Annotated in this window: 108 protein-coding genes, 8 tRNA genes and 2 pseudogenes (1 of these 118 cut by a window edge); 48 read left to right on the top strand and 70 right to left on the bottom strand. The window is 63.3% G+C overall.

The window, feature by feature from the left end; all coding sequences use genetic code 11:
• The 5 genes from DYQ94_RS06785 to DYQ94_RS06765 all read left to right on the top strand — a co-directional run.
• Positions 1-47: the 3' end of a DNA-directed RNA polymerase subunit alpha gene (locus DYQ94_RS06785; protein WP_002811635.1), read on the top strand. 952 nt of this gene lie to the left of the window's left edge; only the last 47 of its 999 coding nucleotides appear in the window; its start codon lies off the left edge, out of view; its stop codon occupies positions 45-47.
• A gap of 180 nt (positions 48-227) precedes the next feature.
• On the top strand, positions 228-611 hold the full coding sequence (gene rplQ / locus DYQ94_RS06780) for a 50S ribosomal protein L17 (protein ID WP_003486665.1): 384 nt from the start codon (positions 228-230) through the stop codon (positions 609-611).
• A 323-nt stretch (positions 612-934) separates the two neighbouring features.
• On the top strand, positions 935-1,453 hold the full coding sequence (locus DYQ94_RS06775) for a disulfide bond formation protein B (protein WP_024938561.1): 519 nt from the start codon (positions 935-937) through the stop codon (positions 1,451-1,453).
• Between the two features lie 48 nt (positions 1,454-1,501).
• On the top strand, positions 1,502-2,893 hold the full coding sequence (locus tag DYQ94_RS06770; RefSeq protein ID WP_046345812.1) for a class II 3-deoxy-7-phosphoheptulonate synthase: 1,392 nt from the start codon (positions 1,502-1,504) through the stop codon (positions 2,891-2,893).
• Between the two features lie 85 nt (positions 2,894-2,978).
• Complete coding sequence (locus DYQ94_RS06765; RefSeq protein WP_039523792.1) at positions 2,979-4,106, top strand: mechanosensitive ion channel family protein; 1,128 nt, start codon at positions 2,979-2,981, stop codon at positions 4,104-4,106.
• Here DYQ94_RS06765 and DYQ94_RS06760 read toward each other — a convergent pair.
• The 3 genes from DYQ94_RS06760 to typA all read right to left on the bottom strand — a co-directional run bounded on the left by DYQ94_RS06760 (position 4,096) and on the right by typA (position 8,125).
• Positions 4,096-5,700 carry an amidase gene (locus tag DYQ94_RS06760; RefSeq protein ID WP_184429026.1) on the bottom strand — a complete coding sequence of 535 codons (1,605 nt, stop codon included), beginning with the start codon at positions 5,698-5,700 and terminating at the stop codon, positions 4,096-4,098. The two genes, DYQ94_RS06765 and DYQ94_RS06760, sit on opposite strands and share 11 nt — an antisense overlap.
• A 105-nt stretch (positions 5,701-5,805) precedes the next feature.
• The gene (locus tag DYQ94_RS06755; protein ID WP_026064834.1) at positions 5,806-6,225 is read right to left on the bottom strand and encodes a DUF2127 domain-containing protein; all 420 of its coding nucleotides are present in this window, start codon (positions 6,223-6,225) and stop codon (positions 5,806-5,808) included.
• Between the two features lie 70 nt (positions 6,226-6,295).
• Positions 6,296-8,125 carry a translational GTPase TypA gene (gene typA, locus DYQ94_RS06750; protein WP_016904579.1) on the bottom strand — a complete coding sequence of 610 codons (1,830 nt, stop codon included), beginning with the start codon at positions 8,123-8,125 and terminating at the stop codon, positions 6,296-6,298.
• A 217-nt stretch (positions 8,126-8,342) separates the two neighbouring features.
• On the opposite strand from typA, the gene DYQ94_RS06745 reads away from it, so the two are divergent.
• Positions 8,343-8,837 carry a peptidylprolyl isomerase gene (locus DYQ94_RS06745; protein WP_016904578.1) on the top strand — a complete coding sequence of 165 codons (495 nt, stop codon included), beginning with the start codon at positions 8,343-8,345 and terminating at the stop codon, positions 8,835-8,837.
• A gap of 117 nt (positions 8,838-8,954) precedes the next feature.
• Positions 8,955-9,941, top strand: coding sequence for a malate dehydrogenase (locus tag DYQ94_RS06740; protein ID WP_024938556.1), 987 nt, complete (start codon positions 8,955-8,957; stop codon positions 9,939-9,941).
• 80 nt (positions 9,942-10,021) lie between these two features.
• Here DYQ94_RS06740 and DYQ94_RS06735 read toward each other — a convergent pair whose 3' ends face one another.
• The 5 genes and pseudogenes from DYQ94_RS06735 to DYQ94_RS06715 form a co-directional block, all read right to left on the bottom strand.
• Positions 10,022-10,636, bottom strand: coding sequence for a glutathione S-transferase family protein (locus tag DYQ94_RS06735; RefSeq protein WP_160954696.1), 615 nt, complete (start codon positions 10,634-10,636; stop codon positions 10,022-10,024).
• A 63-nt stretch (positions 10,637-10,699) separates the two neighbouring features.
• Complete coding sequence (locus DYQ94_RS06730; RefSeq protein WP_016905076.1) at positions 10,700-11,161, bottom strand: cell wall hydrolase; 462 nt, start codon at positions 11,159-11,161, stop codon at positions 10,700-10,702.
• A 1,010-nt stretch (positions 11,162-12,171) separates the two neighbouring features.
• A pseudogene (locus DYQ94_RS06725) lies at positions 12,172-12,636 on the bottom strand (MFS transporter); the annotation flags it as partial.
• 324 nt (positions 12,637-12,960) lie between these two features.
• Complete coding sequence (locus tag DYQ94_RS06720; protein ID WP_160954694.1) at positions 12,961-15,000, bottom strand: NADPH-dependent 2,4-dienoyl-CoA reductase; 2,040 nt, start codon at positions 14,998-15,000, stop codon at positions 12,961-12,963.
• A gap of 544 nt (positions 15,001-15,544) precedes the next feature.
• Entirely contained in the window at positions 15,545-16,567 is a 1,023-nt protein-coding gene (locus DYQ94_RS06715) for a zinc-binding alcohol dehydrogenase family protein (RefSeq protein WP_026064741.1), read from the bottom strand.
• 416 nt (positions 16,568-16,983) lie between these two features.
• Between DYQ94_RS06715 and DYQ94_RS06710 the strand changes: the two genes are divergently transcribed.
• The 3 genes from DYQ94_RS06710 to DYQ94_RS06700 all read left to right on the top strand — a co-directional run bounded on the left by DYQ94_RS06710 (position 16,984) and on the right by DYQ94_RS06700 (position 19,659).
• Positions 16,984-18,081: an OmpA family protein gene (locus DYQ94_RS06710; RefSeq protein ID WP_024938552.1), complete on the top strand. Its 1,098-nt coding sequence runs from the start codon at positions 16,984-16,986 to the stop codon at positions 18,079-18,081.
• A gap of 191 nt (positions 18,082-18,272) precedes the next feature.
• Positions 18,273-18,788: a hypothetical protein gene (locus DYQ94_RS06705; RefSeq protein ID WP_024938551.1), complete on the top strand. Its 516-nt coding sequence runs from the start codon at positions 18,273-18,275 to the stop codon at positions 18,786-18,788.
• A 19-nt stretch (positions 18,789-18,807) separates the two neighbouring features.
• A complete protein-coding gene (locus DYQ94_RS06700; protein WP_126965186.1) occupies positions 18,808-19,659 on the top strand; it encodes a pseudouridine synthase in 852 nt (283 codons plus the stop codon).
• On the opposite strand, the gene DYQ94_RS06695 is transcribed toward DYQ94_RS06700, so the two are convergent.
• Positions 19,613-20,002 carry a hypothetical protein gene (locus tag DYQ94_RS06695; RefSeq protein WP_024938549.1) on the bottom strand — a complete coding sequence of 130 codons (390 nt, stop codon included), beginning with the start codon at positions 20,000-20,002 and terminating at the stop codon, positions 19,613-19,615. The two genes, DYQ94_RS06700 and DYQ94_RS06695, sit on opposite strands and share 47 nt — an antisense overlap.
• The gene (gene kbl / locus DYQ94_RS06690; RefSeq protein WP_024938548.1) at positions 20,002-21,210 is read right to left on the bottom strand and encodes a glycine C-acetyltransferase; all 1,209 of its coding nucleotides are present in this window, start codon (positions 21,208-21,210) and stop codon (positions 20,002-20,004) included. The genes DYQ94_RS06695 and kbl overlap by 1 nt, the downstream gene beginning before the upstream one ends.
• Positions 21,211-21,299: 89 nt before the next feature.
• Between kbl and DYQ94_RS06685 the strand changes: the two genes are divergently transcribed.
• From DYQ94_RS06685 to DYQ94_RS06665, 5 genes are all read left to right on the top strand, one after another.
• Positions 21,300-22,400 (top strand): sulfate ABC transporter substrate-binding protein, encoded by a 1,101-nt coding sequence (locus DYQ94_RS06685; protein WP_065031986.1) that lies wholly within the window; start codon positions 21,300-21,302, stop codon positions 22,398-22,400.
• A 3-nt stretch (positions 22,401-22,403) separates the two neighbouring features.
• Positions 22,404-23,264 (top strand): sulfate ABC transporter permease subunit CysT, encoded by an 861-nt coding sequence (gene cysT, locus DYQ94_RS06680; RefSeq protein ID WP_046345821.1) that lies wholly within the window; start codon positions 22,404-22,406, stop codon positions 23,262-23,264.
• Positions 23,261-24,214, top strand: coding sequence for a sulfate ABC transporter permease subunit CysW (gene cysW, locus DYQ94_RS06675; RefSeq protein WP_126965184.1), 954 nt, complete (start codon positions 23,261-23,263; stop codon positions 24,212-24,214). Before cysT ends, cysW begins: the two co-directional genes overlap by 4 nt.
• Positions 24,215-24,221: 7 nt before the next feature.
• Positions 24,222-25,253: a sulfate/molybdate ABC transporter ATP-binding protein gene (locus DYQ94_RS06670; RefSeq protein ID WP_126965183.1), complete on the top strand. Its 1,032-nt coding sequence runs from the start codon at positions 24,222-24,224 to the stop codon at positions 25,251-25,253.
• A 252-nt stretch (positions 25,254-25,505) separates the two neighbouring features.
• Positions 25,506-26,222, top strand: a complete 717-nt coding sequence (locus DYQ94_RS06665; protein ID WP_024938543.1) for a TorF family putative porin — start codon at positions 25,506-25,508, stop codon at positions 26,220-26,222.
• 701 nt (positions 26,223-26,923) lie between these two features.
• Here DYQ94_RS06665 and tdh read toward each other — a convergent pair.
• Together tdh and DYQ94_RS06655 are read right to left on the bottom strand one after the other, a co-directional pair.
• Complete coding sequence (gene tdh, locus DYQ94_RS06660) at positions 26,924-27,958, bottom strand: L-threonine 3-dehydrogenase (RefSeq protein ID WP_172454311.1); 1,035 nt, start codon at positions 27,956-27,958, stop codon at positions 26,924-26,926.
• A 577-nt stretch (positions 27,959-28,535) separates the two neighbouring features.
• A complete protein-coding gene (locus DYQ94_RS06655) occupies positions 28,536-30,881 on the bottom strand; it encodes a TonB-dependent receptor (RefSeq protein WP_160954693.1) in 2,346 nt (781 codons plus the stop codon).
• A gap of 194 nt (positions 30,882-31,075) precedes the next feature.
• Between DYQ94_RS06655 and DYQ94_RS06650 the strand changes: the two genes are divergently transcribed.
• From DYQ94_RS06650 to DYQ94_RS06595, 12 genes and pseudogenes are all read left to right on the top strand, one after another.
• The gene (locus DYQ94_RS06650; protein WP_126965181.1) at positions 31,076-33,157 is read left to right on the top strand and encodes a phosphocholine-specific phospholipase C; all 2,082 of its coding nucleotides are present in this window, start codon (positions 31,076-31,078) and stop codon (positions 33,155-33,157) included.
• Between the two features lie 3 nt (positions 33,158-33,160).
• Positions 33,161-33,355: pseudogene (locus tag DYQ94_RS06645) on the top strand (S46 family peptidase); the annotation flags it as partial.
• A gap of 97 nt (positions 33,356-33,452) precedes the next feature.
• On the top strand, positions 33,453-34,097 hold the full coding sequence (locus DYQ94_RS06640) for a histidine phosphatase family protein (RefSeq protein ID WP_126965180.1): 645 nt from the start codon (positions 33,453-33,455) through the stop codon (positions 34,095-34,097).
• Between the two features lie 64 nt (positions 34,098-34,161).
• Complete coding sequence (locus DYQ94_RS06635; protein ID WP_126965179.1) at positions 34,162-34,722, top strand: hypothetical protein; 561 nt, start codon at positions 34,162-34,164, stop codon at positions 34,720-34,722.
• 134 nt (positions 34,723-34,856) lie between these two features.
• A complete protein-coding gene (locus tag DYQ94_RS06630; RefSeq protein ID WP_126965178.1) occupies positions 34,857-35,405 on the top strand; it encodes a hypothetical protein in 549 nt (182 codons plus the stop codon).
• A gap of 183 nt (positions 35,406-35,588) precedes the next feature.
• A complete protein-coding gene (gene folC, locus DYQ94_RS06625; RefSeq protein WP_126965177.1) occupies positions 35,589-36,881 on the top strand; it encodes a bifunctional tetrahydrofolate synthase/dihydrofolate synthase in 1,293 nt (430 codons plus the stop codon).
• A gap of 59 nt (positions 36,882-36,940) precedes the next feature.
• Positions 36,941-38,014: an SPOR domain-containing protein gene (locus DYQ94_RS06620; protein WP_126965176.1), complete on the top strand. Its 1,074-nt coding sequence runs from the start codon at positions 36,941-36,943 to the stop codon at positions 38,012-38,014.
• 224 nt (positions 38,015-38,238) lie between these two features.
• Positions 38,239-38,985 carry a CvpA family protein gene (locus DYQ94_RS06615; RefSeq protein ID WP_016902227.1) on the top strand — a complete coding sequence of 249 codons (747 nt, stop codon included), beginning with the start codon at positions 38,239-38,241 and terminating at the stop codon, positions 38,983-38,985.
• A gap of 30 nt (positions 38,986-39,015) precedes the next feature.
• Positions 39,016-40,482 carry an amidophosphoribosyltransferase gene (gene purF / locus DYQ94_RS06610; protein WP_016902228.1) on the top strand — a complete coding sequence of 489 codons (1,467 nt, stop codon included), beginning with the start codon at positions 39,016-39,018 and terminating at the stop codon, positions 40,480-40,482.
• Positions 40,483-40,747: 265 nt separating this feature from the next.
• The gene (locus tag DYQ94_RS06605; RefSeq protein WP_126965175.1) at positions 40,748-41,551 is read left to right on the top strand and encodes a ferritin-like domain-containing protein; all 804 of its coding nucleotides are present in this window, start codon (positions 40,748-40,750) and stop codon (positions 41,549-41,551) included.
• A 457-nt stretch (positions 41,552-42,008) separates the two neighbouring features.
• Positions 42,009-43,262, top strand: a complete 1,254-nt coding sequence (locus DYQ94_RS06600) for a zinc-dependent metalloprotease (RefSeq protein WP_126965174.1) — start codon at positions 42,009-42,011, stop codon at positions 43,260-43,262.
• Between the two features lie 135 nt (positions 43,263-43,397).
• Positions 43,398-43,817 carry a hypothetical protein gene (locus DYQ94_RS06595; protein ID WP_047130165.1) on the top strand — a complete coding sequence of 140 codons (420 nt, stop codon included), beginning with the start codon at positions 43,398-43,400 and terminating at the stop codon, positions 43,815-43,817.
• Positions 43,818-44,136: 319 nt separating this feature from the next.
• Here DYQ94_RS06595 and lpxH read toward each other — a convergent pair whose 3' ends face one another.
• The 8 genes from lpxH to DYQ94_RS06555 form a co-directional block, all read right to left on the bottom strand.
• Positions 44,137-44,880, bottom strand: coding sequence for a UDP-2,3-diacylglucosamine diphosphatase (gene lpxH / locus DYQ94_RS06590; RefSeq protein ID WP_016902232.1), 744 nt, complete (start codon positions 44,878-44,880; stop codon positions 44,137-44,139).
• A gap of 156 nt (positions 44,881-45,036) precedes the next feature.
• Positions 45,037-45,579 carry a phosphatase PAP2 family protein gene (locus tag DYQ94_RS06585; protein ID WP_024938413.1) on the bottom strand — a complete coding sequence of 181 codons (543 nt, stop codon included), beginning with the start codon at positions 45,577-45,579 and terminating at the stop codon, positions 45,037-45,039.
• Positions 45,560-46,696: a glycosyltransferase family 4 protein gene (locus DYQ94_RS06580; RefSeq protein WP_047128239.1), complete on the bottom strand. Its 1,137-nt coding sequence runs from the start codon at positions 46,694-46,696 to the stop codon at positions 45,560-45,562. Before DYQ94_RS06580 ends, DYQ94_RS06585 begins: the two co-directional genes overlap by 20 nt.
• Before the next feature lie 216 nt (positions 46,697-46,912).
• Positions 46,913-48,433: an exopolyphosphatase gene (gene ppx, locus DYQ94_RS06575; protein ID WP_024938415.1), complete on the bottom strand. Its 1,521-nt coding sequence runs from the start codon at positions 48,431-48,433 to the stop codon at positions 46,913-46,915.
• A gap of 63 nt (positions 48,434-48,496) precedes the next feature.
• Complete coding sequence (gene ppk1, locus DYQ94_RS06570) at positions 48,497-50,599, bottom strand: polyphosphate kinase 1 (RefSeq protein WP_104590471.1); 2,103 nt, start codon at positions 50,597-50,599, stop codon at positions 48,497-48,499.
• A gap of 122 nt (positions 50,600-50,721) precedes the next feature.
• A complete protein-coding gene (gene phoR / locus DYQ94_RS06565) occupies positions 50,722-52,050 on the bottom strand; it encodes a phosphate regulon sensor histidine kinase PhoR (RefSeq protein ID WP_016902237.1) in 1,329 nt (442 codons plus the stop codon).
• Positions 52,051-52,127: 77 nt separating this feature from the next.
• A complete protein-coding gene (gene phoB / locus DYQ94_RS06560) occupies positions 52,128-52,817 on the bottom strand; it encodes a phosphate regulon transcriptional regulator PhoB (RefSeq protein ID WP_002806631.1) in 690 nt (229 codons plus the stop codon).
• A gap of 173 nt (positions 52,818-52,990) precedes the next feature.
• Positions 52,991-54,637, bottom strand: a complete 1,647-nt coding sequence (locus DYQ94_RS06555) for a M48 family metalloprotease (protein ID WP_485130024.1) — start codon at positions 54,635-54,637, stop codon at positions 52,991-52,993.
• 148 nt (positions 54,638-54,785) lie between these two features.
• On the opposite strand from DYQ94_RS06555, the gene grxC reads away from it, so the two are divergent.
• The 3 genes from grxC to DYQ94_RS06540 all read left to right on the top strand — a co-directional run bounded on the left by grxC (position 54,786) and on the right by DYQ94_RS06540 (position 56,854).
• A complete protein-coding gene (grxC, locus tag DYQ94_RS06550; RefSeq protein ID WP_024938418.1) occupies positions 54,786-55,094 on the top strand; it encodes a glutaredoxin 3 in 309 nt (102 codons plus the stop codon).
• Positions 55,091-55,486, top strand: coding sequence for a carboxymuconolactone decarboxylase family protein (locus DYQ94_RS06545; protein WP_046345833.1), 396 nt, complete (start codon positions 55,091-55,093; stop codon positions 55,484-55,486). The genes grxC and DYQ94_RS06545 overlap by 4 nt, the downstream gene beginning before the upstream one ends.
• 360 nt (positions 55,487-55,846) lie before the next feature.
• Positions 55,847-56,854 carry an isocitrate dehydrogenase gene (locus DYQ94_RS06540; protein WP_005998180.1) on the top strand — a complete coding sequence of 336 codons (1,008 nt, stop codon included), beginning with the start codon at positions 55,847-55,849 and terminating at the stop codon, positions 56,852-56,854.
• A gap of 118 nt (positions 56,855-56,972) precedes the next feature.
• Here DYQ94_RS06540 and DYQ94_RS06535 read toward each other — a convergent pair whose 3' ends face one another.
• The gene (locus tag DYQ94_RS06535; protein ID WP_039523860.1) at positions 56,973-57,734 is read right to left on the bottom strand and encodes a Bax inhibitor-1/YccA family protein; all 762 of its coding nucleotides are present in this window, start codon (positions 57,732-57,734) and stop codon (positions 56,973-56,975) included.
• Between the two features lie 152 nt (positions 57,735-57,886).
• Here DYQ94_RS06535 and DYQ94_RS06530 point away from each other — a divergent pair.
• The 3 genes from DYQ94_RS06530 (at position 57,887) to DYQ94_RS06520 (ending at position 58,190) form a co-directional block, all read left to right on the top strand.
• Positions 57,887-57,963 (top strand) — tRNA-Pro (locus tag DYQ94_RS06530).
• A 42-nt stretch (positions 57,964-58,005) separates the two neighbouring features.
• A tRNA-Arg gene (locus DYQ94_RS06525) sits at positions 58,006-58,082 on the top strand.
• Positions 58,083-58,113: 31 nt separating this feature from the next.
• A tRNA-His gene (locus tag DYQ94_RS06520) sits at positions 58,114-58,190 on the top strand.
• A gap of 36 nt (positions 58,191-58,226) precedes the next feature.
• On the opposite strand, the gene DYQ94_RS06515 is transcribed toward DYQ94_RS06520, so the two are convergent.
• The 5 genes from DYQ94_RS06515 to DYQ94_RS06495 all read right to left on the bottom strand — a co-directional run bounded on the left by DYQ94_RS06515 (position 58,227) and on the right by DYQ94_RS06495 (position 62,490).
• Positions 58,227-59,429: a tyrosine-type recombinase/integrase gene (locus DYQ94_RS06515; protein WP_237474895.1), complete on the bottom strand. Its 1,203-nt coding sequence runs from the start codon at positions 59,427-59,429 to the stop codon at positions 58,227-58,229.
• A 70-nt stretch (positions 59,430-59,499) separates the two neighbouring features.
• Positions 59,500-59,904 (bottom strand): helix-turn-helix domain-containing protein, encoded by a 405-nt coding sequence (locus tag DYQ94_RS06510; protein WP_160954690.1) that lies wholly within the window; start codon positions 59,902-59,904, stop codon positions 59,500-59,502.
• Positions 59,905-60,711: 807 nt separating this feature from the next.
• Positions 60,712-61,623, bottom strand: a complete 912-nt coding sequence (locus tag DYQ94_RS06505) for an ATP-dependent DNA ligase (RefSeq protein WP_160954689.1) — start codon at positions 61,621-61,623, stop codon at positions 60,712-60,714.
• Positions 61,624-61,753: 130 nt separating this feature from the next.
• Entirely contained in the window at positions 61,754-62,020 is a 267-nt protein-coding gene (locus DYQ94_RS06500) for a hypothetical protein (RefSeq protein ID WP_160954688.1), read from the bottom strand.
• Between the two features lie 155 nt (positions 62,021-62,175).
• Positions 62,176-62,490 (bottom strand): hypothetical protein, encoded by a 315-nt coding sequence (locus DYQ94_RS06495; protein WP_160954687.1) that lies wholly within the window; start codon positions 62,488-62,490, stop codon positions 62,176-62,178.
• A 69-nt stretch (positions 62,491-62,559) separates the two neighbouring features.
• Between DYQ94_RS06495 and DYQ94_RS06490 the strand changes: the two genes are divergently transcribed.
• On the top strand, positions 62,560-63,459 hold the full coding sequence (locus DYQ94_RS06490) for a hypothetical protein (protein WP_160954686.1): 900 nt from the start codon (positions 62,560-62,562) through the stop codon (positions 63,457-63,459).
• 38 nt (positions 63,460-63,497) lie between these two features.
• Complete coding sequence (locus DYQ94_RS06485; protein WP_160954685.1) at positions 63,498-63,950, top strand: hypothetical protein; 453 nt, start codon at positions 63,498-63,500, stop codon at positions 63,948-63,950.
• 11 nt (positions 63,951-63,961) lie between these two features.
• Here the strand turns inward: DYQ94_RS06485 and DYQ94_RS06480 are convergent, their stop codons facing one another.
• The 4 genes from DYQ94_RS06480 to DYQ94_RS06465 all read right to left on the bottom strand — a co-directional run bounded on the left by DYQ94_RS06480 (position 63,962) and on the right by DYQ94_RS06465 (position 65,362).
• Positions 63,962-64,594: an antirestriction protein ArdA gene (locus DYQ94_RS06480; RefSeq protein ID WP_160954684.1), complete on the bottom strand. Its 633-nt coding sequence runs from the start codon at positions 64,592-64,594 to the stop codon at positions 63,962-63,964.
• Complete coding sequence (locus DYQ94_RS06475) at positions 64,591-64,779, bottom strand: hypothetical protein (RefSeq protein WP_160954683.1); 189 nt, start codon at positions 64,777-64,779, stop codon at positions 64,591-64,593. The genes DYQ94_RS06480 and DYQ94_RS06475 overlap by 4 nt, the downstream gene beginning before the upstream one ends.
• 188 nt (positions 64,780-64,967) lie before the next feature.
• On the bottom strand, positions 64,968-65,129 hold the full coding sequence (locus DYQ94_RS06470) for a hypothetical protein (RefSeq protein ID WP_015462918.1): 162 nt from the start codon (positions 65,127-65,129) through the stop codon (positions 64,968-64,970).
• The gene (locus DYQ94_RS06465; RefSeq protein ID WP_184429037.1) at positions 65,126-65,362 is read right to left on the bottom strand and encodes a hypothetical protein; all 237 of its coding nucleotides are present in this window, start codon (positions 65,360-65,362) and stop codon (positions 65,126-65,128) included. The genes DYQ94_RS06470 and DYQ94_RS06465 overlap by 4 nt, the downstream gene beginning before the upstream one ends.
• 1,453 nt (positions 65,363-66,815) lie before the next feature.
• Between DYQ94_RS06465 and DYQ94_RS06460 the strand changes: the two genes are divergently transcribed.
• Positions 66,816-67,079, top strand: a complete 264-nt coding sequence (locus DYQ94_RS06460) for a hypothetical protein (RefSeq protein WP_160954681.1) — start codon at positions 66,816-66,818, stop codon at positions 67,077-67,079.
• A 594-nt stretch (positions 67,080-67,673) separates the two neighbouring features.
• Here DYQ94_RS06460 and DYQ94_RS06455 read toward each other — a convergent pair.
• Positions 67,674-68,072: a winged helix-turn-helix transcriptional regulator gene (locus DYQ94_RS06455; RefSeq protein WP_160954680.1), complete on the bottom strand. Its 399-nt coding sequence runs from the start codon at positions 68,070-68,072 to the stop codon at positions 67,674-67,676.
• Between the two features lie 87 nt (positions 68,073-68,159).
• Here DYQ94_RS06455 and DYQ94_RS06450 point away from each other — a divergent pair, with 87 nt between their 5' ends.
• Complete coding sequence (locus DYQ94_RS06450; RefSeq protein WP_202397431.1) at positions 68,160-69,110, top strand: aromatic alcohol reductase; 951 nt, start codon at positions 68,160-68,162, stop codon at positions 69,108-69,110.
• Between the two features lie 203 nt (positions 69,111-69,313).
• Here the strand turns inward: DYQ94_RS06450 and DYQ94_RS06445 are convergent, their stop codons facing one another.
• From DYQ94_RS06445 to DYQ94_RS06260, 38 genes are all read right to left on the bottom strand, one after another.
• Positions 69,314-69,763 carry a lysozyme gene (locus tag DYQ94_RS06445; RefSeq protein ID WP_160954679.1) on the bottom strand — a complete coding sequence of 150 codons (450 nt, stop codon included), beginning with the start codon at positions 69,761-69,763 and terminating at the stop codon, positions 69,314-69,316.
• Positions 69,760-69,909 (bottom strand): hypothetical protein, encoded by a 150-nt coding sequence (locus tag DYQ94_RS06440; protein ID WP_160954678.1) that lies wholly within the window; start codon positions 69,907-69,909, stop codon positions 69,760-69,762. Before DYQ94_RS06440 ends, DYQ94_RS06445 begins: the two co-directional genes overlap by 4 nt.
• A gap of 16 nt (positions 69,910-69,925) precedes the next feature.
• Complete coding sequence (terL, locus tag DYQ94_RS06435; protein ID WP_160954677.1) at positions 69,926-71,605, bottom strand: phage terminase large subunit; 1,680 nt, start codon at positions 71,603-71,605, stop codon at positions 69,926-69,928.
• The gene (locus DYQ94_RS06430; RefSeq protein WP_160954676.1) at positions 71,605-71,850 is read right to left on the bottom strand and encodes a DNA packaging protein; all 246 of its coding nucleotides are present in this window, start codon (positions 71,848-71,850) and stop codon (positions 71,605-71,607) included. The genes terL and DYQ94_RS06430 overlap by 1 nt, the downstream gene beginning before the upstream one ends.
• Positions 71,847-72,119, bottom strand: a complete 273-nt coding sequence (locus DYQ94_RS06425; protein WP_160954675.1) for a phage holin family protein — start codon at positions 72,117-72,119, stop codon at positions 71,847-71,849. Before DYQ94_RS06425 ends, DYQ94_RS06430 begins: the two co-directional genes overlap by 4 nt.
• A 472-nt stretch (positions 72,120-72,591) precedes the next feature.
• Positions 72,592-74,616 (bottom strand): pyocin knob domain-containing protein, encoded by a 2,025-nt coding sequence (locus DYQ94_RS06420; RefSeq protein ID WP_160954674.1) that lies wholly within the window; start codon positions 74,614-74,616, stop codon positions 72,592-72,594.
• Positions 74,617-74,626: 10 nt separating this feature from the next.
• Entirely contained in the window at positions 74,627-76,660 is a 2,034-nt protein-coding gene (locus DYQ94_RS06415) for a phage tail fiber domain-containing protein (RefSeq protein ID WP_160954673.1), read from the bottom strand.
• A complete protein-coding gene (locus tag DYQ94_RS06410; protein ID WP_160954672.1) occupies positions 76,657-80,280 on the bottom strand; it encodes a hypothetical protein in 3,624 nt (1,207 codons plus the stop codon). The genes DYQ94_RS06415 and DYQ94_RS06410 overlap by 4 nt, the downstream gene beginning before the upstream one ends.
• 7 nt (positions 80,281-80,287) lie before the next feature.
• Positions 80,288-82,480, bottom strand: a complete 2,193-nt coding sequence (locus DYQ94_RS06405; protein ID WP_160954671.1) for a hypothetical protein — start codon at positions 82,478-82,480, stop codon at positions 80,288-80,290.
• A complete protein-coding gene (locus tag DYQ94_RS06400; protein ID WP_160954670.1) occupies positions 82,467-82,895 on the bottom strand; it encodes a virion core protein, T7 gp14 family in 429 nt (142 codons plus the stop codon). Before DYQ94_RS06400 ends, DYQ94_RS06405 begins: the two co-directional genes overlap by 14 nt.
• 28 nt (positions 82,896-82,923) lie before the next feature.
• Entirely contained in the window at positions 82,924-83,385 is a 462-nt protein-coding gene (locus tag DYQ94_RS06395; RefSeq protein ID WP_042596177.1) for a hypothetical protein, read from the bottom strand.
• On the bottom strand, positions 83,382-85,502 hold the full coding sequence (locus tag DYQ94_RS06390) for a phage nozzle protein (protein ID WP_160954669.1): 2,121 nt from the start codon (positions 85,500-85,502) through the stop codon (positions 83,382-83,384). The genes DYQ94_RS06395 and DYQ94_RS06390 overlap by 4 nt, the downstream gene beginning before the upstream one ends.
• The gene (locus DYQ94_RS06385; protein ID WP_160954668.1) at positions 85,499-86,092 is read right to left on the bottom strand and encodes a phage tail tubular protein A; all 594 of its coding nucleotides are present in this window, start codon (positions 86,090-86,092) and stop codon (positions 85,499-85,501) included. The genes DYQ94_RS06390 and DYQ94_RS06385 overlap by 4 nt, the downstream gene beginning before the upstream one ends.
• 129 nt (positions 86,093-86,221) lie before the next feature.
• Positions 86,222-87,172 (bottom strand): major capsid protein, encoded by a 951-nt coding sequence (locus DYQ94_RS06380; protein ID WP_160954667.1) that lies wholly within the window; start codon positions 87,170-87,172, stop codon positions 86,222-86,224.
• A 73-nt stretch (positions 87,173-87,245) separates the two neighbouring features.
• Positions 87,246-87,992 carry a capsid assembly protein gene (locus DYQ94_RS06375; RefSeq protein ID WP_160954666.1) on the bottom strand — a complete coding sequence of 249 codons (747 nt, stop codon included), beginning with the start codon at positions 87,990-87,992 and terminating at the stop codon, positions 87,246-87,248.
• Complete coding sequence (locus tag DYQ94_RS06370; protein WP_160954665.1) at positions 87,989-88,141, bottom strand: hypothetical protein; 153 nt, start codon at positions 88,139-88,141, stop codon at positions 87,989-87,991. The genes DYQ94_RS06375 and DYQ94_RS06370 overlap by 4 nt, the downstream gene beginning before the upstream one ends.
• Positions 88,138-89,709 (bottom strand): portal protein, encoded by a 1,572-nt coding sequence (locus DYQ94_RS06365; protein ID WP_160954664.1) that lies wholly within the window; start codon positions 89,707-89,709, stop codon positions 88,138-88,140. Before DYQ94_RS06365 ends, DYQ94_RS06370 begins: the two co-directional genes overlap by 4 nt.
• 159 nt (positions 89,710-89,868) lie before the next feature.
• The gene (locus tag DYQ94_RS06360; protein ID WP_042595008.1) at positions 89,869-90,054 is read right to left on the bottom strand and encodes a hypothetical protein; all 186 of its coding nucleotides are present in this window, start codon (positions 90,052-90,054) and stop codon (positions 89,869-89,871) included.
• 75 nt (positions 90,055-90,129) lie between these two features.
• Complete coding sequence (locus tag DYQ94_RS06355) at positions 90,130-90,525, bottom strand: dATP/dGTP diphosphohydrolase domain-containing protein (RefSeq protein WP_160954663.1); 396 nt, start codon at positions 90,523-90,525, stop codon at positions 90,130-90,132.
• Positions 90,526-90,634: 109 nt separating this feature from the next.
• Positions 90,635-90,817: a hypothetical protein gene (locus DYQ94_RS06350; protein WP_153065948.1), complete on the bottom strand. Its 183-nt coding sequence runs from the start codon at positions 90,815-90,817 to the stop codon at positions 90,635-90,637.
• Positions 90,805-91,617, bottom strand: coding sequence for a phage exonuclease (locus tag DYQ94_RS06345; protein ID WP_160954661.1), 813 nt, complete (start codon positions 91,615-91,617; stop codon positions 90,805-90,807). Before DYQ94_RS06345 ends, DYQ94_RS06350 begins: the two co-directional genes overlap by 13 nt.
• Positions 91,614-91,856, bottom strand: coding sequence for a hypothetical protein (locus tag DYQ94_RS06340; RefSeq protein WP_160954660.1), 243 nt, complete (start codon positions 91,854-91,856; stop codon positions 91,614-91,616). The genes DYQ94_RS06345 and DYQ94_RS06340 overlap by 4 nt, the downstream gene beginning before the upstream one ends.
• Positions 91,853-92,074, bottom strand: coding sequence for a hypothetical protein (locus DYQ94_RS06335; RefSeq protein ID WP_160954659.1), 222 nt, complete (start codon positions 92,072-92,074; stop codon positions 91,853-91,855). Before DYQ94_RS06335 ends, DYQ94_RS06340 begins: the two co-directional genes overlap by 4 nt.
• Positions 92,071-92,325, bottom strand: a complete 255-nt coding sequence (locus tag DYQ94_RS06330) for a hypothetical protein (RefSeq protein WP_042595012.1) — start codon at positions 92,323-92,325, stop codon at positions 92,071-92,073. The genes DYQ94_RS06335 and DYQ94_RS06330 overlap by 4 nt, the downstream gene beginning before the upstream one ends.
• 252 nt (positions 92,326-92,577) lie before the next feature.
• Positions 92,578-92,733 (bottom strand): RecBCD nuclease inhibitor, encoded by a 156-nt coding sequence (locus tag DYQ94_RS06325; protein WP_115045095.1) that lies wholly within the window; start codon positions 92,731-92,733, stop codon positions 92,578-92,580.
• A gap of 319 nt (positions 92,734-93,052) precedes the next feature.
• Positions 93,053-94,966, bottom strand: a complete 1,914-nt coding sequence (locus tag DYQ94_RS06320; RefSeq protein WP_160954658.1) for a DNA polymerase — start codon at positions 94,964-94,966, stop codon at positions 93,053-93,055.
• Positions 94,947-95,567, bottom strand: a complete 621-nt coding sequence (locus DYQ94_RS06315) for a Gabija anti-defense Gad2 family protein (protein ID WP_042595014.1) — start codon at positions 95,565-95,567, stop codon at positions 94,947-94,949. The genes DYQ94_RS06320 and DYQ94_RS06315 overlap by 20 nt, the downstream gene beginning before the upstream one ends.
• A complete protein-coding gene (locus tag DYQ94_RS06310) occupies positions 95,564-95,809 on the bottom strand; it encodes a hypothetical protein (RefSeq protein WP_160954657.1) in 246 nt (81 codons plus the stop codon). Before DYQ94_RS06310 ends, DYQ94_RS06315 begins: the two co-directional genes overlap by 4 nt.
• Before the next feature lie 32 nt (positions 95,810-95,841).
• Positions 95,842-97,311, bottom strand: a complete 1,470-nt coding sequence (locus DYQ94_RS06305) for a toprim domain-containing protein (RefSeq protein WP_160954656.1) — start codon at positions 97,309-97,311, stop codon at positions 95,842-95,844.
• Between the two features lie 148 nt (positions 97,312-97,459).
• Positions 97,460-97,630: a hypothetical protein gene (locus DYQ94_RS06300; protein WP_155400840.1), complete on the bottom strand. Its 171-nt coding sequence runs from the start codon at positions 97,628-97,630 to the stop codon at positions 97,460-97,462.
• Positions 97,630-98,010 (bottom strand): helix-turn-helix domain-containing protein, encoded by a 381-nt coding sequence (locus DYQ94_RS06295; RefSeq protein ID WP_160954655.1) that lies wholly within the window; start codon positions 98,008-98,010, stop codon positions 97,630-97,632. The genes DYQ94_RS06300 and DYQ94_RS06295 overlap by 1 nt, the downstream gene beginning before the upstream one ends.
• 2 nt (positions 98,011-98,012) lie before the next feature.
• Positions 98,013-98,384, bottom strand: coding sequence for an N-acetylmuramoyl-L-alanine amidase (locus DYQ94_RS06290; RefSeq protein WP_052812197.1), 372 nt, complete (start codon positions 98,382-98,384; stop codon positions 98,013-98,015).
• Complete coding sequence (locus DYQ94_RS06285) at positions 98,375-98,752, bottom strand: RusA family crossover junction endodeoxyribonuclease (RefSeq protein WP_160954654.1); 378 nt, start codon at positions 98,750-98,752, stop codon at positions 98,375-98,377. Before DYQ94_RS06285 ends, DYQ94_RS06290 begins: the two co-directional genes overlap by 10 nt.
• A gap of 31 nt (positions 98,753-98,783) precedes the next feature.
• Positions 98,784-99,455: an ssDNA-binding protein gene (locus DYQ94_RS06280; RefSeq protein ID WP_080953920.1), complete on the bottom strand. Its 672-nt coding sequence runs from the start codon at positions 99,453-99,455 to the stop codon at positions 98,784-98,786.
• The gene (locus tag DYQ94_RS06275; protein ID WP_155400841.1) at positions 99,433-99,582 is read right to left on the bottom strand and encodes a hypothetical protein; all 150 of its coding nucleotides are present in this window, start codon (positions 99,580-99,582) and stop codon (positions 99,433-99,435) included. Before DYQ94_RS06275 ends, DYQ94_RS06280 begins: the two co-directional genes overlap by 23 nt.
• Positions 99,579-99,869 carry a hypothetical protein gene (locus DYQ94_RS06270; protein WP_042595017.1) on the bottom strand — a complete coding sequence of 97 codons (291 nt, stop codon included), beginning with the start codon at positions 99,867-99,869 and terminating at the stop codon, positions 99,579-99,581. Before DYQ94_RS06270 ends, DYQ94_RS06275 begins: the two co-directional genes overlap by 4 nt.
• Entirely contained in the window at positions 99,866-100,000 is a 135-nt protein-coding gene (locus DYQ94_RS06265; RefSeq protein WP_255419549.1) for a hypothetical protein, read from the bottom strand. The genes DYQ94_RS06270 and DYQ94_RS06265 overlap by 4 nt, the downstream gene beginning before the upstream one ends.
• A gap of 42 nt (positions 100,001-100,042) precedes the next feature.
• On the bottom strand, positions 100,043-102,463 hold the full coding sequence (locus DYQ94_RS06260; protein WP_160954653.1) for a DNA-directed RNA polymerase: 2,421 nt from the start codon (positions 102,461-102,463) through the stop codon (positions 100,043-100,045).
• A gap of 493 nt (positions 102,464-102,956) precedes the next feature.
• Here DYQ94_RS06260 and DYQ94_RS06255 point away from each other — a divergent pair.
• Both DYQ94_RS06255 and DYQ94_RS06250 read left to right on the top strand, forming a co-directional pair.
• Positions 102,957-103,032: transfer RNA gene (locus DYQ94_RS06255), tRNA-Lys, on the top strand.
• A gap of 210 nt (positions 103,033-103,242) precedes the next feature.
• Positions 103,243-103,689 (top strand): hypothetical protein, encoded by a 447-nt coding sequence (locus DYQ94_RS06250; RefSeq protein ID WP_505414889.1) that lies wholly within the window; start codon positions 103,243-103,245, stop codon positions 103,687-103,689.
• A gap of 124 nt (positions 103,690-103,813) precedes the next feature.
• Here the strand turns inward: DYQ94_RS06250 and DYQ94_RS06245 are convergent, their stop codons facing one another.
• Positions 103,814-105,109, bottom strand: coding sequence for a sensor histidine kinase (locus DYQ94_RS06245; RefSeq protein ID WP_054590825.1), 1,296 nt, complete (start codon positions 105,107-105,109; stop codon positions 103,814-103,816).
• Positions 105,110-105,375: 266 nt separating this feature from the next.
• Here DYQ94_RS06245 and DYQ94_RS06240 point away from each other — a divergent pair.
• The 9 genes from DYQ94_RS06240 to DYQ94_RS06200 all read left to right on the top strand — a co-directional run bounded on the left by DYQ94_RS06240 (position 105,376) and on the right by DYQ94_RS06200 (position 112,554).
• Positions 105,376-105,460, top strand: a tRNA-Leu gene (locus DYQ94_RS06240).
• A 201-nt stretch (positions 105,461-105,661) separates the two neighbouring features.
• On the top strand, positions 105,662-106,954 hold the full coding sequence (tig, locus tag DYQ94_RS06235; RefSeq protein ID WP_024938422.1) for a trigger factor: 1,293 nt from the start codon (positions 105,662-105,664) through the stop codon (positions 106,952-106,954).
• A 98-nt stretch (positions 106,955-107,052) separates the two neighbouring features.
• Entirely contained in the window at positions 107,053-107,679 is a 627-nt protein-coding gene (gene clpP / locus DYQ94_RS06230; protein ID WP_002806026.1) for an ATP-dependent Clp endopeptidase proteolytic subunit ClpP, read from the top strand.
• A gap of 125 nt (positions 107,680-107,804) precedes the next feature.
• A complete protein-coding gene (clpX, locus tag DYQ94_RS06225; protein ID WP_003483788.1) occupies positions 107,805-109,091 on the top strand; it encodes an ATP-dependent Clp protease ATP-binding subunit ClpX in 1,287 nt (428 codons plus the stop codon).
• A 144-nt stretch (positions 109,092-109,235) separates the two neighbouring features.
• A complete protein-coding gene (gene lon, locus DYQ94_RS06220; RefSeq protein ID WP_160954652.1) occupies positions 109,236-111,707 on the top strand; it encodes an endopeptidase La in 2,472 nt (823 codons plus the stop codon).
• A gap of 214 nt (positions 111,708-111,921) precedes the next feature.
• Positions 111,922-112,194, top strand: coding sequence for a non-specific DNA-binding protein Hbs (gene hbs, locus DYQ94_RS06215; protein WP_024938423.1), 273 nt, complete (start codon positions 111,922-111,924; stop codon positions 112,192-112,194).
• Between the two features lie 11 nt (positions 112,195-112,205).
• Positions 112,206-112,280 (top strand) — tRNA-Val (locus DYQ94_RS06210).
• Positions 112,281-112,308: 28 nt separating this feature from the next.
• A tRNA-Asp gene (locus tag DYQ94_RS06205) sits at positions 112,309-112,385 on the top strand.
• 95 nt (positions 112,386-112,480) lie between these two features.
• Positions 112,481-112,554, top strand: a tRNA-Asp gene (locus DYQ94_RS06200).
• Position 112,555 lies beyond the last annotated feature (1 nt).

Below are 112,555 nucleotides of genomic sequence, written 5' to 3'. Positions count from 1 at the left end.
AGAACTGGCCGCCGGCCGGTGTCGCCCAGCACGGCATGCTTGGTTAATGCATCACCGCATGGGCGTCTTCGGGCGCCCATGCTGTTTTTTTACATCGACGGGCCAAAGCCCGCGGTGACATCCGGTCAAAGGACGGCCGGCTCGGACCAACCGCAGTCCATTCAACAGCGCCAGGATGGCGACAGCGTCTCTCAAGCAGTCTCAACATTCCTTAGGAAATCACACTCATGCGTCACCAGAAATCCGGTCGTAAATTCAACCGCACCAGCGCGCACCGCGAAGCCATGTTCCGCAATATGGCCGCGTCGCTGTTCAAGCACGAGCTGATCAAGACCACCTTGCCGAAGGCCAAGGAACTGCGTCGCGTCGCCGAGCCGCTGATCACCATCGGCAAGGTCGATGGCGTTGCCAATCGTCGTCTGGCGTTCGCTCGCCTGCGCGACAAGGAAGCGGTGGGCAAGCTGTTCGTCGAACTGGGCCCGCGTTACGCGACCCGTCCCGGCGGCTACCTGCGCATCCTGAAGGCCGGCTTCCGTGCCGGTGACAATGCGCCGATGGCGTATGTCGAGCTGGTCGACCGTCCGGTCGTCGCCGAGGAAGTGGCCGAGTAATCGGTTCGCCCTTCGCAAAGATTCTCGAAAAGCCCGGCTAGCGCCGGGCTTTTTTATTGCCTGTGCCGGACCATGGCGGTCGGTCTTGGTATGGGTGTTTCGGCAACAGCGCAGCGATGTGCATGGCTCAACCAGGATCAAGCTCGCCGCCGCAAAGGCGGCCGTCTCCGGGCGGTGTCGAGGTCTGCAGACCGACACATGACTGGCGACATGCATGGCTGCACCGGGCCTGCTGCCAGGCGACCTGCCCGATGCAGGCATCCGTGGTCACCGCGGCAGCGATGGCTGATAATCGGGCATTCGATCCTAGGCAAGCGGTAGCGATGAATCCATTTCGTTGGGGTTTCCGGGCGCAGTTCTTGCTGGGCTTTCTTGCCTGCGCAGGATTGCTTGCCTATGCGATCTACGTACAGCTGCATCTTGGGCTGGAGCCATGCCCGCTATGCATCTTCCAGCGGATCGCGTTTGCGGCGCTGGCGCTGTTGTTTCTGCTGGGCGCGTTGCATGGGCCGCGCGCAGCGGGCACGCGCAAGCTCTATGGCGTGCTCAGCTTCATCGCTGCCGGCGTCGGCATGGGCATCGCGGCGCGGCATGTCTGGGTGCAGATCCGGCCCAAGGACATGATGTCCTCGTGCGGGCCGCCGTTGAGCTTCCTGAGCGAGACGATGGGGCCGTTCGAAGTGTTCCGCACCGTGCTGACCGGCACCGGCGACTGCGGCAATATCGATTGGCGCTTTCTGGGCCTGAGCATGCCGATGTGGAGCATGCTGTGGTTCGTGGGCCTGGCGCTGTGGGCGCTGTACGCCGGCTTCAGGCAGCGTGGTCCGCGCAAACTGTTCTGATCGTTTCGTTCCGGCGCTGGCCGGCGCCCGAGATTTCTGGAGTTCACGATGTCCGCTTCCCCTCATTCGTCCGTCAACCAGGCAGAGCAGTGGTCGCCGCAGAGCTGGCGGCAGCGTCCGGCGTTGCAGATGCCGGTCTACCCGGACGCCGTTGCGCTGGAACACACGCTGGGCGAGTTGCGGCAGCTGCCGCCGCTGGTGACCTCCTGGGAAATCTTTGCGCTCAAGCGCCAGCTGGCAGAAGCGCAGGAAGGCAAGCGCTTCCTGCTGCAGGGCGGCGATTGCGCCGAGAACTTCAGCGATTGCGAATCGGGCACGATCTCCAATCGCCTGAAGGTGCTGCTGCAAATGAGCCTGGTGCTGGTGCATGGCCTGCACCTGCCGGTGGTGCGGGTAGGGCGCTTTGCCGGGCAGTACGCCAAGCCGCGCTCGGCCGATACCGAAACCCGCGACGGGGTGACCTTGCCGAGCTACCGCGGCGATGTGATCAACGCGCCAGCCTTCACTGAAGCGGCGCGCGTGCCGGATCCGCAGCGCATGATCACCGCGCATTCGCGCTCGGCGATGACGATGAATTTCGTGCGCGCTCTGATCGACGGCGGCTTTGCCGACCTGCACCATCCCGAATACTGGAATCTGGACTGGGTGGGGTATTCGCCGCTGGCGGCGGACTACCAGAAGATGGTGGCATCGATCGGCGATGCGGTGCGCTTCATGGAGACCCTGTCCGGCGCGGAGGTCTACAACCTCAATCGCATCGACTTCTACACCTCGCACGAGGCGCTGTTGCTGCCGTACGAGGAAGGCCTGACCCGGCAGGTGCCGCGCCAGTGGGGCTGGTTCAACCTGAGCACCCATTACCCGTGGATCGGCATGCGCACCGCCGCGCTGGATGGCGCGCATGTGGAATACCTGCGTGGCGTGCGTAACCCGATCGCGATCAAGGTGGGGCCATCGGTGCAGCCGGATCAGCTGTTGCGTCTGATCGACGTGCTCAATCCCGAAGACGAACCCGGCCGCCTGAGCTTCATCCATCGCATGGGTGCGGCGCAGATCGCCGAGAAGTTGCCGCCGCTGCTGGAGGCGGTCAAGCGCGATGGACGTCGGGTGTTGTGGGTGTGCGATGCGATGCACGGCAATACCGAAAGCACCGGAAATGGCTATAAGACACGGCGTTTCGACAATATCCGCAGCGAGGTCGAGTTGTCCTTCGATCTGCATGCGGCCGCCGGGACGCGGCTGGGCGGGGTGCATCTGGAACTGACCGGCGAAGACGTCACCGAATGCACCGGTGGCGCGCGCGAGTTGACCGAGCGCGATCTGGAACGCGCTTACCGCTCCAGCGTGGATCCGCGCCTGAACTACGAGCAGTCGCTGGAAATCGCAATGGCGATCGTGCGCAAGCAACAGCAGGTGGCGTCGCAGCCGCTGGGCGCGTGATGTCACCGTACGCATGACGTGATGCTCATGCCGCGTGCGGCATGATGCTGCAGCCATCCCTCTTTCCCCCCACAGGAGGAACGGTTTGACTGCCGATTGGAACGTCATCCGCGAATACGCAATCCCGCTTGGTGCCGCGCTGCTGGCGGGCATCGTCACCTGGTCGCTGATGCTGTGGCTGTTTCGCCGCATGCAGGGCCGCGACTATCGCCGTGCACGCATCATTCGCGTGGTCACGCTGCCGGCTGCCTTCATCCTGCCGCTGCTGTTCTTGCGTATCGCCACGGAAGCAACGCCGCTGGAGGGCAAGGGACTCGCGGCACTGCAAAGTTTGCTACACGTGGGGATCGTCGGCTGCATCACCTGGCTGCTTGTACGCGCGGTAGCAGCCGGCGAGGCGGCAATTCTGCGCAGCAACCCGATCGAGGTGTCCGACAACCTCACCGCACGGCGCATCCAGACCCAGACACGCGTGCTGAGCCGGGTGGTCATGGGCGCGGTGATCCTGCTCGGCATCTCGGTGGTGCTGCTTGGCTTCGAGCAGGTACGCCAGATCGGCAAGACGCTGCTGGCCTCGGCCGGCATCATCGGCCTGGTGGCCGGCATCGCGGCCAAGCCGGTGTTCGGCAACCTGATCGCCGGTCTGCAGATCGCCCTGACCCAGCCGATCCGGCTGGACGATGTGGTGATCGTGGAAGGCGAATGGGGCCGCATCGAGGAGATCGGTAGCTCGTATGTGGTGGTGCGGATTTGGGACGAGCGGCGGATGGTGGTGCCGTTGACCTGGTGGATCGAGCACCCGTTCCAGAACTGGACGCGCAGCAGCGCCGACCTGCTCGGTACCGCATTCCTGTGGCTGGACTACCGCACCCCGATCGCGGCGGTGCGCGCCGAGCTGGAGCGCATTTGCAAGAGCGAGCCGCTGTGGGATGGACGCGTGTGCGTGACCCAGGTGACCGAAACCAGCGAGAGCACGATCCAGGTACGCCTGCTGGTGAGCGCGCGCAACTCCGGCGATGCGTTCGATCTGCGCTGCATCAGCCGCGAGCGCATGATCGACTTCCTGACCCGCGAGCACCCGTACGCACTGCCCAGGATTCGCGCCGAAATCGCCGCGCAGGAAAAGCCACCCCTGCGCGCCGCCGCGCCAATCGCCCAGGAGAGCGTGCGCTCGCCCGGTGCCGAAGACGGTGAGCCTGCGACTACGGTATAGCTGCAGGCGCGGCCGCCGGTGCGCTGGGCGCAGTCGGCGAGTAGCGGGGCGCAACACGCGCCTTGCTGCGTTGTTCGTAGGCGTAGGCCAGTTCGATCAGGCGCGGCTCGCTCCAGGCGCTGCCCATGAACAACAAGCCCAGCGGCAGGCCCTGGGTCTGTCCCATCGGCACGCTCAGGCTGGGATAACCGGCCACCGCGGCCGCACCATAGCCGGCTCCGGGAAAGGTGTCGCCCTTGACCAGGTCGGTGACCCAGGCAGCACCGGTGGTCGGCACGATCAGTGCGTCCAGGCGATTGGCCTGCAGCGCGGCGTCGATGCCGTCCGGCCCGGCCAGCCGTTTGGCAGTGGCGCGGGCTGTGAGATAGGCGGCATCGTTCAGTCCGGCCGCGGCCTGCGCTTGCTCGAACAGCTCCTGCCCGAAGTAGGGCATCTCGCGCTGCGCGTGGCTGCGATTGAAGGCGATCAATTGCTCCAGGCTCGACACCGGCGCGGCGTGGCTGCGCAGATACGCGTTCAGGCCGGCCTTGAATTCGACCAACAAGACCGTTTGCTCGGCGGCGTCCCACTGGCCCTCGGTCGCCAGGCTGGTTTCGATCACGGTGGCGCCAGCGGCGCGCAGGGTCTGCACCGCGCGTTGCAGCGTGGCGGCAATCGCCGGATCTTCGCGCAAGGGATTGCGCAGCAGGCCCAGGCGGGCGCCGCGCAGGCCATCGGGCCTGAGATGCGCCAGATAGTCCGGTGTGGACGTCGGTGCAGTGCGCGCCGCCGGATCCTGCGGGTCGGGTGCGGCAATCGCCTGCAGCACCGCCGCCGCATCGGCGACGCTGCGCGTCATCGGGCCGGCGGTGTCCTGGGAGGCCGAGATCGGAATGATGCCGTCGCGGCTGACCAGGCCCACGGTCGGTTTGAGCCCGACCAGGCCGTTCACCGAGGCCGGGCAGGTGATGCTGCCGTCGGTTTCGGTGCCGATGCCGACCGTGGCCAGGCTGGCGGCGATCGCCGCGCCGGTGCCGGCACTGGAGCCGCAGGGATTACGATCCAGGGCGTACGGATTGCGGGTCAGCCCGCCGCGTGCGCTCCAGCCGGAGCTGGACTTGGTGGAGCGGAAGTTGGCCCACTCGCTCAGGTTGGTCTTGCCCAGGATCACCGCGCCAGCGGCGCGCAGGCGCTGCACCAGAAACGCATCGCGGCCGGGCCTGAAATCGGCCAGTGCCAGCGAGCCGGCGCTGTTGACCATCGGCAGCGCATCGATGTTGTCCTTAAGCAGTACCGGAATGCCATGCAGGGGGCCGCGCACATGGCCGGCGCGGCGTTCGGCGTCCAATGCACGTGCGTCGGCTTCGGCCTGCGGGTTGAGTTCGATCACCGAATTGAGAGTGGGCCCGGCGCGATCGATGGTGGCGACACGCTGCAGGTATGCGCGGGTCAGATCCAGGCTGCTGGTCGTGCCGGATGCCATGCGTGCCTGCAGGCCGACGATGTCGGCGTCGATCAGATCGTCTTGCCTGGCAGTGGCTGCGTTGGCACCGGCCGGGGTCAGGCTTTCGGTATGCGCACAGCCGCACAGCGCAAGCAGCAGCGCGAAGGACAAGGTGGTGGATCGCATTGGCGGTGTTCCCCGGGGACTGTTCGCAGGCTAACGGCGCTGCGGCGGGGTGACAATGTGTATGACATGCCCGCAGACGGGCAGGGGGCCTCAGCGGCGCCGGCGTTTGATCAGATCGCGTGCCAGCACGCCGACCACGATCAGATTGATCGCCAGTACGCCCCAGGCGGTCCAGCCGGGATGGCGGACGATGGCGTAGATATCGAAAGGCAGGTAGATGGCCGCCGACAGGCAGCCCAGCAGCGACGCCCAGGCCTTGGCACGCCACAGACCCCATGCTTCCACCACGTGCAACAGGCCATAGGCCAGCATTGCGGCAGCGGCCAGATGGACGGCGTCGGGACTGATGGTCTTGAGCAACGACGGCAGTGCGCCGTGGTCGGGATCCAGGTTGAAGCGGCGGATCAGTGTGCTGACCGCGTTCTGCAGCGGGAGCGGGCCCAGAATTTCCAGGCCCGTCGCCGCCAACAGCGCAAGCGTCCCCTTGACCGCCTCTAGCAAGGCGATCACATGCAGCCCCGGATGCGCGCGCGGATCCGGGCTGTAGGGCGTGTTGCTCACGAAGATGGACGTCCCGTGTTTAGCCGGAACGGCCAGCGCGCTTGCGGTCGCTTTCGGTGAGGAACTTCTTGCGCAGGCGGATTTCCTTCGGGGTGACTTCGACCAGCTCGTCGTCCTCGATGAAATCCAGTGCCTGCTCCAGCGTGTACTTGATCGCCGGGGTCAGCTTGATCGCATCGTCCTTGCCCGAGGCGCGCATGTTGGTCAGCGGCTTGGTCTTGATCGCGTTGACGGTCAGGTCGTTGTCCTTGGAGTGGATACCGACCAGCTGACCTTCATACACGTTGTCGCCTTCGGCAGCGAACAGACGGCCACGCTCTTCCAACGGCCCCAGTGCATAGGCCGGGGTGGCGCCCGCTGCGTTGGCAATCATCACGCCGTTCTGGCGCTTGGCGATCGCGCCCTGTTCCTTCGGACCGTAATGGTCAAACACGTGGAACAGCAGGCCCGAGCCCTGGGTCAGGGTGCGGAACTCGTTCTGGAAGCCGATCAGGCCACGCGCCGGGATCATGTAATCCAGGCGCACGCGGCCCTTGCCGTCCGGCTCCATGTTCTTCAGCTGGCCCTTGCGGGTGCCCAGCTTTTCCATCACGCCGCCCTGGTGCTGTTCTTCGATGTCCACCACCAGCTGTTCGATCGGCTCCATCTGCTTGCCGTCGATTTCCTTGATGATGACTTCCGGGCGCGACACGGCCAGCTCGTAGCCTTCACGACGCATGTTCTCGATCAGCACCGACAGGTGCAGTTCGCCACGGCCGGAGACCAGGAACTTGTCGGCGTCGGAGCCTTCCTCGACCTTCAGTGCCACGTTGTGCACCTTCTCGCGGTCCAGACGGTCGCGCAGCTGGCGGCTGGTCAGGAACTTGCCACCGGACAGGTCCTTGTTGCCGGCGAACGGCGAGTTGTTGACCTGGAAGGTCATCGAGATGGTGGGCTCGTCCACGGTCAGCGCCGGCAGCGCTTCCGGTGCGTCGAGCGCACACACGGTGTCGGAAATGGTCAGCTCGGCCACGCCGGAGATGGCGACGATGTCGCCGGCCTCGGCGGTGTCCTGCTCGATGCGCTCCAGGCCGAGGAAGCCCAGCACCTGCAGCACCTTGCCCTGGCGCTTCTTGCCTTCGCGGTCGATCACGCTGACCGGCATGTTCTTCTTCAGCACGCCGCGCTGGATGCGGCCGATGCCGATCACGCCGACGAAGTTGTTGTAGTCCAGCTGGCTGATGCGCATCTGGAACGGGCCGTCCGGATCCACGTCCGGTGCCGACACATGCTGCATGATCGCTTCGTACAGCGGGGTCATGTCGCCGTCGCGCACGCTCGAATCCAGGCTGGCGTAGCCGTTCAGGGCGGAGGTGTAGACGATCGGGAAGTCCAGCTGCTCGTCGGTTGCGCCGAGCTTGTCGAACAGGTCAAACACCTGGTCGATGACCCAGTCCGGGCGTGCGCCGGGACGGTCGATCTTGTTGACCACCACGATCGGCTTGAAGCCCATCGCGAACGCCTTCTGGGTGACGAAGCGGGTCTGCGGCATCGGGCCGTCCATCGCATCGACCAGGATCAGCACCGAGTCCACCATCGACAGCACGCGCTCGACTTCGCCACCGAAGTCGGCGTGTCCCGGGGTGTCGACGATGTTGATGCGGTTGCCGTTCCAGGTGATGGCCGTGTTCTTGGCCAGGATCGTGATGCCACGCTCCTTTTCCTGATCGTTGCTGTCCATCACGCGCTCAGCCAGCACGGTGCGTTCGGACAGGGTGCCGGACTGCTTCAGCAGGCAGTCGACGAGGGTGGTCTTGCCATGGTCAACGTGCGCGACGATGGCGATATTGCGGAGTTTTTCGATAGACATGCGGAAAGGGCCCCTGTCTGGCGCCAGTCTTGAGATGAGGTAAGCCCGACATTATAGCGGTTTCGTTGCCGCACCGTTGCGTTCGGCCGCTGAGCGGTCCAAAACGCCCATTCAGCTAGCCCGGACACCCCGACGATGGTCCAACCTGCACGGCCGCCTGCACGGCCGGGTGTATTCTAATGGGCTGTCATACACCCTGAAACCTGCAAGGATTTCCATGTCCCTGATTGCCCATTTCGACACCACTCGCGGCCCGATCGTGGTCGAGCTGTTCGCCGACAAGGCCCCGCTGACCGTTGCCAACTTCGTCAACCTGGTCCAGCGCGGCTTCTACGATGGCCTGAGCTTCCACCGCGTCATCGCCGACTTCATGATCCAGGGCGGCTGCCCGGAAGGCTCCGGCCGCGGCGGCCCGGGCTACCGTTTCGAGGATGAAGCCAACAACGGCGTCGGCCACGAGCGCGGCGTGCTGTCCATGGCCAATGCCGGCCCCAACACCAACGGCAGCCAGTTCTTCATCACCCACACTGCCACCCCGTGGCTGGACGGCAAGCACACCGTGTTCGGCAAGGTCACCCAGGGCCTGGACGTGGTCGATGCCGTCGCCCAGGGCGATGTAATCAACAAGGTGACGATCGAAGGCGATACCGACGCCGTGTTGGCCGCCAAGGCCGACCGTGTCGCGGAGTGGAACAAGATCCTCGCCGCCTGATGTCTTTCCCCCGAACGGCCGCCCGGTGCGGCCGTTCGTCTGTCACTGCGCGCCGCCAGGCCCTGCGCCACGCCAGCGTGCACCTCCACCCATGTTTTTTAGCAGAGGAAACTCCCCATGAAAGCACCTGTTCGTGTTGCCGTGACCGGCGCTGCCGGCCAGATCGGCTATGCCCTGCTGTTCCGCATCGCCTCCGGCGAAATGCTGGGCAAGGATCAGCCGGTGATCCTGCAATTGCTGGAACTGTCCAATGAAAAGGCCCAGGCCGCGCTCAAGGGCGTGATCATGGAGCTGGAAGATTGCGCATTCCCGCTGCTGGCCGGCGTGGTCGGCACCGACGACGCCGAAGTGGCGTTCAAGGACATCGACGTCGCCCTGCTGGTCGGTGCGCGTCCGCGCGGCCCGGGCATGGAGCGCAAGGACCTGCTGCTGGAAAACGCCAAGATCTTCACCGCGCAGGGCGCGGCGTTGAACAAGGTCGCCAAGCGTGACGTCAAGGTGCTGGTGGTCGGTAACCCGGCTAACACCAATGCCTACATCGCGATGAAGTCGGCGCCGGATCTGAACCCGAAGAATTTCACCGCCATGCTGCGTCTGGACCACAACCGTGCGCTCAGCCAGCTGTCGCAGAAGCTCGGCAAGCCGGTCGGCGGCATCGAGAAGCTGGTGGTCTGGGGCAACCACAGCCCGACCATGTACCCGGACTACCGTTTCGCCACCGCCGATGGTGCGTCCATCGGCGATGCGATCAACGACCAGGAATGGAACGCGTCCACCTTCATCCCGACCGTGGGCAAGCGCGGCGCGGCGATCATCGAAGCGCGCGGCCTGTCCTCGGCTGCGTCGGCCGCCAATGCCGCCATCGATCACGTGCGTGACTGGGTGCTGGGCAGCAACGGCAAGTGGGTGACGATGGGCGTGCCGTCCGACGGCTCCTACGGCATTCCGGAAGGCGTGATCTTCGGCTTCCCGGTGACCACCGCCAACGGCGAGTACACCCTGGTCAAGGATCTTCCGATCGACGACTTCAGCCAGAAGTACATCGACAAGACCCTGGCCGAGCTGGAAGAAGAGCGCAGCGGCGTGTCGCATCTGCTGGGCTGAGTTTCTCGCCTTGCTGTTGTAACGAAAACGCCGGGCAATGCCCGGCGTTTTTTTATGTGGCGCTTGTGCGATGCCCCGGCTCAGGCCAGGCCTTCGGCCTGCAATGCGGCCTGCACATCGGCATCGTCCAGCATGCGCTGCACGAATGCATCTACCGCGCTCAGGCCACTGAGGTCCACGCCCACCTTCTGCGCCCATCGCAGCGTCACGAACAGATACGCATCGGCGCCGGTGTGGGTGTCGCCTGCCAGCCAGTTGCGTCCCTGCAGATGCGTGTCGACACGTTCGTACAAGCTGCGCAGCTTGCTGCGTGCGTCGTCATGGCTGCGCGCGATCAGCGCGTCGTCCTGCAGATAGGCGGTGCTGCCGAAGATCGGCTTGAAGGCCGGATGCACATCCGCATTGGCGAAGGCGATCCAGCGATTGATCTCTGCACGGCTGCGCGCGCTGCCATCGCCGGACAGACCGGTGAGCGGCGCGATGTCGGCGATGTAGTTGAGGATGGCGGCGTTCTGGGTCAGTGCCCAGTCGTCGACGACCAACAGAGGCACAGCACCGGCCGGGTTGAGGCGCAGATATTCGGGGGACTTCATCGTGGCGGCGTCAACCACCTGCAGATCAAAGGGCAGCCCCGACCAGCGCAGCACGATGTGATCTGCCAGCGAACATGCGCCCGGCTTGGTGTACAGCTTCATGAGAATTTCCGCACAAGAACGAAGACGCAAGCTTAGCGGCAACGCGTGAGTGCGTGGGCAGCGTCAGGATGCGGTGCGCGGGCGCAGCTTCTGTACGCGATAGAACGTGTGGTCGCCGATGGTGGCCACCTGGTAGGCATTACGCCAGCTCGGGCTTGCGATCGCGCTTGCGGCAAAGTGACTGGCGCCCGGCACGATTTCCTTGCGTTGCCCCACCGGCAGCGCCCAGTTGCGCTCTGCAGCCAGTGCCACATCCAGCGCCTTGTTCCAGGCATCGTCGTTTTTCAGCTGCGTTCCCGGAGCCACGATGGTGGGCGCGAACTGCTTGCGTGCAGTGACCACCTGACACATCGAGTCGCCCCACAAGCCGCTGTCCAGCCGACGCAACGCAACTTCGGCGACGGCTTGCTGGCCGCGCAAGGTCTGATCACGCGCTTCCAGGTACACGGTAGTGCTCAAGCACAACGAATCTGCAGCCGGCTGCGGCAACAACTGCGACAGCCAAAGTATCCAAACCAGTTTCATATAACTCCTTGCTCCGTATGGGCCGATCCGCAGAGCATCCAAGGTGGATGCACCAGTACAGAGGGCTTGGCGTCATGGGGAGGCGACCTGCCACGGGTCGCCAGGTCTCCGGCGAAAGAAGATCTACCGGAGGTGCCCGCCAAATGCGGCGGGTCAAAAAGTTGGCGCAAGGTAGGCGTCGATCACAGAATCGCGGCTGAATAGGCGGGGTTGACGGGTGTGATTGCTTGCTGCGTCTGCGGCTTGGTTCGATGACACCAGCGCGACGCATCCGTCGTGTGCGTCGCATCGCGCTGGCGACAGCGGATGCCGCAACGGATCTCGATACGGTGCGCGTGCGCTGTTGCGCCTGCGCAATGGCTCGAGACGTGCAATGCGTTGCACTTAGGCTACGCATGCAATGCCATCTGCAGTCTGCGCTACACGTCATCGTCACTGAGGGATGTGCTTGCGTATCGCCGCTTTCTACTGCAGCGGGGCTGTGTCGAGATGCGAACGCGGGGTGCATAAAGGAGCTTTCAGTGCATGGTGCTTGATGCTGTCCGGATCATGCATCGAGCGCTCGCATGTGCATCGTAGAACGCGGTGTTGTAATCACTAGAGGAGGCGTCCGAAGTGCTCGATGCGCGTTGATGGTGGCGAGTGAACACGAAGCGCCACGACGGTATTGGCCCTCGCATCGCAGCACCAAGTCGCGCGCCAGGCTTGCATATCCATCGTGCACAAATGCGTCAGCGGAATTTTAGATGGCTTGTAGTGGCTGCGACGATATGCAGCCGAGATCGTCAAAATCATCGATCACGATTCCTTCGACGGTATCGGTGGCACAGCGGCGTTGGCCATGCGGCAATCGCAGTGCGCGCTTGCTAACGCTGTTGCTATTCGCAGTGCACATGTTCGAACGCATCAGGCGTGTTGAATCACACGCATCAAGTTCAACATGGTGCGAAACAATCTCATGCAGACATGCAGACATGCAGACATGCAGACATGCAGACATGCAGACGAGCAGACGAGCCGGTACGCAACTGCGCCGGATACGGTGCCAATTTGGTGAGCGTCAGCAATGCCAGGGCCAGTGCTGCGATGACCGCCAAGGGCAGCAACTGATCGCGCCGCCACTTCAGCGCAGCTAGTGGCGATGCAGTCGTGGCAGCCGTATGCGCGTAAGGCTGCAATGCATTGCGTAACCACCATGCCGACAGCACGGCAATACTGCTGACCAAAGCGACTACCCATCAACGCAGTCGACGCGGCGGCAGGCGTGCCGCCTTCAGAACCAGGCCGATCGCGGCGCTGACCAAGAGCGCGGACAGCCCGCTGCCGATCGGACGCAGCGCACTGACGCCGCGCGTGCCACGCCAGGACCAGTGGCCCAATCCCATCAAGGTGTTCTGTGCGACGTCGCCGACTGCATGAGCGGCGCGGAAGGGCAGGCTGAGCAGCGATACGCTGATCAGGCGGACATCGGCGGGATGTGGATGCGATGCAGCGATGTAGTCGGCATCGCGGGCATCCCGGTTTATCGCCGCGCTGCAGGAAAAAGAATGGACTGCGCTGCACCGATCAGCGGCGCTCACGGGGTTGGGCGCCAGGTCGATGGCAGCGTCAGCGCCTGCATCGATCCGGCGCATATGGATTCCGGCGCCGGCATCTCATGGGTGAACCGGTCATCGCTTCATCACCGCCACCACCGGCGTTGACGTTGCGCCAGCCCCGCTCCATGACGCTCGCAAAGAGGTTGGTGCGGGTGTCGCGCTCAGGCTGCTGTGGCGTTCAGCGCATTGCGGCAACGCGTGTTACAACTTCGCCGCCAGTCGGCAGGCCTGATCGATCGCACGCTTGGCGTCCAGTTCGGCGGCGACATCCGCACCGCCGATCAGATGCGGTTGCTGCCCGTTGGCCTGCAGCGCAGCCAGCAGGTCGCGGCGCGGCTCCTGCCCGGCGCAGACCACCACCGTGCCGACATCGAGCACTTGTTCGGCGCCGTCCACGCGGATCCGCAGCCCGGCGTCGTTCACGCCCAGATATTCCACGCCGCCCAGCATCTTGACGCCCTTGGCCTTGAGTGTGGCGCGGTGGATCCAGCCGGTGGTCTTGCCCAGGCGCGCGCCGGGTCTGCCGGGGCTGCGCTGCAGCAGCCAGACCTGGCGGGCCGGGCGCGCGGGTTGCGGCCTGGCCAATGCCCCAGCCGTTTCGAAGCTGGGGTCCACGCCCCATTCGGCCATCCAGCGTGCAGGGTCCAGCGACGGCGATGGCCCCGTGTGCACGAGAAATTCGCCGACATCGAAGCCAATCCCGCCGGCCCCGATGATCGCGACCTTGTCGGCAGCGACATGGCGGCCCAGCACCACGTCCAGATAGCTCACGACCATCGGGTGATCGGCGCCGGGGAAGTCCACCTTGCGCGGCTCGATGCCGGTGGCCAGCACAATCTCGTCGAAGTCTTTCAGGTCTGCCGCTTCGACCCGGGTATTCAGGCGCAGCTGCACCCCGGTCGCATCGATGCGGTGGCCGAAGTAGCGCAGCGTCTCGTTGAATTCTTCCTTGCCCGGGATGCGCCTGGCGACATTGAATTGCCCACCAATTGCATCGCCCGCATCGAACAAGGTGACGCGATGACCGCGCTCGGCGGCGACTGTCGCGCAAGCCAGACCGGCCGGGCCGGCACCGACCACCGCAATGCGCCTGGGGTTGGGGGTCGGTGCGTAGATCAGTTCGGTTTCGTGCGCTGCGCGCGGGTTGACCAGGCAGCTCGCCAGCTTGTTGTCGAACACATGATCCAGGCAGGCCTGATTGCAGGCGATGCAGGTATTGATGGCGTGCGACTGGCCGGTGCGTGCCTTGTTGGCCCACTGCGGGTCGGCCAGCAGCGGGCGCGCCAGCGACACCATGTCGGCGGCGCCGTCGGCCAGGATGCGCTCGGCCACTTCGGGCATGTTGATGCGGTTGGTGGCCACCACCGGAATACGCAGGTGCGGCTTGAGCTTGGCGGTCACACCGGCAAATGCGGCGCGCGGTACCGAGGTGGCGATGGTCGGGATGCGTGCCTCGTGCCAGCCGATACCGGAATTGATGATGGTCGCGCCCGCCGCTTCGATCGCCTGCGCCTGCGTCAGGATGTCCTGCCACTGGTTGCCGCCTTCGACCAGGTCCACCAGCGACAGCCGGTAGATGATGATGAAGTCTGGCCCGCACGCCTCGCGGATGCGTCGCACGATCTCCACCGCAAAGCGCATGCGCTTGGTCGCATCGCCACCCCAGGCATCGTTGCGCTGGTTGGTGCGCGCAGCGGTGAATTCGTTGATCAGATAGCCTTCCGATCCCATCACCTCCACGCCGTCGTAGCCGGCGTCGCGCGCCAGCCGCGCCGCACGCGCGTAAGCGGCGACCTGACGATCCACCGCACGTGCCGATAGCGCGCGTGGGGTGAACGGGTTGATCGGCGCCTTGAGCCTGGACGGTGCCACCGACAGGGGGTGATAGGCGTAGCGCCCGGCATGCAGCAGCTGCAGGCAGATCTTGGCGCCGTGCGCATGCACCGCCCGGGTGACCTGACGATGCGGGCGCACCTCCCACGGCCACGACAGCTTGCCGCCGAACGGCTTGAGCCAGCCCACCACGTTCGGCGAAAAGCCGCCGGTGACGATCAAGCCGACCCCGCCGGCAGCGCGCTCGGCGAAATACGCGGCCAGTTTGGGGAAATCGCGCGCCCGGTCTTCCAGACCGGTGTGCATCGAGCCCATCAGGACGCGGTTGCGCAATTTCGTGAAGCCCAGATCGAGCGGTGCGAACAGGTGCGGGTAGGACGAGACGGACGGGCCGGTGGCGGGCGACATGGTGTGGATACGCTGGCGTACGGAGTGCGCACGATGCAGGCAAACGGGCCTGGCGGCAAGTCTTGACCCGCCTGTACGGCGCAATCGGCGGTTTTGGAGGGGAGGGCGGTACGGTTGGCCTGCACATCGGGCCGTATCTCAGTGGAGGCGCCCATGTCTGCCAAGCGCAACCAATGGCGCGAAGAAGAAGCCCCTGCTGGCCCGCTGGCTGGCTGAGACTCGAGCCGCACTTGCCGACTTCTTGATCAGTGCTGTCAGCTGGGCGGCCGCGCTCCAGCGCCGCGCGGGTCGCGGGGGCGAGTCTCTGTCGAGCGGGGCCGATCCGCCCGCGCCGCTGCCGCGGAACAGATCGCCTCGCATTACAGGAAACGGCTCTGCGATCGGGCCTGCGCCCCAGCAGCGAGGCGGACCGCACGATCAGGGTGCCCTCCCGCCTTGCCGCTGGGTCACGTGCGCGCGCTGGGGCCGTGCTGCCTTCTTCCTCTCCGAGCCAACGGCCCGTGCCCGCTGCGGAAGCCGGACTCAAGCGGTAACGGCGATCACCTCACCAACCCGCCAGTACCAGCTTGCCGATCGTGCTGCCGCTTTCCAGCCGTCGGTGCGCCTCGCGCAATTGCTGCGCATTGATCGGCGACAGCGTTTCGGTATGGGTGGTGCGCAATTCGCCCGCATCGATCAAGCTGGCGGCACGGTTGAGGATGCGGTGTTGCTCGACCATGTCCTCGGTTGCGTAGCGGGCACGGGTGAACATCAGCTCCCAGTGGATGCCGATGCATTTGGCTTTGTAGGGATCGCCGATCGACAGCGGGCCGCGCGGCTCCACGATCAAGCCCACATGCCCCTGCGGTGCCAGGATCTCGCCCAGTTGCTCCCAGTAGCGGTCGGTGTCGGCCAGGTTGAGCGCGGCGTCCACGCTCTGCATTCCCAAGGCCTGCAACTGCGGCTGCAGCGGCTGGTGATGGTCGATCACATGCTGGGCGCCCATCTGCCGCACCCATTCGATGGTTTCCGGCCGCGAGGCGGTGGCGATCACGCTGAAACCGGCATGCCGCGCCAGCTGGATCGCGATCGAGCCCACGCCGCCCGCGCCACCGATGATCAACACGTGCTTGCCGCGATTGCGCGCGCCGTCGAAAGAGAACGGCATGCGCTGGAACAGCAGCTCCCAGGCGGTCAACGTGGTCAGCGGCAGGGCCGCGGCCTGGGCGAAGCTGAGTGAGGTGGGCTTGCAGCCGGCGATGCGCGCATCGACCAGCTGATATTGCGCATTGCTGCCCGGACGGCCGATGTCGCCCGCGTAATACACCTCGTCGCCGACCGCGAACGCGGTGACCTCGGGGCCTACCGCTTCGACGACGCCAGCCGCGTCGTAGCCCAGGATCTTCGGCGCATCCAGCGTCTGTGGCTTGGGTGCACGCACCTTGGTGTCGACCGGATTGACCGAGATCGCCTCGACGCGGACCAATAAGTCATACCCCGAAGGGGCCGACGGGGCCGGAAGTTCCATGTCAAGCAGTGCGGCGGGATCGTCGATCGGAAGATGACGGGTGATGACGACAGCTTTCATCGGGTCGCTCCATGTGGGGAGTTCAGGGTGCGTTGTGAAGCTGTCGCGCCGCAACCACCGACCCCACAATTCAGCTCGGACGGGGCCTGGCGTTCACCAATGTGGTTTTCGCATCACCGTGCAGCCCGCCGGAAAGGTGGATCCGCCAGCGTATTCAACTGGCTTAATTGGGCTGCGGTTCATGCAGGTCGGATGTGCAAACTGAGTGCGCGGTCCTTCCCTTCATGAAACTGTATACGTAGTATTGAAAGGGATCGCCGGCCCTGGTGATTGCTTTCACATGTTATATGACCGTTAACGCGATCTTCACTGAAGCCGGCTTAATCTGCGCCCCGATGGCTCTGGATGTGACGAGCATCTTTACCAAGAACAACGCCTCTATCGGTTTTATCTCCCAAAGAAGGAGCTGTATACACATGAACAAGAAAATTCTCACTGCCGCGTTGCTCGGCGGTCTGGCGGTTGCCCAGGCTGCTTCCGCGCAGGAGTTCGATGACCGTTGGTACCTGACCGGTAGCGCTGGCTTCAACTTCCAGGACAGCGATCGTCTGACCAATGATGCCCCGTTCGTCACCCTGGGTCTGGGCAAGTTCGTCAGCCCGAACTGGTCGATCGACGGCGAGCTGAACTATCAGAACCCGAACTTCGATGCCAACCAGGATCAGAACTGGAGCCAGTACGGCATCTCGTTCGACCTGCGTCGCCACTTCATCCAGGAAGGCCGCGGCTGGAACCCCTACCTGCTGTTCGGTCTGGGCTACCAGCGTTCGGAAGAAGAATTCGACGCGACCCCGAACCCGGTTTCGCCGGGCCAGCAGAAGGACGGCAACTTTGCCGCCAAGGCTGGTGTCGGTCTGCAGACCACCTTCGACAAGCGCGTCGCCGTGCGTGCCGAGTTGGCCTACCGCGCTGACTTCAACGACCAGAGCGTTGCTGCTCCGCAGGAAGACTGGTTCGGCGACGTGCTGGCTTCGGTCGGCGTCGTGATCCCGTTGGGACCGGCTCCGTCGACCGCTCCGCCGCCGGCTCCGGCTCCGGTTGCTCCGAGCTGCGCAGACCTGGATGACGACGGTGACGGCGTCAACAACTGCGACGACAAGTGCCCGGCCTCGCAGCCTGGCCAGACCATCGGTCCGGACGGTTGCCCGGTGCCTGTGTCGATCGATCTGAAGGGCGTGAACTTCGACTTCAACAAGTCGACCCTGCGTCCGGACGCCGTCTCGATCCTGAGCGAAGCGACCGAGATCCTGAAGCGTTACCCCGACCTGAAGGTTGAGGTTGCTGGTCACACCGACTCGAAGGGTACCGACGAGTACAACCAGAAGCTGTCCGAGCGTCGTGCGACCACCGTGTACGACTACCTGACCAAGAACGGCGTCGATGCGTCGCGTCTGGTTGGTCCGATCGGCTACGGCGAGAGCCGTCCGATTGCTCCGAACACCAACCCGGATGGTTCCGACAATCCGGAAGGCCGTGCGAAGAACCGTCGTACCGAGCTGAACGTCCAGAACTAATTGGACCGCTAGCTGTTGCATACAAAACCCGGCCTTGCGCCGGGTTTTGTCTTTGTGGGGACCGCAAAACCTGCGCCTGGACGGTGCAAATCCTGTCTGCGTTGCCATCCAGGCACGTTTCCGGTTGAAACGGCGTTCATCGCTGCCTACACTCGCCGCGTCAACACCACACTCATAATTGGAAGAACCCGATGCTGCGTACCGCTACGGCTGGATTGCTCTGTCTCGCCTTGATTCCCGCCGCCTACGCCGCTCCGAACTGCGCCGGCAGCACGGTGTCCCAGCCGCTGCCGTTGCCCGCCACCGTCATCGCGCCGGCGGCCGCCGAGTTCTACACCCGTAGCGTGCAGCTGGGCATGCCCACCGGCGTGCTGGCACAGCCTTACACCACCGAGCAGTCGGTGGACCGCGTGCTGCTGCGTCTGCGCGTGGAAGGCTGCCAGGATCTGGCCAAGGTCATTCCGCCCGGCGGCACCGTCAATCCGAACGATCCGGCCGCCTACAAGGCCACCACCGCGTTCGACAACACGCCGTGGCGCTTTGACATGAGCCAGAACGGCAAGCGCATGACCGCCGAAGAATTCGATGCCTGGATGAAGGCGCGCGGCGTGCGCGTGGTCAAGGCACGCCCGGTGGCTGCGCCGGCTCCGGCTGCTGCCGCAACCGCAACGCCTGCGGCCGACGCCAAGTCGGTCGAAAACAAGTAAGCAGCGCGGTCGGGACGGCATGACCCGGCGGCCTGCGCCGGCGACGTCCCGGCAGCGCACGCGTGGTCCGGCGGGCGCATCGCGCGCCTCCGGTACGACCACGGCGACCAGCGCGCCACGCCACGGGCTGGCGCGCGTGCTGTCCAAACTGGGCGTGTGTTCGCGTACCGAAGCGGCGCGCTGGGTCGCCGACGGGCGGGTCAGCGTGGCCGCGCGCGTAATACGCGATCCCGAATATCCGATCCGCGCTGATCAGCACTCCACCATCTGCGTCGACGGACAGCCATTGGCCGGCCCGGCGCGGTGCTACCTGATGCTCAACAAGCCGCGCGGCGTGGTCACCACCGCACGCGACGAGCAGGGCAGGGACACGGTGTATCGTTGCTTCGATGGCGCCGGCTTGCCGTGGATCGCCCCGGTCGGGCGCCTGGACAAGGCCAGCGAAGGCCTGCTGCTCTTCAGCAACGATCCGCAATGGGCCGCCACGGTGACCGACCCGATGACCGGGCCGGACAAGACCTATCACGTGCAGATTGATTGCCGCCCGAGCGCTGCGCAACTGGCGCAACTGCAGGCCGGCGTGGTCGATCCCGATCCGGACGGCGAGGGCGTACTGCTGCGCGCCAAGCGGGTCGGCGTGCTGCGCGAAGGCGAGCGCAATGCGTGGCTGGAGATCGTGCTGGACGAAGGCCGCAATCGGCAGATTCGCCGCTTGCTGGGCGCGGTGGAGATCGGCGTGCTGCGGCTGGTGCGGGTGGCGATCGGCTCGCTGGCGATGGGCGAGCTGGGCAAGGGTGCGTGGCGGATGCTCAGCCCAGCGGAAGTCAGTGCGCTGACGGCGGCTCCCGCCAGCGCGCCAGACGCGCGCTGAGCAAGGCGCTCACCACCTCGACGGCGCGGGCGTCGCCGGCACCGTTGGCATCGTGGCGTCGGCCCTTGGCATGATTGCAGCCGGCACAGGCCAGGGCGAGATTGCGCGCTGCATTGGCATCGTCGCCGACCAGCGCACACAGGGCCGCCGCCGCGCGACGGCCGAACCAGGCCTGCGGGACCACGTGTTCCAGCGTGGTGTGGCCGAGCGGTTCGCCATCGGCACGCAGTTGCAGGCGCCGACGGCAATGCAGGCAACGGGTTTCCCAGTTGCCATCCAACAGCTGCGCCTGGGTATCGGTCTGCGCCGCGAGCAGCAGCCGTTGGCGCAGCACCGAGCGCATCAGTGCTGGATGACGTCCAGTTCGCGGCCGATCTTGATGAACGCGTCGATCGCCTGATCCAGCTGCTCGCGGGTGTGCGCGGCGCTGATCTGGGTGCGGATACGCGCCTGGCCCTTGGGCACTACCGGGAAGAAGAAGCCGATCGCGTAGATGCCTTCTTCCAGCAGCCGCTCGGCGAATTTTTGCGCCAGCGGTGCGTCGTAGAGCATTACCGGGCTGATCGGGTGCACGCCGGGCTTGAGGTCGAAGCCGGCAGCGGTCATGCGCTCGCGGAAGTAGCGGGTGTTGTCGACCAGTTGCGTGCGCAGCTCGCCGGCGGCTTCCAGCATCTGGAAGGCCTTGATGCCGGCAGCCACTACATGCGGCGGCAGCGAGTTGGAAAACAGGTATGGGCGCGAGCGCTGGCGCAGCAGTTCGATGACTTCGCGCTTGGCGGTGGTGAAGCCGCCCAGGGCGCCGCCCATCGCCTTGCCCAGCGTGCCGGTGATGATGTCGATCCGGTCCAGCACGCCCTTGACCTCGGCCGAGCCGCGGCCGCTGGCGCCGAGAAAGCCGGTGGCATGGCATTCGTCGATATGCACCAGCGCGTTGTATTTGCGGGCGAGGGCGGTGATCTCGTCCAGCGGGGCGATGAAGCCGTCCATCGAGAACACGCCGTCGCTGGTGATCAGCTTGGTCTTGCAGCCGGCCGCATCGGCGGCCTGCAGCTGCGCTTCCAGATCGGCCATGTCGCAGTTGGCGTAGCGGAAGCGCTTGGCCTTGCACAGGCGCACGCCGTCGATGATGGAGGCGTGGTTGAGCGCATCGGAAATGATCGCGTCCGCTTCGCCGAGCAGCGGTTCGAACAGGCCGCCGTTGGCATCGAAACAGGCGGCGTAGAGGATGGTGTCCTCGGTGCCGAAGAAATCGGCGATGGTGCGCTCGAGCTGCTTGTGCAGGTCCTGGGTGCCACAGATGAAGCGCACCGAGGCCATGCCGAAGCCGTGCGTATCCAGCGCGTCCTTGGCGGCCTGGATGATGTCCGGGTGGTCGGCCAGGCCCAGATAGTTGTTGGCGCAGAAGTTGAGCACGCTGCGGCCATCGGCCAGGGTGATCCGCGCCGACTGCGGGCCGGTGATGATGCGCTCGGACTTGAACAGGCCCTGGGACTGGATGGTTTCCAGTTCGGCGGCGTAATGGGCAGTCAGCGCAGCGGGAGCGTTGGTCATGGCGGTCGCAGTGGCAAGAGACGCATGATTTTAACGATCACGGTGGCATACCACTACGTCATGCAAAATCGGCATAAGGTGCGGCCTTGATGTCATTTCACCGCCTGCGTGCCGCTGCGCAGCATGGCATGCTTGCTGTTCAGCTGCGCCCCAACGGTTTGGAGATTGCTGTGACCCACCCCCGCTTCCGTCTTATGGCGACCGTGTTGTGCAGCCTGCTGGTCCTGGCCGGCCCGGCAGGCGCGCGCGATATCGGCCTGCTCAATGTCAGTTACGACCCCACCCGCGAGTTCTATCGCGACTACAACAGCGCCTTCGCCGCGAACTGGAAGCAGCAGCATCCGCAGGACACCGTCACGGTGGAGACCTCGCATGGCGGCTCCGGCAAACAGGCAAGGGCGGTGATCGACGGCATCGAGGCCGATGTGGTCACGCTGGCGCTGGCCTACGACGTCGATGCGATCGCCGAGAAGGCCAAGCTGATTGACAGCGACTGGGAAAAGCGCCTGCCCGACAACAGCGCGCCGTACACCTCGACGATCGTGTTCCTGGTGCGCAAGGGTAACCCGAAGAACATCCACGATTGGCCGGACCTGCTGCGCTCCGGCGTGGCGGTGGTGACGCCCAACCCCAAGACCTCCGGTGGCGCGCGCTGGAATTACCTGGCCGCCTGGGCCTACGCCGACCATATCTTCAAGGGCGACCGCGAGCGCATCTTGCGCTACATGCAGGCGCTGTTCCGCAACGTGCCGGTGCTCGACACCGGTGCGCGCGGCGCCACCACCACGTTCGTGCAGCGTGGCATCGGCGATGTGCTGCTGGCCTGGGAAAATGAGGCGCTGCTGGCGCGCGAAGAATTGGGCAAGGACAAGTTCGAGATCGTGGTGCCCAAGCTGTCGATCCTGGCCGAGCCGTCGGTGGCGCTGGTCGACAAGAATGTCGACAAGCATGGCACCCGCGAGGTGGCCGAGGCCTATCTGCGTTACCTGTATGCGCCGGAAGGTCAGAAGTTGGCAGCCAAGCATTTCTATCGGCCGCGCCATCCGGAATTTGCCGACCCTGCCGACCTGGCACGGTTCCCGGACATCAAGCTGGTGACCATCCAGGACGCGTTCGGGTCGTGGGACAAGGCGCAGCAGGAACACTTCGCCGACGGTGGCGTGTTCGATCAGATCCAGGCAAAAAAGTAGGCGATGCCGATGTCGGTTGCACCCCACCCAGCGCCGTCACCGCGCAGACGCGTGATGCCGGGGCTGGGCTTGAGTCTTGGAATCACGCTGACCTGGCTGGGATTGATCGTGCTGATCCCGCTGCTGGGCATCTTCATCAAAACCAGCGGGTTGGGTTGGGACGGCCTGTGGCGGGTGTGGAGCGAGCCGCGCGTGCTGTCGGCGCTGCGGGTGAGCTTCGGCACCGCGTTCGCGGCCGGCGCCTTCAATGCGGTGATGGGCACCTGGGTGGCCTGGGTGTTCGTGCGCTACAACTTTCCAGGCAAGCGCCTGTTCGATGCGGTGATCGACCTGCCGTTCGCATTGCCGACCGCGGTGGCCGGCATCGCGCTGACCGCGTTGTACGGCGGCAACGGCTGGGTCGGGCGCTGGCTGGAGGCGATCGGCATCAAGGTGGCCTACACGCAGTTGGGCATCGTGCTGGCGCTGGTGTTCGTCGGGTTGCCGTTCGTGGTACGGGTGGTGCAGCCGGTGCTGGCCGAGAGCGAGCGCGAGCTGGAAGCGGCCGCGGCCACGCTGGGCGCATCGCGCTGGCAGACAGTGTGGCGGGTGGTGCTGCCTGGGCTCTGGCCGGCAGTCCTGACCGGGTTTGCGCTGGCCTTCGCGCGTGGTGTGGGTGAGTACGGCTCGGTGATCTTCATTGCCGGCAACCTGCCCAATTCGACCGAGATCGCGCCGCTGCTGATCACCATCCGGCTGGAGGAATTCGACTATGCCGGCGCCACCGCGATTGCCGCGGCGATGCTGCTGCTGTCGTTCGTGATCCTGCTGGTGGTCAATACGCTGCAGGCACGCCTGCTGCGCTATCAACGGAGGACTGCATGAACGATGCTGTTTCGCCGCTGCCTGCCATGTTGCACACCCGCCAGATGACCGAACAGGCCCGCCGCATCACCGACTCGGCCACCAACGAGCCGCGTTGGGTGCAGTGGTTGATGATTGCGGGGGCGCTGCTGTTCCTGCTGGCGTTCCTGCTGCTGCCGCTGGTGCTGGTGTTTGCCGAGGCGCTGCGCGGCGGCTGGGGGACCTTCCTGCGCGCGATCGTCGACCCGGATGCGTTGTCGGCGATCAAGCTGACCCTGATCGTCACTGCCGTCGTGCTGCCGCTGAACCTGGTGTTCGGCGTGGCGGCGGCGTGGGCGGTCAGCAAGCACCAATTCCCCGGCAAGCGCTTGCTGATCAGCCTGATCGACCTGCCGTTCTCGGTGTCGCCGGTGGTGGCGGGCCTGATCTTCGTACTCATTTTCGGCCGCAGCGGCTGGGCGTGGCCGTTGATCGACGAAGGCTGGCGACTGCAGTTGCCGTTTTTTGGCGAGTTGCTGATCCAGTTGCCGCGCATCGTGTTTGCGTTGCCCGGCATCGTGCTGGCGACGACCTTCGTCACCTTTCCTTTCATCGCGCGCGAGCTGATGCCGCTGATGGAGCAGCAGGGCAGCGATGAAGAACTGGCCGCCTTGAGCCTGGGCGCGAACGGCTGGCAGATGTTCTGGCGGGTGACCCTGCCGAACATCCGCTGGGGCCTGCTGTACGGCGTGTTGCTGTGCGCAGCGCGTGCGATGGGCGAATTTGGCGCGGTGTCGGTGGTGTCCGGGCATATCCGCGGGCGTACCAACACGCTGCCCCTGCATGTGGAAATTCTCTACAACGAATACGCCTACAGCGCCGCGTTCGCGTGTGCCTCGTTGCTGGCACTGACCGCGCTGCTGACGCTGGCGCTGAAGACGTACCTGGAATGGCGGCACGGCGATTCGCTCGCCGCCAACCACCGACATTGAGGTGAACATGGGCATCCGCATCCACCGCCTGCGCAAGCAGTTCGATACGTTCACCGCGCTGGACGACATCACCCTGGACGTGCGTCAGGGCGAGTTGCTGGCCTTGCTGGGGCCGTCCGGTTCGGGCAAGACCACCTTGCTGCGGATCATGGCCGGGCTGGAGCATGCCGATGGCGGGCAGGTGCTGTTCGGCGACGAAGACGCCACCCGCATGAGCGTGCAGTCGCGCCGGGTCGGCTTCGTGTTCCAGCACTACGCGCTGTTCAAGCATATGGACGTGTTCGAGAACATCGCTTTCGGCCTGCGGGTGCGGCGCGGCAACGAGCGCTGGGCCGAAGCGCGTATCCGCGCACGCGTGGAGGAGCTGCTGGCGCTGGTGCAGTTGCAGGGCCTGGAGCAGCGCTACCCCACCCAGCTGTCCGGCGGTCAGCGGCAGCGTGTGGCGCTGGCGCGTGCGTTGGCGATCGAGCCGCGCGTATTGTTGCTGGACGAGCCGTTCGGTGCGCTGGATGCGCAGGTGCGCCGCGATCTGCGCCGCTGGCTGCGCGAGCTGCACGAACAGACCGGCCTGACCACGGTGTTCGTCACCCATGACCAGGAAGAAGCGCTGGAGCTGGCCGACCGGGTGGCGATCCTCAACCGTGGCCGCATCGAGCAGCTCGACACGCCGGCGATGATCTACGACAAGCCGGCTTCGCCGTTCGTGTATTCGTTCGTGGGGGCGGTGAACCGTATTCCCGGCGTGCTGGCGCAAGGCCAGATCCAGGTTGCCGGGCATGCCTTGCCGGCAGCCAATGCCGCGCTGGCGGCCGGCCCGGTCGAGGTTTACGTGCGGCCGGAAGATCTGGTGCCGGACGACGCTGGCTGGCCGGCCACGGTGGCCTGGTCGCAGCGTAGCGGGGCGCGTCTGCGCCTGCGTGCAACGCTGGAGCCGGCAGGCAATGAGGTGGAGGTGGAGCTGCCGGCATCGGCGGGCAGCTTTCAGCCCGGGCAGCAGTTGCGGCTGGCCGCGCGGCATTACGGTGTGTTTCCGGTCTGATCTAAGTCGGGATTGGGGATTCGCAGAAGCGAAGCGAATCCCTGCTAATCCCCAATCTCCACTCCCGGCCCATCAAGATTCCGCGCCGGCGGTCGATGAGACAGAACGCTAACCGGCGTCATCTGCGCTTGAGCGTGTGCGCTGGGTCAAGCGAGCGCGACGTGTATGTTGCGCTGCAATGACGGTTGGACTAAGAAGTCATGGCAGTCCCGCCTTGCGCAATCCGACCGCCCATCGTTCTAGGAGATGTTCATGAAGCCGTCCTCGCTCGCGTGTTGTCTGTCGTTGCTGCTGCTCGGTGTGGTGCCGTTGGCACAGGCGCAGGACGAACAAGCCCCCGCTTCTCCCTTCAGCGGCACCTTTGCGGTGACCAGCGACTATCTGTTCCGCGGTATTTCGCAGACCAATGAAGAGCCCGCCTTCCAGGCCGGACTCACCTACAAGACGCCGTTCGGCCTGTACATCGGCACCTGGACGTCCAACGTCGACTACGGTGCCGGCGATCCGGATTGGGAAGTGGATGGCTTTGTCGGCTACAACACCGATCTGGGCACCAATTTCAATTTCGATGTGATGGTCAATCGTTACCAGTACCTGGGAGCGGGTGCGTCCAATTACGCCGAGTTGATCACCAAGACCACGTTTCTGAAAACCTATAGCCTCACCGTTGCCTACACCAACGATCTCTACGGCACCAAGACCGATGGCTACTACTACGCGCTGGATGCCAACTGGTCGCTGCCCTACGACTTCACCTTCGGCGCGCATGCGGGGCACAGCGTCTATACCTCGTCGCTGAGTCAGGTGGATCACGACTACAACGACTTCGGCGTGAATGTCGGCAAGGCCTTCGGTCCGCTGGGCCTGAGCGTTGGCTATTACGACACCAGCGAGGCGGCAGAATTCGGCTTCGGTCGGCAGAATTCGCAGAACCATTTAGTCGCGACTGCGACGGTTACCTGGCCGTGATGCTGTGATGGCAATCGCCTGAACGGCGGCTCTAACGACTCGGCCGTGCAGTGGTAGTGGTGCGGCGGCAACAAGAGTTGATGCCCGGGTTCTTCAGTGTCTAAATTTGAAAGGCACCGAGGCTCAAATCTCGTTTGTTTTGTCTTTGAGTGATGCATCGTTAGCGGGCAAGGACCAGTCGAGATGGTCGGTCGTTGAAGCAGTCGCCGATGCGATAGCTCAATCGTAGAGCGGTTGATCTGCTGCCTGGCTGCAGGGCCCTTGCCCACCCACCATCGCGGGACACGCCGCAAGTACGTCCTTGTAGGCTCTTACGCGGCATCCATGCCGCGTAAGGTCCCGCGACCGTGAGCGGGCAAGGACCAGTCGAGATGGTCGGTGTGCACGGTAGGAGCAGTGCTTGATGCGCGCTGTTCGACAATGGTGTGCAGGCTCAATATCCAATGTAGGTTGGGCGAAGCGTTTTCTTATGCGGTCACAGACTATTTCTCTGGTGCGGTGTCCTTGCCGGTTGCGGAACCCTTGGCGGCATGGATGGATGCCGCCAAGGCGCCTGCAGGGATGGATTCACCGTGTCCCGCGAGCGGCAAGGGCGCCGCGCCCTCAACCAGTGAGTTTTGCCTGCTGCGTAGCCAGGGCTCTGAAGATGGACATGCAAAAGGCGCCTCGCGGCGCCTTTTGCGTTGAAGCGTATTGGCCGATCAGTTCCAGCTCAACACGACCTTGCCGGCCTTGCCTTCTTCCATCAGGTCGAAGCCCTTCTGGAAATCGTCGATCGGCAATTGGTGGGTCAGCACCTTGTGCAGCGGGAAACCCGACAACACCAGTTGCGTCATCTTGTACCAGGTCTCGTACATCTTGCGGCCGTAGATGCCCTGCACGGTGAGGCCCTTGAAGATGATCTTGTCCCAGTCGCAACCGGCGCCGCGCGGCATGATGCCGAGCATGGCGATCTTGCCGCCGTGGTACATGCAGTCGAGCATGTCGTTGAAGGCGCGCGGGTTGCCGCTCATTTCCAGGCCCACGTCGAAGCCTTCCATGTGCAGGTCGGCCATGACCTCCTTGAGCGAGGTCTTGGACACGTTGACCACGCGCGTGGCGCCCATGTCGGCCGCCAGCTTGAGGCGGAAGTCGTTGACGTCGGTGACCACCACGTTGCGCGCACCAATGTGCTTGCAGATGCCGGCGGCAATGATGCCGATCGGTCCGGCGCCGGTGATCAGCACGTCCTCGCCGATCACATCGAATTCCAGCGCGCAGTGCGCGGCGTTGCCGTAAGGGTCGAAGAACGCGGCCAGCTCCGAGGGAATCTGGTCGGGGATCGGCCACAGGTTGCTGGCCGGCATCACCATGTACTCGGCGAAGGCGCCGTTGACATTGACGCCGATGCCGACCGTGTTGGGGCACAGGTGCGGGCGGCCGCCACGGCAGTTGCGGCAATGCCCACAGACGATGTGGCCTTCGGCCGACACGCGTTGGCCGACCTGGTAGCCGGTCACCGCCGAACCGAGCTCGGCCACGCGGCCGACGAACTCATGGCCGATGGTCAGGCCGGGCTTGATGGTGCGCTGGCTCCACTCGTCCCACAGGTAGATATGCAGGTCGGTGCCGCAGATCGCGGTCTTTTCCAGCTTGATCAGCACCTCGTTGGGGCCGGGGCTGGGGATGGCGACCTGTTCCAGCCAGATGCCCTTGTTTGCTTCGCGCTTGACCAGCGCCTTCATCGTCTGCGCCATCTGGCGGGACCTGCTGAGTGAAAGTAAGGCGGCGATTATATGCGGCGCGAGGTCGGAGCCATGCGGCGGTGCGGGAAGTGAGTGATGTCGGCTGACCCGGTTCATGGCGGGGTAGGGCCGGTGCCGCGCTTCTCCCCTCGGGAGAAGGTGCCCGGTAGGGGCGGATGATGGGGCGCCTCAGAGAGTTACAGTACATGCAATGACAAACGCGTCGCCACAGCCTTCAGTCGCCACAGCCTTCAGAAGTGACGCGCCGGGTGCTTCGCAGCGTACCCTCACCCCAACCCCTCTCCAGGCGGGAGAGGGGCTTTGATCTTGCTTCTCCCGTCGGGACATTGGCTTCTTTACGAGGCGAAGGTGGCGCAAAGCGCAGGATGAAGGGGCGCCTCAGAGATCTGTCGCCGCCTGCGATGGCAGGCGCGTCGCCACGCGTCGCCAGGGTGAATGATCGGCGTCACCCTCACCCTCAACGCTCCAGCTCCGCGCCCCTGCCCGCACCCGCGGCGGGACGCTCCAAAGCACGCGCGCCTGGGTGCGCAAGCCGTGTCTTCTCGCCCGAGGGGAAGGGCGAGAAGACTCAGAACTTCACATCCAGACTCATGAAGTACTGCCGCGGTGCGCCGACCACCATGGTCTGGTTGTAGCCATCCGGATCGGAGGCGACATAGCCGTTGGTGCCGGTGCTGGCGAAATAGCGCTTGTCGGTGAGGTTGGTGATGTTGAGCGCCAACGCCACATCGGCCACCCCGCCCATGCGACCGAAGTCGTAGCGCGCGCCGGCATTGAACAGCCAGTACGAGGGCACCTGCGAATCGTTGAGGAAGGTGATGTAGCGCTTGTCGACGTACTTGCCGTCCAGATCCAGGCGCAGGTTGCCGAGCTGGTAGCTGGCGCTGGAGGAGAACATCAACGCGGGGATACCGACCACGTCCTTGCCGGAGGTGGCGACCACGCCGTTGTTGAGGTAATCGTCCTGGTAGCGCGAGCGGTTCCACGACAGCGAGTTCAACCAGCTCAGGCCCTCCACCGGGCGCCACATCAAGGCCAGATCGGCACCCGCGCTATGCACGGCGCCGACGTTGCTCAGGATCGCCGCGCAGGTCTGCACGGCGGTACACGGCGAGGTGGTCAACAAGCGGTTGGAGAACTTGGTGAAATAGGCATCGGCCGACAGCTGGAACTGCGCATCCTGCACGCGGTAACCCACCTGCACGGTCTGTGATTCTTCCGGTTCCAGCGTGGAACGGCTGCGGTCGAACGCCGCCTGCGAGGTGCCGAACGGAGTGAAGCCGAACGCGGCGATGTTCTTGCTGTAGGAGGCGTACAGGTCCTGGCGCTCGTCCAGCTTGTAGTTCACGCCGACCTGCGGCAGGAAGTTGTCTTCGGCACGGATGCGGCCCTGTGCCAGTGCGGTGGTCGGCACCAGCGATTGCGCGCGCGTGGTGGTGCTGAGCGCCTTCGCGCCGTAGTTGAGGGTCAGCCGATCGTCGAGCAGGCGCACGGTGTCCTGCAGGTACAGCATGCGGGTCTGGGTGGTGTAGCGCTGCAGGAAATCGCGACGGAACGGGGTCTGCGCTTCATACACGTTGTACAGCGAGGTATAGCCTTCATTGCCGAGCGCGAAGTAGTTGCGCTGCTGCGTGGTGCGTGCGTTTTCCGCCCACAGGCCCACTTCCAGATCGTGGTTGCCCCACGCCCATTTCAAGGCGCTGGTGCCGCCGAAACGATCCAGCCCGTAGTCGGTGGTGCGCATTGACAGCGGCACCTGCGCAGAGGTGCGTACATACGGCGTCACCCACTGGCCTTCGCCACGATTGCCGTGGTAGTAGCCGGTGGCATCCAGGGTGGCGCCACCGAACACGAACGTGCCCGATAAACCGGCCAGGTTGTCGCGGCGCAGGCCGCCGCCGGCGTAGTAGCTAGCATCGAGCCAGCTGTAATCGTCGGGCAGCCCGGCCAGCGATTGCGGATAGCCGTTGGCCACGCCACTGGTGGCGCCGGTGTTCTGATACGCACGCGCCATCTGCACGGCGGTGGCCCAATCGGGCTGCAGGTAGTCGTAGTCCCAGCCCAGTGCGCGCTGGCTGGTCAACGACAGGTCCATGTAGTCGTATTCCTTGCGCCGCGAGGTGTCCAAGAACAGGCTCAGACGGTTGCCGTCGCCCCACTGGTAGACGGTCTTGAGGTTGGCCTGCTCGGACTGCTGGTCGCCGAAGCCCTTCCATTTGTCGGTGCTGGCATTGGCATAGGACAGGTATGCCGACAAGCCGTTGCGATCGCCGGTGTCGCCGCGCACGAAGGTGCGGCGCGTGGCATCGCTACCGACCGTCTGCACCAGGCGCAGGCCCGGCGTGCTCTGCGGGTCGGCCGAGTAAAACTGCATGGTGCCGCCAAGGTTGGTGTTGGACGCAGTGCCCAGCGCACCGGCGCCTTGCGCGATTTCCACCGAGCCGAGGTTTTCCGAAATGATGGCGCGGGTGATGTGCAGGCCGTTGGTGACGCCGTAGCTCATGTTGCCGAGCGGGATGCCATCGAGCGTGTAACCCAGCCGGCTCTGATCGAAGCCGTGCAGGGTGACCTGCGAGGACCACTCGTAGGTGCCGAACGGATCGGCCGACTGGAACTGCACGCCCGGCAGTTTTTCCACTGCCTTGAAGGCGCTGCTGCCCGGGGTCAGCTGCTCGATGTCCTGCCGACTGATGCGCTGGACCTGGCGGGTGCTGCCTTGCGACACCACGTTGATCGCATCCAGCTGGGTGGCGTTGGTGGCGGCATCGGCAACGCTGGCCGGGGCATCGGCTACCGGCGCATCTGCACCGGCAACCGGATCGGCCGCCGGTGTGGCAGCAGAGGCGATGGCGGGGAGCAGCGCGGCCAGGGCAAGCGCCAGCGGAGTGACATGAAAACGGCGAGCGGAAGTCATGGGGGAATCCTGTTCGAGCACGGCTGAGGGCAACGCGCGGTGCACGACCGGCGTTTCGCGACGCAGGGTGTCAACGACGTATGAAACATTGATGACGGTGGCTGTCGCAAAACTGTCGTGCTTGCCCGCTATACGTGTCGTACCCAGTCGCACTGTGCGGCGATGTGCACGTATTTCCTGCAGGTTCCGTAGCCATGACGTCCTCCCCCTCGCGCCGCGATTTCCTCAAGCGCGTCGCCGCGCTGACCGCCGCCGGCGCCATGCCGTCCTCGATCGGCCGCGCACTCGCGCTGCCGGCCAACACGCGCACCGGCACGCTGCGCGACATCGAACACGTGGTGATCCTGATGCAGGAAAACCGCTCCTTCGATCATTACTTCGGTGCGCTGCGCGGCGTGCGCGGCTTCGGCGATCCGCGTCCGTTGCAGCTACGCGACGGTCACCCGGTATGGAGCCAGCCGGCCGCCGATGGTCGTCGCCTGCTGCCGTTCGCCTTCGATTCGCAAGACACCTGCGCACCGTTGATCAAGAGCCTGGATCACTCGTGGAAAGCCGGCCACGGGCAGGACCCGGCGCGCTGGGCCGAGTACGACGCCTGGGTGCCGTACAAGGGCGAATTGACGATGGGATATTTCCAGCGTCACGACATCCCGTACTACCACGCACTGGCCGATGCGTTCACCATTTGCGATGGCTATTTCTGTTCGTTGCACGGGCCGACCAATCCCAATCGCATGTACCTGTTCACCGGCACCAGCGGCCCGAGCGTGGGCAATCTCGGCGCGCAGGCGGTGACCAATGCCGACGACGGCAACTGGACTGCCGACATGGCGCGCGACAAGCCCGGTTATGCGGCAATGGACTGGACCACCTATGCGCAGCGCCTGCAGGCCGCAGGCGTGGACTGGCGCGTGTACCAGGAGTACGACAACTTCGGCTGCAACTCGCTGGCGTATTTTTCGCACTACCGCGATCTGCACCCCGGCGACGAACGCTATCGACGTGCACGTGCCTACGTGCCCGGGTCCACTGCAGACAATGCCGCCACCACGCAGGCCGATCATCTGATCGCTGCAATCGCCGCCGACGTGCAGGCCGATCGCTTGCCGCAGGTGTCCTGGATCGTGCCGCCCACCGCGTACTGCGAGCATCCGGAAGCGCCGCCGGCCTATGGCGAATCGCTGGTGGCGCGCCTGATCGATGCGCTCACCGCCAATCCGCAGGTGTGGGCGAAGACCGCGCTGATCATCAACTACGACGAGAACGATGGCTTCTTCGATCACGTTCCCGCAGCGCTGCCGGCACTAGATGCGCGCATGGGGCGCAGCAATGTCGATACGCGCGGGGAGGTCTACGAAGGTGTGCCGATGGGGCTGGGCATCCGCGTGCCGATGCTGGTGATCTCGCCCTGGACGCGTGGCGGCTGGGTCAATTCGCAGGTGTTCGATCACACCTCGGTGCTGCGCTTGCTGGAACGCCGCTTCGGTGTGGCCGAACCCAACATCAGCCCGTGGCGTCGCGCGGTCAGTGGCGATCTGACCAGCGTGTTCGATTTCCGCAAGCCGGACGATTCGGCACTGCGCGCATTGCCGTCGGTCGACGACTACCGCGCGCGCACCGCCGCGGTGCGCAACAAGCCGCTACCGGTGCCGCCGGCCAAGGGCAGCATGCCGCGGCAGGAGCCGGGACAACGTCCGGCGCGCGCGTTGCCGTATGCCTTGCAGGTGCATGCGCGCGAGCAGGGCGACGGCGGCGTGCAGCTGCAGTTCGTCAACAGCGGCGCTGCGGCAGCCGCGTTCAACGTCTATACCAGCGCTGCGAGTGGCGGCCCGTGGTACTACACCGTGTTGCCCGGCACCCGCCTCGACGATGTGCCGGTCGGCGCTGCGCACAACGGTGCCTATGCGCTGAGCGTGCATGGACCCAATGGCTTCCTGCGCGAATTCGCCGGCGACCTCGCTGCGGCCGGGACGCAATCGGCTGCGCCATGGTTGGAGGCGCGGCAGGACGGCGAGGCGCTGGTGCTGGACATCGGCAATGCCGGGCAGCAGCCGTGCACGCTGCAACTGCGCGCGCTGGACTACGCAGACCCGACCGCGCGCTCGCTGCACCTGGCTGCAGGTCAGCGCCAGACCGTGCGTCTGGCGCTTGCTGCCAGCGATCACTGGTACGACGTGGTGCTGGAACAGCCGGGCGCGGCATTCCGCCGCCGCCTGGCCGGGCATCTGGAGACCGGCAGGCCCAGCCGCAGCGATCCGGCATTCGGGCGCGCCTGAGCTGGCGCCGGGGGCGCACCGGTGATGGACGCGCAGGGGAGGCGGGTTGTTCTGGCCTCGACGGCAACCCAGCGTCGGTGGGCTGCAACGGGATCTTCGATCCGGCGATGACCCGCACGGTCGCCGTGGATAGCCGGTATTTGCGCTGGGTCATGCCGGAGTCGCCCGGCATCGCAGCTGTTGCCGGAATTCGGCGTGTGCCGACGCGGGCGGCCGGCGCCGCAGCGGGAGGGGTTATCATGCGCTCCCGTTTCGCTGCGGCGAGCCGGCCCCTTCCCCAAGGAATCCCTCGCGCATGCGCATCCTGCTTGCCCGTCACGGCGAGACGCCGTGGAACGCCGAAGGCCGTTACCAGGGCCAGATCGATATCCCGCTGTCGCCGGTCGGCGAAGGCCAGGCCGCCGCCCTCGGCGCGCGTCTGCAATCGTTGGAGATCACCCGCGCGGTGGCATCGCCGCTGTCGCGTGCGCAGGCCACCGCCAGGCTGGCGCTGGGCAGCAACCGCGAAACCCTGCTGCAGACCGATGCAGACCTGCAGGAAATCGCCCACGGCGAATGGGAAGGCCTGCTGGCCAGCGAGATCAACGACAAGGATCCGGCACGTCTGCGCGCCTGGCGCGACGAGCCCGATACCGTGCTGATGCCCGGCGGCGAGTCCCTGCGGCAGGTGCTGGACCGCAGCTGGCGCGGCCTGGCGCGCGCGGCCGAAGGCCTGGGCGCGGCCGATACCTTGCTGGTGGTCGCGCACGATGCGGTCAACCGCGTGATCCTGTGCAAGATCCTGGGCCTGCCGCTGTCCCGGCTGTGGACCTTTCGCCAGGCACCGACCACGCTCAACCTGCTCGAAGGCGAGGACGTGGATCACCTGGAAGTGGTGCGGCTCAACGACTGCGCGCACCACACGCCGTTTTTTGGTGAAGCCAAGCATCGGGCGCTTTAGCAACACCAGGGTCAGTGTGTTGCTCAAGGATGGCGGCTAAGTCACTTACTCCGGTGTCTCAAGCATGAGAGATTTTGGTAATCGTTTTCGTGTTTTATTACTGTTTGTGACGCCGGTGGCGTTGCTTTTCTTCGCTAATTCTTTCAAGTTCCTTCCGCCGGCCAACGCCTTGATCGACCTCACCCTCGTGGTGTTAGGTTTCGCCGCGTTAACCCTGTTTGGCGTGCTGCTCTGGGCCAATGCCAGTGGCAGGCTCCAGCGTCAGTTGCAGCGAATCGGTATCGAACGCTGTATCTTTCGCTGGCTAATGTCCACGATGGTGATCGGGCTGGTGGTATGGGCGCTGGTCGTCAGGATTGTGCCGTGGGCATGGACCGAGGCATTCGGCAGCATGTATTCGGAACAAGTGCTCATACGCCCTGCGCATAAAAGCATGATGTGCCCTTACGGGCTCATGATCTACCCATTGCCTCATGGCGCACCAACGCGGCTTTGCACACGCGAGCACGATTTGATGAGCTTCCCGAATGGCGCGTTGAGTGTGGTCATTCAAGGCAAACGCTCATCTTTGGGTTCCACCGTGCACGGTTACTTTATCGTCGCACCGCAGGCAACGGCACCTTAGCCATGGCGAAGTGCTGCCTGTAACTGCGCTGCGTGCGATGAATTCGTCGCTTTTTATCGCGGATGAAGCTAGGGCTTGGCTATCATTGCGCTTTATTTGGCGCGCGGTCTAACGAGAAACTTGGGGGTGGTCCAGTGAAATCAAAGCTGTTTGCCTTGATGAAGGTGGCCTCTGCATTTCTTGTGATGGGCCTGATTCTGCTTGGCTTATTTGTCGATTTTGCCCCGTCAGAGTTCCTGCAAGGACGCTATTTGAAATGGCCATTTTTGATGGTCGGTATCGTGCTAACGGTATTGCTGCGCAAGCACAATCGGCGTCTTGGTCGACCAACAGATATCGAGGGGCAGGGACGCATTGCAAATGTCTTTATGTTCTTAGGGACACCAGTAATGCTGGGTTTCTTAACTTGGCTGCTGCTCGCAAAAACGGTGCCTTGGTTGCTGACGTTGGCCATTGGTAGGTCGTTTGAAGAAGCGTACGTCATGCAAACGTACTCTCAATCGAGCCGGCAATCTTGCGAGTATCGGTTGCGCGGTGGACCGATCGAGCATGCGTTTCCGGATTACCTCTGCATCAGTGAAAGCCTGTATCGTCGATATCCCGAGCAACGGATCGCAGTGACATTGAAAGGGCGGCGTTCAGTGCTGGGTTCACAGATAGCTGAGATCTACGGGCCGCAGTAAAGGACTCACTGCTATCCTTCATGCAGCGCCGCTGCTTACTGGTTCGGTCCACGCCCCAATACCCGGTCGATGACAGAGAGCAGACGTCAACGCTTACGATTCAGGAATGAAGTTCCGGCTCTATTGGTCCAAGACTTCATCAAGCGTGATAATGCTTGTCGCACGCAAGATTTCAGGTAGCAAGTGACAATTCCCGCCACCCTCTCCGACTGGCTCGCCTACATCGAGCAGCAGCATCCGCAGAACATCGCCATGGGCCTGGAGCGCGTGCGCGAGGTCGCTGCGCGGTTGCAGATTGAAGCGCCAGCCACGCATGTCATTGTCGTAGGCGGCACCAATGGCAAAGGCTCCACCGTGGCCTTTATCGAGGCGATCGCGCAGGCCGCCGGCTGGAAGGTGGGCAGCTACACCTCGCCGCATCTGCTGCGCTACAACGAGCGCGTGCGCATCGACGGCAACGAGGCCGGCGACGCGCAACTGGTGGACGCCTTTGCCGCCGTCGAAGCGGCACGTGGCCAGACCGCACTGACGTATTTCGAATACGGCACGCTGGCGGCGCTGTGGCTGCTGCAGCGCTCCGGGCTGGACCTGGCGGTGCTGGAAATCGGCCTGGGCGGGCGCCTGGACGCGGTCAACATCATTGATTCGGATGTGGCGGTGATCACCACCGTGGATATCGACCACACCGATTGGCTGGGCGAGGACCGCGAGGCGATCGGCACCGAGAAGGCCGGCATCATCCGCGCCTGGAAGCCGGTGGTGCTGGGCGAAATCGACCCGCCATCGAGCGTGTTGCGGCGGGCCTACCAGTTGGGCGCCAATGCGATCCGCGCCGGCAGCGATTATTTCTTCGAGCCGATCGAGGCGCAGCACTCCGACGCGCCGCAGTGGCGCTGGCGCGATGTCGCGGTGACCCTGGAGCTGCCGATGCCGGCCTTGCAGGCGCCGGTGCAACTGGCCAACGCCGCTGCGGCGATCGCCGCGTTGCAGGCCTTGCCGGTGGAACTGCCCGATGCCGCCTGGGCGCAGGGCATTGCCAATGCACGGGTGGCCGGGCGCCTGCAGCGCAGCGACATCGATGGCGTGCAGGTGCTGCTGGATGTCGGCCACAACCCGCAGGCCGCGCGCGCGCTGGCCGATGCGCTGGGCGCGCAGGCGCACACCGGCACCACCCATGCGATCTACGCCGCATTGGCGGACAAGGATGTGCTGGGCGTGGTGGAGGCGGTGGGCGCGCAGGTCGACCATTGGGCCCTGGCCGGGCTGGACGGTGCGCGGGGGCAGTCGGCGCAGGCCTTGCAGGCCCGTCTGCAGGGCAGTGCCGCAGCGCAGGCGGCCTGCCACGGCGATGTGGCGGGCGCACTGCGCGCGGTCCTGGCGCAGGCCTCACCGGGCGATCGGGTGCTGGTGTTCGGCTCGTTTCATACCGTTGCCGACGCCCTAAGCGCACTTCGTTCAGTCCACCCGGGTCGGTAGCCCGGCTGCGGCCTTATAATCGCCGCGGCACCCCGCCACGCCGCCTCTCGTCTCTCTACGTGGATACTGCTCTGAAACAGCGACTGATTGGCGCCATCGTTCTGGTGGCGCTTGCCGTGATCTTCCTGCCGATGCTGGTCAAGGGCCCTGCGCCGTCGAGCGGCGTGGCCGATGTGCCGCTGGAGGCGCCTGCCGCACCGGCCAATGGCGAGTTCGAAACCCGCGAATTGCCGCTGGTCACCCCGGGCGATGCGCCTGCCGGTGGCGCGCTGGGCATGCGCGGCGCCGGCTCGGCGCCGGCTGCGGTGCAGGACAACCCGGACGCGGCCGATCTGGCCAACCCGTCCAGCGCGCCGTCGGCGCCTGAGGTGGCGGCCGGCAACTACGCGGTCAACTTCGGCGCCTACGCCACCAGCGCCGACGCCGACGCGGTGCTGGCGCGGCTCAAGCAGGCGCAGCTGCCCGGCTTCAGCGAAAAGACCCAGATCAACGGCCGCCCGGCCTGGCGCGTGCGCGTGGGGCCGTATGTCGACCAGGCGCAGGCCGAATCGGCGCGCCTGCAGGCGGTAAAGGTGCGCAGCGACGTCAACGCCCAGGTGGTGACGCTGGATGCCAACGCCGCCGCGCCAGCGCCTGCAGCCAGCACACCGACGCCGGCACCGGCCCCGGCCGCAAAACCCAGCAGCAGCGTGGCCGCCGCCAGCACCGCCGCACCGACCAAGACCGAAAGCCTGCCGCCAGAGCCGGCCAAGCCGGTGGCCGCCGCGCCCAAGCCGGCCGAAGCGCCCAAGCCCGCTCCGGCCAAGCCGGAGGTGGCGAAAACGGAGCCGGCCAAGCCCGAGCCGACCAAGCCGGTCGTCGCGGCGCCCGCCGCGCCGGCAGCCCCTGCGGCCAGTTCGGTCGGCTTTGCGGTGCAGCTGGGCGCCTTCGGGCGCGCCGAAGACGCCGACGCCTTGCGCGACCGCGTGCGCGCCGCCGGTTTCAGTGCCTTCGTCGAACAGGTGCGGACCGACAAGGGCGCGCTCAACCGCGTGCGGGTCGGCCCGGTGGCCAACCGTGGCGATGCCGAGCAGTTGCGTGCGCAGGTGGCGGCCAAGGTCGGCATTTCCGGCATGGTGCGTCCGCATCCGTAAACGACTGCGCCGCCAACCGGCGGGCGCGGTACATGCCGGAGATCGGCATGACGGTTGGTTCGCTACGCGCAGTGCGGCTCGTCCGCAGCCCGCCCGATCGCCGCTTGCGTGGTATCGCCAGCGGCGAGCGGATTTCCTGATCGCCTCACACCCATGGAGGGGAGCGCAATGAACACCGAGCCAGGTTGGACCAGCGGCGCACGCGCCGCGCGGAGAAGTGGGCAATGATCGACATGGTGCTGGGCGTCATCATCCTGGTGTCGGCCCTGTTGGGCCTGCTGCGCGGGTTTGTCGCCATCGTGGTCGGCACGCTGTCGTGGTTGCTGGCCGGCTGGGCGACATTCCAGTTCGGCGGCCCGGCTGCACGCTGGATCGCCGACGGCAAGCATCCGTCGGCCACCGAATCGTTTGGCGGCTACGCGATGGTGTTCGTCGGCGTGCTGATCACCGTGGCGGTGATCGGCATGGTGATCCGTGCCGGGGTGGATGCGGTGCGCCTGGGCGGGATGGACCGCATGCTCGGGTTCGGCCTGGGGCTGGTGCGCGGCGGTTTTCTGGCCAGCGTGCTGGTGCTGCTGATGAGCTTCACGCCGCTGCCGCGCGAGCCGTCCTGGCGCCAGTCGATGCTGATGCCGATGCTGTCGCCGGGCGCGAGCTGGATGCGGGCGCAACTGCCGGCCTGGCGGATGCCGTCGATGGACATGCCATCAATGGAACTCGGCAACTTGCCAACGGAGTTGGGGAAGTTGCCCTCGGCAGGCGATAATACGGACCTGGGCAAGGCGCTGTCCGGGTCCGGTCTGAGCGACACCATCACGCGTGCGCTTGGGCAACCCGGCAAAGCCGCCAGCGACGGACGCGATCCGGCGCAGGCGATGCCGGCCAATATCGATCCGGCGCAGGTTCGCGGCGGAGAAAGCGACCCGGCTCGGGTCGAGTCCCAAGGCCAGGCACGGCCCCCTTCACAGTAACGGCGCAAGCCGTAGCGGAGAACGCGCACCATGTGTGGCATCGTCGGTATTGTCGGCAACCAGAACGTCGCCGGGCAGCTCTATGACGGCCTGACCGTCCTGCAGCATCGTGGGCAGGACGCCGCAGGCATCGCCACCGCAGACGGCACGCGCCTGCGTGTGCAAAAGGCCAACGGGCTGGTACGCGACGTCTTCGACGAAAAGAAGATGGCAGTGCTGGAAGGCCGGGTCGGCATCGCGCATTGCCGCTACCCGACCGCAGGCTCGGAAGGCATGGACGAGGCGCAGCCGTTCTACGTCAACTCGCCCTACGGTATCGCGCTGGCGCACAACGGCAACCTGATCAACACCGAGGCCTTGCGCCAGCAGGTGTTCGAAGCCGACCGCCGCAACATCAACACCGATTCGGACAGCGAAGTGCTGCTGAACGTGTTCGCCTACGAGCTGGACGCGCAGCGCATGCTGACCCCGGAAGCGGCGATCCGCGCGGTGGCCGGCGTGCATCGCCGTTGCAAGGGCGGCTATGCGGTGGTCAGCGTGGTGCTGGGCCTGGGCCTGGTGGCCTTCCGCGACCCGCATGGCATCCGTCCGCTGGTGCTGGGCAAGCGCGAGCATGCCGAAGGCACCGAATACATCGTTTCCTCCGAATCGGCCGCGCTGGACATCCTCGGCTACCAGCGCGTGCGCGACGTGCGCCCCGGCGAGGCGATGGTGATCACCGCGCGCGGCGAGCTGTTTTCGGAAGTCTGCGCTGCGCCAACCGTCAACGCGCCGTGCATCTTCGAGTACGTGTACTTCGCGCGTCCCGACTCGATGATCGACAACATCTCGGTGCACAAGGCGCGCATGCGCATGGGCCTGAAGCTGGGCGAGAAGATCCTGCGGCTGCGCCCGGACCACGATATCGACACCATCATCCCGATCCCGGACACCTCGCGCGATGTGGCGCTGGAGATGTCCAACGTGCTCGGGGTGAAGTACCGCGAGGGCTTCGTCAAGAATCGCTACGTGGGCCGGACCTTCATCATGCCGGGGCAGGGCGAGCGGCAGAAATCGGTGCGGCGCAAGCTCAATCCGATCCACCTGGAGTTCCGCAACCGCGTGGTGCTGCTGGTCGACGATTCGATCGTGCGCGGCACCACCAGCCGGCAGATCGTGCAGATGGCGCGCGATGCCGGTGCGCGCAAGGTGTATCTGGCCTCGGCCGCGCCGCCGGTGCGTTACCCCAATATCTACGGCATCGACATGCCGGCGGCCGAAGAACTCATCGCGCATGGCCGCAGCGAGCTGGAAATCCAGGAATTTTTGGGCTGCGACTGGCTGATCTACCAGGATCTGGAAGACCTGGAAGTGGCCGTGCGCGAAGGCAACCCGGACATCCAGCAGTTCGATTCCTCGTGCTTCAACGGCGAGTACATCACCGGCATCGAACCGGGCTATTTCGAACGCATCCAGCAATTGCGCTCGGACGATGCCAAGAAGCGTCGCCGCGCGTGAGGCAGTGCGGTAGCGCTGCAGCTCGGCACTACCCAGACATGGCCTAGAACCGCTGTGCCTCGCAGGAGTACCTGCGTGGCGATCGCGTGATTTGGCTACTGCCGATCGACAGGCGGGTGCGCTGAGCAGGTTCGGCAGTGGCGCCAGCTGCTGGTTGCTCCCAGACCGCACCTGCGACGGCTGCGTAGGGGTCTCGATCGCCGCTGCAGATCGAAGCGCCAGTTGTCGATCTGGCGGCTACCGCAACGACGGAGTGATGGACACGATGGATCTTCTGCAAGCCGCACATGCCTGCCTGCAAGCGGCCGATCCGCTGGAGAAAGTCGCGTTGACGCAGCGACATGCGGCCGCGTTCCGCGCCGGTGCGTTGCCGTTGCCACCGCCGCAGGCGGCGCCTCCGGAGCCGATCCGCATGCCTGGCCGACCTGCAAGGCCGGTGCTGGTGCATCCGCGCGAGGTGCCGCGGCGCGGGCTGGGCAACCCGGAAGGCCGCGCCGCCTTTATCCACGCCATCGCGCATATCGAGCTCAACGCCATCGACCTGGCCTGGGATGCGGTGTATCGCTTCCGTGGGTTGCCGGCGGCGTTCTATGCCGACTGGGTTGGCGTGGCCGACGACGAATCGCGCCACTTCATGCTGCTGCGCGCGCGATTGCATGCGCACGACCACGACTACGGCGACTTCGCCGCGCACAACGGCCTGTGGGAAATGTGCGAGAAAACCGCACATGACGGCCTGGCACGCATGGCGCTGGTGCCGCGCGTGCTGGAAGCGCGCGGGCTGGATGTGACACCGGCGATGATCGTCAAGCTGCGCTCGCTCGGCGATACCGCCACTGCCGAGGTGCTGGACACCATCCTGCGCGAAGAGGTGGCGCATGTGGCGGCCGGCTCGCGCTGGTACCGCTGGTATTGCGCGCAGGCCGGCATCGAGCCGCGCGCGCGCTTCAAGGCGCTGCTGCACGAGTACGCCGGTGGTTACCTGCATGGCCCGTTCAATCTGCAGGCGCGGCTGCTTGCCGGCTTCGATGAGGACGAACTGGCCGATCTGGTGGAGCAGGCCGGCTGAGCGGCCGGTGGTGAATGCGTGGGCGGGCTGCAGTGCGCGATCTGTTGATCGCCATTTGCGGAGCAGATATCGAGTTGGCTCGCACCGACGCCACGCTGGGTGAGGCGCGTTGCAGCCTCGCTCATGAAGTACCGAGCGCATTGCGCGGCAGAGCGATCGCAGCGCACTGGGGCGATGCGCATCGCATCCCTTCGTCGTGACGTCGTGCCCCGCGCCGGCTACCGCCAAACGCGACAGGCCACCTGCGCGGTAACGCGCCTTCGATCACCGGACTGTGCGCTGCGTCCTGCCGCGCAGCTGCCGGAATCGCATCCATTCAACGGCAGACATCACAAAACTGTAATTTTCTTTTGTAACAACTTGCAATCGGCACGGCCCGGCGCGCCTTAATGGCGTCCCGGGGGCAGGGGCCCGGTGTTTCACATCCGTTACTTCCATGTCTAAGGAGAGAGAGACGATGAAGTCGAAGTCGATGTGCACCACGGTGGGTCTGATCGCCATGTGTCTGGCCGGTTCGGCCGCCGCTGCCGGCACGCCGCTGTATCAATCCGGCCCTGCGCTGAGCCGCAGCGCAAGCGCTACTGCCACTGCCGAACCCTCGCTGCAGCGCCTGCTCAGCGCACCGTCCACCGCCAACGCGCAGGTGGTCCAGCTTAACGCCGGTGCCGTCACCGCCTCGGAAAAGCTGCTGGAATTGCAGCTGGATGGCCAGACCATCACCGCCACCCAGGCCAAGGTCGATGCCTTGGAAGGCGGCGATAGCGTGTGGTACGGCAATCTTGGCCCGCGCGCCGGCACCCGTGCCCGTACGCTGTCGGGTGTGGATCCGCTGAACTCGGCCATCCTGGTGCGCAGCGGCGATACGGTCACCGGCACCATCCGTTACGCCGGCAAGCTGTTTCGGCTGCGTCCGCTCGCCGATGGCCGCCATGTGCTGGTGCAGGTGGAAGAAAGCCGCCTGCCGCAGGAACACCCGGCCGAATACAGCCTGCTGCCGAAGATCGACATGCCCAGCGACGGGCGCGTCACCGCGGCCGCCGCATCGTCGGGCAGCCCGGCGACCATCCGCGTGCTGGTAGTGGCCACCAATCAGGCGGTGACCGCCTACGGCGGCAACATGCAGTCGCTGGTGCAACTGGCAGTGGCCGAGGCCAACCAGGGCTATATCAACAGCAATGTCGGCATCACCTTGCAGCTGGCGCGTTACGAGACCACCAGCTACAGCGAAACCGGCAATTTCACCACCGACCTGCAACGCTTCCGCGTAACCAACGACGGTTACATGGACAGCATCCACACCAGCCGCAACACCTACACCGCCGATGTGGGCGTGATCGTGTTGAACAACAGCAGCTACTGCGGCCTGGCATCGGGCATCGGCTCCACCGCAGCGACCGCGTTTGCCTCGGTGTACTGGGATTGCGCCACCGGCTATTACAGCTTCGCGCATGAAATCGGCCACCTGCAGAGTGCCCGTCACGACGCCACCAACGACCCGAGCACCTCGCCATATGCGTACGGGCACGGTTATCGCTACGGCAACAGCTGGCGCACCATCATGGCCTACGACTGCAGCAGCAGCTGCCCGCGCCTGAACTACTGGTCCAATCCCAACATCAGCTACAACGGCGTGCCCATGGGCAACGCCAGCACCGCCGACAACCAGCGCGTGCTGGTCAACACCAAGGCCACCATCGCCGGCTTCCGCTGAGTATCAAGCCGATCCTTCCGTCGTCGGGCCCGGCACGCAGGTGCCGGACCTTTGCCGCTACACGCAGGCGCAGTGATCGCGCAGACTAGAGGCACTGCCGGCAGCTGCCGGCGTGTCCTGCGGAGCGGAGCACCCATGTCCAAGTCCCTGCGTTATGCGGCGCTGTGCCTGGCCGCGCTGGCAGTTGCCGGCTGCAAACAGCAACCTGCCGACCCGGCCCCTGCGCCACCCAAACCGGCGGTGTCCGCGCCGGCAGCCACGACCGCCAACGATGCCCGCGCCCGCGCGCTGGATGTGCTGGAAACCCGCCTGCAGAACGACCATTTCTATCCGGACAACTGCATCAGCATCGTCGACGAAGACGACGCTGAGCCCGCAGCGGATGCGTTCGACTTTGCAGTGCGCGAGCGGCATGGCAACGAGTGCCCCGGCGACCCGCAGACCAACCCGGTGCGCGATCGTTTCCGCGTGCAGGCCGATGGCACGGTGCTCTGGTACGACATAGTCAACGCCGACTTTGTCGACTACGCCGAGCATGCGCGCAGCATGCAGTGATGCGTCTGGAGACTGCAGGGACCGTGCGGTTGCGTACATCCCCGTCGCCTTTCGGGACGGTCATAGTCGAGCCGTTTCGTCACCCTTCCATCGATGGGACTGGACCGGTGGTTGACTAGCAGGCTGGCGCGATCAGGCGTGCCGACAACGCGTCAAGCTGCATTCCAGCACGGGTGAACAGCACACCGAGGGCGCGCAGGCATGATCTCGAAACCACGGCGCTCACCTCCATGTGCCCATCGCGGTCTGTCGCTTGCAAACGGGTGCCAGGCGAGCGGCCTGCGCCGAGCTGGCCGCTCGCTAGCTGCTGACAGCCACGTTAAAGCGGCAACTGCTCCAGCGACACGCCGTCGGCATCCACATGCAACACCGAGCCTTGTTCGTACCAGTCGCCCAGCACGATGCGTGTGCAGGTCTGGCCGCCGGCCTGCAGGGTGTGGATTGCAGGGCGATGGGTGTGACCATGGATCAGGCGATCCAGGCCATACCGCACGAAGGTGGCCTCCACCTCGGCCGGGGTGACATCGGTGACGGTCTCGAAGCGCGATTGGTCGCCCTGCTTGAGTTCTGCATGACGCGCCTGGCTGGCAGCGCGCGCCTGCTGCGCGAAGGCCACCCGCGCGGCCAGCGGCTGCGCCAGGAACTGCGCCTGAAAGACCGGATCGCGCGTTTGCGCACGGAACGCCTGGTAGGCGGTGTCGTCGGTGCACAGCAGATCGCCATGCATCAGCAAGGTCGGATGCCCGTACAGATCGACCACGGTGGGGTCGGGCAGGATGCGGAAGCCCGCGCGTTGCGCATACGCCTCGCCGACCAGGAAGTCGCGGTTGCCCGGCATGAAGAACACCGGCACGCCGCTATCGGCCACCGCATGCAGCGCCACGGCCACCGCATCGGCAGCGGTCGATGGCGTGTCATCGCCGATCCAGGCTTCGAACAGATCGCCAAGGATGTAGAGCGCGTCGCTACCGGGCACCTGCGTGCGCAGGAAGTCCAGAAACAGCTCGGTGATCGCCGGCCGGGCCGGATCCAGATGCAGGTCGGAAATGAACAGGGTCGTCATCGCGCCATTGTACGGCGGGAGCGCGGGACGGGAATCGGGAATGGGGAATCGGTGGAGCGCTGCATCGCGGAGCGAGTGCCGGGTGAACGGCTGGCTGCGGCAACGAGAGGATCGCTGGCCTGGTCGGGCCAACGCAGCGATGACAGGGCTTGCTCCTTACCCCAACAACACCGGCAATCCCCACAGCGACAGGCTGGCCAGCAGCACGCCGATCGCAGTGGCAGCGAGGACATCGCTGGGATAGTGCAGGCCCAGCACCACGCGCGATAGCGCCACGCCGGCCGAGAACGGCACCAGCAGGGGCGCCAGCCACGGGTAGTAGGCCAGTGCCACGATGCTGAAGGACACCGCGTGCAAGGTGTGGCCGGACGGAAAACTGAACTCGTCCAGCGGCGCCACCCAGGCGCGGATGCGCACGTCGGCCGCGTACGGGCGTGGCCGACGCGTCCAGCGCTTGAGCGATTTGTACAAGGTCAGCGCGAGCACGCCGGTGGCGGCCATGTGCGCAGATGCGCGCACGCCGTCCATGCCGTCGAGCAGCACCAGCAAACCCATCAGGCTGTACCAGAACACCCCATCGCCGAGCCGGCTGATGGTGGCGAATGCGCGCCGCACCGGGTGGCGACGGCACCAGTGGTTGGCGCGCCGGCACCAGCGCGCTTCGTGACCGCGCAGAAGTTCAAGCCGCGTTGCCGACATAACGCCCCCGTGCCGCAGTGATGCCCATCAGCAAGGCCTCGAAGTCGGAGACCACGTTGTCCGGATGCAGTTTCTTCATCGCCTGTGCGGCCGCCGCACCCTGGCGCTGGCGCATCGCATCGTCGTTGGTGAGTGCGACGGCCGCCTGGATGAACGCCTCGTCGTTCTCCACTGCCGCACCGCTGTGGCCGCTGCGCAGATACTCGCGTGCGGCGCCGTAGTCGAAGGCCACGGTGGCCACACCACTGGCCATCGCCTCCAGGGTCACGTTGCCGAAGGTCTCGCTGCGGCTGGGGAACAGGAACAGATCGCCGCTGGCGAAGTGGCGCGCCAGCGCCTCGCCGCGCTGGATGCCGCAGAAGATGAAGTCCGGATTCTCGTGCGCGATTTTTTCGCGTGCCGGGCCATCGCCCACCCAGACGAAGCGCGCCTTCGGGCGGATCTGCTGCAGCTTGCGGAAGGCGCGAATCGCCAGCGGCAGGTTCTTCTCGTTGGCGATACGTCCGACATAGATCGCGGCGAAGCCTTCGCCCTCGATGCCCCATTCGGCACGCAAGGCCGGATCGCGCCGGGCCGGATCGAACTGCTGGCTGTCCACCGCGCGTGCCAGCAACTGCACGCGCTGGAAGCCGCCGTCGCGCAGGAACTGCTGCAGCTCGCGCGTGGGCACCAGGGTGGCCTCGGCCTGATTGTGGAAGCGGCGCATCCAGCGCAGCGCAGTGCCCTGCAGCCAGGCGGCACCGTAGTCGGGCAGGTACTCGTCAAAGCGGGTATGGAAGCCGGTGGCGACCGGAATACCGAGCCGGCGTGCGGCACGCATCGCCGACCAGCCCAACGGGCCTTCCGTGGCCACATAGACCGCATCCGGTTGCGTGATTTGCCAATGACGAACGAGGCGTTGGGTTGCCGGCAACCCGAATTTCAGGCCCGGGTAGCGCGGCAGCGATGCGCCGCGCACCAGCAGGGCGGTGGCCGCATCGGTATCGCCGCTCTGCCGTGGACGCACCACGTCCACCTGGTGTCCGCGTGCGCGCAGGCCGGTTTCCAGCCCGTGCACGGTCAGCGCAACACCGTTGACTTCGGGGGGATAGGTTTCGGTAACGATCGCGTAGCGCATGCCCGTTCTCCGGTTTTCGCTAGCTTCCGGGAGGGCGATGGCATGGATGTTGCGCGGATAAGTCGCGGCGGTGACAAGTGCGACGGAATTAGGAATTCGGGATTAGAGATTCGCAAAAGCGGTCTTCACGCATCTGGGCGAATACGCGATACATCACGTGCCGCGGTCAACGAATCCCGAATCCCGAATCCCAAATCCCGCCTGAGGCCGCAGGCCTCAGGTCACAAACGGTTTGAACGCGATCCCCAGCCCGGCCATGCTCTCGACTTCGCCGATCAGGTCGGCGCGCAGCAGCGGGCGCGAGTCGATCCAGCTTTGCGACAGGATCAACGACAGGCGGGTGTCATCGGCGGTGAGTTCCAGGGTCGGAATCGGGTCCGATTCGTGTGCGCGGTGCAGCAGCACCGCTAGCCGCAGCAGCGCGGCCTTGCGCCGGGTCGGCAGCAGCAGGCGGTCCGGCAGCGCATCGAACGCGGTCTTGGGCACGTTGCGCCGGTGCGTGCGCACCAGCGATGCCAGCACCTGCTGCTCCTGGCGCGAGAAACCGGCGATGTCCGAGTGCTCCAGGATGTAGCTGCCGTGCACGTGATACTGGCTGTGCGCGATGATCAGGCCCAGCTCGTGCAGGCGCGCAGCACGGCGCAACACCTGCGCGTCGTCGCCATCCAGCTGCCAGGATTCGCAGACCTGGTCGAACAGCCGGCAGGCAGTGGCTTCCACGCGCTGCGCCTGCACTTCGTCGATGCCGTAACGTTGCACCAGCGAGGCCACCGAGCTGTCGCGCGGGTCGTTCTCGCCACCGCGGCCGAGCATGTCGTAAAGGATGCCTTCGCGCATCGCCGCCTTGCTGACCATCAGCTTCTCCAGCCCCAGGGCCTGGAATGCCGCTTCCAGCACCAGGATGCCGCCAGCGATGATCGGCCGGCGTTCGGCGGCCAGGCCGGGCAACTGGATGTCCTCGATGCGCTTGGCCTTGAGCAGTTCATCGCGCAGCGCCGGCAGCGCCTCGGCGGTGATTGCGCCCTTGGTGAGCTTCATCGCCGCACAGATCTCGCCGATGGCCTTGTGCGTGCCGGACGAGCCGATCGCCTCGTGCCAGCCCAGCGCCTTGTACTGATTGGCGAACTGCTGGAATTCGGTGCCGATCTCGGTCAGCGCATCCTTCCATTTCTTCTTCGACAGCTTGCCGCCGGGAAAGAAGCGGCGCGTGCTGGCGATGCAGCCGGCCTGCAGGGACTCGCGTTCCAGGGTCTGGAATCCGCGGCCGATGATGAACTCGGTCGAGCCGCCGCCGATGTCGATCACCAGCCGGCGTTGATCGGGCTTGGGCGGTTGCGCATGCGCAACGCCGAGATAGATCAGGCGCGCTTCCTCGCGTCCGCTGACCACTTCGATCGCATGCCCGAGCGCGGTTTCGGCCGGCATCAGGAACGCCTGTGGCGAGCGCAGCTGACGCACCGTGTTGGTGGCCAGCGCGCGCACGCGCAACGACGGCACTTCCCGGATGCGCTGGCCGAAGCGCGCCAGGCATTCGAGCGCGCGCTGGCGCGCTTCGTTGGAGAGGCCACCCTTGCCATCCAGGCCGTCGGCCATGCGCACGGTTTCGCGCAGGCGATCAACCACGCGCAGCTGACCCATCAGGTAGCGCGCAATGACCATGTGGAAGCTGTTGGATCCTAAGTCGATGGCGGCGAGGAAATCGCCATCGCGCAGGGGCGGGATCGTGGGGGAGGGCATTGGCATGGGCGCATGGTAGCCGATGGGCCGTTGGCCCCGTGAGGGGCCACGCCCGCGCCGCTTTCAGATCCGCTCGAGCAGGGTCATCTGCGCCGAATGGGCAGGCTCGCCAGGGCCCGGGATGCGCTTGTGATAGACGCCGTCGGCATCCAGTTCCCAGGCGTTGACGTTGTCGTCCAGGTAGTTCTGCAGCACTTCGCGGTAGACGCGCTTGGCCAGATCCGGGTCCAGGATCGGGAAGCAGGTCTCCACGCGCCGCAGCAGGTTGCGCTCCAGCCAATCGGCGCTGGCGCAATACAACTCTGCCGCGCCATCGTTGCCGAACCAGTACACGCGGCTATGTTCCAGAAAACGCCCCACGATCGAGCGCACGCGGATATTGTCGGACACGCCGGGAACGCCCGGGCGCAGCGTGCAGGCGCCGCGCACGATCAGGTCGATCTGCACACCGGCTTGCGAGGCGGTATACAGCGCACGCACGACCTGCGGCTCGTTGAGGGCATTCATCTTGGCGATGATGCGGCCCGGGCGGCCGTTGCGGGCCAGCCGCGTTTCGCGCTCGATCCGCTTCAGCACGCCGGCGTGCAGGGTGAAGGGCGACTGCAGCAACTGCTCCAGCTTCATGCGCGGGGCCAGCCCGGACAATTGCTGGAACAGCATGTGCACGTCGTTGCCGATTTCCACATCCGCGGTGATCAGGCTGATGTCGGTATACAGGCGCGCGGTGCCGCTGTGGTAATTGCCGGTGCCCAGATGCACATAGCGTTTGAGCTTGCGTCCCTCGCGGCGCACGATCAGCAGCATCTTGGCGTGCGTCTTGAAGCCGACCACGCCGTACACCACCTGCACGCCGGCTTCCTGCAGCTTGTCGGCCAGGCCCAGGTTGGCCTCTTCGTCGAAGCGCGCGCGCAGCTCCACCACCACGGTGACGTCCTTGCCGTTGCGCGCGGCCAGGATCAGCGCATCGACGATCAGCGAGTCCTTGCCAGTGCGGTACAGCGTCTGCTTGATCGCCAGCACGTTCGGGTCGACCGCGGCCTGGCGGATCACGTCCAGCACCGCGGTGAACGCATCGAAGGGGTGATGCAGCAGCACATCGCCCTTGCTGACGATCTCGAAGATGCCGTCGTTGTCGCGCAGGGTGCGCGGATTGAACAACGGATACTTCAGTTCGGGGCGCTGCACCAGATCGTAGACCTGGGTGACGCGGCTCAGGTTGACCGGCCCGACGATGCGGTACACCGCGTTTTCGTTCAGGCCGAAGTTCTGCAGCAGGGTGCGCATGATCGGCGCCGGGCAGTCGTGCGCGATCTCCAGGCGCACCGCCGGGCGATAGCCACGGGTGACCAGCTCGTCGCGCAGGGCCAGCGCCAGGTTCTCGACTTCTTCCTCGTCCACCACCAGCTCGGAGTTGCGGGTGACGCGGAACTGATACGAGCCCTTGACCTGCATGCCGGGGAACAGCTCGTCGACGAACTCGGACAGCACCGAGGACAGGAACACGAAGCTCTGCGCGCCCTCCGGCGACAGGCTCGCCGGCAGCTGGATGATGCGCGGCAACGAGCGCGGCGCACGCACGATGGCCAGATGACCGGCGCGCCCGAATGCGTCCTGGCCCTCCAGCACCACCACGATGTTCAATGTCTTGTTGAGGATCTTCGGAAACGGATGCGCCGGGTCCAGCCCCAGCGGCGACAGCACCGGCATGATCTCGTTGCGGAAGTACGCCCGCAGCCAGCGCTTCTGACGCGAGGTCCAGGCCGTGCGGCTGAGCACGGCCACGCCGGCATCTTCCATCGCCGGGCGCAGCACTTCATTCCACGCGTGGTACTGCTGTTCGACCAGCTTGGCGGCGCGGTCGTGTACCGCGTTGAGGATGGCGGTCGGGCTCAGGCCATCCGGCGCCGGCGGCAGGCCGAACTCCTGCGCATGCCGCACGGTGGCGGCGCGGATCTCGAAGAATTCATCCAGGTTGGTGCAGGAAATGCACAGGAACCGCAGCCGTTCCAGCAATGGCACCTGCTCGTCCAACGCCTGTGCCAGCACCCGGAAATTGAAGTCCAGTTGCGACAGTTCCCGGTTGATGTACAGCGCCGGATCGCGCAACGGATCGGTGGCGATGTCCTCGGAAGGTGTGACGTCGTGCAGTTCTTTGGCGTGGCCCATTGGAATCGGTCATCAAGACGGAGATGGTGTGCGGCGTGGCAGCGCGCCAGAGGCAGCGCAGGCGATGTAGCGCGTCGTGCGCGCGTGCATCGCACCGCGGTGCGGCGCGCACCTCTTACATATCACGCCGAACGTGACAGTGGCAGGGACTGATCGCGCTGCACGACGCGCGCAGCGACAAAATGGCATGAGAATTCGCTCCCGCGTCCGACTTCGCTTTCGATTTCCAGGCGCGCCTGGTGCAGCCCCAGGATGTGCTTGACGATCGACAGCCCCAGCCCGGTGCCGCCGCTCTCGCGCGAGCGGCTGCTGGAGACTCGGTAGAAGCGCTCGGTGATGCGCGGCAGATGCGAGGCGGGAATGCCGTAGCCGGTGTCGCGCACCGCCAGGGCCGCGCCATCGCCTTCGCGCACGAAGCGGATCGTCACCGTGCCGCCGCCGGGCGTGTAGCGCACCGCGTTGGTGACCAGGTTGGAGAAGGCGCTATGCAATTCCTTGTTGGAGCCGAGCAGGTCCACGCCGGCCTCGTCGAACACCTCCACGGTGTGGCGGCCCTGGCTGTGCGCTTCGGCCTCGCGCCGCAGCGTCGACAGCATCGGCGCCATCGCCACGTGTTCCTCGCCGAGTTCTTCCTGCGATTCCAGCCGCGACAGCGTCAGCAGGTCTTCGACCAGTTGCGCCATGCGCTGCGACTGCTTGCGCATCTCGGCCAGCATCGGGCCCGAATCGGGAAAGTCTTCCGGGTCGAGCATGTCCAGATAGCCGTGCACCACCGTCAATGGCGTACGCAACTCGTGCGAGACGTTGGCCACGAAGTCGCGGCGCACCTGCTCCAGCCGCAGCAGCTTGCTGACATCGCGTGCCACCAGCAGCCAGTAATCGTCGGAATAGGGGATCAGGCGCAGGTTCAGGCGCAGGTCCGGGTCCACCGGCGAGGCGGCGTCGAGCATGGGTTCGGCATTGCGGCCGGCCGCCAGCCAGTGCGCCAGCGGCAACGGCTGCAACCGCTCCACCACCGACACGCCCATGTCGCCCGGATGATGCAGCCCCAGCAGTCCGCCCGCGGCCCGGTTGAACCACTGCACGCGCTGGCTGTTGCGATCCACCACCACCACCGCATCCGGCAGCGCCTGCGCGGCGGCGCGGTAGGTGCGCAGCATCTCGATCAGGCGACGCTTGCGCCCGCGCATTTCGGCCTGGCTGCGATAGAGCAGACGATCCAGCTCGTTCCAGGCGCCGATCCCGGCGGCGGGCTCGGCACGCTGGCGCGCGGTCAGGCGCTGCAGCACCTGGCGCAGCCGCCAGTAATGCCAGGCCAGCACCCCCAGCGCGGTCAGCGTCAACGCCATCCACACATGCTCGATCAGCACGCCGACCAGCACGGCAGCGCCCAGCAACAGCGCGAGAGTGCCGAGCGTCTTGAGCCAGGCGGAACGGATATGTTGAGGCATGGAAGGCGTTACCACGGAGCGTCAGGTGGGCGTGCGAGCCAGCCCAGCGGCAGGGCCGACCGGCTGTGCGGCAGGCACTAGGTTGCCGAAGAGAAACGGTAGCCCGAGCCACGCACGGTCTGCACCATGTTTTCCAGGCCGAACGGCTCCAGCGTCTTGCGCAGGCGGCGGATGTGCACGTCGATGGTGCGCTCTTCCACATACACGCTGCCGCCCCAGACATGATCCAGCAGCTGGGTGCGGGTATACACGCGCTCGGGATGTGTCATGAAAAAGTGCAGCAGGCGGTATTCGGTCGGGCCGATCGGCACCGGTGCGTCGCCGGCAAACACCCGGTGCGCGGCGCCGTCGATGCGCAGGCGGCCCACCGCCACGCTGCCGTCCTCGTCGTCCTCGCGGGTGCGGCGCATCACCGCGCGGATGCGCGCCAGCAACTCGCGTGCCGAGAACGGCTTGACCACGTAATCGTCCACCCCGGCTTCCAGGCCACCGACGCGGTCGTTCTCTTCGCCGCGTGCGGTCAGCATGATGATCGGAATCTCGCGGGTCAGCTGTTCCTTGCGCCAGCGCCGTGCCAGATCCAGCCCGCTGGTGCCTGGCAACATCCAGTCCAGCAGGATCAGGTCCGGCACGCGGTCGGCGATGGCGGTCTGCGCCTCGCGGGCATCGCCGGCATGGATGGGTTCGAACTCGCCTTTGCGCAGCGCGAACGCCACCATGTCGCGGATCGCGGGTTCGTCGTCGACGATCAGAATGCGTTTTTGCACGCGGGGCTTACCGTCTGGCTTTGGTTGATCGCCAGTAGACTACGGTTTTGTGACTCTAATGTGACATGCCTGACGACAGCCGCCGCGGCCGAAGCGGCCTGTGCCGCTGGCAGGCGCGGTGTTGAACCCGTCGACACACGCCCGAATGACCATTGTGCCAACCGTCACATGCGCTAGCGCGTCGACAGATCCGGGTCGCGGATGCCTTGCCGGCGCAGCTCCAGCACGGTCGGCGTGATCGCTGCGATGCGTGCATCCACCCGCGCCCGTGTCACATAGTCGAGATCTTTCTTCTTCAGCGCTTCCAGCTGGATCAGCGCCTGTTCCGGGCGTCCGTTCAAGTACGCAGCTTCGGCATAGGCCTCGCTGGCGCGCAGATGGTCGCCGGACAGCTCGCAGGCGCGTGCGTAGGTCTGCTGCAACAGGGGATCTTCGCTGCTGCGATGCAAGAACGGCTCCAGTACCTGGCGCGCGCGCTGGCCGGACTCCTTGCTGGCCTGCTCGTTGAGCGCGCCGGCATAGGTCAGCGCCACCGCGCGGTTGTTCGGCAGTTGCTTGAGCAGCGCGTCGAAACGCGCATTGGCCACCTCGCGCTGGCCCACCCGCGCCTGCGCCTCGCTCAGCCCCAGCGTCAGCCACAGGTTGTCGGGGTGCGCCTCCAGCAGGCTGGTCATTTCGGCCACCGGCTCGCCGGGCCGCCCGCCGCTGTTGCGCAGGCGTGCCAGCGCCAGCCCGTAGCGCTGCGGATCAGTCAGGCCGTGCTTGGCACTGCGGCGCAGGGTCTCGTATTCGCGGATGGCCGCATCCGGCGTGGTGGCGCTGAGCACGCGCAGGCGTTCCTTGGCCCAGTCGAAGTTCTGCTGGGCGCCGCTGCGGCTCAGCGCATCCACCGGCAGCCGCAGCGCATATGGCAGCAGCGCGTTGCCGTTGCGGCTCAGCGGTTCGGACAGCGACGGGTCGGCCGGGTCCACCCGTTCCTGGCGCGTGCCGCCCGGCACCGAGGTGGTCAGCACCACGGTGTTCTTCTTCATCTGCTCGGCGCGCGCCTTGGCCTCGCTGATGCGGGTGACAGTGACCGGGTGGGTCTGCAGAAAGTCCGGCGCGCTGTAGCCGCCTTCGTTGGCGCGCATCGCCACCGACATGCGCTCGAAGAAGCCGGCCATCGCATCCACGTCGTAGCCGCTGCGCACCAGCGTGCGGATGCCCAGCCGGTCGGCCTCGGATTCGTTGGAGCGGGTGTAGTCGATCTGGCGCTGCTGCATCAGCCCCATCGCACTGGTGATGCCGGCCATGGTGGCATCGCCCTTGGAATTGCCGCCGGCCTGTTGCGCGGCGACCACCGCCGCCAGCATGCCGAGCAGGATCGGGATCTGGTCGCGCTGCGCCCGTTCCACCCCGCGCAGCACATGCTGCTGGGTGACGTGGGCGATTTCGTGCGACAGCACCGCGGCCACCTCGTCCTCGCGCTCTGCGGTCAACACCAGCCCGGCATTGACCGCGATATAGCCGCCCAGCGTGGCGAAGGCGTTGATCTGGCGGTCGCGCAGCATGAAAAACGTAAACGGCTGCTGCGGCTGGTCGCTGTTGGCGCCGAGCCGGGTGCCCATGGTCTGCAGCCAGTCGGTGATCAGCGGGTCGTCCAGCACGTAGTCGTAGTTGCGCAACTCGGCCAGCATCATCTTGCCGTACTCGGCCTGGCGCGCCGGGGTCAGCAGCTCGCCGGCAGACGAGCCGATGTCGGGCAGGCGGTTTTCCTGCGCGGGTGCCACCCCCATGGCAACGGCCAGCGTGAGGGCGGTGGCGAGCGATAGCAGGCGCAAGTGGAACTCCCAGGTGGTGCGCGGAGCATGCAGGCAGCACGGCGCGATGGCGTGAATCATCGGTTAATCCACAGTGTTGCGGTGACGACATGGAAATTCCAGTCGCCCGGTACCATTGTCAGACCTCAGACCAACCACGGAGTTTCCCGTGAGCCAAGACACCAACGTGCAGGATGCGGCCGGCGGCCCGCAGATCACCCTGTATTCCTCCGCCATTTGCCCGTACTGCGTGGCGGCCAAGAACTTCCTCAAGAGCAAGGGCCGGACCTGGACCGAGGTGCGCATCGACCTGGACCCGGCCGAGCGCAACAAGATGGTTGCGCTGGCCAAGCGCACCAGCGTGCCGCAGATCTTCGTCGGCGACGTCCACGTGGGCGGCTACGACGACATGATGGCGATGCACCGGGCCGGCAAGCTCGAGCCCTTGCTGGCCGGCAACACAGGCGGCCAGGCATGAGCGAGACCGGCAGCGGCAGCGACGACCGGCTGCGCGAGTTCACCGAATTCCGCCAGCGCATGAACCAGCGCATCCTGGCCGAGCCGAACCAGGTGGTGCGCCGGTTCTTTGCGCTGGACACCCAGACCTACCAGGCGGGCGCGCTGGATGTGAAGACCAAGGAACTGCTCGGCCTGGTCGCCTCGATGGTGCTGCGCTGCGACGACTGCATCAGCTACCACGTCGCCCAGTGCAAGGAGGCCGGCGTGACCCGCGAGGAATTCTTCGAAACCTTCTCGGTCGGCCTGGTGGTAGGCGGCTCCATCGTCATCCCGCATCTGCGTCGCGCGGTGGACTTCCTCGACCAGCTCGACGGCGGCGCCCCGGCACCGGAGCAGCACGCGCACGGGTGATTGGGGCGGGAGTGGTGATTCGGGATTCGGATTCGTAACGGCGGGCGAGGGCGCGTGCCGCCTGTTGTTGGCGGCTTTGCGTTGAGGTGGTCCGATTTGGGCACCGGCCGCTGGCTGGGACGGCAGGTGCTTTCAGGCAACTGCACCGAAGTTGTGCCTGCAGGCGGTGGTAAACGCGGCCGTTTCTGCGGCCATTCGCTGCACCGAATGGCCGCCGTGTGCAGCTGGGGGGCTCTTAGACCAAGGTCGGTTTGGGCGCCTTCACCGGCATCGGGCATAATTGCCTGTGAAACCTCCTTGCGCCGCTCTGCCGGGTATTGCGGCTGGCGCTCCCCCCTTCAAGTTCGGAAACCCAACGTTATGACGCAGACAATCACGGTCATCCGCGGCGACGGTATCGGCCCGGAGATCATGGATGCCACGCTGTTCGTGCTCGACGCGCTGCAGGCTGGCCTGACCTACGAGTACGCCGACGCTGGCCTGGTCGCGCTGGAAAAGCACGGCGATCTGCTGCCCGAGTCCACCCTGGCCTCGATCACCAAGAACAAGGTGGCCTTGAAAAGCCCGCTGACCACCCCGGTCGGCGAGGGCTTCAGCTCGATCAACGTCGCCATGCGTCGCAAGTTCGACCTGTACGCCAACGTGCGTCCGGCCAAGTCGTTCCCCAACACCAAGTCGCGTTTCGCCGATGGCGTGGACCTGATCACGGTGCGTGAGAACACCGAAGGCGCCTACCTGAGCGAAGGCCAGACCGTGTCCGAGGACGGCGAGACCGCGTTCTCCGGCGCCCGCGTCACCCGTAAGGGCTCCGAGCGCATCGTGCGCTACGCCTTCGACCTGGCCCGCGCCACCGGCCGCAAGAAGGTCACCGCGGTGCACAAGGCCAACATCATCAAGTCGACCTCGGGCCTGTTCCTGAAGGTGGCACGCGATGTGGCCACGCAGTACCCGGAAATCGAATTCCAGGAAATGATCGTCGACAACACCTGCATGCAGCTGGTGATGCGTCCTGAGCAGTTCGACATCATCGTGACCACCAACCTGTTCGGCGACATCATCTCCGACCTGTGCGCCGGTCTGGTCGGCGGCCTGGGCCTGGCCCCGGGCGCCAACATCGGTGTGGACGCGGCGATCTTCGAGGCCGTGCACGGCTCGGCGCCGGACATCGCAGGGCAGGGCAAGGCCAACCCGTGCGCGCTGCTGCTGGGTGCCGCGCAGATGCTGGACCACATCGGTCAGCCGCAGAACGCCGAGCGCCTGCGCGAAGCGATCGTGGCCACCCTGGAAGCCAAGGATTCGCTGACCCCCGACCTGGGCGGCACCGGCAACACCATGGGCTTCGCCAAGGCCATCGCCAGCCGCCTCTGAGCGACACGGCGACAGCAAAAAAAGAAAGGGCGCCCAGGCGCCCTTTCTTCTGCTCGAAATCCGGATGTTCGAGGAAACCGCTCTTACGAATCCCCAATCCCGACGCTCGATTCCCCGCTCAATTCCGCGACTGCAGCTTCGACAGCAAGCGCAGAAACTCGATGTACAGCCACACCAGCGTCACCATCAGGCCGAACGCGCCATACCACTCCATGTGCTTGGGAGCGCCCTGTTCGACACCGCTTTCGATGAAGTCGAAGTCCAGCACCAGGTTCAGTGCAGCCACCACCACCACGAACAGGCTGAAGCCGATGCCGATCAGGCCAGAGTCGTGGATGAAGGGGATGCGCACGCCGAACAGGCCCAGCACGATGGTCGCCAGATACACCAGCGCAATGCCGCCGGTGGCTGCCACCACGCCCAGCTTGAAGTTCTCGGTGGCCTTGATCATGCCGCTGCGATAGGCAAACAGCAGCGCGAACATGGTGCCGAAGGTCAGCAGGACCGCCTGGAACACGATGCCGTTGAAACGCGCCTCGTAGACTGCCGAGATCGAGCCAAGGAAGAAGCCTTCCACCAGCGCGTACAGCGGCGCAGTGACCGGGGCCCAGGTCGGCTTGAAGCTGGTCGCCAGTGCGAACACCAGCCCGCCGATCGCGCCGGCGATCATGTACAGCCGCGCGGCAGGCAACGGAGCGCCATCGGCCCCGATCGACTGCGACCAGGCGAAGGCGGCGGTGACCACCGCCATCAGCAACAGCAGGCCGGTCTTGTTGACGGTGCCGTTGAGCGTCATCGCCTGACCATCGCGGGTGACTACCGAGCCGGAGCCGAGGTCGAGGAAGGTGGATTCCCGAAGGGCGGGATTGCCGCTACGCATGCGTGTTCTCCATGAAATGTAGATGCCTGCCGACTTGGCGAGCGATGCCGCGAGGATACCGGATCGTCCGATTTACACAGAGTGATTGACAGCAAGCCCAATCATTCCCAAAATAGCCGACCTTTCCAGCCTTCGGGATTGAAAGGTCCCGCCGGGGTATAGCGCAGTCTGGTAGCGCGCCTGCTTTGGGAGCAGGATGTCGGGGGTTCGAATCCCTCTACCCCGACCATTCCGAGCTCTTGACGGCGTGGGAATGCGAAGTTCGGTCCGGGCGCCCGTAGCTCAACCGGATAGAGCACCGGCCTTCTAAGCCGGCGGTTACAGGTTCGAGTCCTGTCGGGCGCGCCATCGGCGGTGCGGTAGGAAGTAGGTTTCAGTGGTGGCTGTAGCTCAGCTGGTTAGAGTACTGGATTGTGATTCCAGATGTCGGGGGTTCGAGTCCCCTCAGCCACCCCACTGATTCCCCTTGTTTCGACCTAAAAAGCTCTAGTTTCAATGGGTTACTGTCGGGTCATCCCGATATTGGGATAGGTTGCAGTCCTGGATTGTTCCCACATCTGGGATAGGTGACGCACCATTCCACCCGTCTTGCAGTGCACTTAGCGCTCGCACTTTTGTGTCCACCAACACCTTCGCGTAGATGGCCGCAGTGGTCTCAATCTTGGTGTGTCCGAGCCACTCTTGAACCAACTTCAGATCACCCGTACGAGCGAGTAAGCGGGTCGCGCAAGTGTGCCGCAAGCAGTGAGGAACGCACTCTTCTTCCCTCGCTAGGTTGGTCGTCGCTTTTGCCATGTTCCATAGCTCGGTGCCTCGCTGCCTGCGCAGTCCCGAAAATGGGCCATCTCCTCCCAGTGCACGTCGCCGCTTGAGTACATCGACCACGCGAGCTGTGCAGGGAATCGTGCGAATCCTTCCTCCCTTCTGCTCTTCCTTGCGCCAGAACTTGACGCCTACAACGCCTGGCATGAGGTCCCAGTCGATGTCCCGCCAGCGCACTTTGAGCGCCTGGGAGAACCGACAGCCAACGTCTGCCAAGAAGGTGAAGCAGTCAACGAAGTCCGATGCGTCGCGCGAGACCTGGTTGCCGCCGAGCGGGTTGTCCGGGCGTTCGTCGAGCTTGGCGATTGCATCGAACATCACCCGCTCATCTTCCGCAGTCAGCACGAACTGGCGAGCGTTGTCGCCCTCCTTGTGCGGCTTCCACCTGGGGAGGTCCTTCGGGTATTGCTTGTGCTGCTTGGAGTACGCCAAGACGTGCATCAGCGCGAAGAGCTTACGGTTCACCGTGGCAGGCGCGTTCTCCTCTTCGTCGAGGAGGTGGTCTGCAAGGTCGCGGACCTTTTCTTGGTCGATGAAGGCAACTGGCGTATCCGCGCCCAGAAATTTCTGGATCATGCGGCAGTTGGTGGCATAGGTGTCATTGGAGGACGCCGTCCCCCAGCCGCCGTCTTCGCGGTCCTTGAGGCACCTGTCGCATGCTTCTTTCAGCGTCCAGGCTCGGTCTTCGCTGCGGCGATCCTGGATGGCGGCAAGACGTTCGCCGCGGAGGATGCGTTTGAGTTCCAGCGTAGTGACTTCGGGGTCGTCGCGTAACGCGTCGATGATGTTCTGCTCCTTACGGAGCGCTAGATTCTTGTCGCGAGTTCCTGTGGATAGCCGCTCTCGGCGATTCCCCACTTGCACGTCGATCATGTAATAGCGACGGTCGGCCTCCCCGGATCGGGGGGCCGTGCCCTTGAGTCGTAGTGGCATTGCATCTCCATCATGCGGATTTCGCCGAACGCACGGCGCGCTTCTGCAGCGCCTCGTTGACGCGATCAGTGAGGGTTGAAAGATATTGAAGACCCTTGGGGGTCATGTGGAGGAGGTTGCGGCGCGGATATAGCGGGTCGGCCTGCTGCTGGATGAATTCCATGCCGCTGGGCTGATCGCCCGGCTTGAGCGTCTTGCCGCGAAACGACCAATCCATGATGTGGCGGGAAGCTGCAGAAGGAGTCAGGTCTTTGACGTACTTCGTAATTTCTGACTGCAGGGTTCCCGGATGGTTGTACGTTGCAGTGAGGCAGAGAATCTTCGATGCCAGCAGTCCCGGCTCAACGTCTTGGCGAAGCTCGCCAAGAGCGATGTGGAGGATCTGCACGAGTTCTTCGGTGGTCAGCTGTGTCATGGAGACGGCTCCGTGTGAGCGTGGTGAGCGCGAAGCCGCATCCATCCTTCTTCGCGATTAAGGGTCATGTCCCTCAATTGCAATGATACCGATCCCGAGACCGATATACATGCAATTGTCGTTGAGCACGTCCATCCAGAAGCCTTTCTGGTTGGGCGTAGCCTCGATTAGGAAGAATCTTGGACGGCGGCAAAGCAGAGCAAGCAGGCTCTTCAAGGAGTTCACTGAGTCTTTCTCTCGTATCAAATTCAGGCCATATCGCGAATTAGGGTTATGTAATAGGTGTAGAACGATTCCAGGTGAGACCTCAGTGCAATGCTAAGTTAGTATCACTAGCAATTCTTGTGCCGATTGCGGCCGGCCGCCGTCAAGCGTGGGCAAATATCGCCAGAAATGGCAGCATGAGTAAGAGGAGAACTCCACCGCTGAGGAAGGCAAGGAATACTGTCTTCACGACCAGGATGCCGACCTCGCGTACTGCTTCCCCCGGCTTCACGGCTTATCCCCGGGCATCGGCCGACGTACTACCGTCAGCTCCCATGCTTCGCCTGCCGCTGATATCGCATGCAGCTGGACGGGCACTTCAGGTGCCGCCACGCGGGCTGCGGCGAGTGCATCGCTAATTGCAGTCAGAAGGTCGTTCCCCGTGTCGTGCGAAGTCGTGACCATACGCGCGGCGCAGCTCATAAGTCGGCCCCCTCGTCGTCGTCGTAGGTGTCACGTGTTGTGTCGCGGAGGCCGCTATTAGAGCGTCCAGTCATCTCACAGATGGAGACCAGCGGGCGTCCCCGGGAGTCGAGGATCAAGTCAATCATTTGACGCCTCCGCAGCAGGCTCGCCCAGGTCAATGCGCGCACGCATCCCCTTGAATGAGGGAAAGCGGGGCAGTTCCTTGGCGCCAACCGCGAAGTGCTGGTACTTCACCAACTGGCCTACATAGCTCTCCCGGTTGTCCCAGAAGTCCTTCGCGATGGTGGCGGTGAAGCCCGTGCCGATGTTGAATTCCTGCCTGGTCACGATGTCCCGGACGCGAAGAGCGCCGGCAGTGTCCAGCGGGGTCTTGTTGGCTTGGTGGCTGGAGCGCTCGGTGTGCCCCAGAGCGTTCTTGGTGGCCGGATTGTCGTTCCGTGTTCCTTGAACGACCTCCAGGATCTCCGCCTCGGCGTCCTCGAATCGCTTGAGCTTGAGCATGCCTTGCTCACGTGCTGTGCTCCGGCCTTGCTTGTAGAGGCCCTCGGGTGCTCGCAGGATGAGGCCCTCGTGGCCCTCGGCAAGCTTCACAGCCTCAAGCGCATCCAGTCCGTCCGGCGTCAGTACGAGGGTCTGCCTCACAAGAACCGTTCGCGGGGTCAACAGAAGCCCACTGTCCACGATGGCCGACAGGCGCTCCCTGAAGGTGCCCGGCAGCACGCGGTCGAACACGTAGAACCGCACATCAGGCTCTCCATACTCGCGCATCACGCCGCCGACCGTGACCCGGTAGCAATCCGGTGCGGTCGGCTGCCCGACAATCAGTTCGCCGTCGCAGCCCTCCAGCTCTGGGCGGCCAAAGGCCGACTGCACTGCCGGGTTCGGGATCGGCTTCATGGTACGCGACATGACTACGCCGTCGCGGACGATGCAGCGCACCCCGTCCAGCTTCTCGGAGGCGTAAAGCGGGAAGCGCAGCTTGTCCAACTCGGCGACGGCGGCCAACATCGGTCGAAAGGGTTTCGTCACGGGGTATTGCCTCCAGGCAGAACGATCCAAAAGGTCACGCAGGGCACCGGATTGATGCACCAGCGGCGGTTGTACGGAGACCAATGCGCGCCTACCCACGCACTGCCCCAGCGGAAGAGAAGGCCGGCTCTCATCGGGTCAGCGCCTCCGCCAGCAACTTCGCGTGAGCTTCGACCGCGCAGTCAGCGATCCAGCCGTCTATGTAGTGGCCTGCGTTGTCGTAGTAGTCCACCCAGCGGACCTCCCAGTGGTCGGGCGTTTCGCCAGGCCGAGGCGGCTCGGTGTATTCGGGCTCGCCGGAAGCGCCGCCGCGAGTGATGCGCGGTCCGTAGGCGAAGACCTTGCCGTCTGGTGCGTGGACTGTGGTGTCGGCGCGAGGGTCGAAGAAGCTGTTCATGCGACCCCGCAGGTGAGCGAGTTGGCTGGACAGCGGAGGAGGGTGCGCATGGCGAAACTCCTGTGGTTGAGGGCCGCGTGGCGGCGTGTTTTGGACATAGAAAAGGGCCGCTTTCGCGGCCCCTCATGTGGTCTTAGGGTCTGTTTTCGTGACGCCTAGAAGTCCAGATCGCCGTTTTCAGCGTTCCAGTCGGCGATGGCGTTGCGCAGGGAGGCGGGTAGTACATCCCGGTGACCGAAGCCCCCCTTGCTGCCTCTTCCCCACGGCTTGTTGCTTCGCGCTGCGATCCAGTAGAGAACATGACGCTTTGCTTGGTTCACGCTGCCCGCCTTGGCGCGGATCTGGACGCCATTCCAGCGGATAAGGATGGCCGCGTCGCATTTGCGGACGTACACCGGAATGCCTCTAGGAGGCATCCAGAGCGCCCAAGTGCGGGGTGTTTCAAGCCATTTGAATCCGTGAACATCCATTTCCGGATATTCTTGCGTGAGCGTCGCAAAGAGTGCGACCGGCTACCGGTACCCGAGGGGAGAGCATTGATGGAAAGGGCTGAGTTCTTAAGGCGCCGAAATAATTTATATGCTGGCTTGTCTAGCTTTCTGGCTGCAGCTTGCTTGGGGAGCGCCTTTGCATTGGGTGCTTTAAATTTCAGTAGCGAGCGGCCTATTTCGACCCCGGTGCTCGTCGCTTTCTCGGGATTGGTGCTGCTCGGGGTTACCGGGATCGGAGGAGTGCTTGCCCTTTACTTGAAAGGGGTATTTAACTTCGGTACGACGGTTACCATATCGACCAGCCAACAGGCTGTGGATCTAGAACTTCAACAGGCGGTGTCCGATTTGAAGGTGTACGCTCAGCAGCTACGGAATCGCGTTCTGCGCGATGCTGACGGCTCCGATGAGAATCAAGCTAGTGTGCTTCCTCCGGAAGCCAAGGCGTCACTCAACAAGGTTCATATTTACTACTCTGAGGCAGTTGCGGCGGCTCAGCGAAACATAAGCTATGTCGAGCGACGGAGTCAGGCCAGCCTAGTGATGGGGACTGTAGCTACGCTGTTAGCTTTTGTTGTGATCTGGGTCTTGTCAGTAAAGGGTAGTGCGATTCAATTTGACAGTTGGGCTTCGTTCGCGTTCCACTTCATCCCAAGGGCGACCCTGGCTATCTTTATAGAAATATTCGCATTTTTCTTCCTGCGCCTGCACCGCCAAAGTTTAAGCGAACTGCGAGCATGTAACACTGATCTGCGGGAGTTGTCCCTTAAATATGGGGCGATCGAATTAGTCTGGGACGCACCGGATGTTAGCGCAAGGCGTGTCATTGCAGAAAGTCTTGTCAGCAGAACTGCGTCGCCATCATTGCTGGAGGGAGCTGCTGCCGAAACAAAGATAAGCATGAAAGACGTGGCGGAAATTATTTCGGTGATAGCGAAGCGCGTTGAATAAGGGGTTATTATAAAATGATTTCGCTCGATGCATTTATAATGAATCTTAACGATGCCTTGCGCGCGTCTATGCCTACGGTAGTTGCCACTGCCGCAGTATGGATATCGTTTCAACAGTATAGAATCGCAGAAGCTAAGCTCAAGTTGGATCTATACGACCGGCGAATGGCTGTTTATGAAGGCTTTCGAGAATTACTAGAAGTGGTTACTCTGGACTCGATAGTCGCAGTTAACCTTGCAAAATTCCGGGCGTGTATTGGGCATGCTGAATTTCTCTTCGGTGTGGACGTGATTAAATTCTTGCGGACCGTAGAAGAGAAATACAAACGCTTGTTGAAACTATCCGGTAAAATGCGTTCGATTAAAGCAGGTACTTCGCAAGAAAGCCTTCAGGACGTTGAGCGCCAGTTTGACGAACAGCTAGATGAATTTTTGGAAATGGATCAAACCGGCTTTGCGGTGTTCCAACGATACCTGAGCATGCACAGCTAGTTGAGTCCCTGTCACACGGATCGGAAAAAATGGCCGCGATGTTCATAGAATTCGCCTCCTAAGTGCATGTCCCTGCCGTACGCTTCAAAGTCAAAATAACGGGCCAAGGCGTCGGGAGCATCTTGCAGCAGTCCGCCTTCTTCGACGCAGTGCTCCGCGAGGTCCGCCCAGCTATTGAATTCGCCAATGTAGCGCTCGCGGAAGGTATCGACGCTCTCGTCCCCCTCCACCTCGCAGAAGGCGTTGAAGGCTTCACGCTCGTCGTCGCTGAGGTCTTCCAGCTCCTGCAGCCGTACCACCAGAGCGGCCAAGTCGGGTTGTTCGGTGTCCCGGAAGCCTGCCGGCAGATCCTCGCTGTCGTGGACGGCCCATTCTTCGGCGCTGGGGACACGCCCAGTGCCCTTGCAGCGTTCGCAAGGGAGTGCCTGCCCGGTTGTGAGGCTGACGAAGTCCCGCTCGCCTGCGCAGACGGGACACTGCACGACCACGTTGGGATAGGGCGATTCGCGAAGCATCGCGGCAATCTCGCTCTGCACGTCGTCCAGGTCGTCCAGGTCGGTGGCGTATAGGTCAATCCAGCGCCCATGCAGGACGCCGTTGTTGTAGGAGGCCAAGCAGGCCACGTAGATGCGCGGATTGCTCATGCGGTGGCCCTCAGCGCTTCGCGGTACACCCGCAGCGCACTTGCGGCCGACGCAGCCGCATCCCTTCGGCGACGATGCAGCCACTCCTGACCGCTGGGGCAGCGCAGAAGCATCATTGAGTGGTGCTCTACGTCGCCTTCGTACTGCTCAATATCGCGTTCGATGATGCTTTGGTGCGATGTCATGTGGCCGTTCTCCGGGCAACAAAAAAGCCGCCCGGAGGCGGCTTGTGGGAATTTTCGGACAGCGCAATGCGTTGTCCAGTGATGTTCAAAGACCTGTGTGGTGCTAGGATTTACTCACCAGCCACCGGGCCGTAGGCAGCCCATCCGGTGTAGCGCTAGGGCAGCGCTCCTGCTGGTACTTCAGGCAGTCAGCCGAACAACTTAATGACCGCCGCGACCGCTGCAAAAAGTGCCGTCGTGACGACCATCGGATACCAACGAGTCTCAAGCATCAGCTTGTCCGACTCCCGGTTGAGTTTGCGAATCTCAGCGCGCAGCTTGGTGAGCTTCAAAGCGTCCTCCTCGATCATGCGGACGCTCCAGAGTTTACGTCCTGAATGCAGAAGTTCCACCCCTCGACCCGCAACCACTCCTGTTCGTCCGTGCACCAGGCGCGGAAGTGTCCGTCTAAGTCGGTGTCAGGGCGGATCAACAGGTGTAGATCGAGCGTCGCTGTCCTGGCGAATACTTCGCGAGTGAAGCCGGCCATGACTGCGGCATTGTCGCAATCCAGGCCCTCAGTGATCCCGTCGTGCTCAGCCATATGTGCGTTCTTCGTGTGCGAGCCGGGCTGCCACAAGTGCGCCCAGGGTGGGATAGATGCCAACCGCAAGGCCGTGGTGCCGCAGCAACCAACGGCCAACTATGCGCAGGCAGGTGTACCGCGCTCTTCTCGCCGGCCTCCCCATGCCGGCTTGAACTCTTCTGTGGTGCGTTTCCTTGTGCCTCGTCATGTCACGCTCCTTCGTGGGATTTGTGCCAGATATGGGATGCAATGGACAGAGCTTCGGTACGGCCGATGCTGGTCCGGTAGCACTCAAGTTCCCACCTCACGGTGTCCATGAGGCCGGCGTCGGGTGCAACGTAGGGAATAGCATCGTGTTCCATAGGGTTCTCCAGTGAATCAAGCCACTCAAACACCCCGTGTGACTGAGGCGCTTGAGTGGCCCGACTCTCCTGCGGTTTGCAGGATTGTCAGGCCGTGCCGGTTTCGGGCCAGTGCCGCTCTGCTGCCGCTGCGGGGTCGTCATGTGGGTGGGCGAAGGCAGAGCCATTCCCGTCCCGGACTTCCCGCAACGACGCTTCATCGCGCCTTAGCTGGTCCAGCCGCACCGTGTTATTTACGACCCCGTGCAAGGGTCGGAATGCAGCGAGAGAGCTTCCCGCCTTGTTGGCTGGCCGCCTCGGCGACCATGGGACATATCCTAAATTTGGTACGGTCCCGTTGTCAAGTTATTTCCCAATCTTGGGATGGTGTAGCCGCAACAACTGAGAGCACCCCGGAACCGTGCGGCTTCTAGCCGCCTTGGCCTTTTCCGGTTCCCCTGCGGTTGCCTCTCGGCGTAGTCGCAGGCCCTTGAAGGCCGCCCCAGTAGCGCATCGCACGGGCTGGGGCCGATTGAATCCGATTGCTTCTCCTAGCACCGCGCTGGGCGGTTCAGGGATTGCGTCGGCCGGTGTGGCTGGCCGATGGGATATAAGCTAGCTAAATTCCATATCTGGGTCAAGTCCTAAATTAGGGATTCACCGGAAGTGTGTGGACGGACACATAGCGGCAGGCACTATCCGCGTTGTGTTGGTCCTAAGTGAGTGAGCAGCCGGCGCACTAGATGTGGGGGTGTGCGCTAGGTAACGAGGCAGGCGGCAGGGCTGAGCAGGTGGCCGCAAGTGCTCGGCGAGTGCTCGCCTGTGGTCGAAGCAAAACGACAGATAGGGAAGGACAGACGCGAACACATGCGGAGCGCTTGAGAGCACCGGGTGTGCGCTATCGGTCCACAATCCGTGCGCGTGGGGCTGGCGCGTGGATAGGGAATCCAGCGCGATGCATCGCGAATCAACCACATAGCGCGAAAGGTGACGCCGGGAGGGACGGCAGGGCCGCTGCAGGGCGTCGAAAGGAGGAACCGCAGCTCGCCGCGGCCCCCCCGGAGGGGGGATTCGCGCGACGTTTCGGAGTCAGATACCCTCACGGAAATTTCTGACGGACATTTCAGCCCATGACCGACCCCGCTGATGAAGCAGTGCTACTTGCCCGCCACCTTTCGGGGCGGCTGACTTTGCTCAACCAGGCAATCGCCGCCTTGGTGGCCGAATCGCCCAACGAAGTCCGAGATAAGGTCCTCGCCACGATCACCCAGTTCGATCAGGACGCGGGCAAGCGCTTGATGAAAGAGACGGAAGCGACCCCTAGGGCGACCCTTGACGGGATTCGTCTGCAGGCAGACGGCCTTCTTAACGCCATCAACAAGCGACTGATCTAAAGCGGCCGTGGCGCGGAGGACCGCCCGTGGGCCTAGAGCCTGGAACGAGTCGCCGTGCGGGGCATACGGGCTCGTGCCCCTCAAGCGCCCTCAGAAGGCCCCACAGGAGCCCTGGTCGAGGCGTCAGGCTTGCACTCTACCCAGCCGGTAACGGCATCCTTCAGCCCATCCTCGCCGGGGTGGGCCTTGGTCACTCCTGCGCAGCTGAAGCCGTCGCCTACGACGATGATCTGGCCCTTGTCGGCGGTCACCAGCAGCCCCTTCGGGACCACTTGCGGTGTGCTTTGAGTGCAGCCGGCCGTGAGGCCGAGGGACAGGACAACTGGGGCGTACTTGAAGAGCACTGGCGGAGCACCGGAAGAGAACTAGAAGTGTTCTCCTAGAGTAACCCCTGTTGTGAGGTCTATAAGAACTCTCACAGAGGAACTGAAAGTGGAAACCTGCAGTTCTCTGTAGGTTATTTAGGGCGGCATAAATCTCATATGTGAGTCAAGATCCGCACATGCGATAAGTCCCACTCAGCAGCGTGGCCTCCCCCTCCCGTTCGGTTCACTTCGAGTGTCCGTCGGCCACCAGGCTCGCGCCGATTGCGCCTTAATGCTGGCTGTCGAATTCAAGCCTTGCCTTACGGAAGCGGTCGGCACTTTCAACGATCCAGGTCCATAAGGGAACCATGCGGACAAGAAGCTCCATGCCCGTATCGGTCAACTCGTATTCGACCCTCGGTGGTACTTCCTGGTAGTCCACCCGTAGGACTAGCCCGTCTCTTTCAAGCTGCCGCAGTGTCAGGGTCAGCATGCGCTGCGTGACGCCATGCATGCGCCGGCCGATCTCGGCATGTCTCAGTCGTCCGTAGACGCCAAGCGTGTGAATCACACCCAGTGACCAGCGGTTCCCAGCGTGCGCAAGTATCTCTCGCCGCAAACCGTCGTCGTCATCTCGCAACCCATCACAAACGGTCTGCGCGTACTGAAGAAGTTGTTCTTTGTTCATCTTCCGACCCTAGGTATCAGCTGTGTGCCTTCTTACGTGAGCCCAGCTGCATTCCTACACTAGACCCATTCTCAAGAGGTGACTCACATGTTGAACCCATCTGATCCCAACGCAACATCCCAGAACATCCTTGTCCTGGGAGCCGGAGAGCTCGGACTTCCTGTGTTACGGAGCCTCGCCAAGCGATCGAAAAGCGTCAAAGGAGCCAAAATTAGCGTACTGCTGCGCGCGAGTGCCATTCATTCTGCGAATCAGAAGAAGCAGCGTGAAATCGAAGAAATCAAGCAACTAGGAATCCAAATTGTCGAGGGCGACCTAGTAGTGAGCTCAATCGAACAGCTGGCCGCGATCTTTGCAAACTACGACACCGTCATCGGCTGTGCCGGGTATGCGGCAGGCATCGACACGCCAATGAAGCTTGCGCGTGCGGCCCTGAAAGCACAAATCCCACGTTACTTCCCCTGGCAGTTTGGAGTCGATTTCGATGTGATCGGCCGCGGCGGCCCTCAAGACATCTTCGACGCTCAGCTAGACGTGCGAGAACTGTTGCGGAGCCAGTCGCAAACTGAATGGGTAATCATCTCCACCGGCATGTTCATGAGCTACTTGTTCGAGCCAGAGTTCGGTGTGGTGGACCTCAAAGCTGGCGCCGTCAATGCACTAGGAAGTCTCGACAATTCCGTGACCCTGACAACACCAGACGACATTGGCGCTTTGACGGCCGAGATTGTCTTCTTCGACCCGCGCATTCGCAACGAGATTGTCTATCTCGCCGGCGACACTGTCACCTATGGGGAAGTCGCTAGAAAACTCGAATCTGGTCTCGGCCGGCCCTTCGAGAGAAATGAGTGGACCGAAGAATTTCTGATGGCGGAACTGTCGCGCGATCCGGGCAACATGATGCGCAAGTACCGCGCAGCTTTCGCACAAGGTCGCGGTGTGGCTTGGGACAAGGCCGGCACGTTCAATGAGCGCCAAGCCATCCCAGTGACCGACGTAGCGAACTGGATCGACGCTAACCTTGACCAGGCCGCTTAGTCCTGTCCCCGTTCGCCAGGCTCGAAGAAGATGCAAGAGACACCGCCCATGCGGCTCCGAGCGTGGCGAGCAACTCGCTCCAGGTTCGACACGAAATCAGTTGCTGTAGGAGCATCATGCCGACGCCCCGAAGACAAAAAGAAGAGCGAGGGCTAAAGCAAATCCCGCAGCTACCTCCATGCAGAACCGAAGAATCGCACGCTTCACAGCTTGGTCTCCCACAAAGCCACATTGGCGCGTCGCCGAGCGACAAGCCCAGGCAGCACGGCGCTCTTGCCGTTGACCTTGCCGTAGACCCAGCGACCCAGCTCCGCGGACACGGACTTGTAGTCCTTCCGGTTGAGCTTGCGCAGCAGTGTCGAGGTTGCCAAGTTGCTGGCGCCCAGGTTGAACACGAAGTCCACGAGAGCGGCCTCCTGGTGCGCTGTGAGGGGCACGCGCACGTGCTTCCTTACGCCGGCCAGGGCCTTGTTGAGGTCGGCCTCCAAGAGCTGCTCAGCGCGCTCCTGGGTGATCGTCATGCCGGGCTTCACGTCGGTGCCGGTGTGGCCCCATCCGATGGTCAGCTTGCCGGCCGGGCACACGTAGGCCCGAAGGCGCAGCCCCTCACTCACCTTGGTGAGCGGGGTCGCGATGCGCACCGATTCGATCAACGGATCTGCGTGCGCGGCTTGTCGGTCTTGGAGCCGCCGCCAGTGGCGCCGGTCACCGCGGTGCTGGCCTTAGCCTTGCGGTAGCGGCTGTAGGCGAACAGGCCGAAGGCCAGGAACACGGCCAGGGTGATGAGAATTTCGGTCATGGTGTTTCCTTGTGGGTCAGTAGTTGTCGTAGAAGTTCGCCTCGCCCACCGCACGGCCAGTGACCGATTGAATGAAGTCGAGGTAGTCCTGCTCTTGCATCTCCTCCATGCGCCGCGACTCTTCGTCCTCGACGTTGCGTGCGAGCTGGTCGGCCCAGTACGCAAGTGCCATGGCGAGCGGTTCCACGCGGTCGTCGTGCTTGACGGCGCCGCGGTCGCGGGTCATTCGGGAGAGCTGGTGGAACAGCTGGTAGTGGTGGTTCTCGGTGTCGGCGTCGGAGCGGATCACGGCCTTGTCCACGACCAAGCGGTGCTGGTTGAGGACCGGCTCGATGGTGTCGCAGATGCGACGCTCCTTCTGGGTCGAGTGCTTAATCTCCTCGACGGAGCACGGGTAGATCCTCTTCAAGGCTGGCTCGAAGAGCTTGTTGAACATGCCGTCGCCGAAGTTCGATTCGACCACGATGTGCTGCACCTTCTCGGCGCGCGCGATGTGCGCCAGGCCCTCCAGCGTTGAATCCTCGTAGCCACCCTTGAAGCCGCCCGAGCGGCGCAGATAAATCATGCCGCGGAGCACCTTAGTAACGCAGTAGCCCGTTTCGTCGCCACCGCGTCCCGAGGGATCGACGGTCATCAGCGAACCGGTGAACTCCTCCATCTCAGGAGCCACGTACATAGGCGTGTGCCAGCGGTCCCCGGAGAAACCCACGGAGGGAAGCTCCTCGACCACTTGCTGTTTGCCGGAGGACCAAACGACGCGGATTGGCGCGACCTCGCGGTCAACGTCCATGACGATGAAGTCCGACAGCTTGAGCGGGTACTTCTCGGCGTCAGACAGTGTGGTGTCCAGCATGAACTGCAGTGCGAAGCCGGCGCGCCCGTAAGACGCCTCGCGCTCCATTAGGTCCTTCTCGTCGAATCGCTTGGAGTCGGTCGGCGTCCAGGCGAGAGCCTGGTTGTCGTCGAACGCCGCCGCGATCATCGGAGCGAGCATGGCGCCATATGCGACGCGCTGCTTCATGTCCTTCGGGAAGCGTGCAGGCCAGATACGGATGTCGTACCCGCGTTCCGGCAGCTTGTTGTAGAGCGACTCTTCAGTCTGCGGCGTGCCTAGGTAGATCACCTGTCCGCCAGGTTTCAGGACCGCGTCGAACTCCTTGATGAGTTCTGCGAGCTTCTCGCGCTGCACGATTGTCTGCGAGTTCTTAACGACCTCGATGTCATCGGGGATGATCGTGTTAGCGCGTGAGCCAGTCAGCTGGCCCGTGATGCCCACCGACTTCACGGAAGGCGATTGGTCGGGGAGGGCAGGGCCAACGTCGAAGGCTAAGTTGGAGTTGCGCTGGTCGCTGCGAGGTCGCAGGTGCGACAGGGGGTCGAACGTCTCGATGATCTGCTTAACGAACACCGAGAACGCGTCAGCGCGTTCCTTGCTCGCCGACACCACCATTATTTTGTGCTGCGGATCTTTCCAGAGAAGCCAGCACACGTATCCGGCTGTGAGGAACGACTTGCCTACGCCTCGGAACGCCTGGACCATCCGTCGCCGCGGTCCATGCTGCAGGTACGAACAGATGTCGTACTGCACGGGCGTTGGCGACGGTAGGGCCAGGTGCGTCCAGAGGTCGAACGCGAAGTTGCGGAAGTCCTCCCAGGGGTGGATGACGTGCAGGGAGGTGATCCCTGACGCCTCCATTAGTGGTGCTTCAAGCTCTCGGCGGGATCGAAGGGATGCTTCGAGACTGCCTCAGCAACCTTTCCAACCGGATTGGTCTCGGTCGCCACGGAGTCGATGCCGTTGTCTTTGAGGAACTGCCGGGCCACATTCAGGAGCGCGGCCAATCCCTTGTCGCCGGCTTCCATGCTCCCGATTGTGTCGCTCAGCTTGTCCGCGATGGCACCATGCAGGCGCTCCATCGAATCCTTGCTGGCCTTGCTCACTTTTTCAGGTACTTGTTGAAGGCTGCCTCCAGCGCGGACGTACCGAGCGAGGAGAAAACGCAAGCGATGCCGACGATTGCGGCAGTGCCCAGGCCGGGGATCAATACGAGGACGCCTGCCGATGCCACGCCCAGGCCAGCATGCAGCAGGGCGCGGCCGATTACCTGGCGAGGCTTTAGGGGTTCGTCGGAGACCAGCAGCTTTGCGATGCCGATCAGCGCGCCGACAGCACCGAGGGTGCCGAGGAGCGTAAATTCTTCTTTGTTCAATGAGTCCTTAGACGGTGTTGTAGTAGTCGTAGCGAGTCGTCGCGTAGGCGGTGGTGCTGCTTTGTCCGTCACTGACGGTGCATCCCACGGTGACGCTTCCGCTTTGATTTAGAGTGGCGGTGACGTTTACATCGCAGTTCGGCCCAGATGGGCCAAGCGATACATTCGAGACTTGGCTAGAGCTGCTCACGAACCAAGAGTACGTGAGGTTTCCGTTCCCGCCTGCGGTGTAGATAGTCGCGCGCGCGCCTAGCTGCCGGGTGATAGGTGTGCGGCTATTGCCATTGTTGTATTGAGCGGAACTTCCAGTCGCGTTGCTGGAGAGTGGGGTGTATGCGGTATAGATCGTCACCCAGCCACCGCCCCATCTGAGGCGGACGGCAGCTGGATTGATCCACGTGCCTCCCCACTTGAGGCGCACTATCCACGGCTGTCGATACGCGCCGCCCCACTTAATGAGCCAACCACTCATTTACGGCTGAATCCAAAGGACGCCATCGGCGCCGCCAGGATCTGTCGTCGATACAATGACCATGCCGCACTGCTGCCAGGCTCCCCAGCTGCCTCCCTGCTTTTGGCGGCGGAACCGCTTGGGCGGATTTGAAGTGAAGTTGATGACCTCCTGTTGCACCCAATCGCCGTTATGTACGGTCACGTGGCCTAGCCACCAATCCGAATTGTCGGGAGAGTTGGTAGCTCCTACTGCCATCCAGATGCCCTGAGTGACACAGGTATTCCAGTCGCTATGCTGCCGCCCACTTACGCCGTAGTGCCCAGTATTGCCGGCATGTTTTATTTCTTGTCCAGCTGCTTGAAGGGTGGCGCCATCCCAGCCAATGGTCGGTCCCGACCCGAACTGCAGAAATCCGATATTGCCATTCGCTGTGCTTTGGATAGCAGTAGTGTGGCTCCTGCCGATGTCAACCAAGCGCACATCATCGCCAATCTGTACGTAAGCTCCGTTGCCGGTGCCGCCCGCAATTAGATGGGGCGCAGTGAAAGCGCCGGTAACGCCATTCCATTTTGCGTACTTGAAAGACGTTCCATAGCCGAAGCGCAGTACCACGCTTTGATTCGCATCTTCGGTGTAGAGGTATTGATCGTTGTTGGCGCCCACAAAAACGCCAGCGAAGCGCGGCTGTCCGCCCACATCTACCTTGGAGGTCGGATTAAAGTTTCCGGATGTCCAGACAGTTCCAGAGGAATCCAGGGCTGCATTGAACTTTCCTTCAACCTGAAATCTGAAAGCATCTCCCTGCTTGAAGAGCCAGCTATCAGTTGCTCCGAAATAGACCACGCCATCGTTGGGAACCGATTGCCAGCCGTTCACTCGAAGGAAGTTGTTCCGAACTGTTACGCCACCGGTGAAGACTGGCTTGTCGATTGGTGCTTTGGAATCCAGTGAGGTCTGCTGAGCGGTACTGACTGGCTTGTTCGCGTCGGATGTGTTGTCCACGTTTGAAAGCCCTACATCGCCCTTCGTGTGCATATGCCCGCTAGGAGGATACGAAGCTGGCTTGTTTATGACATGGCTACTGAAATCCACGGTGTCGCGCGTCGCGAGAGTGCCCAGGCCGGAGATGTCGCTCGGCACCAGCTGTACCGCGCCGGACTTGCCAGCCACCGACGTGACCTGCTCGGTGTTGTCGATGTGGTCCCAGCCGGAGCCGTTATGGACGATCTGGTCGCCCGGGTTGTACTGGCGGCCACCAATTGCGCCGCCTCCGGTGACCTTGTAGAACGCGCCAGTATTACCGCTTGCTGGGAACGAGCCAGTGCTGGCGTCCCAGCCGCCGCGGTAGACCAGCGTGCCTGTGAGAGAGGCCTTGGCTTGCTCAGACCAGTGCTTAGCCGAGTAGGCTCCCGGCTCAATCTCAGTGCCAGTAGGGGCGTTCGCCCACGACTGCGCCTGGCCGCTCCAATCTTCCGCCTGGTGGGCATAGGAAGCGGCTTGTACCTCGCTTGACGCAGCTGCGCTTGCGGAGGCCACTGCCTGGGCCTTGGAGTTCGACGCTTGAATCGCGTCGGCGTCAGCATCGGCTGCGCTGGCGGACGCAGCGTTGTCATGTAGCCCGGCCGATTGGTTGCTCGACTCGGACGCAGACGCGCTTGCGGCACTTGCGGCCGCACTTGCAGCTGCTGCTTCTGCCATGCCGGCCGCGTCTGCGAGTTGCTCAGCTGCGTCTTCGGCGCTCGTCTGTGCATCGTTTGCAGATGCTTGTGCGCCTTCAGCGTACAGGCGGGCCGTATTGGCGAACTCGGAAGCGCCGGTAACTGCGCCTGTAAGTTCGTCCACCAGCTCCGAGACATCTTTGGAGAGCTGGAGGAAGGAAGGCAGGACGTGATCCTTGCCGAGGCCGTCAGTGACCGTTACGTCTCCTTCGGGTTGAGTCAAGAGCGCGACCATCTGGTTTTCGCGCGTGTTCCAGCGGTCTACCAATGCCGAGATTCGCTCCGCGAGCTTTGCATTGGAAACGTAGCCTGGTGTTTCTGCCATTAGTTCCTCGTTATCGGAGTCCTTGGATGAATCCCCGGACCTTTGTGATGATCAGGCGGTCACCGCGCGACGAATCGGCGATGGCCACACGGTAGGTGGCTTCCGCCGTTGTCGGGTCTCCGACGTAATTGAGCGCATGATTAAACTTGTGGCCCGAGCCTTGAATGATGAAGTAGGTATCTACTGTCACCCAGGCCGCACCAACTAGCTTCTGGATGTAGATAAATGCACGGCCGTTGTCCGATGACGCGTGATCCACTCCTGCACTGAGTACGATCAGCGGAGTGTGCGACTCGCCTAGCAGCACAGGCGCCGGTAGTGTGAAGTTGACGATCCCCGTGGTGTTATTCATCGACACCGAGCCAGTCCAATCTACAGGGGCCAGGCGATTGAAATTGCCGACGATGTTCGGCGCAGACACGCGGCCTTTGAAGCCTGCGTTGCCCGAGCGATCAACCCAGAAGACGGCATTGTTCTCGTTCTTGTCTCCTGCTCCAACCCAGATCGGCCAGGTGCCGACGTTAGACAACTCGACACGGAACTCGTGCGCATCGACGATGTTGCCGTTGACATCGAGTGTGTGCGTTTTGAACGTGCCGCCGTTGACGGTTCCCATGTTGGCGGTGATGGCGGCTAGCGAGTTCACGGTCAGCTTGTTTGCGGTGATCGAGCCGTCCACCAGCAGTTGCCCAGTGATGCCTACCGTGCTCAAGCCACCCACGGTCCCGACCACGAAAGGAAACTTGCGAGCACCGTAGCCCGCTGTCGGGGTAGTGATGGCGAAGCGATCCGACTGGACAACGAAGTCCGATCCACCAGGGTACGCACTGAGTGCGATACCCGCGACAACTGGGTTGTTAGGGTCGCCTCCGTTGATGCGAAGGGACCACGTGCCGGACCACTTGGCGTCGTTCGCACTTACATAGGCCGTATAGGACTGCTGCAGTGCTGCGAAGGTGCCGTTAGCGAAGGCAGTCACTGACGTGTTGGCGATGCTTCGTGCCTCGGCAGGTGTTGCCTTGGTGTCGATCTGCTGCTTGACGGCAGCGGCTACGGAGGCGCCAGTAGCACCTGCGGGGCCGTACTGTGCAGCGAATAGTTGGCGCCACTCGGTGCTCGCTTGCGCATCGTTGGCGACGACCTCCAGTGATTCATTGGTAGCCGCGATGGCCCCGCCATGTATCGCTAGTCGTCCCTCGGCAGTGGTGACCCTGGACTCGACCTTGCTAACTATGACCCCCACACTCTCGACCGCCTGGGCAACCAGCGCTCCGGTTTCCGAGGTGATCTGTCCGTGCATATCAGTCATCGACTCGACACGTGCTTCGGTCTCAGTGGCGATCGCCCTGTTGACCTGGTCGAAGCTTGCCGCCACATCGGTTTCGTTTCGGACCATCCGAGCCAGCAGCGTGGTGATCTGCTCCGCCGTCACCTTGTCGCCGTCTTCGATGAGGGCGATGCGGGTGGATGCTTCAGAGATTCGGTCGCCATAGTCGCGCTTCGTATCGAAGAGCTCGTTGGAGCGAAGAAGCTCCTGCATGATGAGTTCTGCGTTGGCGTCAATCTCGGGGATGCGCTCCTGAAGGATCTGATAGGCCGGAGACTGCACGACCTGGTCCACGATTGTCTGGATGTCCGGCAGATTGCCTCCGCCGTTCCCTGGTAGCCCACTGCCTGGCACGCTACCGGTGCCCACGCCGAACTCGGCGACCTCCTGCTGCACGAAGAGAAGCTGGCGGATGGCAGTGTTGAGCTGGTCTGCTGGAAGTGTTGCGGCATCCTGAAAGAGGATCGCCTGTTCTGCGAAGGGTGTGATCCGGCGCAGTAGGACGCTGTAGGGCGTCGCGAGGTATTCGGATTGGTCGGGAATCTCGACGGTCGTGGGGTTGATCCACTTGCCGAGTACCGTCCGGGGCGACTTGGGGTCGCCCACAAGCACGCGCACATGCTCCGGCTTCAGTCGCGGGAACGTGCAGGTGAAGCGCCGAGGCCCGCCCTCGTAGGTATAAGCCACGAAGGACAGGCCCCGGTTTTGTTCGATCATTCAGTGTCCAAGCCAAAGAGGGATTTTGCGGCCCAGGAGTCGTTCTTCTCATCTCGGTCTTCGCGACGTGAGGCAGCTTCACCGGAGCCGTCGCTCAGCCAGCCGCGACTCTCTGCTTCCTTAAGCGCCATACGCTGGATGTTTTGCCATCCTGTTAGATTCTGGAACCAGAACAGCTTAGCCGCGTTCTCCAGTTCCTTCCGGGTCACTTCGCGGTCGTCACGAATTGCTTGCGCGGGAAGCGATGACGCCTCCATGAATCGATTAGCGAAGTCAACGACCGGGATGCCGCCCACGATGTTCGTAGACATGCCCGTTGAGCGGGCGTTTGCGAACACCGGGTCTTGGCCCATGAGGGGTAGCGCGGTGTCCACTATGGGCTGGATGACGCCGCCCCAGGAAGACTGCGATACACCTGCAGCAACAAAGTTGCCCATGGTGAGCTGCTTCTCGCGTTTCTCCGGGTCGTCCGCCGTGTTGAGTGACGTACGAGCGGCCCACTGTAGGGCTGCGATGGAACTGGAGAGCATGACCATCATGTAGGTGTTCCAATCCTTCCAGTGGTAGGCGGAGTTCAGCAGATGCCGCTCATAGCTGTAGGCCATGAACGAGCGGAACTGCGTGACCAGCTTTCCGCCCGCCGAGTGCATCAGCATGATGGAGTCGCTGGCGTCTCCTTCGATCACCTGCTGGCGCGTGACGCGGAACATGAAAGCCGCGACGCGCTCACGGTCGGCCAAGTTTAGGCCCGCCTCGGTGATGTCTTCGACCTTCTTGATACCGCGGAGAGACGCGAATAGTGCATCCTGAGCCTCCTGATCGAGGCCGTAGGAGCGCATCCGGCGTGTCATTCCTTCCGAGAGTGCTCGCTTGTCATTCGCCAGCTGCAACAGCTTCATCAGCGTTGCCCGACCTGCGATACGTTGCAGGGCGGTGTTCATGGGTGCCATGCCAGAAGCAATGCTGGTGAACCGCTGGCCGAGCATTGTGGCGTTCTCTATTGTCCTGCCGAACTTGCTGTCTCCGTAGACCGATGGCATGAAGGCATCATCTTCGATCCGCATGAATGCAGGACTGCGGAGATGCTCTGTGCCGGTCGCGACGAGGTCTTCGATGTAACGGGCCTCGCCGGACTTCAGGGTTCCGTCCGCGCTGCGGCGGAGTAAGTCGCCGATAAAGGCGATGGATCGGACGGTGTTCATCAGGCCCGCGTGTGCCACGGTCGGCCCTAGCTCGGTGAAAAGCGTGAAGCCGACCTGGTTCATCACTCGGAGGAACTGGGTGTCGCGCAGAGCGCGCGACCAGCGCGATGCGGTGCTGTTTGGGTTGACCTCGGTGGAGCGGCCCATGATCGACTTGATGCCGACGTCCAGCATTCGCAGAGTTTTCTCAGGATCATCGCCTGCCTTGATAGCCTGCTCGCGGAGGAGCTGCTGGAGAGCGTCCAGCTCCGCTTTGTTGCGAATGTTGCCTTTCTGCGCCAGCGCGGACCAGCCGACAACTTCACGGATATGCGACGACACGACACGTGTTGTGTCGCTGTCGAGGAAGTCAGTGACTTTGAGAGTCACATCGTCCCCGTATCTATTGGTGAACGTCATCTCCGTAGTCGGGTCAAAGCGAATGCGTTTCTTCGCCGCGCCGAGCTTAGCGCCTTCCTGCATCTGGGCGGTGTACCTGCCGAGCACCGACGCAATCTTCGCGTCGCTCGCTCCAGCGTCTCGCAGGGCCTCGGTTAGTTCCTGCACTGACTCAGTGTTGAGCGGACGCACGGGTGCGCCAGTGTCGCCAGTCACTAGGCCGGAGCCGCGTTTGATAAGTGCGCGGGCGTATAGCTCTGCCAGCTCCTCGTCTACGCCGCCGTCGTCAGCCAGTTTCTTGGCCTCCTTTCTCGTGTGCAACGTCTTCTGTTCATGCTCCAGCGCATCCTTAAGGCCGGCCTTGGTCTTGTCCAGTCGTTCGCCATGGCGCTGCAGCTTGCGGCGCGTTTCCTCCAGGCGGCGTTGGGCTGCGGTGCGGCGACGGTCGCCTTGCTTGCCGGGCATTCCTTCTAGCTCCTTCAATGCCTCTTCGGCGGAGCGGACAGCGGCCTGCTTGTCTGCCGTCAGTGCGCCAAGGTCATCGGCTTTCTCGCGCGCCCGTAGAGCACGGTCGGAGGTCCCCTCGTAGTCGCCGGAAATCTCGTTGAACTTGTCCAACTTGGACGCATCACCGTTCTTACGCATGTCGGCGATGATCGCCTGTTTGAAAATCTCGACCCCGTCCTGTTCGCTCAATCCCATCTCGCCAAAGATGCGCTGGTATGCCTGCTTCGACTGAATCTGAGGGAAGTAGTCCAAGTTCTTGCTGCCCGGCTCCAGAACACCCGAACGGACACCTAGGTCGTAAGTTGCGTCGAGTACGGGTCGGATTGCGGCCGCGGCCTGGTTGGCGGTCTCGTCGTCGGCGTTCACGCCTCGCAGCACGTCGGCCACCTTGCGGCTCCACGCCAGCTCACCGCCGCGGTCCCAGCGAGATAGTCCGTGCTTCGCCCGCGCTGCAGTCCAAGCCGCGTTGAATCCTCGATGCAACTGTGTCTCTAGCGTGGCGCGGTTAACGCTGGCGTACTCACCTGCAGATTGCTTCACAGCCAGATTGCGGTCCGTGTAGCCTACGCCGTCGCGGAACAGCCAGCGGCCTACACCCCGTGCGGTCGGGTCTTTCAGCTTCCCCATCTGCGCCGACAAGGCAAGGCGGATGTTGGCGAAGGCAGGCTTGATAGATACCTCATCCACGCCTCGGTCAACATGCGTCTGCATCGCATCCGAAAGAGAGCGTTCGGAGATGCCTGGCGTAGGGTTATCTGGAAGGCCGTTCAGGCGCGCCGCGCCCAGGCTTTGGGACGATCCGGTGATGTCCCTCCTAGCGAGTTCTTCGACTCTCGCGGATTCGGTGAAGTGTTCTCCTCGACGCGCACCGAGAGCGCTGCCTAACGCAAACCCGGCCGCCGCTGAGATTGCAATATCCGCGCTTCCGATTTCGGAGTTGAACCTGGAGTTCCCGAGCGTCATCGCCGCATTGGTCGAACCCGCCGCCAAGCCGGCGCGGATAGAGTTCGCCAAGCGTCCAGCACGTGCACCTCGGGCGAGGCCCCCGGTGGCTGCATCAGCGGCGAAGAACACAGGATCTGTCATGTCCGAGGCGAAGTTTGCAACCATTCCGAAGGACGACCGAGTGTCTTTCGCCATCTCGTTCTGAAGGGCAAACTCCCGCAGAAGCTCGTAGTGCTCCTGCGATGTCGCCCGGCTGAAAAGTTCCCATTGATCTGCGCCGATTCCGAAATTGTCCATCTCCTCCTGAAACTTCTCAGGGAGGCTCCACGCGGGATCTGCACGGGAAAGTACCGACTCTTCCTGGTACGCACGGTGGATCATGCCGATTCCGCCCTGTACTTGGGAGGCGCCGACCAGCTCGCCGAACGGAGTCTCGTCCCGGCGCTTCTGATCGGCCGCTTCGGCTTCCTTTCGGCGCGTAACGCGGGCTACATGTCCGCCCTCATTATTGCGCGCTGATTCCGCGATAACCTCATTGAGGTCTCTCGGTTTAGCAGGCGCAATGAGGTCAAAGATGCTGGTCGGCATTTGATTCCTAGTTCTTGAAGGTTGAGAGGTAGTCGATCATGTCGGTGGCGTCCGGACGCTTCGGCCCAACTGGGGTCGGCTTATCGCCAAGCTTTAGCACCGTTGGCTTCAGTGACGGGTCGCCCTTAGCAGTACGCATTGCTGCGGCCTGTACGGGGTCGATGCCCATGACAGTCATCTTGGGTTTGTTCTGTGCATCAAATCGGGCCTGCTTCTCTGCCTCGTCGCGCTTCCACTGATTGACGCCAGCAGCGGTTTTGTTGGGATCAAAGATCACAGGGCGCTGCGTACCGTCGCTGGCCTTGCCGTAAATGGGGAAGCCATCGCGGTTGTGGAGGATGAACACGTTCGGGTCATCTTCCGTAGGTGCTGCAAAGACCCCGCTCGCCGTGCCCTTGGGGATTGCCCCGGACTTCTCGGCATCTACCGCTGCGCGCCGAACGAACTCCGTTACGCCAGATTCGGCTCCTGTCCGCATGCCTCCGCGCTGCACCCAGCGGCCGTTGATGTTCGCCAAGTCGCCTTGTACACGCTTGAATGCGGTGGCGACCGCGGCGTCAGGCGGTGCCATAGGGTTGCGCATTGCCAGTCGAGTCGCTTCACGCTGGACGCGGTCCTGCATCCAAGGCGGCATCGGCGTGCCGTCAGGCATCTCGTCGACTTTCTTGAAGTACGCAGTAGCAGCACGGCCGATCCGCTGAGAGACCTCAGCACGTACTGCTTTTTGCTCGGGGCGAGTGATTTGCTGAAGCGCCTCTTGCTCACTCATGCCGAACGCCGTTCGGTTTTCGTGGTACTCGTTCATGAGAATTGCGTTGTCTTCCGACACGTACCGCATCGCAGTGATTGGGTCGATGTCCGCAATGGCCTTGTAGGTAGCGTAGTTCTGCGTCAAGTTCGTTGATGTGGTGCGGCCGATGAGGTCCTGCACTGCGGGGATGACCACGCCGGCTCTCGTAGCACGGGCGAGGGCGGTGCCCATCGCCTGCTTGTTCCCGGCCTTAACTGCATCCGTCCACTCCTTCGAGAATGCCTTCTGTAGCTGGTGGGTTTCGAGGGTGAGACCTTGCCCCGCTGTGAGAACCTGGATGGTTTCCTTATGGCGTGCCGCCTCCTTGGCTTCCTGCTCCATGCGGCGGATGCCGGCCTGGTTCTGGTCGTACCAATGGCGAACGAACGTGTGGCGGTCCTTTCCGGAGAGACCCAGAGCATCCGCATTGGCATTGATGCTGCCCTCGGTCATTCGCCCTACGTAGGCTTGGTCTTGCCACTCGACCTCCTTTTCGGCCTGCACGGACGCCTGCCGCTCCTCGATCATCCGTTGCTGGACTGCGACGCCAGCGCGTGCGGCTTGGGTGAAAGCGTCACTCCAGGTGCCCTCGCCATGCTTTCGGTCCCAAAGGGACGTGCCGTGCTCGTCGGTGGCCTTCTTGGCGAACTCGGAGAGTGCCTGGATGTTTCCCTCGCCAGTCGCCATTGCGTCAACGATCTGGCCTGCGGCCTGGTCGTAGAACTCGTTGCGGGACACAAAGGCAAATTCCTCGGTGTCGAGCGCCTTGGCGAAGTTCTCGATGGCGCCTGGCTTTAGGAGCGAGCCGTCAAGAGCTGCAGTGCGCAGCATGGCCCCGACGTTCTCGGTCTGGCGCTCCAATAGTTCGGCTGTCTCGGTCTTGGAGTGGACATCGAGCGCCTGTTGACGGAGCTGAGCGACCGCGGGCCGGAGCTGGGCCATGACCTGGGGATCTTGGAACTCTTTCTGCTGCATCAGGCCGCTCAGAGTCTCCTGGATGGCCGCTTGAGGATCTTCGCCTACATCCAGTGCAGCGACGCGAGCGATGAGATCACGCTTCGCTTCGTTTAGCTTGTTGGAAGCCTCGGTCACGTAGTAGCCGCGGCGGAACGCGGGAGTGAAAGAAGCAAGCGCGTCCTGCGGCTGCGGGGCCTCCCCCTCCACCGATTCCTGGGTGCGTTGCTGCTCACCTTTCAGTGCGTCCTCGCGGTTCTGCCGAACCTGTCGATCCTGCTGCAGGCCATTGGCCGCCGCCGACAGGCGCCCGAGGACACCTGCAGTGACATTTGAAACAGCGGAGTAACTCTGTGCGGCTGCGCCGCTGACCTGAACGCGATATTGCTCAGGTGCAGATTGCCGCGACTCGATCACGGCACGGCGCTGGATGCCGCGCTCGTTAATCCTTGCCATTGGTGTCGCCTCGCTTCTTGATCTGATAGTTGCTGTAGGCGCCGTTAGCGCTGCCAGCGGCGGAGTTGATTACGCCCCCGACCATCTCGGCGTTGGCGACTCGTGTACGTGCTGCTGCATCAGCGGAAGATGTGGCAACACCGCGCTCACGATTGCCCTCGATCATCGCCACGTCACGACCGGCCTGGGCCATGATGTCGTTGTCGATCGCCTGCAGGGAATTACCGCCGATGGCTGCTTCGGCTGCAGACGCCCGTGCGGTTGCGCGGAGGGATCTTGCTTCAGCCATGCGCTGCATGGTGTCCACTTGTGCCTTCGCGTCGATCTGGTTTTGCTCGGCTTGCATCTGCTCGCCGATGGCCTTGGCCTGTTGCTTGCCCTGGTATACGGCGGTGCCCGCTCCGATGACTGCCATAGCAATTGGTACGGAGAAAACGCCGCCATCACACATGGCCGATCTTGTAGAAGTAGCGGAACGGCACCTGCGAGGGGCCATATGGAACAGGCGCCGAGAAACTGAAGCCGACTGCGGCTAGCCATCGCTTCGAGACCTCGTTGCTGTCGTCCACGAAGTTGTGCAGGACGGAGAACCTGTCACGCCAGTCATCGGTGATGCGGCGCGTCTCGGTCACCATCAAGCGCGGGATGGTTGTCAGGGCATCGGTCCCCAGAAGCCACACCGTTGCTCCTAGGCCGCCAGCGTAGGAGACCCCGAAGATGCCCTCGGGTTTCCCGTCGAGGACTATGCAGAACACCGCATCGGCGTCGTTGCAGGACTTGAGGAGAGCTTCGCGAGGAGTGTCGCCGCTTGCGGCAGCGACCTCCAGCACGTCGGCGTCCCGCATACGCGCGGCCACACTCAGGATGTCCCCCGAGCTGGGCGGACGGTATTCGAGAACGGTCAAATAGAACTCCTTGAAGAGAAGAGCGCTCGGTACTGCGCGGACTGGAGCCAACACTGAAACGGAAGGCGGTTGCGGATGACGACTCGGCAGTTGTCCGAGCGGGCTTGTACGGGGAATCGGCGCTCACCGGAGTGGAAGGTAGGACTGCCCAAGCGGAACACTTCGTCGCCCAGCGTGCGGGCGGTGAACAGTCCTGCGTGTGATGCGAGATACGTCTGCGGATCGCTCTCGCGGCCGCGGGTGATGACATTCACCTCGAAATAGGCGGCATCTTTGTACGCGACCGTGATGTCGCGAATCTGGAGGCGGCCGACGAGGATCGAGTTGTTCCGTTGGTCGCGAAGGTAGGCGCGGGTCAGCTCGACTGAAGAGTCGTAGCTCACGCCGATTGCCAGGCGCCCGGCTGCCAGGTTGCCTTGGAACCGGATGCCCATGCCGCCATTGATGAGAGTCGCGCCCGTCAGATCCACCAACTCGCCTGGAGACGCCCAATCGTCCGTCTTGCCGATGACCAGGCCATCCATGCGGGCGAGCGTGTAAGGGAGGTTGATGTCGGTGTAGTTGCCGAACGCGTAGTAGTCCGGCTGCACCACAACCAGGCGGTCCAGGAGAAACGAATAGTCCTTGGTGAAGTCTCCCTCTGCGGCGACCAAAGAAAGGCTCATCCTCAATAGTTCAACGCCGCCTGCCGGAGATTCAGCGGTAACGTACAGGTCGTCCGAAGTGGAGTGCAGGTGGACCACTCGGCCGATGCCGGATAGGTCCCACCTCGTCCAGGAGGACTGCGATTTCTCGTTGCCGGCCCACCGCACGAAGTAAGTGTAGAGCTGAGACGGAGAGTCCACTGGGGCTACCACCAGAGCGTCTGCGCCGGGGACCGCGGCCATCGCCCGGAGCCTGCCGGGGATCAGTCGAGGCACATGCGCGGTCACGTCAGCTGCGTCGCCGGTAATCGACACGTCGTCAACGAAGTATTCGCGGAGGACAGAGAACGACCCAGAGTCAGAGGCGAAGTAAAGGGTGTCACCCAGCAGAACCGGGCGGACGTATAGGGAGCATTCGTAGTTAACCAGCTCGTCAACCTTTGGGGTCTTCGGGGTCAGCATCGGATCTGCGGTCATCTGAAAGTTGGCGCGGTCTCCGAACATCAGGAGCGACGACTGGAACGGAACGCCGAACTGCAGCTGGGCTACGCCACGCGATTGGACGGCGAAGTCGATCACGTCAGAGTCGAGAAGCTGCTGGGTCGTAGTGCGCCAGAAGTTGAAGGGATGGTCGATTTCAGAGAGGCAGGTGTTCTCGGTGGACATCAGGCCAAGGCGGCCCCGATGAAAGAACACGTCGCGGATCTTCTCGTCGATGAAGCTAGGCGGACCAATGGTGGTGTCATCGCCCGCGAGGCGCTTGTCCCAGTCCATCGGGCCAAAGCTGAAGAACAGGCCGTCGCCGTGGACGGGATCGACCACGCGTTTCAGCAGGTGCGGCATCGTGGTCTTGTCGAACGTGTTGTAGGCGCCAGGCCGTGCAATCTCCTGCCACACGCCCTTGCCGGCTCGTTGAACCACGAAATTATCGTACTTGTTGCCGCTGGCACCGAGGACCTCGTAGATGGCGCCGGAAGGCACTACCACGTTCTTGTCTGGCTTCGGCAGATCAGTGAAGGTCTGAACCGATCCGGTTATGCGACCTGGCGCCCTCTCGTTGCTCATCTTGGTCGTCACCTGGGTATTCACGATAAACGTGGTGTCCGACTGCGTGCAGGTGCGAAACACCGACCAGGGCTGCTTGTCCGTCGCCAGATATGCGGCCGAACCTTCGGCCATCAGTACGTCGTATTCGTAGCCAGTTTCATGGTTGAACACCCGTATCTTGCCGCTCTCCACTGCCACCAGATAGTGCTCGACGGAGTCTCGGACGATGGAATGGAAGTGCGCTTGTGGGGAGATGTCGTTGCCGAGCACTTTGACGAACTGCGCTGCGGGGCGCTTGCCGGTACCCATGGCGGAATGCAGCCAGGTGTTGTGGGCGTCGGTGACTTGTGTTGCGTTGCGGACAGATGCGTCCTGCTGTGAGACACCGCCCAGGAAGGACGGATAGCTGCCGGTTTCCAAACTCAAGTGCGGTTCGCGATGGCGGAAGTGTCGGGATCGTCGTTAAGGAAGTTGGCGCCTGCTGCGAACTCGAAGTCATGAGACTCATCGACCAACAGCGCCAGCGCGGCGCCTTCATGGTCCTCGGTGAATCCATTGAGTGACTCGCTACCCAGTACATTTTTCTGAAAGATGCGGGCGGCACGGATGGCGATGTAGCGGCGGACAGTTTCCGGCAGCAGCTCGAAGTCCATGAACCAGACCACCTTGGCGGACGGTGCCGCGTCTTCGGCGAACACGTCGGTGGCATTGGTCAGGTCGTAGAGGAAGCCGTTGCGGTGGGCGATGCGGGAGGAGCCACGGCCTAGGGGCCGGATGCTCAGAATGAGGTTGGGGAGCGGGACACGATTCTCTGCGTTGAGCACGAACGTGTAGCTCTCGTCGGTGTTGAACCACCAGGCGGTGGTCTGCACCTCGCGCGATACGCCGCGAAGGGTGCGGATGGCAATGGCAACGTCAGTGTTGCCGACAGCTTCCAGGGCGCTTACTGGCTGTTCGCCGATAACGGCGAGCATTTCGTTGACGGCCTCAAGCTCGGTTGTCGGAGTCAGGTCCATGCGGTTCTCTTGGAGTGGCCGAAAAAAAAACCGGAGGTCTCTGTTAGGAGACCCCCGGTCAGGAGAGAGATGCAGCGCGGCCCGACTTCACGGGCGGCAGGTGAACATCCTGGCGCGCTGCAGGGGGTATCACTTGGTGCTCAGCTCGACAGCACCGTCGCCACGCAGTTCGCCATGGCCCAGCGCGTACTTCGACAGCATGAGGGTGCCCTGCTTGTTGCCCTGGTACACGTCCTCGACGGACAGGCCCAGCAGCTGCAGGGTGCCCACCGCAGAGCGGTGGAAGATGACGCCGGCCGTGCCGCTGTAGTCGCCGCGGTACTTGGCCTGCAGGGTCGCATCGGCCGACTCGTCGGTGCCCGGAAGGGCATTGACCTTCAACAGCGGGATGCGGGCGATGGACGAAATGACGGCTTCGTTGTAGCTGCCCTTGGACTCGGTGTTGATGTCGCGGTCGATCAGATCCTTGTTCTCGGTCAGCAGGTAATACTGAGCCGGACGCAGCGCGCCCGTGAACTCCTGCGGATTCTCCGAGATACCCTTCTCGTCGAAGTTCTGACGGGCGGCGCGGAACGCCTTGGCGATCACAACCGGGTCGGTCAGCATTGCAGCGTTGACGATACGCAGGCCGCCCGGCTGGCCGACAACCACCGAGTCGGTGATGCGGGCCGCACGGATGGCGCACCGTAGTTCGTTCTTCATGCGCTGCAAAGCCAGCTCGGCGCCTTGCAGGCGGGTGTACTCGCCACGCACATCGAAGTGGTTCATTGCCTCGTCGATGTTCGCGATGAACACGTCTGAGATGAGCATCGGGTCGAGCGTCAGGATGCGCTCGTTGTGGTCCACGGTCTGGCCGAGGATGTCGGTGCCGGGGACGTGGTAACGCGAGCCGACCTTGCCGATAGCCGGGAACGACGCGGACTTGCCGGAAGAGATAGTGCGCGTCATGACGCGGCCTTCCAGCTTGTAGTTCTCGATGAACGAGGTATCGACCTCGGCCATGTAGTTCTGCATGAACAGTGCCCAGGCATCGCCCTGCTTGTTGATCTGACCGATGCGGCTGGGATTGGAATCTGCCATTGTGTTTCCTTGGGGTGCGGGTGTGCTTCACCTGGGAAACAGGCGAGGCTGGAGTGATTGAAAGAGGGTTGTTTCAGTACACGTCGGAGGCACGCAGGCGCGCCATGTGGCGCTCGCGATACGCGGGGTCGGAGCGGTACTTTGGATTGCGGATGGCTTCCTGCACCTCGGCGCGCGAGGCGTACGGCTGCACGCCCGGAGCCGGGGAGGCCTTGCCGTTGATCAAGACAGCCGGAGCGGAGGTCTTGGCCTGTGCGGCCAGGCCGGCGACAGCCAACTTGGCACGTGCGGCATCGCCGGAGGTGACGGCAGCATTGAAGGCGTCGATGTCGGCGTCCTCCAGATTTTTGCCCGCCCACTCCAGGAGCTTTGCGTAGCCGTCCTTGCCGCCTGCGGGTGCGAAGATGCCGGCCTCGTAAGTGGACTGGCGAGCCTTGAGGCCATCCAGGTACACACCGACCAGCTCTTTAGGAAAGCCAGCCTTTTCCAGAGACTTGAAGCTCTCTTCGGAGATGGTGCCGGTCTCGGCAAACTCCTGAGTGAACACAGTCTGGTCAAGGCCAGCGGCCTTCAATGCGTCAGCTGCGGCGGCTTCGTTGGCATCGCCGCCCGTCCCTTGGTCTTCCGTTGTCGCGGCTTCTTTCGTCGCCTTCAGGCCTGCGTTGCCGGCCGGGTCAGCCGGGGCAGCGGCCGCCACATAGGCAGCCTCCAGCTCTTCGACCGTTTTGTACTTGCCGCCATACAGGCGTTCGGTCTGCTGACCTTCGGCTCCTTCAGCGACGACCGGGGCCGGCTGGGTCTCGGTGGTCTGTTCGGTCACTTGGTAGTGCCCACTGCGTTGTAATGGGTTGTGCCGTCGGCGTATTCGGTGACCGTCACGTTGCCCTTCTGGGTCACGTTCGGGTACGTCTTCGCCGGGGCAGTCGCCGTCTTCTGCTTCTCGGCCGCGGGGGTCTTCTGTTCGGTCATTGCGGTACCTGATTTGTGAGGCCGCCCGCCATCGCTGCGTTCACCATGTTCGGTGCGGCGCGGACAGCAGCCTCGTTCATTGCGGAGGCCTGGTCGTTCTGCTGGACCGCTTCGGGGTCAAGCACCAGGCCCTTCGTGGTGATGTCGGATGCGGCGCCTAGTCGGGACAGCCACTCGCCCCAGTCGATGCGGCGGCTGGCTTCTTGCTCACCCATGACGGCCTTGGCGGTCTCGCCAAAGCGCACAAGCTTCTCGAAGTCATGGCCGCGGCCCAGAGCTGCGACGCCTACGGTAATGCGGGGTTTGATGAGACCTTCCGGCAGCTCCGGGATTGCCCCGTTCTGCTGCAGACGGAAAAGGATGCGACGGATGAGTGGAACCATCAGCTCGGGGCCGAGCACGGAATAAAGGCCGGCGCGGTTATCCTCAAGGACACGGGCGAGATACTGGATTTCCTCTCGGGTCACTCGGTCGCCGCTGCGCTGAATCGCAGTGCCGACGCCGAAGACCAACTCCAGATTACGGGCGGTGGCGTCGGCTTCGCTCTTCACGAACGAGAGGTCCTGGAACTTGTCCAGTGTCAGGGAGGAAATGTCGTTCTTGTCGCCGCGAATGAAGGCCCCCGACTCAGCCTTGGTCAACTGATCGGGCTTCATCGCCGAGGTTGGCTTCAGCAGCCAAAGAATCTTCGCGGCAGCTGCAGCACCCTTTCGGAGCGCCTTCCGGAGCGCCTCAAGAGTCTCGAACTCGCCTCGGTAGTCCTCGATCAGACCACGACCGTAGTCCTCACTGGTAGGCCGAGGGATCGATACAGGAATCCAAGGCGGAGCATCGATCGGATAGCTGCCGTCGGTCCCGGCGATGACGACGCCTTCAACCTCCTGATAGCACAGCCAGTTCTCGTTGTTCTCGTCGCGGTAAACACGGGTGTAAAGCTCGGCGTCTTCGGCCAGCTTCTTCAGCCGCTCGGTCTCCGAGACCTTTGCGAGGATCGCTTCGCGCGCCTCGGAAGGAAGCATCTGGATGGCAATCAGATCGAGGGTGACAATCTCCAACACGTTGCCCAGGCCATCGCGGTCAGCGACGTAAGAGGTCAGCGGGTAGAGTTTGCCCGGCCCTTGATCCGGCACGTACAGCAGCCAGTTACCGGCCGCCGCGGAGTGTTTGAAGCCCTCAGCCAGTACAGAACGTAGCTGGGCGCCGGCCTCGATTTCATCCATGACGGCACGTTCGATTTCCGAAAGTGCCGTCTCAAGTTCGCCCTTCTGGATACCTGCTTCCTGCATGAGCTTGTCCGATTCGGACAGGTCGGGCTTCAGGGTGAAGGGAGTGATGTTGGGCGGCAGAACTGCCAGCAGAAGCGCGTTGGCGATTGCGTTAGCGCAGCGAGCGCCTGTGCCCTGTACTGGAGCGGTGAAAGTCTGTGACTTCTGCTTCGGATCAACGAACAGTGATGGGATGGTGACCTTGGTGCACGCCTTAGCGCGGGTCTCGGCACTATTTCGGTTGGGCTTCAGCTCGTCGTAGCGTTCCTTGGCGGATACGAGGGTTTTGCTGGCATCAGCCACGCGGAATGGTCAATCCTTGGTAGAGCGGCGAGTTCATGTCGGTGCGCAGACCAGACTTCTTTCTGGCCTGGGCAGATTGAGACTGGCCGGAGCCATCACGTGCGGTGACCAGAATGTCCGGTGTTTCCGTCTTCGGAGTCTTGGGTTTGGAGCTGCACATTAGTGGTGGCCTCCTCGGGACTCTTCGCGTTCCTGCTCGCGCGCGACCAGAAGTCGAAGCACCAGGCGACGCTCACCGGACTTGAGGAGGAACTCCTCTCGGTCCTGATCAGGGTCATAGATGACCTCGGGGTAGATGCGCGCCAGCTCGTCGATCAGCTCATCGGCGGTCAGGGGAATGTTCATGTGTTCTCAAGGGATCTAGAAGTGGAACTAAAAGAGGGGAAAACCTTGGGTTTTCCCTCTAGAGGCCCGACTAATTCATCCCTCCTTTGCCACAGCCCGCTCGTGGTACTCCATTTGCAACTCGGCTGCTTTTCCGGGATGCGGACGGTCGTCGTTCAGACGCCCAACGCTACGCGCATCGACGATGATCGCGAAGCAGGCCATGGCATGGGCCAGATGGTCCACGCCGCTGTCCTCGGCAACCTCCTGCCCGTCAATCCAGGCGTCGATATGGCGCATCGCTGCGCCCAGGTAGACGCTCGCGCTGACGCCCTTCTCGCGCCAGTTGAAAGGGCCGTACTTGGAGGCGCCATCTGCGAAGGCGGCCGCCATGGCGATACGGGCGCTTGGCGGGACCAGTTGCATTGGGACCTTCAGGGCCGCGATGCGGGTTTTGGGATTGCCGTCCGGATACTGCTCGGGCGCGCTCACGAGTAATGCCTCGCGACGAGCACCAGCACGTAGATCACCAGGCTCCAGAAAGCCACATTGGCAGCGACTACCAGCAGCCAGACTGCTGCAACGGCACCAAGCAGGCGCTTCATGCGCACCACCCGGAGATCAGCCAGCCCCAGCAGACGATTGGCCCGATGATCGGGAACCACTGCGGGCGGAGCTTCCGGCCCTCGGCTATGACCAGCCACCAGGTCGCGGACCACCCTAGGGTGAAGAAGAACACACCGCACCAGGCCAGGATGTTGAAGAACAGCATCAGGGTTTCCAAAGATTCACCTTGTTCGTTTTGTAATTGAGGTCGCCGTGGCGAAGAATTCGCGCCAGGCGTGCTTGGACAAGGGCGTCATCCGCCGAGAGTCCTTTCTTTGCGTAGACAGCAACCACGGCCTCCCAGAGGGCCGCCAAGTGCTCTTCTGGAGAGCTACTGCGGTACGCTTCGTGGACAGGCATCAGGGCCTCGTCAGCGCGCTTGGCGCCGATGCCAGGGCACCCGGTGTAGTTGTCGGTGGTGTCGCCCATCAGGGTTTGCTTCATCCAGAACAGGTCGGCGTCGTAGCGGTCGATAGTCCGCACGCCGAGGTCTGGTTTGTTGGGGTTGTAGAGTCGGCAGGGGATCGTCTGGAGATCCTTGTCGATGGACACGACGATGCGTGGCCCGGGGCACCGCTTGGGTTCTGGATGCGTGGCTAAGGTTCCGAGGATATCGTCGCCTTCCAATGAGTGCCGCTTGACGATCTTGTCGGCGTACTCCGCGTGGATGAACTCGTCCAAGGCGTACCACAGAGCGGGCTTCGGCTTCTCGTGGCGGGCCTGCTTGTAGGTCGGCTCGACCTCCTTTCGGAAGTTGTTCTCGGGGCAAGACAGCGGCAGCACAAAGTCGGCGGCGTCAAACTTCTCGACCAACTCAGCGATGTACTCGGCCACCTCGACCTTTGCCTTTTCCGGCTGGTACACCTCCATGGGGTCGCCGTCGTTGTCCCAGTCAATGAGCTTGGTGTTCTTAAAGGCCATGTAGTACCGCAGCACGTCCGCATCGATCAGCAGGACGGGTCGCTGGCGCTTCTTCAAGCAATGCTCTCGTGGACGCCCACCCAGGCGTAATTGCCAACGCGACGGATCAGGTAGGTGTGTGACCGAGTGCTCGTGCGTTCCTGATCCCAAAGCGGAATGAGTTCTCCCGGCTTGCCCATGATCGGCTCGCGTTCAAAGTAGGCAACTACGAGAGTGCGTGCGCAAACATCGGCGATGTGCTGCGTACCGTCCGCAGGGCCGCCGATCAAAGTGATGCACTTATTCAGCTGGCTCATGCGAACACGACCCTGCGACCAACGTCGTGCGCCAACTTATGCAGAGCGCGTTCGATGGTCGCGCCGATGATAGTGGGCTGGCATAGTTCGGCAATGCGCAGATCGCCGTGTGAGACGATCACCTCAAGGTAGCCCGGCCCACGACCGTCGCGGAAAGTGGCGTCCCGGACAACTACCTCTGTGTCCTTGCCCCAGCGTGGAAGTGCTTGTTCGTTCATCGCTTGCCCTCCTTAAGGCGCTTGATGGATTCCTTGTCGGCGTTGCAGCGCGCAAGGGCGTCCTCGGCGTTGCCGCCGAAGTGGTAGAGGTCGTATGTCTCGGAAGCCGGGTCGGCCATCACCGCGTCAAGGGAGCTGTGCTTGCCCTCGACCTGGCACGGCTGGAGGTACTGTTCGATCAGCGAAGTGCGCGTTGCGCAGCTCGTCAGGAATGCGCTGGTGCAGATAGCCAGCAACAACAGGGTTTTCATTTGCGGCGGTCTCCACGGAACGGTTGCGCTCGGCGCGCAAGTCCCGGATTGCTTTGTCGAAAGAGGCACGGCGTACGGCCTCCTGCTGGAGGGTCGCCACGGATTTTTTGAAGTCGTCGTAGTCGCGCGCCGTCGCTTCAAGCGACTCAACACGCTTCGCCATGTGGCTGTAGGACCACATGCCGTACGCGCCGGCACCTATGGCGGCGAGGACCAGCAGACCGGCGAGGGTCTGGAGGATCTGCTTAGGGGTCACTCGACCTCTTGGCAGATTTCCAAGGCATAGTCATAGCCATCCCAGTTATCCACGCCGGCTGCACGAAGGGCGTTCAAGAACTCTTCGTCCTCTAGTAGTTCGACATAGCGGGCACGGGGGATGGTCACCGTCTCGGTGTTCGTGTCGTTCATGTGTTCTCCTGAACCCAGCAAGCCACCTGCAGAAGCTCTGCGGTGGAAGCGTCAGATTTGATTTGGTTGGCCCTACTGGAGATAACGCGGACGTTGCCGCGCACGTAACCCAGCTCAGGTGTGATGCGATCCAGCGTTGGGGAGTTAGGTCCCTGCGCCTTCAGTCCGACAGAGCGGAACAGCGGAATGCCCAGGGCGGGGCAGAAGCTCGGAATCTGTATGTCGTCCCTTTCGAGGTCGAACTGCAGGCCGCGCTTCTGTGCCCGCCTGCGGGCGCTGCGAAGGAGCACACCTGCCGGATCGGAGGTGCGTGCTTTGGTCAGTGGGTTTCAGCCCAGTTGTTGCCGATCTTGTATTCGCCATCGAGTGGGCAGCGAAAGCCGAAGTAATCGCCTGCCGCACGGATCGAAGCGACCGCGGACTGTCCGACGAACTCGGCATGTTCCTCGTCCACCTCGATCTGCCACTCGTCGTGGATGTTGCCGACGAACTCGTAGTTCACTCCCGGCGCAAGCCCGGCTTCCTGCAGGCGCATGTCCAGGATGTGCAGTCCCTTCTTCATGACCAGCGCGCCTGCGGACTGCAGGAGCGTGTTGAGTGCTGCGTGGTCGCTGCGGATGTGCAGCTTCCGACCGTCTAGGCCGATGAGATAGCCCTTCGCCTTGGCGCGCTTCTTGACGCCCTTGACCAGTCTGGCGAGCGCTGGAAGACCCTGGAGGAACTTCTCCTTCAGCGCCTTGCCGTGTTTGCGGCCCTTCCCGATGATCGACCCGATCTTCTCGTCGCCGGCCCCGTAGAGGAAGGCGTAGATGAAGGTCTTCGCGTTGTCGCGGGACGGCAGGCCGGCTGCGTTCTGGTTCTCGGCGTGAATGTCGCCTTCCAGCAGTACGGTCGCGTAGGCGCCGCCGTCGAAGGCGGCCATGAAGTGCGCCAGGCAGCGCAGCTCCAGGCCAGAGGCGTCGGCGCCCACGAGCTTCTTGCCCTTGGGCACGGTGAATAGCTCGCGGCACTCATATCCCCAACCGCCGGCCTCGCCGAAGAGAATCCCCTCCTTGCCTTTCTGGACCTTGGGTACCTGGGCCATGTTCGGCCCCGAGTGCGTCATGCGTCCGGTGACCGCAGCGTTCTGATTTACGCGGCCGTGGATGCGTCCATCCTTCTTAACCTGAGTGATCCAGGCTTCCGATTTCTTCTTCGACTTGCTTGGGGTGCCGTCCTTCTTGAGCTTCGGCGGAGGCTCGGAGAGTTGCCCGGCGCGTTTGGCCACCGTCAGGTAGCGCAGCAGCATGGGAATCTCGGGGTACTTGAGGTGGGCGAGGGTCTCCTCGTCGATCTTCGGGCGACCCTCCGGCGTGAACACCGTGGGCTTCCATCCGTGCAGTGCTTTTAGGCGCTTCGCAATGTGGTCGCGAGAGCCTGCATTGAAGACGTATGACTTGAACTTCTCGTGCGGAACCCCTTTGACGTAGCCAAGCTTCGCGTTGTTGACCTTCGGAACGAACATGCCGAGGCTCTCGCGCCAAGGCTGGAACACTCGGGTCAGCTCGTCGGTGAGCCTGGCCTTGGTAACCATGAACTCGCGCTGCAGCTTGTCGGCCTTCTTCTGGTCGAACAGGAAGCCATATGCGGTCTGGCGCTGGAGGATGGGCGCGATGCCGTGCTCTAGGTCAATCGCTTCTTGCGACAGGCCCTTGGTCATCTGGAGGGCGAAGAGCTTTTGTGTGACGCGTACGTCCTGGTCGCAGTAGTCGTCCATCTCCTGGTTCCAGGCAGCCCAGGGATCGAGACCCCTGGACTTCATGACTTCTGAGTAGTCGCCCTTCCATTCGCCTAGGCGGTAGCCCCAGGCTTCCAGCGCATGCCTTCCGACAAACTGGCCCGGCAGCTTTCCAGGCGACTTCTTGATGGCTGTGAAGTCGCGGTCTCGCAGGTCCGGCCACAGCAAGGTGGACAGCAGCATTGTGTCCAGTGCGCGCTTGACCTTGAACTCCGGGTACAGCTTGCGGATGGCGGGCACGTCGAAGTTGACGATGTTGTGGCCGACTACTGCATCCGCTCCCCGAAGCATCTCCAATGCCTGCTCGATGGTCAGCTCCCCGTTTACGCGGTTGGCTGACAGCACATCGCCCACGGGTACTCCCTCCGGGGTTACTTCCTGTAGGGAGATGCAGTGGATGGTGGTGAGTTCGTCGAGTAGGCCGTTGGTCTCGATGTCAAAGACTAGCCAGGCCATCGGAGCCTACACCTCGTGCAGCCTTGGGATGGCTTTTGAGGAGCTGCTTGACGCGCTCGAAACTTGGCAGGGGAACGTCATCCGTTTGTTCGCTCAGATCCTCGTCGAAGCCCAATTCAAGGCGGTAGCCGTAGTCCCTGTAGCGGTGCATCCGAGCATAGGTACGTTCGTCGCCGTTGTTGTTCATCACAACGAGACGCTTCGCCTCGGCGTCCGCAGCAGCATCGGGGTGCGCTGAAGCGGTCGGAAGGTCGAATTCCAGCCACGCCACAAACATGCAGCAACGGAAATCGAACGCATCGCGGTGTCCCTGCGGCGTGTCGAAGTGGAAGCCCACCAAATTGAAGAGGCGGCCGGTGCTCAGGTCGTGGAACTGCGAGGTGCCGTTAGGTGCCGCCAGCTCCTTGTACCGGTTGCCCTGCTCCGAGAACGCAGCGAAGGCAACGAGGTAGTCCTGATAGGAACGGAAGAACAGGTCGTAGTCTTTGGCGGGAGTGCCGTCATAGAACGAGCGCAGGGCGCCGCCACCGAGGATGGAGACGATGCGCGCGGCGGCCGGCATGTCCAGAAAGATGGCCTTGATGTAGGCGCCGTAGCTCATTCGATGATGGCCTTGATACGACTGGCGACGCGACCGGCACGCAGGGCGCGCGAGCGGTGGCCCACGGCTTCCTGTACCAACTTGGCGGCCTTTGCTTCGGCGATTGCGGCGCGGTCGCGCAGCTTTCCTTCGGCTGCATCCAGTTTGCCCAGGGTGCGATCCAGGTCAGCGCAGATGGCGTCAACGCTCGGGGCCGGAGTCAGGAAGGCGTGGATTGCCAGCAGTGTGGTCTTGAGGGTCATGCGGTTATTCCTTGGATGAGATGGGATGCGGCTCAATAGCCGCCCGGTGTGTCGTCGTAGCTCTCGTCATCGCCGTCCGCGTAGGGATCTGCGCACGGCACGAGTCGCCCGGTTTGCTCGTCGTAGCGGAGGTAGATGCACTTGCCCGCGGCTTGACCGGTGTAGCGGTCCTTGAGCACGCGGAGAGTCGTTGTGGTGCGAACGGAGACGTCTGCCGCCTGTTGATCACGCTCCAGACCGAACATGAAGTGCGACCAGAAGCCAATGGCGCGACTGCCCTTGAACTGGCGGATGGTCACGCGCCCGCCTTCCTCGTGCGGCGATCCCTTCTCGGGAGTCGTAAGGTGCGAGATGAAGTAAATGCAGACGCTCAGCTCCATCGCCAACTTGGCGAGTGCAGCCATCACCTGTTCCAGCACTTTCTTCTCGTCCTCGGCGTCGGCTGCGAGAGCCGTGAGGTGGTCCAGGAAGATGTGCTTGACACCGTCCGCCACGGCCATGTGGCGCATCTTGGAGGCGATGACATCCCAGTCGGTGGTGCCGAAGTGGTCGTAAAGGACGACGTTTCCGGTGCTATCCAGTGTGTCGAAGGCGTCTTCCAGTTCTGTTTGCGTCCAGCCTGCGTCGGGCACATGGAAGCGACGGGAGGCGTACTTGCCTGCGAGGCGCTTCGCGGTCTCTGCGGGCGGCTGCTCTAGCTTGAGGACGCCGCACTTCTCGTTGCAGGTGGTCGCTGTAAACACGATGATTTCATCAAACACATCGGACTTGCCCATGCCCGTGCCGGCGCCCAGGCCATAGATTTCGCCGTAGCGTCGGCCAAGCGTGCAGTCGGTCAGATCAGGCCACGGCCATGGCATTCCGATGACCACTGGGGCCAGTGCCTTCTCGCGCACTGAGCCGAAGGTCACGATGCCGTCCGGGCGAACCGTCTGTGCTTCGTAGATGCACGAGACGATGGCCTCGCCATTGCCCGCTTGGAGCATCGCGTTGGGATCTTTCAGCGGCAGCTGTGCGATGCGTGCCTTGCCCGGCGAAAGGATTCCAGCGACCTCCTGAGCGGCGGCCTGGCCTGGTTCATCCATGTCGAACATGATGACCACTTCGTCGAACTTTTCGACCCACTCCAGCTCGCGCTTGATGGCCTTGGCTGCGCCCTGCGCGCCGTTCGGAACAGACACTACGGGCCACTTCAGGCCGAGCACTTGCGCGACGCTCAGGCAGTCAATTTCACCTTCAGTGATGACCAGACGCCGCGTGGGTTGCCAGAGGTGCTGGCCGAACAGGCCGGCTTCCTTGGTGTCGCCTATGAAGGCGAATTTCTTATCTTTGAATCGGAGCTTCTGTGCGACGGTGCGACCGTCGCGGCGGTAATTGGCGATCTGGCAGGTTTTACCGTCCTTGTTCTTTCCTACCCAGTAGGAAAACTTGCGGCAGGTTTCTTCTTGCAGACCGCGAGCGGCCAGGGCGGAAGCTTCGCCTTGGGCAAAGTCGTCGGACATGCGGGGCCTTGATTGCGTGCGTGTGGCGTCACCATCTGCCGGCTCGTAGTGGGAGCACCCAAAGCAGAAGCCGTGCCCGTCGTCGTAGCGCGCGAGGTTGTCGCGACTGCCACACTTCGGGCACGGCTCTTTGGAAACGAACTGAGACTCAGCGTCGGCTGACACGCTCGACCGACCACATGGTCTTGCGGCGGGTCACGCCCAGTTGACGGTTGGACGCCGAGCGGACCATCGCGTAGGTACGTTCGCGTTCTTCCTTCGGCACGTCTTTGGTGGCCTTTGCGAAGGCCAGGCGCATTGCGGATTGGACCTGTTCCATCACTTGGCCTCCTGGAGGAAGCGGCGGAAGTCTTCGGTCTCGGTGTCCAGGTCATCGCCACCCAGGCCCAATTCCTTTGCGCAGTAGGTGCGGTAAAGGTCGATCAGGCGGTCCAGCAGGAAGCGCGGCTGCTCGGGAGTCGGCGGGTGCAGCGGCGTGCAGCGGCGCTTTTGCGCGCGGGTGAAGGAGTAGCGGGTGTAGGACTGCCCCGTCGCGTCTTCGCAACGCTCCTTGCGGATGTCGTAGCCGGCACGATTCAGTTCGGTAATGCGCGACGCCAGACGGCGGACGCGGTAGACGCCCTCGGCCTGCCACGAGGTGATGTGCTGGTTGTTGTAGAGGTGATCGACGATCAGATTGGCTTGACGGGACAGTTTCATTGCTAGATTTCCTGTAAGGGGCACACGCGGTCGAACACCGCGGGAAGCCCGTGCTTGAGCACGAGTCGCCGCAGCGTCATCCGCTGTTGCTTGGAGAAGTTGTTGGTGGGTGTTAGGGCGTCATCCACACCGCCAACAAGGCACGCCTGAATCGATCGTTCGTTGGCGCGCGCCGCGAGACAGCCCGGCTCGTCCAAAGAGCGGCCCTCGAAGGCAGTTCCATCGCGCTCGATGACGTAGTGGACTGCGATCTTGGAGAAGCCTTGCGAGCGGTGGATTCGCGCCAGTTCTGCGCCAGTGACCGAATGGTCCGGCCGCGTCATTGATGCGGTCACGAACAGCTGGTCAGGGTTGACCATCTTCTTCAGTCGCACAGAAGCACCTGCAGCGAGGTGTGCGGTTCCTCGCCGAGTTCGGCGAACCGCTTGGTGGCGTAGAGGGAGACGATCCACTTGTCGTCCGGCCAGATGCCGGCGTGGGTGATGGCGTCAAGTGGCGCCTTTGCGTAGTTGTCGATGTCGCCCTTGGGCGTCACGAGTTTCGTGGTCTTCGGCTTACGGCAGACGAACTCCAGGGCCACATGCAGCCTCCCTTCCGGGATCTTTGCGCCAGTGGTCTTGAGATACGCGCCGGCTGCTTCGAGCCAGTTCTTGTAGGTCTTCAGGTGGTACGTGCCCCAGCGCGTTACGCGGGGGCGAGAAGCCGGAACGGGGTCTATTGGGAAAATGAAAGAGGCGGCCAACGCCGCCCCTTTCGTGACCTGGGACGAGGGCTTAGTAGTCGCCGTCGTCGCCATCATCTCCGTCGCTATCGTCATCCGAATCGTCGGAGTCGTCTTCATCGCTCGGGCGATCTGCGCCGTCAGCGATATCGTCGCCGTCCTCCTCATCGAAGTCGTCGGCTGCACGGCTGGCGCCGCCGAACTCGACCAGCTTGATGATCTGGACGCCGACCATGCGCAGCGAAATGCCGAACTTCTTGTCCGCCGCCGCGAAGTAGGGGACGGCCTCGAAGCTCACCTTGAGAATGCTGCCGCCACCGATGTTCGGTGGATTTTTCAGCACTTCCTTCTTGGCGTTCACGATGGTCGGGACCATGGTGTAGACCTTGCCGGTCTTCTTCGCCTTGATCTTGTGCTTCATCTTGAAGTTGAAGGTCACCCGGCCGGTCTCGTCACCCTCGTCATCCGTTTCCGATGCGAAGAAGTCCGCCAGTGCGGCTTTCTTGTGCTTCGGGTTTTCGGACTTGAACTGCTCGAACGCTTCGTCGCGGATGGCTGTCAGCTTTTTGATGAACGCCTGGGTGTCGGCGTCTGATTCGTCCATCGCGAGCTTGGCGGAAAATTCGCCGTCGGCGTTGTACTTGGTGTCGGGGGCATTCAGCCGCGGCCAGATGGCGGTGCCGGGCGGGGACACGTATCGTTTATTCGCTTTCTTCTGGGTCATAGAATTCAGAGTCTTCGGGGAGGTAGCCGGCTTCGATTAGGCGGGCTTCGGTGGAGGCGAAAGTCGCTCCATACAGCTCGTTTTCCAGGGCGGCCTGTTCCAGCAGCCGTTCGATTTCGCGTGTCATGGGAGCTTCTTCGCCAGTTCTTCCTGGGCGTACTTGCGGACGGCCGACAGGGTGTTGAGTTCACGGAAGCGGCAGTCCGCTTCCATGCGTTCGGTAAGTGCCAAAAGGGAAAGCGGGTCGTACCCGCACTCCTCGGCGGTGAATCGGAAAGCGCAGGCAAGCCCGATGAGCTGGTCTGCGGGGTGCTCGACCATCTGCACGCCGCTCAGGGCTGCGAAGGCGCCGCGTGAGGCCGCGTGCGCGCTTCGGGAGTGCAGTACGTGCGAGCGGAGACGCGGCTCGATCACTCGGCCCGGCCCATCTCGTTGCGGAACTCTTCGACCGTCCCGTGAGTGGATGGGCTGTAGATCGCGAGAACCTGGCCGTAGGCGTCCAGCGCGACGTAGGTACCGAGAGTTGCGTTGAAATTGATGCTCATAGATTGTTCCTTTTTCGGGAGTAATCCCAGATGTGGGATGCATTAGGCAAAGAAATAGCTGCTCTCCAACACTGCGGAGAGGTCCAGGTCGCCGAAGGGGGGAATCTCCGGTAGGTCAGAAGCCACCTCCACCGGAAGTTGCTCGGCCAGTTCGGTTCTGAAGTTGCCCAGCACGTCGCCCTCGTATTGCTCAATGAAAGCGTGGCGCAACGAGGCGGCGAGGATGCCGGTGTTTCCGGCATGCGTTCCGTAGGAGTCGTGGATCATCGCGAAGCTGGTGATCCCGTTGTCTGACGCGAGACAGGTGGTCAGCATCAGGTGACTCGCATCGCAGGAGTGAACGAAGTTAGGGGAGATGCCGAGACCCTGGCGGCGGCGGTCAAGTTTGCTCCCGTCCATAGCCACGATTAATTCGACTCGCTTGCCGCCAATGTGCGTCGTGACGCGCTTGCCAAGGTCCTCTCGATACTCCTGCAATACCGGGAAGCCTGCCGGCGTGGTCCATGCGATGGGGAGGTCGGAGGCCGACGCGACCTTGGATGCTTCTTTCAACCAGTCCATAGCCTGGCGCGCGGCCACCACGACCTCGCCGATGCAATCCCACAGGATGTCGCCTAGGTAAGCCGCCTGCTCGTTGGAAGGAGAGAGTCCCTCCTTTTTGGCGTTGGCCTGCACCTGGCCGCGCATGCCGGACTTAGTGACGCCGTAGGGAAGCGTCATCACTGGCTGTTTGACGATGCCGCGGGTCAGCATGCCGTCCCAGAAGATCGCGCAGGAGTTTCCTGCCTCCGCTTCCGCCTTGACGCGCAACGCGGCCACGTTCATCACGGCCGTGTAGATGTCGGCAGGCTTGCGCTGCGGCAGCAGGTTCGTTGCCGCGCCGCCGATAGAGTCTCGCAGCATGGCCGAGAAGTTCTGCAGGCCGTTGCAAGAGCCATCTAGGGCGATAGGAAGGTGCGACACGTGCTCGTCGCCATTGATTGAGTAGCCGAGCCACTCGAAGCAAGCGGCGAGGGCGCAGAAGGGTGAGTCAGCTTTGGACCAAGCGCGCTGGCCGTCTAGCGGGTTGAGGGCCGAGTCGAGAATCATCTCCTCGTTCGCTTTGACCCACGCCACGCGTTCCGAGAAGGCAACCTTATCGACGCCGAAACAGTTGGCGACATGGATAGCCAGCCAGAATGCGCCGTCCTCGCCGAGCGGTACGCCTTCGGCCAGCGTCAACAGTGCCTTTGCCTGATCGTCGCCTTGTGGCGTAAGAATCGAGGGGATCGGGTAGACACGTCCGCGGAAGTCCAAGTTGTGCGGAAAGTAGATCGCGTCCTCATCCTTGAACTTCACCGCCAGGGCGATTTTCTGCGCCGCCGACAATCGGCGGGACGTGCCGCGGGCGTTCTCTTCATAGACCTCCGCGCGGCTGCGCTTCCACGCCTTGAACTCCTCAGCGTGGTGCTCTTTGTAGAAATCGGGGTCACTAACCAGCATTGCCGGTTGCTCGGGCAATTCCACCAGGTCTCGGTCAGGCAGGTCAGCGAAGCCGCCGCCCATTGCCCAAGCGTCCTGCATCACTTCCAGGATTGGTTTGTTGATCTTCCACGGAGTGGACTGGATCAGGTTGACCGCCCGGTAGACGTTGGGCATGTCGGCCTGTTCCAACTCTCGCTTGTAGGCACGGTTGCGCGTGCGCACGAGGTCCGCTCTTCCGCCGATGTCGGTGAGGTAGCCACCGTCGCGAGGCGTCGTCCAATCCTTGGGCTTGACCAGCATGGGCATCCACACGGGCAGGAACATCGAGGCGCTCTCGTGGGCTTTGGCTAGCCACTCGCGAATCGCTGCGGTGCCCTGCAGTATCGCGACGGTCTGATTCTTGCGTGGTCGGGTCAGGATGATTTCGGCCAGGCCCGAAGCTTCAATGAAGAGGTCGATTAGCTTCATCCCAACCAGGGCTTCCTCGTCTGGCGTGAACACGAACATGTCGGTCTCGGTTTTGGCGAGGGCGTGGTTCATCACTCCAGTGGAGTGGTGTGCTGACGTGGACTTCTTAAGCTGCTGCTGGATCACCCGGTAGAGGCCAGCATGGTTGTCCCGGAGCTTCTTGTAGTTCACGTCCTGTGCAATGGCAGAGCCGACAGAACGTGCTACGGCGGTCAACTTGGCCTGCTCGCCAGCCAGCGCGTTCACGCATACCACTGCGGTCAGGTAGGCGCAGCCTTCGGGGTCGAGATGCTCCAGCCACTTCACTGCCGTGTGTCTACGACCGCCGCCGCCGCATTTGGCCTTCTCGACGAACTCCCGGATGGCGTGTCCGGTGGCTGCTACGGCCTGCATGACCAGCTTCTTTCCGGGACCGGTGTCAGCCTCGTCGGAATTGGCGCGCGCCTTTTCGTATCGGGCGATGCCGAGTGATGTGGACTCGGCTTCCAGCTGAAGTTGGCGTTCGTGAAGCGTCTGGGCGATTGATTGCATATTAGGAATGCGTCCCGAAGTTGAGATTGAATGGGCAAACGAAAAACGCCCCCGCCCGGAGGCGGAGGTGTTGGTGGATCAGCAGAAACCGGCACGGCCGGAGAGTGGTACTGGAAGCGCCCCTCTAAGAGAGCTGGAAGAGAGCTTTAAGTGACACGCTATAGCTGAGACTCATCATATCCCAAATCTGGGATGGATGTTTGCGCAGGAAGTTGGAGGACTGCGTCCTCTTCACTAGAAGTTCGTTTGGTCTATAGCCCCGATTAATTGGCGCGTCACCTGTGACGCCACAGATGTCACCTTTACGTCACCCGGTGCGTCACAAACGGTAGAAAACGTTGTATGCTTACGGGCTGGGGCGGGATTGTGATTCCAGATGTCGGGGGTTCGAGTCCCCTCAGCCACCCCACTGATTGCAGGAAAAGTTGGACCCGATGCATCGCGGGGTGTTGCAACGACGCAAAAACGCGCATACAATGTGCGACCAGTTTCAGGGCCGTTAGCTCAGTTGGTAGAGCAGTTGACTCTTAATCAATAGGTCCAAGGTTCGAATCCTTGACGGCCCACCAAACAAAAGCACTTAGGCATCTGCCTAGGTGCTTTTCTTTTTGTGCTGAGGAAAAGATGACGCAGGGAATCGGCTGCTTCGCTGTCGTCTCGGTCGGCGGCCGCGGCAACGCAGTGCTGATCTCGGCCGGGCACGATGTCTGGCTTGTGTCAGGTGCGCAATCGCCACCGGTCGTCGCTGCCCGGTCGAGCGAGCGCACATGAGGCCTGCTGTGTCCGGAGCATTGCGGCATTCGATCCTGGGCCAGGTTGGCGTCTTCGCGATCGTCGGTCCTCCGCTCGGCGGGCTGCTGGGCCTGGTGCTGTTGACCCGGTTCGACCTGCTGACCGCGTTGTTGATCGTTGCCTGGTCCTACGGCCTGGTGTTGCTGGTGATTGCCTGCGCCGCGGCGGGATGGCTGTGTGTGCGCATCTGTGCCTGGCGGTACCGTGGGCGCCGGCCCAACCTGCTGGTCCACGTTGGCACCGGTGCGATGAGCGGTCTGCTCTCGACCGGGGTGATCGTGCTGCTGCTGGCGATCATCGGCGGCTGGTCGATGATGTCCGACCGCACGGTCATGCTGACGCTGCTGCAGTGTGGTCTGGCGGCAGGTGGCGCCTGCGCCGTGCTTGTCTGGCTGATGTGGTCGCGCCTGGCAGTGTCGCCTCGCGCGAGGTGACGGGCCGCCAGGCAACGTCCATCGGCACACGCAGGAAGAGGTTCTTTGCTGCCCTGGATGGCGCTGACGCCCCGAAGCGATGCGCTACGCCGGATCGGCGATGGGCAACTGCAGCCGTGGTCGCTTACGGCGCTGCGGCGGGCGCGGGCGCCGCGCTCTGCTGCATGCGTGGGAACGCCAGCGTAAAGCATGCGCCCTGGCCGGGGGCCGATGTCACTTCGACAAAGCCACCTGCCTGACGGACCGAGCTGTACACCTGCGCCAGCCCCAGGCCCGCGCCTTTGTCGGCATCCTTGGTGGTGAAATACGCTTCGAACAGGTGCGCCTGCACGTGCGCATCCATGCCATGCCCGTTATCGGCCACGGCGATGGTGACGTAGCGCCCGGCCGGCCTGGCCAGGCTGGCCTGTTCTTCAGCGACCACGGCGTCGCCGGTCTCCACGCGAATGACGCCGCCACCCTGGCAGGCATCGCGGGAGTTGATCACCAGGTTCAAGATGGCGCGTTCCACCGTATGGCGATCGACCATCGCGCAGCATCCACCTTCGGTGGTGCGCAGCTGCAATTGCAGATCCGCGCCGACCACCTGTTCGAGCAGGGGGCCGAGCTGTTCGGTCAAGGCCGCCAGGTCCACCGATTCCGGGCTGTACGGATATTGCCGCGAAAACCCGACCAGGCGCTGTGCCATGACCGAGCCATGTTGAAGCGCCGCGTCGGCCACGCTCAACAGCTTGGCATCGTGCGCATCGATCCTGGCGCGCTGTACCACCAGTTCGATGGCCGAGGTTGCCGCCTGCAGCACGTTGTTCAAATCGTGCACCACGCCGGCCAGCAGTTGTCCTACCGCTTCGCCCTTTTGCGCCTGCTCGGAAATCTTTTCGGCAGCGCTCTGTGCGGCGCGCGCAATGTCCAGGTCGCCTTCGATGCGCTCTTGCAGGTCGCGCAGACTGTGCAGTTCGCTCGACAGCGAATGTTCGCGCGCGCGCGCCAGGCGCAGCACGCCGCTGGAAAACGCGCGCTCTGCGGCCAGGGTCGAATCCAGTGTGCGAAAGGCGGTCTCCAGCGCGCGGCGGTCGGAAATGTTCCTGCTCACCGCCAGGATTGCTTCGACCTTGCCAAGCGCATCGAACAGCGGGCTGGTGACGACCTGCCAGATCTGGCGCACGCCGGCGAAGTTCACGCCGGCGGCCTCGAATTCCTGGATCGAACCGGCACGGGAGCCGGCGATGGCCGCATCCACCAGCCCGGCTGCCTCCGCTGGCCACAGGTCGCGCCACTTCCGCGCGATCAGTTGATCCTGATGACTGGCGCCAAGCTCGGTCAGGCCATTGACGTTGATGGCCGTAATCCGCCCATCGAGGTCGATCTCCTTGATGCAGTCGCGGGACAGGGCCACGATCTGCCGATACCGATCTCTCATCGCGATGACTGCCTCTACTGGTGTTAACGGAATTTTAGCGAACCTAGGCTTTACCCAGCGCTAGCGGGGCGGAAGGTACGCCGCTGGGCCGGGTGGCATGATGAATGCATTTACCTTTAGTGTGTCGGATTCAGGGCCGCCTTGCATCGTGCTGCCCGTGCGGGCGGCGGGCACGCAAGCCGGCTCCTGTTTCTACCAGCCGCATCGCCCTCGCGATGCTTTTTCTTTCCCGGCATCCCTGCAACAATGGCCGGGCTGGCAGCATCGCGAAAGTGGCGGAATTGGTAGACGCACCAGATTTAGGTTCTGACGCCGCAAGGCGTGGGGGTTCGAGTCCCCCCTTTCGCACCAATGCAGTGCGGCCGTGCGTGTTCCGGCCGCTTCCCGCCGCAGGCCTGGGGGCTTTCCATTGCGCGGCGCAGTGACGCGTATTCCGCTGGCAGCGGCCGCCGTTATCGGCGAAACTACAAGGCTCGGCGGCTTTCTCGCCATCCGTCAACCCGCATCTTCCATCTCGTGCCGACGCTTGTGCAGTCGGTGGCAGGAGTCAACATGCAAGCATCGATCGAATCCACCGGCAATCTGGAACGCCGCCTGACCTTCACCCTGCCGCAGGAGCGCCTGGAGACGCATGTCGGTGGCCGCCTGCGCGAACTTGCGCGGACCACGCGCATCAAGGGTTTCCGCCCGGGCAAGGTACCCACCAAGGTCATCGAGCAGCGCTTCGGTCAGCAGGTGCGTGCCGAGGCGATGGAAGGCCTGCTGCGTGAGACCTTCGATTCGGCGGTGCGCGAGCATTCGCTGCGTCTGGCCGGCAACCCGCGTATCGACCAGGGCGAGAGCGATTTCGACTTCGTGGCCACCTTCGAAGTGGTGCCGGATTTCGGTGATATCGACGTGGCCAAGCTGTCGGTGGTGCGTCATACCGCCGAAGTGACCGATGCCGACATCGATCAGATGATCGAGAACCTGCGTCTGCAGCGCCGCACCTGGAACCCGGTCGAGCGCGGCGCGCAGGTCGGTGACCTGGTGGCACTGGAGACCTGGTCGCAGGCCGGCGACGAGCGTCTGCCCGCCGAAGGCGTGGAGACCGGCAGCAGCGTGCTGGGCTCGGGCGTGATGTTCGACCAGATCGAAAAGGGCCTGGAAGGCCTGGCCAAGGGCGAAGACAAGACCCTGACCATCGACTTCCCGGCCGAATGGCGCGTGCCGCAGCTGGCCGGCAAGACCGTGCAGGTGCACGTCAAGGCGGTCGAGGTCTCCGAGCCGGTGCTGCCGGTGGTGGACAAGGAGTTCATTAAGAGCTTCGGCGTGAAGAGTGGCGATGCCGAGCAGTTCCGCGCCGACATCCGCACCAACCTGGAGCGCGAGCTCAAGGGCGCGCTGATGAACCGCCTGCGTCGCGAAGTGGGCGAGCAGCTGATCGCCGCCTATGCGCACGTGGAAATGCCGCCGCGTCTGGTCGAGAACGAAGCCCGTTCGATGCTGGCGCAGCAGGTCGAGCAGGTCCGCCGCAGCGGCCGCAACCCGGGCGAGATTCCGGCCGATGCCCATCAGGGTTTCATGGACGCGGCTGCCAAGCGCGTGCTGGTCGGTCTGCTGGTGGGCGAGGTGGCCCGTCGCAACGAGCTGCGCCTGGAATCCAAGCGCGTCAGCGAAACGCTGCGTCTGATCGCTTCGACCTACGAAGAGCCGGAGCAGGTCATTGAGATGTACCGCAACGACCCCCAACTGATGAGTGGACTGCAGAGCCGTGTCATGGAAGAGCAGGTGATCGACTGGATCGCCGAGCGCGCCCAGCACACCGAGCAGTCGCTGTCGTTCCAGGACGCCATTCGGGTCTAAGGTAAGCGACCGCGTGACACCAACCCGCATCCCGATGGCTGGGATGCGGATGTCAAACCCGGGCATCGGCGCAAGCCGCTGCCACTACAGGAAGACTGATGAGCATTGTGACCAAAGCCCTGAACCTGGTGCCGATGGTGGTCGAACAGACCAGCCGCGGCGAGCGTGCGTATGACATCTACTCGCGTCTGCTGAAGGAGCGTCTGATCTTCCTGGTCGGTCCGATCGACGACCACATGGCCAACGTGATCGTGGCCCAGCTGTTGTTCCTGGAAGCGGACAACCCGGAAAAGGACATCAGCATCTACATCAATTCGCCGGGCGGCGTGGTCACCGCCGGCATGGCGATCTACGACACCATGCAGTACATCAAGCCGGACGTGAGCACCATCTGCGTCGGCCAGGCCGCCTCGATGGGCGCGCTGTTGCTGGCATCGGGTGCGGCCGGCAAGCGCTATGCGCTGCCGAACTCGCGCGTGATGATCCACCAGCCGCTGGGCGGCTTCCAGGGCCAGGCCACTGATATCGACATCCATGCGCGTGAGATCCTGACCCTGCGTTCGCGTCTGAATGAGATCCTGGCCAAGCATACCGGCCAATCCCTGGAGACGATTGCGCGCGATACCGAGCGCGATAACTTCAAGAGCGCGGTCGATGCGCAGGCCTATGGCCTGGTTGACCAGGTGCTGGAACGCCGTCCGGAAGAGTCGATCCAGCCGTCTTGATCGCCAGATTGCTGAAATTGCAGGAAAAACTGGCAGGGTCGGGCTGGGCGGATGTCCTCCCGACCCTGTGCTATTCTCGAAATCGAACCCCCGTGCATCGGGTGGGGTAACTGGGTAACAGAAGCATGAGCGAAGACCGCCAAGGTCGTTCCGGCGACAGCAACAAGATTCTCTACTGCTCGTTCTGCGGTAAGAGTCAGCATGAAGTCCGCAAGCTGATTGCCGGTCCCAGCGTATTCATCTGCGATGAGTGCGTTGAGCTGTGCAACGACATCATCCGCGAGGAACTCGAAGAGAAGGCGCAGTCGGCACGCTCCAGTCTGCCCAAGCCGCGCGAGATTCTCGAGGTGCTGGATCAATACGTGATCGGGCAGTTGCGCGCCAAGCGCACGCTCGCCGTGGCGGTGTACAACCACTACAAGCGTATCGAGAGCCGCAGCAAGAACGATGACGTCGAGCTGGCGAAATCCAACATCCTGCTGGTCGGTCCGACCGGCTCGGGCAAGACGCTGCTGGCCGAAACGCTGGCGCGCCTGCTCAATGTGCCGTTCACGATCGCCGATGCCACCACGCTGACCGAAGCCGGCTATGTCGGCGAGGACGTGGAAAACATCATCCAGAAGCTGCTGCAGAAGTGCGATTACGACGTCGAGAAGGCCCAGCAGGGCATCGTCTACATCGACGAAATCGACAAGATCTCGCGCAAGAGCGAGAACCCGTCGATTACCCGTGACGTGTCCGGCGAAGGCGTGCAGCAGGCGCTGCTGAAGCTGATCGAAGGCACGGTGGCTTCGGTGCCGCCGCAGGGCGGTCGCAAGCATCCGCAGCAGGAATTCCTGCAGGTCGACACCAAGAACATCCTGTTCATCTGCGGCGGCGCGTTCGCCGGGCTGGACAAGGTGATCCAGCAGCGTTCCAACGATGCCGGCGGCATCGGCTTCGGTGCCAAGGTCAAGAGCAGTGAGCGCAAGCAGGAGGTTGGCAAGATCCTGGCCGAGGTCGAGCCGGAAGATCTGATCAAGTTTGGCCTGATCCCCGAGTTCGTCGGCCGCCTGCCGGTGGTCGCCACGCTCGAGGAACTGGACGAGCCGGCGCTGATCAAGATCCTGACCGAGCCCAAGAACGCCATCACCAAGCAGTTCAAGAAGCTGTTCGACATGGAAGGCGTGGAGCTGGAGTTCCGCCCCGATGCGCTGTCGGCGATCGCCAAGAAGGCGCTCAAGCGCAAGACCGGCGCGCGTGGTCTGCGCACCATCGTCGAATCGGTGCTGCTGGACACGATGTACGAGCTGCCCTCGCAGGAAAATGTCAGCAAGGTCGTGGTGGACGAGTCGGTGATCGAGCACAAATCCGAGCCGTATCTGATCTACCAGGCGCAACCGGCGCCGGCCAAGGCCGCGTCCGGCGACTGAGGCCTGGATGCCGTCGCGCCGGGCCCCGGCCTCGCTCGCGGATAAAGGGTTTCCGAACGCTACTTGCAACACCTGGCCGATGGCCCCATAACGGGGCCATCGGCTTTTTTTACGCCCCAAAACCCCATTCCTGCGGAGCGCCCCATGGCCCAGTCCCAACCAGAAGTTCTCGATCTGCCGGTGTTGCCGCTGCGCGACGTGGTGGTGTTTCCGCACATGGTGATTCCACTGTTCGTCGGCCGTGACAAGTCGATGCGCGCGCTGGAAAAAGCCATGGAGGCGGACAAGCGCATCCTGCTAGTTGCGCAGAAGTCGGCCGAAACCGACGACCCGACCGCCAGCGACCTCTATACCGTCGGCACGCTCGCGCAGGTGCTGCAGCTGCTCAAGCTGCCCGACGGCACCATCAAGGTGCTGGTCGAAGGTCTGTCACGGGTCACCGTCGACAAGGTCGTCGAGCTGGATGGCGCACTGCAGGGCCAGGGCATCGAGATCGAAGCCAGCGACGCGCGCGAGCCGCGCGAAGTGGAGGCCATCGCGCGTTCGCTGATGTCGCTGTTCGAGCAGTACGTCAAGACCAACCGCAAGCTGCCGCCGGAGCTGCTGCAGACCCTGGCCGGCATCGACGAGCCGGGGCGTCTGGCCGACACCATCGCCGCGCACATTGGCGTGCGCCTGGCCGACAAGCAGCGCCTGCTGGAAATCACCGAGATCGGCGAGCGGCTGGAGCTGCTGGTCGGGCTGGTGGACGGCGAGATCGATGTGCAGCAGCTGGAAAAGCGCATCCGCGGCCGCGTCAAGTCGCAGATGGAAAAGAGCCAGCGCGAGTACTACCTCAACGAGCAGATGAAGGCGATCCAGAAGGAGCTGGGCGATCTGGACGATGCGCCGGACGAGCTGGAGGAGCTGGCGCGCAAGATCGCCGAGGCGGGCATGCCCAAGCCGGTCGAGACCAAGGCCAAGGCCGAGCTCAACAAGCTCAAGCAAATGTCGCCGATGTCCGCCGAGGCGGCCGTGGTGCGCAACTATCTGGACTGGCTGCTGGGCGTGCCGTGGAAGAAGCGCACCAAGGTCCGCAAGGATCTGAAGGTCGCAGAGGACACCCTGGACGCCGATCACTACGGCCTGGACAAGGTCAAGGAACGCATCCTCGAGTATCTGGCGGTGCAGTCGCGCGTGAAGCAGATGAAGGGCCCGATCCTGTGCCTGGTCGGGCCGCCGGGCGTGGGCAAGACCTCGCTCGGGCAGTCGATCGCCAAGGCGACCAACCGCAAGTTCGTGCGCATGAGCCTGGGCGGTATCCGCGACGAGGCCGAGATCCGTGGCCATCGCCGGACCTATGTCGGTTCGATGCCCGGCCGCCTGGTGCAGAACCTCAACAAGGTCGGCAGCAAGAACCCGCTGTTCCTGTTGGACGAGATCGACAAGATGTCGATGGACTTCCGTGGCGACCCGTCCTCGGCGCTGCTGGAGGTGCTCGATCCGGAGCAGAACAACTCCTTCAACGACCACTACCTGGAAGTGGACCTGGACCTGTCGGAGGTGATGTTCGTCGCTACCTCCAACTCGCTCAACATTCCCGGTCCGTTGCTGGACCGCATGGAAGTCATCCGCATCCCCGGCTACACCGAGGATGAGAAGCTCAACATCGCCATGCGTTACCTGGTGCCCAAGCAGATCAAGGCCAACGGCCTGAAGCCGGAAGAGATCGAGATCGGCAGCGATGCGATCCAGGACATCGTGCGTTACTACACGCGCGAATCGGGCGTGCGTAACCTCGAGCGCGAAGTCGCCAAGATCTGCCGCAAGGTGGTCAAGGAAATCGCGCTTGCCGGCCCGCAGCCGGATGCCAAGAAGGTGGTCGCCAAGAAGGGCAAGCCCAAGGCCCTGGTCACGGTCAACGCGAAGAACCTCGACAAGTATCTGGGCGTGCGTCGCTTCGATTTCGGCCGTGCCGAAGAAGAGAACGAAATCGGCCTGGTCACCGGCTTGGCCTGGACCGAAGTCGGCGGCGAGCTGCTGCAGGTCGAATCCACGCTGGTGCCGGGCAAGGGCAACCTGATCCTGACCGGTCAGCTCGGCAACGTCATGAAGGAATCGGCATCGGCCGCCTTGTCGGTGGTGCGTTCGCGCGCCGAGCGACTCGGCATCGACGTGGATTTCCTGCAGAAGCAGGACGTGCACGTGCATGTGCCCGATGGCGCGACACCGAAGGATGGCCCGAGCGCCGGTATCGCGATGGTGACCTCGCTGGTGTCGGTGTTGACCAAGGTGCCGATCCGCGCCGATGTGGCGATGACCGGCGAGATCACCTTGCGTGGTCGCGTGTCGGCGATCGGCGGCCTGAAGGAGAAGTTGTTGGCAGCGTTGCGCGGTGGCATCCGCACCGTGCTGATCCCCGACGAGAACCGCAAGGATCTTGCTGACATCCCGGCCAACGTCACGCGCGATCTGAAGATCGTGCCGGTCAAGTGGATCGACGAAGTGCTGGATCTCGCGTTGGAACGTCCGTTGGCACCGAAGAAGGCGGGCAAGGAAAAGGCCCGCAAGACGGCTTCGCGGGTTGCGGTCCGCGGCAAATCGCGTACTACTCCCGGTACCCGCGTCAAGCACTAAAACCGCTTGTCTAAACCCAGGCAAAACAAGCCAAAACCCGCGTCGTTATTGGGTTTTGGCTTGCGTGCGGTTGGGGGCGCTGGTATAAATGCACGACTCGTGGGCGCGGCAAATTGTGATGCGTCATGCGATACCACTTGTGTCGGGTTCTTCGCTAACGGCAAGAGCGCCGATTGTCGATTCCGCGGCATCTGCCGCAAAGGGAGTTTCAAGAATGAATAAAACCGAATTGATCGATGGCGTTGCCGCTGCCGCTGACATCTCCAAGGCTGAGGCCGGCCGTGCTGTTGACGCGGTTGTGAGCGAAATCACCAAGGCGCTGAAGAAGGGCGATGCCGTCACCCTCGTCGGCTTCGGCACCTTCCAGGTCCGCGCGCGCGCTGAGCGTACCGGCCGCAATCCGAAGACCGGCGACAGCATCAAGATCGCTGCTTCGAAGAATCCTGCATTCAAGGCTGGCAAAGCCCTGAAGGATGCAGTAAACTAATCGACTCGCTAGGGTGCTTAGCTCAGCGGTAGAGCGTCTCCCTTACACGGAGAGGGTCGGGGGTTCGAAACCCTCAGCACCCACCATTAAGCACCAGGCAAATGTTTCAAGCGCGGAGCGGTAGTTCAGCTGGTTAGAATGCTGGCCTGTCACGCCGGAGGTCGCGGGTTCGAGTCCCGTCCGCTCCGCCAGTTATACCGAAGCCCCTGAGCGATTGGGGGCTTCGTTTTCTCCACCGGATTCGCATTGCGGAAATGGTGGAGAAGCAGCAGTCCAAGTTTAAAGCGGAGCGGTAGTTCAGCTGGTTAGAATGCTGGCCTGTCACGCCGGAGGTCGCGGGTTCGAGTCCCGTCCGCTCCGC

This window comes from Xanthomonas sp. LMG 8993, assembly GCF_009835065.2.
In the GTDB taxonomy this organism is placed as follows: Bacteria; Pseudomonadota; Gammaproteobacteria; order Xanthomonadales; family Xanthomonadaceae; genus Xanthomonas; species Xanthomonas arboricola.
Note: the sequence above shows the minus strand (reverse complement) of the source record. Positions and strands in the feature narration are given on the sequence as shown.

Excerpts from the sequence above, each read along its gene's own strand:
- rplQ (WP_003486665.1), top strand. The coding sequence starts at position 228 with ATGCGTCACCAGAAATCCGGTCGTAAATTCAACCGCACCAGCGCGCAC.
- DYQ94_RS06775 (WP_024938561.1), top strand. The coding sequence starts at position 935 with ATGAATCCATTTCGTTGGGGTTTCCGGGCGCAGTTCTTGCTGGGCTTT.
- DYQ94_RS06770 (WP_046345812.1), top strand. The coding sequence starts at position 1,502 with ATGTCCGCTTCCCCTCATTCGTCCGTCAACCAGGCAGAGCAGTGGTCG.
- typA (WP_016904579.1), bottom strand. The coding sequence starts at position 8,125 with ATGTCTATCGAAAAACTCCGCAATATCGCCATCGTCGCGCACGTTGAC.
- DYQ94_RS06745 (WP_016904578.1), top strand. The coding sequence starts at position 8,343 with ATGTCCCTGATTGCCCATTTCGACACCACTCGCGGCCCGATCGTGGTC.
- DYQ94_RS06740 (WP_024938556.1), top strand. The coding sequence starts at position 8,955 with ATGAAAGCACCTGTTCGTGTTGCCGTGACCGGCGCTGCCGGCCAGATC.
- DYQ94_RS06735 (WP_160954696.1), bottom strand. The coding sequence starts at position 10,636 with ATGAAGCTGTACACCAAGCCGGGCGCATGTTCGCTGGCAGATCACATC.
- DYQ94_RS06730 (WP_016905076.1), bottom strand. The coding sequence starts at position 11,161 with ATGAAACTGGTTTGGATACTTTGGCTGTCGCAGTTGTTGCCGCAGCCG.
- DYQ94_RS06720 (WP_160954694.1), bottom strand. The coding sequence starts at position 15,000 with ATGTCGCCCGCCACCGGCCCGTCCGTCTCGTCCTACCCGCACCTGTTC.
- DYQ94_RS06715 (WP_026064741.1), bottom strand. The coding sequence starts at position 16,567 with ATGAAAGCTGTCGTCATCACCCGTCATCTTCCGATCGACGATCCCGCC.
- DYQ94_RS06710 (WP_024938552.1), top strand. The coding sequence starts at position 16,984 with ATGAACAAGAAAATTCTCACTGCCGCGTTGCTCGGCGGTCTGGCGGTT.
- DYQ94_RS06705 (WP_024938551.1), top strand. The coding sequence starts at position 18,273 with ATGCTGCGTACCGCTACGGCTGGATTGCTCTGTCTCGCCTTGATTCCC.
- DYQ94_RS06700 (WP_126965186.1), top strand. The coding sequence starts at position 18,808 with ATGACCCGGCGGCCTGCGCCGGCGACGTCCCGGCAGCGCACGCGTGGT.
- DYQ94_RS06695 (WP_024938549.1), bottom strand. The coding sequence starts at position 20,002 with ATGCGCTCGGTGCTGCGCCAACGGCTGCTGCTCGCGGCGCAGACCGAT.
- kbl (WP_024938548.1), bottom strand. The coding sequence starts at position 21,210 with ATGACCAACGCTCCCGCTGCGCTGACTGCCCATTACGCCGCCGAACTG.
- DYQ94_RS06685 (WP_065031986.1), top strand. The coding sequence starts at position 21,300 with ATGTCATTTCACCGCCTGCGTGCCGCTGCGCAGCATGGCATGCTTGCT.
- cysT (WP_046345821.1), top strand. The coding sequence starts at position 22,404 with ATGCCGATGTCGGTTGCACCCCACCCAGCGCCGTCACCGCGCAGACGC.
- cysW (WP_126965184.1), top strand. The coding sequence starts at position 23,261 with ATGAACGATGCTGTTTCGCCGCTGCCTGCCATGTTGCACACCCGCCAG.
- DYQ94_RS06670 (WP_126965183.1), top strand. The coding sequence starts at position 24,222 with ATGGGCATCCGCATCCACCGCCTGCGCAAGCAGTTCGATACGTTCACC.
- DYQ94_RS06665 (WP_024938543.1), top strand. The coding sequence starts at position 25,506 with ATGAAGCCGTCCTCGCTCGCGTGTTGTCTGTCGTTGCTGCTGCTCGGT.
- tdh (WP_172454311.1), bottom strand. The coding sequence starts at position 27,958 with ATGGCGCAGACGATGAAGGCGCTGGTCAAGCGCGAAGCAAACAAGGGC.
- DYQ94_RS06655 (WP_160954693.1), bottom strand. The coding sequence starts at position 30,881 with ATGACTTCCGCTCGCCGTTTTCATGTCACTCCGCTGGCGCTTGCCCTG.
- DYQ94_RS06650 (WP_126965181.1), top strand. The coding sequence starts at position 31,076 with ATGACGTCCTCCCCCTCGCGCCGCGATTTCCTCAAGCGCGTCGCCGCG.
- DYQ94_RS06640 (WP_126965180.1), top strand. The coding sequence starts at position 33,453 with ATGCGCATCCTGCTTGCCCGTCACGGCGAGACGCCGTGGAACGCCGAA.
- DYQ94_RS06635 (WP_126965179.1), top strand. The coding sequence starts at position 34,162 with ATGAGAGATTTTGGTAATCGTTTTCGTGTTTTATTACTGTTTGTGACG.
- DYQ94_RS06615 (WP_016902227.1), top strand. The coding sequence starts at position 38,239 with ATGATCGACATGGTGCTGGGCGTCATCATCCTGGTGTCGGCCCTGTTG.
- purF (WP_016902228.1), top strand. The coding sequence starts at position 39,016 with ATGTGTGGCATCGTCGGTATTGTCGGCAACCAGAACGTCGCCGGGCAG.
- DYQ94_RS06605 (WP_126965175.1), top strand. The coding sequence starts at position 40,748 with ATGGATCTTCTGCAAGCCGCACATGCCTGCCTGCAAGCGGCCGATCCG.
- DYQ94_RS06600 (WP_126965174.1), top strand. The coding sequence starts at position 42,009 with ATGAAGTCGAAGTCGATGTGCACCACGGTGGGTCTGATCGCCATGTGT.
- DYQ94_RS06595 (WP_047130165.1), top strand. The coding sequence starts at position 43,398 with ATGTCCAAGTCCCTGCGTTATGCGGCGCTGTGCCTGGCCGCGCTGGCA.
- lpxH (WP_016902232.1), bottom strand. The coding sequence starts at position 44,880 with ATGACGACCCTGTTCATTTCCGACCTGCATCTGGATCCGGCCCGGCCG.
- DYQ94_RS06585 (WP_024938413.1), bottom strand. The coding sequence starts at position 45,579 with ATGTCGGCAACGCGGCTTGAACTTCTGCGCGGTCACGAAGCGCGCTGG.
- DYQ94_RS06580 (WP_047128239.1), bottom strand. The coding sequence starts at position 46,696 with ATGCGCTACGCGATCGTTACCGAAACCTATCCCCCCGAAGTCAACGGT.
- ppx (WP_024938415.1), bottom strand. The coding sequence starts at position 48,433 with ATGCCCTCCCCCACGATCCCGCCCCTGCGCGATGGCGATTTCCTCGCC.
- ppk1 (WP_104590471.1), bottom strand. The coding sequence starts at position 50,599 with ATGGGCCACGCCAAAGAACTGCACGACGTCACACCTTCCGAGGACATC.
- phoR (WP_016902237.1), bottom strand. The coding sequence starts at position 52,050 with ATGCCTCAACATATCCGTTCCGCCTGGCTCAAGACGCTCGGCACTCTC.
- DYQ94_RS06545 (WP_046345833.1), top strand. The coding sequence starts at position 55,091 with ATGAGCGAGACCGGCAGCGGCAGCGACGACCGGCTGCGCGAGTTCACC.
- DYQ94_RS06540 (WP_005998180.1), top strand. The coding sequence starts at position 55,847 with ATGACGCAGACAATCACGGTCATCCGCGGCGACGGTATCGGCCCGGAG.
- DYQ94_RS06535 (WP_039523860.1), bottom strand. The coding sequence starts at position 57,734 with ATGCGTAGCGGCAATCCCGCCCTTCGGGAATCCACCTTCCTCGACCTC.
- DYQ94_RS06515 (WP_237474895.1), bottom strand. The coding sequence starts at position 59,429 with ATGATCGACGTGCAAGTGGGGAATCGCCGAGAGCGGCTATCCACAGGA.
- DYQ94_RS06510 (WP_160954690.1), bottom strand. The coding sequence starts at position 59,904 with ATGACACAGCTGACCACCGAAGAACTCGTGCAGATCCTCCACATCGCT.
- DYQ94_RS06500 (WP_160954688.1), bottom strand. The coding sequence starts at position 62,020 with ATGAACAGCTTCTTCGACCCTCGCGCCGACACCACAGTCCACGCACCA.
- DYQ94_RS06495 (WP_160954687.1), bottom strand. The coding sequence starts at position 62,490 with ATGGATGTTCACGGATTCAAATGGCTTGAAACACCCCGCACTTGGGCG.
- DYQ94_RS06490 (WP_160954686.1), top strand. The coding sequence starts at position 62,560 with ATGGAAAGGGCTGAGTTCTTAAGGCGCCGAAATAATTTATATGCTGGC.
- DYQ94_RS06485 (WP_160954685.1), top strand. The coding sequence starts at position 63,498 with ATGAATCTTAACGATGCCTTGCGCGCGTCTATGCCTACGGTAGTTGCC.
- DYQ94_RS06480 (WP_160954684.1), bottom strand. The coding sequence starts at position 64,594 with ATGAGCAATCCGCGCATCTACGTGGCCTGCTTGGCCTCCTACAACAAC.
- DYQ94_RS06475 (WP_160954683.1), bottom strand. The coding sequence starts at position 64,779 with ATGACATCGCACCAAAGCATCATCGAACGCGATATTGAGCAGTACGAA.
- DYQ94_RS06470 (WP_015462918.1), bottom strand. The coding sequence starts at position 65,129 with ATGATCGAGGAGGACGCTTTGAAGCTCACCAAGCTGCGCGCTGAGATT.
- DYQ94_RS06465 (WP_184429037.1), bottom strand. The coding sequence starts at position 65,362 with ATGGCTGAGCACGACGGGATCACTGAGGGCCTGGATTGCGACAATGCC.
- DYQ94_RS06460 (WP_160954681.1), top strand. The coding sequence starts at position 66,816 with ATGACCGACCCCGCTGATGAAGCAGTGCTACTTGCCCGCCACCTTTCG.
- DYQ94_RS06455 (WP_160954680.1), bottom strand. The coding sequence starts at position 68,072 with ATGAACAAAGAACAACTTCTTCAGTACGCGCAGACCGTTTGTGATGGG.
- DYQ94_RS06450 (WP_202397431.1), top strand. The coding sequence starts at position 68,160 with ATGTTGAACCCATCTGATCCCAACGCAACATCCCAGAACATCCTTGTC.
- DYQ94_RS06440 (WP_160954678.1), bottom strand. The coding sequence starts at position 69,909 with ATGACCGAAATTCTCATCACCCTGGCCGTGTTCCTGGCCTTCGGCCTG.
- terL (WP_160954677.1), bottom strand. The coding sequence starts at position 71,605 with ATGGAGGCGTCAGGGATCACCTCCCTGCACGTCATCCACCCCTGGGAG.
- DYQ94_RS06420 (WP_160954674.1), bottom strand. The coding sequence starts at position 74,616 with ATGGCAGAAACACCAGGCTACGTTTCCAATGCAAAGCTCGCGGAGCGA.
- DYQ94_RS06415 (WP_160954673.1), bottom strand. The coding sequence starts at position 76,660 with ATGATCGAACAAAACCGGGGCCTGTCCTTCGTGGCTTATACCTACGAG.
- DYQ94_RS06410 (WP_160954672.1), bottom strand. The coding sequence starts at position 80,280 with ATGCCGACCAGCATCTTTGACCTCATTGCGCCTGCTAAACCGAGAGAC.
- DYQ94_RS06405 (WP_160954671.1), bottom strand. The coding sequence starts at position 82,480 with ATGGCAAGGATTAACGAGCGCGGCATCCAGCGCCGTGCCGTGATCGAG.
- DYQ94_RS06400 (WP_160954670.1), bottom strand. The coding sequence starts at position 82,895 with ATGGCAGTCATCGGAGCGGGCACCGCCGTATACCAGGGCAAGCAACAG.
- DYQ94_RS06385 (WP_160954668.1), bottom strand. The coding sequence starts at position 86,092 with ATGGACCTGACTCCGACAACCGAGCTTGAGGCCGTCAACGAAATGCTC.
- DYQ94_RS06380 (WP_160954667.1), bottom strand. The coding sequence starts at position 87,172 with ATGGCAGATTCCAATCCCAGCCGCATCGGTCAGATCAACAAGCAGGGC.
- DYQ94_RS06370 (WP_160954665.1), bottom strand. The coding sequence starts at position 88,141 with ATGACCGAACAGAAGACCCCCGCGGCCGAGAAGCAGAAGACGGCGACT.
- DYQ94_RS06360 (WP_042595008.1), bottom strand. The coding sequence starts at position 90,054 with ATGAACATTCCCCTGACCGCCGATGAGCTGATCGACGAGCTGGCGCGC.
- DYQ94_RS06340 (WP_160954660.1), bottom strand. The coding sequence starts at position 91,856 with ATGAGCCAGCTGAATAAGTGCATCACTTTGATCGGCGGCCCTGCGGAC.
- DYQ94_RS06335 (WP_160954659.1), bottom strand. The coding sequence starts at position 92,074 with ATGAACGAACAAGCACTTCCACGCTGGGGCAAGGACACAGAGGTAGTT.
- DYQ94_RS06330 (WP_042595012.1), bottom strand. The coding sequence starts at position 92,325 with ATGAAAACCCTGTTGTTGCTGGCTATCTGCACCAGCGCATTCCTGACG.
- DYQ94_RS06325 (WP_115045095.1), bottom strand. The coding sequence starts at position 92,733 with ATGAACGACACGAACACCGAGACGGTGACCATCCCCCGTGCCCGCTAT.
- DYQ94_RS06320 (WP_160954658.1), bottom strand. The coding sequence starts at position 94,966 with ATGGCCTGGCTAGTCTTTGACATCGAGACCAACGGCCTACTCGACGAA.
- DYQ94_RS06315 (WP_042595014.1), bottom strand. The coding sequence starts at position 95,567 with ATGAGCTACGGCGCCTACATCAAGGCCATCTTTCTGGACATGCCGGCC.
- DYQ94_RS06310 (WP_160954657.1), bottom strand. The coding sequence starts at position 95,809 with ATGACCCTCAAGACCACACTGCTGGCAATCCACGCCTTCCTGACTCCG.
- DYQ94_RS06305 (WP_160954656.1), bottom strand. The coding sequence starts at position 97,311 with ATGTCCGACGACTTTGCCCAAGGCGAAGCTTCCGCCCTGGCCGCTCGC.
- DYQ94_RS06300 (WP_155400840.1), bottom strand. The coding sequence starts at position 97,630 with ATGGAACAGGTCCAATCCGCAATGCGCCTGGCCTTCGCAAAGGCCACC.
- DYQ94_RS06295 (WP_160954655.1), bottom strand. The coding sequence starts at position 98,010 with ATGAAACTGTCCCGTCAAGCCAATCTGATCGTCGATCACCTCTACAAC.
- DYQ94_RS06280 (WP_080953920.1), bottom strand. The coding sequence starts at position 99,455 with ATGACCCAGAAGAAAGCGAATAAACGATACGTGTCCCCGCCCGGCACC.
- DYQ94_RS06275 (WP_155400841.1), bottom strand. The coding sequence starts at position 99,582 with ATGACACGCGAAATCGAACGGCTGCTGGAACAGGCCGCCCTGGAAAAC.
- DYQ94_RS06265 (WP_255419549.1), bottom strand. The coding sequence starts at position 100,000 with ATGAGCATCAATTTCAACGCAACTCTCGGTACCTACGTCGCGCTGGAC.
- DYQ94_RS06260 (WP_160954653.1), bottom strand. The coding sequence starts at position 102,463 with ATGCAATCAATCGCCCAGACGCTTCACGAACGCCAACTTCAGCTGGAA.
- DYQ94_RS06245 (WP_054590825.1), bottom strand. The coding sequence starts at position 105,109 with ATGAGAGATCGGTATCGGCAGATCGTGGCCCTGTCCCGCGACTGCATC.
- tig (WP_024938422.1), top strand. The coding sequence starts at position 105,662 with ATGCAAGCATCGATCGAATCCACCGGCAATCTGGAACGCCGCCTGACC.
- clpP (WP_002806026.1), top strand. The coding sequence starts at position 107,053 with ATGAGCATTGTGACCAAAGCCCTGAACCTGGTGCCGATGGTGGTCGAA.
- clpX (WP_003483788.1), top strand. The coding sequence starts at position 107,805 with ATGAGCGAAGACCGCCAAGGTCGTTCCGGCGACAGCAACAAGATTCTC.
- lon (WP_160954652.1), top strand. The coding sequence starts at position 109,236 with ATGGCCCAGTCCCAACCAGAAGTTCTCGATCTGCCGGTGTTGCCGCTG.
- hbs (WP_024938423.1), top strand. The coding sequence starts at position 111,922 with ATGAATAAAACCGAATTGATCGATGGCGTTGCCGCTGCCGCTGACATC.